The organism is Enterobacter sp. EGD-HP1 (genome assembly GCF_000733275.2).
GTDB lineage: Bacteria > Pseudomonadota > Gammaproteobacteria > Enterobacterales > Enterobacteriaceae > Enterobacter.
On record NZ_AVOP01000034.1, the window covers coordinates 55,464 to 170,806 of the forward strand.

Consider the following 115,343-nt stretch of genomic DNA (forward strand, 5'->3'; position numbering starts at 1 on the left):
CGCGCGATTGTTACGCTCTGACTGCTGGGTAAACCAGGACTGCGTGACCAGATGATAATAGCGGGAGGTAATATCCCCCGCCTGGTCCGGCGTATCCGTGGAAATGAAAAACCCGGCGCGGGATACGTAGATCACGCGCGCTTCCGTTTGCGCTCTCGACGACGCCAGCCTGAGCAGATACCCCACTTCGAGCGCGGCGGAAATTTCGTGACTGAGGCGCTCAGCGTCACGATTCAGAAGCGTGGTTTTGTCGACAAACGCATCCGAAACACCGTTAATGGGGAGGGTGCGTTTTTTATCAACGGCAAGCTGCCAGGTGGGGAGCATGCGGAGCGTGTTAAAGCGTGACACCGCATTCTGTAAAACATCAAATGCCAGCGGCGTCTGGATCGCATCACGCATGCCCTGACGGAACAACAGCATCCTGTCCACGCTGTTCTGTAACTGCCTGTCCAGCGAACTGGCCACCGTATCCAGATGGTTACGCTGGCTGGAGATATACGCCTCTTCGAGGACCACCACCTCACGCCAGGTCAGGAGAGTGGAAAACACCAGAACAACCAGAAAACAGAGATTAACAATCAACCCCGGATTGCTACGATTATGCAGCCATTGCAAAAATGATTGTCTTACAACAAAGGTATCGCGCTGCACACACACTCCATGATGACTGCCTTACACCCGGTACTTGAGATAAAAACGCCCGGCAAAGCCGGGCGTTATGTGATTAAGCCTTGTCCCGCTTGTGCTGCCCGTCCCCCGGCTGAAGCTCATCTTCACGAAATGCTTCCCGCTTGATGCTATAGCCATCGTGCCACCGACATTCCACCATTCCGCTGGAATACCCGGTGACAATCATTCGTGGGCCGCCCTTCTTAGGCTTAACTTCATCACTGACCAAAAAGACCATACCTGCCTCCTGTATCAGGGTGAAACTGTTTCAATTTAGACGACGAATGGTCTTTTTGCATCACTCAACGGGTAACAATTAGTGCGACGTGCCGCGAAGTTTTTCAACCAGCTTCACCGCCGCAACCACGATAGCGCCAATGATAAAGCCCAGCACCAGATTCAGCAGCGTCGGCAGGATCGCCGCGACAACGGCACCCTGCGCCGAGGAGAAATGTTCGATAGCATGGTGCAGCGGAGCGATACCGTGAACCACGATCCCGCCGCCCACGAGGAACATCGCCAGCGTGCCCACCACAGACAAACTCTTCATCAGCCACGGGGCCAGCACAAGCAGGCTTTTACCGATGCCTCTTGCCACCGCGCTCGATTTCTCCTCCAGCCAGTAGCCGATATCATCCAGCTTCACGATCAGCCCCACCAGGCCGTAGACGCCTACGGTGACCAGAATGGCGATGCCGGAGAGGATCAGAACCTGATTCAGGAGCGGCGCGTCAGACACAATGCCCAGCGTAATGGCGACAATTTCTGCGGACAAGATAAAGTCGGTCCGAATGGCGCCTTTGACCTTATCGCGCTCGAAGGTTTTCGGATCCTGCGCGGCCAGCGCTTCGAGACGCTGCTGACGTATCTCCGGCGTATCGCTCTGCTTGCGCGCGCTAAAGGAGTGCAGGACCTTCTCCACGCCCTCGAAGCAGAGAAATGCCCCACCAATCATCAGCAACGGCGTGATGGCCCAGGGAATAAACGCGCTGATCAGCAGCGCCAGCGGCACCAAAATCACCTTATTCAGGAAGGAGCCTTTTGCCACGCCCCACACCACCGGCAGTTCACGGTTAGCCCTTACCCCACTCACCTGTTGGGCGTTAAGCGATAAATCATCTCCCAGCACGCCTGCCGTTTTTTTTGCCGCCAGTTTACCCATCACTGAAATGTCATCCAGTAAGGTGGCAATATCATCCAGCAATGTTAATAAGCTACTTCCTGCCAAAATCTTAATCCTTCATTTTTTGGTAATTAAGTGAATAGTATGGAGCAAAAGCGCAAACCCGGAAACAGGCACCTCACGTCAACAAAAAATTAACATCAACTGCACAATTAAAGGACTCGCCAGCACGATAGTTTTCGCGTTTACTATCAGCGACCTTTTTATTACGTCGTGAGGGATTATGCGTTTCCGGCAATTGCTACCGCTCATTGGGGCACTCTTTTCGCTGTACATCATCTGGGGCTCAACCTACTTTGTCATTCGCATTGGCGTGGAAAGCTGGCCGCCGCTGATGATGGCGGGCATCCGCTTCCTCTCGGCTGGCGTCTTGCTGCTCGCGTTTCTTCTGCTGCGCGGACATAAGCTTCCCCCGCTGCGCCCAATGCTGAATGCCGCCCTGATCGGCCTGCTGCTGCTGGCGGTGGGCAATGGCTTTGTGACGGTTGCCGAGCACCAGAACGTACCGTCCGGGATCGCCGCCGTGGTCGTTGCCACCGTACCGCTGTTTACCCTCTGCTTTAGCCGCCTTTTCGGTATCCGCACCCGCAAGCTGGAATGGCTGGGGATTGGTATTGGCCTCGCCGGCATTATTCTGCTCAACAGCGGCGGAAACCTGAGCGGGAATCCGTGGGGCGCAGTGATTATCCTGATTGGCTCGATGAGCTGGGCGTTTGGTTCCGTCTACGGTTCGCGTATCGAACTGCCGACCGGCATGATGGCGGGGGCGATTGAGATGCTCGCCGCCGGAATTATGCTCCTGCTCGCCTCCACGCTGGCGGGAGAAAAGCTGACGACCCTGCCGCCGCTGTCGGGCTTTCTGGCGGTAGGCTACCTGGCGCTGTTTGGCTCACTCATCGCCATTAACGCCTACATGTTCCTGATCCGCAACGTCTCCCCGGCCGTCGCCACCAGCTATGCCTACGTCAATCCGGTCGTGGCCGTGCTGCTCGGGACTGGACTGGGAGGAGAAAAGCTCTCTCCTGTGGAATGGATTGCTTTAGGGGTCATCGTGTTTGCCGTCGTGCTGGTCACCCTGGGCAAATATTTACTGCCCGCAAAACCGGTGGTCACGCCTTGCGAGGTGGAGAAACCTTAAGCAGGTGAATACCCTGCGTGTCGATCTGCGCGGTCTGGCCGCCGCCGCAGATCCACTCTTCCAGCCGTTCGGTCAGTTCGGTATCGTTCAGTTTTAATCTGCCTCTCAGCGCGCACTCCCAGACGATCATCACCCGCCAGCCCTGCGCAATCAGCGCGCTAAGGTCCCGGCTGTCGCGCTCGACGTTCTTGCCAATTTTATCCAGCCAGAAATCGGTGCGCGTCGCGGGGACTTTAAACAGGTAGCAGTCGTGGTGGTGCCAGAAACAGCCGTGGGTAAAGATAATGCACTGCCAGGCGTCGATGACGAAATCCGGACGGCCCGCAAGCGTGGGATCCTGCACGCGGAAATCAAATCCCGCCTGCGTCAGCAGCCCGGCCAGGCGTTTTTCGATGGCGGTGTCACGCGTGCCGATGGCACGCATATTTTTACTGCGCGTCGCCTTATCGTGAACATCCGTCATTGACGGCCTCACCCTGGCGGAGCGCCACCGCCTGTCTGATGCGCGAGGCCAGCAGTTTTGCCACGGCCGCGAACGCGGGAACCACCACCGAATTACCAAACTGGCGGTACGCCTGGGTGTCCGAAACCGGAATGCGGAAGCGGTAACCCTGCGGAGTCTCAAATCCCATCAGCCGGGCGCATTCCCGCGGCGTTAAGCGTCGCGGACGGTGACGCTGGTTGTGCGGATCGTCGAAATCTTTTTCCCCGAGCGCCTTGTCCCAGCCTCTGTCGATCAGGATTTCCGCGCCGTCTTTGTAGTAGCGAGCAGACAACGTACGGGTCACGCTGTGCGGATCGTTCGGGTTGACCATCCCAAAACCGAAGCCGTTGCCCTTCGCCTGATGCTTCTTGGCATAGCGATAGAGGTATTTCCACAGCACCGGGGTCAGGATAAATTTCGCGTCCACGACAGGCTCCAGCAGCTCGGCCACGGTAGGACGCCGCTCGGGATACAAAGACGGGATATCCCGGAGGGTGAAATCGCCTTTCAGATTGAGATCGCGGCGGAAACCCACCAGCACGATACGTTCGCGATGCTGGGGCAGGAAATGCTTCCCATCAATGATTTTGGGATCGTCCGCCCCCATGTCCTGTGAATCGGCCACGTCATAGCCCAGTTCATCCAGGGTTTGCATGATAATGCGGAAGGTTTTCCCGCCGTCGTGGCTTTTTAAATTTTTGACGTTTTCCAGCACAAAAATGGCCGGACGACGGGCGTCAATAATGCGCGCCACGTCAAAAAACAGCGTTCCCTGCGTATCGCAGGCGAAGCCGTGGGCACGTCCGAGGGCATTCTTTTTAGAGACGCCGGCCAGCGAGAAGGGCTGACACGGGAAGCCTGCCAGCAACACGTCATGCGCCGGGATCGTCTGGCGAATGTGCTCGGCGGCCTGTTCATCGCTCACGCCGCTTTTGTGGCTCAGGGTCACATCGCGGATATCCGCGTTGAAATGATGTTCGTGCGGATCGCAGTACCAGTTGGCCTTGTAGGTTCGTACGGCGTGTTTGTTCCACTCGCTGGTAAACACGCACTGGCCGCCGATGGCTTCAAAACCGTGTCGGATGCCGCCGATACCGGCAAACAGATCGATAAAGCGGAAGGCATAGTTCGGATGCGCGGCAGAAGGACGCGGAAGCAGGTTTTGCAGATAACGAAATTCGCCTTCACTCAGGCGACGCCCTGCGCGTTCGCTGGTCAGCAGACGTTTAAGGATCGCCGGGCTCCAGTGGCTCTCGCCGTGCGCCACCAGCAGATTGGCCAGCGTTTTAGCATCATAGATATCCAACAGCTGGCGCAGTAAGGCCTGCACCGTTGCCGTTGATTTCTCAGCCTGCTCAGGCGCGGGCTCTGTCACTGATCGATTTTCCTGCATTCTTTTAACCGGAGAATAAAGACTGGGAACAGATTACCACAGTTCAGTTGCGCAAACTGCGACGGAAGCGGTTCAACACCTGGCTATCCAGCCCGATGCAGTCGCCGTGTAATTCGGCACTGAGTTTCGCCATAAACTGGATCAGGAAATCGGCATTGTGACGTGCCAGCTCGCGGCCCATTTCCGTTTGCATTGTATCAGGCAATCGCAGCAGCTTGGTCTGAAAATGGTCGAGGGCAAACGCACGATCGTCAAGGGTACGCCCATCGGCAAAGGGATCGTCGGCATCAAAAAGCGGCACGCCCAGCGCGCCCGAGACGGCAAAGACGCGCGCCAGACCAATAGCGCCTAACGCTTCCAGCCGGTCTGCATCCTGCACAATTTTGGCCTCCGCGCTCTGCGGCGCAATCCCGGCGCTGAAGCTGTGCGCCTCAATCGCGTGCGCGACGGCGGCAGCGTGCTCTGGCGGAAAGTCAGGGAAGTCGCGACGCAGAATGTCACACGTCTTACGCGCTGCCAGCTGTGATGAGCGGCTGCGATCGGGATGGTTTTTCGGCAGGCTGACAATATCGTGGAAATAACATGCGGTCAGGATCACCAGCGGCTCCACCGCTTGATGAACCATGATTTTTTGCGCCGTCATCCAGACCCGACGAAAATGCGAAATATCATGTGCGGTATCGTCGTTGCTGTGGTTTTCCTCGAGCCAGCGCTCAAACCTGTGCTGCCACCGGGCAAGTTCCATCGTCATATCCTGTTGTTTGAAAGAGCCAGAATTATAACACAGCCGAATTAAACCATTTAAAAAATAGAATTACGAAATACTTAATAATAATTACCTCATATGAATTCAATGAATTAATTCATTGGAAAAATAAAGAGATTAATAGAAATATTTTGCAATATTTCATCGAGTTTAATTACATTTATTTTTGAAACTAAATGACATCTCCTGGAATAGTATCGACCCTGTAATTACGGAGGGTGATTACATATATTCATATAAATTATCTTTAAAGGGAATATATAATGAAAAGAAAAGTTCTGGCAATTCTCGTACCCGCCTTATTAATGGCAGGCGCAGCAAATGCGGCTGAGATGTACAACAAAAACGGCAACAAAGTTGACCTGTACGGCAAAGTTGATGCGCGTCATACCTTCTCTGACAACCCGGGCGACGATGGCGATGAAACCTATGTACAGGTTGGTTTCAAAGGCGAAACTCAGATCGCTAAAGACCTGATCGGTTACGGTCAGTGGGAATACAAAACCTACGCTAACGATACAGAAGGCGCAGGCGACAAATCGTTTAACCGTCTGGCATACGCTGGCCTGAAATATGGCGAATACGGTTCATTTGACTATGGCCGTAATTACGGCGTCGTGTACGACGTAGAAGCCTGGACCGATATGCTACCTGTATTTGGCGGTGATTCTTACACCTGGACCGATAACTTTATGAACGGTCGTGCTAACGGTCTGGCAACCTACCGTAATAGCGATTTCTTCGGTCTGGTGGAAGGTCTGAATTTCGCGCTGCAGTATCAGGGTGCGAACGAAAGCCAGGATGCAACAGAAGATCAGGAAGGCACGAAAAACGGTCATAAAGACGTACGCTTCCAGAACGGCGATGGCTTCGGCATGTCTACCTCCTACGACTTCTCTGGCGATCTTACCGGCCTGAGCCTGGGTGCGGCATACTCCTCTTCTGATCGTTCGAATAAGCAAGAAGGTTATGGTGAGAAATACAGCGCACGTTTCGCTGGCGGCAAAACGGCTGAAGCCTGGACCATTGGCGCGAAATATGATGCCAATAGCGTCTACCTGGCGATGATGTACGCTGAAACCCGCAACATGACGCCATACGGTGATTATGGTATTGCGGATCAGACTCAGAACTTCGAAGCGGTAGCACAGTACCAGTTCGATTTCGGCCTGCGTCCATCCCTGGCATGGGTTTACTCCAAGGGCAAGGACATGACTTATCCAGGCAACACCAGCAATCCTCAGGGTCAGCGTGGTGACATGGACCTGGTTAACTATATCGACCTGGGTATGACCTACAGCTTTAACAAGAATTTCTCTACCTACGTTGACTACAAAATCAACATGCTGGACAACGATGACAGCTTCTACGAAGCCAATGGTATTTCCACCGATGACATCGTCGGCGTCGGCATGACCTACCAGTTCTAATCCCCAAAATACCAAAGGCCGCATTTGCGGCCTTTTTTTATTTCTTCACGGTCCGTGTTACGGCGCTTCCTGCAGCGCCACGCGGATAAACCCGTTATTCTGCGCCAGCAGCTCATGGGCTTTCCACGCATCCAGTCCTGTCAGCACCATTAATACTGCCGTTTTACAGTGATGGTTACAGCTCTCCAGCGCGGCTTTTGCCTCCGCCCGGGAGCATCCCCCCGCCTCCATCACAATGGCGATTTGCCGTTCAGCCCATTTGGTATTGCTTGCCTCGAGATCCACACGCAGGTTGCTGTAAACGCGTCCGGTTCGGACGGCCAGCCCGGTGGCGATCATCGAGAGGATCATTTTCTGCGCAATCCCCGCTTTGGTGTTGATATACCCTGCAACGACATCGGCACCCAGCTCCGGAGCGATAACCATGCTTGCCAGCTGCGCGGCTTCACTTTGCGCATCACCGGTAATAATGGCGACCGGTGAACCCAGCGACCACGCATGCCGCATTGCTCCCCAAACCCACGGCGTTTTTCCGCTGACGGTCACGGCCAGCATCATATCGTGTTCACCAAACTTGATGGCCTGCAGATCGGCAACGCCGCGCTCGTAGCTCCCTTCCCCTTCTTGCGCCGTCACGGCCATCACAGGGGTTTTGCCCGGCGCATAGTCATCGGCAACCTGTTGCGCAATGCACCCCGACGGACCCGCGCCAACGATGACAAGGCGACCGCCGCGGCTGAGCGCTGCGGCGGCGTTGTCCACCACGCGGGCAATAGTCTCTAAACAGGGGGTAATAGCAGCAGAAATGAGTGCATCATCCTGGTGAATGACTTTCAGCATGTCCAGCGTGGACAATCTATCAATATTCATCGTGCTGGCGTGCCGTCTTTCCTTGACCGAACCGGTAAGCATAATGCTCATAAACAGCCTCCTTATTATGAGTACCCCCACACTATAAAGTGTTTTATATAGATGACCTGCGAGGGGGGTCACGAAAAGAGGACCAAATCCACGCCTTTACATGGCTTTAAGAAAAGCCCGTCATCGGCGATAATTACCCCTTTCTTAATCATCGCGGAGTGTTGATGAGCGATTTGCAGCCTTTCCTTCCGACGCGCAAGCGCCCCATGAAGCTGAACACCCTGGTCACATTGATGGTGTGCGCGATTATTGCCTCTGTGCTGCTGGTGGTCTTTGCGCTCTACTCCGTACAAATCACCCGGGCGACCCGCGATGATGTGAAAGACACCGCGCTCGGCATCGCCCGCACCCTCGCCGACAGCCCCGAGATACAGCGCGGCCTGATGCAGGCTCCGCAGGAGAATATTATTCAGCCCATCGCCCAGGCGGTGACGAAACGAAACGATCTGCTGTTCACCGTGGTCACCGATATGCGAGGGATCCGCTACTCTCACCCGAACGAGGCGCTGCTGGGGCTGCATTTTATCGGTGATGATTTAACCCCCGCGCTGGAAGGCAAAGAGAACGTATCGGTTAACCGGGGCGCGCTCGCCGAAGCGCTGCGCGTTTTTACCCCCGTCTACGACGGCCAGCACGAGCAGATCGGCGTAGTGGTGGTCGGTATCTCCCTGAATAAGGTTGAAGAGCAGATTGCCCGCGGGCGGCTAAACGCCGTCTGGACCATTTTATTCAGTATTTTTATGAGCTCGATGGCGATTTGGGGCCTGGTGCGGGTCCTGAAACGCATCCTGTTCGGACTCGAACCTTACGAAATTTCCGTCCTGTTCGAACAGCGTCAGGCGATGCTGCAGTCGCTTCGCGAGGGGGTGCTGGCCGTCGATATTCACGGGCGCGTGACGATGATCAACCAGACCGCCAGAGAAATATTGCTTCTCCCCGCCGGCAAGCAGACCGAAAACGCCAGCGCGCCCCTGCTGGCCGGCCTGCGTGAAGTCTCAAAGACGGGCGTTGCGCGCCAGGATCAGGAGATCAGCTGTAACGGGCGTCTGTTGCTTTGCAATATGGTGCCCGTTAAAAGTCAGGATCGGGTGATCGGCGCCATCACCACCTTCCGTGATAAAACGGAAATCAGCCAGCTGATGCAGCGTATTGATGGCATGGTTAACTACGTCGACGCCCTGCGCAGCCATACCCACGAGTTTATGAATAAACTGCATGTGATCCTGGGCCTGCTGCACATGAAGCGCTACGACAAGCTGGAAGAGTACATCATTCAGACGGCACAAAATTACCAGACGGATATCGGTACGATACAGAGCAAGGTAAAATCCCCGGTTATCGCCGGGTTCCTGCTGGGTAAAATCAACCGGGCGAAGGAAGCGGGCGTCACCCTGACGCTGGCGGATGAATGCCAGATACCGGATACCGCGAGTGAAGAGCAGGTCGCGGTGCTGATCACCGCGCTGGGTAACCTTATTGAAAACGCGCTCGACGCGATGGAAGGACAGCAGGAAGGTGAGATCGGCCTGCTGCTGCATTATCAGAATGGCTGGCTCAGCTGTGAAGTCAGCGACGATGGCCCCGGCATTGATCCTACCCAGCTGGAAGCTATTTTTACAAAGGGCTTCTCAACAAAAGGTGAAAACCGCGGCGTTGGGCTGTTCCTTGCTCGCCAGCAGATCCAGAACCTCGGCGGCGATATCACCGTCGAGTCTGAGCCTGGCGTATTTACCCAATTTTTTGTTCACATCCCCTGGGATAGCGAGAGGAATATCGCGTGATAAATGTATTAATTGTCGATGATGACGCCATGGTAGCCGACCTCAACCGTCTGTATGTCAACCGTGTTGAAGGTTTTAGCTGCTGCGGCGTCGCCTCCACGCTAAACCAGGCCGAGGCCATCATTAATAACCCCGGGCAGCCTGTCGATCTGGTGCTGCTGGATGTCTATATGCAGCAGGATAACGGGCTGGATCTGCTGCCTGTTATTCGCGCATCCGGTCGCCCAATCGATGTGATTATGATCTCGTCGGCAGCCGACGCCGCCACGATCCAGACCTCTATTCACTACGGCGTGGTGGATTATCTGATAAAGCCGTTCCAGTTCCCGCGCTTTGAAGAGGCGCTGAACGGCTGGAAGGCAAAGCACAACCTGATGGGTTCGCACCAGTATTATGAGCAGGCCGACGTCGACCGGCTGATCCACGGCGGGGCGCCGGAGCTGGCGGACAGTAAAAAGCTGCCGAAGGGGTTAACGCCGCAAACGCTGCGCACGATTTGCCAGTGGATTGACGCTCACCCGGAAACGGAGTTCTCTACCGATGACCTGGCAAACGCGGTCAATATCTCCCGCGTGTCATGCCGTAAGTACCTGATTTGGCTCGCGCAAATCAACATTCTGTTCACCAGCATTCACTACGGCGCGACCGGGCGTCCGGTGTATCGCTACCGTCTCCAGCCGGAGCAGACCGGCCTGCTCAAGCAATACTGTCAGTAACGCGGTAGTCGTCATCCAGCAGGGTAAAGCGGAAGTGGTGTGCTGAAGAGAACACCACTTCTTTTGTTTTGGTCACAAAGATTGCTTCTATATCGGGGCGTGCGCGCAGGGCGGCACAGCCCTTTTCTATCCCCATGCCGTACATCAGCGTGGTCCAGATATCCCCGTCGATAGAGTCTTTCGAAATAATCGTCACGCTGTCCAGCTCGTTGTCCAGCGGATACCCGGTACGCGGGTCGAGAATATGGTGATAGCGCCTGCCGTTTTGCTCAAAGTAGCGCTCGTAGGTTCCCGACGTCACGACGGACAGGTTCTCTACGGTCATCGTGCCGATCAGCGCGTCACCGGCGAACGGTTTTTTCAGCCCCACGCTCCAGCCTCCTTCCGGCGAGCCTAACGTTTGAATGTTCCCGCCGAGGTTGATCAGCCCCAGCTCAGCGCCCTCTTTATGAAGGTAATCACGCACCCTGTCGGCGATATAGCCTTTGGCGATGGCCCCCAGATCGATCTCCATCCCCGCTCTGGTCAGAAACACGCTGCTGCTGGCCTCATCAAGAATGACATCTTCAGGACGGGTAATCGCGAGCAGCGACGCGATTTCATCGGCAGGCGGAACGCTGTCCCCCTGAAAACCAATTTTCCAGCGTTTAACCAGCGGACCTATCGCCAGATTAAAGGCGCTGTCCTTGAGCAGGCTTGCCGCTTTTGCACAGCGGATCAGCTCAAACACCGGCCGGCTGACGGTAACCGGATGCTGGCCGGCCGCATGGTTGATGTCCATGACCTGCGAATGCGCGCGGTTGACGGTGAGCAGATCTTCGTACTGTTTGATCAGGCGAAAGACGCGGGACGCGAGGGCTTCGTCGTGGGAGAAGAGTTTCAGGAGAATGGGTGAGCCCATCAGGACGGCGGAGTAGCTGTAAACGCGATGGCTATCAGGCATAGCATGAGTCCTCAGATGTAGCCCCGGCAGGCACCGTGCCGCCGGGGAAAATGCCGGATAGCGCTGCGCGTATCCGGCCTACAACACAGGGGTCTTACTGCTTTTTCGAACGCATAGCCGCCTGATGTCCTGCAAGCGTACCAAAAATAATGATATCTGCCACTGCGTTACCGCCGATACGGTTAGCGCCGTGGATCCCGCCGACCACTTCACCGGCCGCAAACGCGCCTGGCAGAACGTTGTGGTTGCTGTCCAGCACGCAGGTTTCGGTGTTGATGGTCACGCCGCCCATGGTGTGGTGCACGCCCGGCGCAATCTGGATGGCGTAGAACGGCCCTTCGTTGATGGGCGCACGCAGCGCGGTGGTACGACCAAAATCGTCATCGTGCTGTTTCTCAACGAAACCGTTGTAGCGTTCCAGGGTCGCGAGGAAAGCGTGGTGATCCATACCCAGCGCTTCAGCCAGGGCTTTTGGCGAGCTGGCGCTGGTCACGAAACCTTTCGCGATGTACTCATCAGCGGCTTTGTTTTTGGCACGGACGTGCTCGTCAAAGACGATGTATGCGTATTTCTCCGGCAGCGCGATGATTGACGCCGAGACTTTATCGCGGGTCGACATTTCGTTGTAGAAGCGCTCCCCTTTCTGATTGACCAGAATCGCCCCGCCGCCGCGGATGGATTCGGAAATCAGGTACGAGGTTTTCTGCTCCACGGTTGGGTGAATTTGGATTTCGCCCATATCCACGGTACCCGCCCCGATGCGTTCCAGCAGCGCAATGCCGCCACCGGTTGCCCCTTTGTGGTTTGTGGTGACGAACCCGTCCAGATCCGGACGGTATTTCACAACCATCTGGCTGTTGGCGCTGAAGCCACCGGTGGCGACAATCACGCTTTTGGTTGCCACGGTGACGGTTTCGTTCTCCTCGGTGGTCAGACGTACGCCGGTCACTTCGCCGTTCTCGAAGAGGATGTCGCTGACGGAGGTATCGAGCATCACCTCGATATTGCGTTTGTTAACGTTACGCACCAGGCCGCTGATCAGGTAGCCCCCCACCGCAGAACCGTCTTTTGGACGGTGAGTACGGTCGATGCTCATCCCGCCGGTGGTGGTGATGTCGTTCAGCATGATGCCGCGCGTGGCCAGCCACTCAATCGCCTGCGGCGCGTTCTCGACAAAGCGACGCAGCAGTTCCGGGTTATTCTTGTTGCCGCCGCCTTTCAGGCTTTCCTGATAGAACAGCTCTTTACTGTCCTGAATGCCCTTCACGCGCTGGAAGCGGGTTTCGGCGGCGTTCATACCGGCAGAGGCTTTAATGGTGTTCCCGCCGATGGTCGGCATTTTCTCGACAATCAGCACGCTCGCGCCTTCGTCGTGAGCCTGAATCGCCGCCGCCAGACCGGCGCCGCCGCTGCCGACAACGACCACGTCCACGCTGCGGGTTTCGTTCGGGTCAACGCCCTCTTCCGCGGCCAGCGCTTTGCTGGATTTCAGCATCGCTTTCGAGACCGCTTTCTTCACCGCTTCACTCTGGCTGGTTGCGCCGGTGATGGCATCCACGTGCGGGGTGTTGGCGTCCAGAATGCGGGTACGGATCTCTTCAAAGCTGGTCACAAACTCAACGTCTTCACTCGGGCCGGAGGCCAGCTCGATGTCCGCAATGCGGTCGGTTTCCAGGCTGACGTTAATCACCAGTTCGTTAGCGTCATCCTGCACTTTCTCAGCAAAGGTACCCGGTTTGAATTTGGATTCGCCCATGCTCATGTCGCGGATCATCGCTTCTACCAGCGAGAAGCGCCACAGCGGTTCCGGAATGCTCAACTCTTCGCGTTTGGTGCTGTCCATAAACAGCTCCAGGCTTTCGCCAGCCGCGATGCGGTCGGTCCAGTCCGGGTAAGCGATGGTGGCGCGGCCAACGGCAATCAGATCGTAACCGTGGTCCAGCGCTTCATTCACATCTGAAGCATTTACCACGCCGCCCACGCCCATGACCGGAACCTGCGCCAGCGTTTCAGAACGCATCGCGCAGTATTTTTCGATAAGCGGGGTCGGATCCTGGGTGTCGACAATGGAAGGACGCAGGGTCGCGCCGACGGAGAAGTGCAGGTAGTCCACGCCGCGCGCCGCCAGTTTTTCCAGCAGGTACATGGTGTCGTCAAAGCGAATGCCCGGGACTTCCATCTCTTCCGGGGAGAAGCGGTAGCCAATAATAAACGCGTCGTCCGCGTACTGGCGCACCATTTTGTGGGTAATGTCCAGCACCGCCAGCGGGAACTTCGCGCGGTTATCGCGACTGCCGCCCCACTCGTCGTCGCGCTGGTTAGAGTTTGGCGAATAGAACTGCTGAATCAGATAGGTGTTCGCCCCGTGGATCTCCACGCCGTCGAAACCGGCCTGGATGGCGCGGCGCACGGCCTCACCAAATTTGCCGATCATGCCTTCCACTTCTTCAGCGGTCAGGGCTACCGGCGTTGCGGCACCTTCACGCGGCGCGGCTACGGCGCTCGGGCCAACCGGGGTACGGCCACCGATCAGTTTTGGGTCGACCATGCGGCCGCCGTGGTAGATCTGCAGCAGCGCCTTAGACCCTTTGGACTTAATGGCCTCTGCGATTTTCGCCAGCCCGGCAATTTTCTCGTCATTATCAATACCGATGGCACCCGGGAAGGCGAGACCGAGATCGTCGACGAAGCAGCACTCCACGATGATGGTACCGATGCTGCCGGAACGGGCCCGATAGTACTCCACCAGCTCGCTGGTGACGGTGCCGTCAAAATAGCCGGTACAGGTTGTCATAGGGGCCATTAACAAACGGTTTTTCAGTTCAGTACCATTCGGTAATGTGAAGGGGCTAAGAATACGTTCGTTAGTGCTCATAATTGAAACTCCAAACTTTTAAAAATTAAGAATTCGTTATCGGATTGATTTTTTATTTCGTCGTTATTTGCCGATGTCATGATATTAATATAATGATTTTTTTAGTTTCTAAAGTTATTACGTTAGTTAAAAAACTATTTAATCCCTGCGATAACACAAATAACACATTGGTGTTAGCGATTGTAATTCAGCCATTCACAATAATTTAAAAATCGTTAAATTATTAATGGTAAAACCAATTCACCGTTTCGCACTCAAACCCTATAAAAACAACAAGATATGATTACACTGAAATCAATATTGTTAAGAAAATGATAAATAACACGTAAAAAATACGCAATACCCACATACGCCAGAGTGGTTATTAATAAAAGCATAAAAATAACGCTGCAATTCTATTTTTTTGATCACGATCAATAGTCATGGCATTCAAAAGCGCAATATAAAAACATCATCATTTTTTAATTTAGCGCACACAAAAACGCGTTAAATCGCTATTACTGAAAATACAAAAAAGCACCTTTAATAACTAAAGAAAGCAAAGAAACTTAAAAAAGTGCTTTTCAGTACGACCGAATTTTTGACAACTTAAGACGTGAAACTATGAATACAAAAACTGCTGTAACGCCCCCTGTGGCGAACCAGGCATCAAATGGAAACGCAAAACGACTGCTGATGATGGCGTTACCCATCGTCGTCGCCGTACTGCTGCTGTTTGTTCCCGTCCCTGAAGGTTTACCGCCTTACGCGTGGCACTACTTCGCCATCTTTGTCGGCGTGATCGTCGGTCTGATCTTCGAACCCCTGCCGGGCGCGGTGATCGGCCTGACCGGCGTCGTCGCCATTGCCCTGTGCAGCCAGTGGGTGCTGTTCAGCCCTGACCAGCTGGCTGACCCGAAATTCAAGCTGGCGGGCGCCTCCTTTAAATGGGCGGTGAGCGGGTTTGGTAACTCCACCGTCTGGCTGATCTTCGGTGCCTTTATGTTCGCCGCAGGCTATGACAAAACCCGCTTCGGCCGCCGTCTGGCGCTGATTCTGGTGAAGTACCTCGGCCGTCGCAGCCTGACGCTCGGTTACGCCATTACGTTTGCGGACCTGCTGCTGGCACCGTTCACCCCGTCCAACACCGCGCGCAGCGGCGGGACCATCTACCCGATTATCGCTAACCTGCCGCCGCTGTACGGTTCAAAACCGAATGACCCAAGCGCGCGCAAAATCGGTTCGTACCTGATGTGGGTGGCGATCACCGCGGCCTGTATCACCAGCTCAATGTTCCTCTCCGCCCTCGCGCCAAACCTGCTGGCCCTGGCGCTGGTGAAAAGTACGGTTGGGATCGATATCTCCTGGGGCACCTGGTTCCTCGCCTTCCTGCCGCTGGGTATCCTGCTGATTCTGACCATGCCGCTTCTGGCCTACTGGTTCTACCCACCTGAAGTCAAAGTGAATAACGAAGTGCCGCTGTGGGCGACCCGCGAGCTGGAAAAACTCGGCAAACTGTCCCGCAATGAAATTCTGCTGCTGGTGTTCGTGTGCTGTGCGCTACTGATGTGGATCTTCGCTGCCGCATGGATTGAGCCTGCCATGGCGGCCCTGCTCATCGTTGGTCTGATGCTGTGGACCGGCGTGCTGGAGTGGAACGATATCACCGGTAACAAAGCCGCATGGAACACCTTCGTCTGGTTCGCCACCCTGGTGGCACTGGCGGATGGCCTCTCTTCTACCGGCTTTATCAGCTGGTTAGGTAAAGAAGGCGGCCTGCTGATGAGCGGTATTTCTCCGGGCGTAGCGACCATCGTCCTGCTGCTGGCGTTCTACCTGCTGCACTACCTGTTTGCCAGCACCACCGCACACACCACGGCGCTGCTGCCGGCGATGCTGACCATCGCCTCCACCATTCCGGGCATGAATATGGAAGTGTTCGTCCTGCTGATGGTGACCTCACTGGGCGTGATGGGGATCATCACCCCGTACGGTACTGGCCCAAGCCCGATTTACTACGGTAGCGGCTACCTGCCAACCAAAGACTACTGGCGCCTCGGCACCATCTTCGGAGCCATCTTCCTGGCGGCCCTGCTGCTGATTGGTTATCCGTGGATGTCAATGATGTTCTGATTCCTGACCGCCGGACGTTTCCTCCGGCGGTTTAATTTTTGTGGAGCAAGCTATGTCAAACAAACCATTTATCTACCAGAACCCCTTCCCTCTCGCGCACGATGACACCGAATACTATCTGCTGACCAAAGAGCACGTTTCCGTTACCGAATTCGACGGACATGAAGTGCTGAAAGTGGAGCCGGAGGCCCTGACCCTGCTGGCACAGCAGGCCTTCCACGATGCCGCGTTTATGCTGCGCCCTTCCCACCAGAAGCAGGTTGCCGCCATTCTCAACGACCCGGAAGCCAGCCAGAACGACAAATACGTTGCCCTGCAGTTCCTGCGTAACTCTGAAATTGCCGCCAAAGGCGTGTTGCCAACCTGCCAGGATACCGGCACCGCTATCATCATGGGCAAAAAAGGCCAGCGCGTCTGGACCGGCGGCGGTGACGAAGCGGCGCTGAGCCAGGGCGTGTATAACACCTATATTGAAGATAACCTGCGCTACTCGCAGAATGCGGCGCTGGACATGTATAAAGAGGTGAATACCGGCACCAACCTGCCCGCGCAGATCGATCTCTACAGCGTGGACGGGGACGAATACAAATTCCTGTGCATGGCAAAAGGCGGCGGTTCTGCCAACAAAACCTATCTCTACCAGGAAACCAAAGCGCTGATCACCCCGGCGAAGCTGAAAAACTATCTGGTTGAGAAGATGCGCACTCTGGGCACTGCGGCCTGCCCGCCTTACCATATCGCGTTTGTGATTGGCGGTACTTCAGCGGAAGCCACGCTGAAAACCGTGAAGCTGGCCTCCACGCGCTACTACGACGCGCTGCCGACGGAAGGCAATGAACACGGCCAGGCGTTCCGCGACGTTCAGCTCGAACAGGAACTGCTCCAGGAAGCGCAGAACCTCGGCCTCGGCGCGCAGTTCGGCGGTAAATACTTCGCCCACGATATCCGCGTGATCCGCCTGCCGCGCCACGGCGCCTCTTGCCCAATCGGCATGGGCGTCTCCTGCTCCGCAGACCGTAATATCAAAGCGAAAATCAACCGCGACGGGATCTGGATTGAGAAGCTGGAGCACAACCCGGGCCAGTACATTCCTGAATCGCTGCGCCAGCAGGGCGAAGGCGACGTGGTCAGCATCAACCTGAACAAGCCGATGAATGAGATCCTGGCGCAGCTTTCCGCGCACCCGGTCTCAACCCGCCTGTCGCTGAACGGGACCATCATCGTGGCGCGCGATATCGCCCACGCGAAGCTGAAAGAGCTGCTGGATAACGGTGAAGAACTGCCGCAGTACGTCAAAGATCACCCGATTTACTACGCGGGCCCGGCCAAAACGCCGGAAGGCTACGCGTCCGGCTCACTCGGCCCGACCACGGCGGGACGTATGGACTCGTATGTGGACTTACTGCAGTCCCACGGAGCGAGCATGATCATGCTGGCGAAAGGCAACCGCAGCCAGCAGGTGACCGACGCCTGCCATAAGCACGGCGGCTTCTACCTCGGCAGCATCGGCGGCCCGGCAGCGGTGCTGGCGCAAAACAGCATCAAGAGCCTGGAGTGCGTCGCGTATCCGGAGCTGGGTATGGAAGCCATCTGGAAAATCGAAGTCGAGAACTTCCCGGCGTTTATCCTGGTGGATGACAAAGGCAACGATTTCTTCCAGCAGATCCAGAACAAACAGTGCAAAGGCTGTTCACAGCGCTGAGTGCTTCCACACCTCCGGCAGTAGCGCCAGCGCGTCAGCAATGACGGCGCGCTTGTCGCTCCCCGGCTTCCAGATGGTGACCATCGTCTGACTAATCCCCTGGCTGCCCACTTCGGTGCGCAGCCTTTTTACGTTTTGCCACCGCGCGGCATGAAAATGGGTCGGTAAGAACCCCCAGCCGCATCCGCGTTCCAGCAGCCCGCGCAGCATTTCCGGCTCGTTAGTAAAAAGGGTATGCCCGGAAATCTGCAGGCGACGCGCGACCGGCTCGTCCGAGGCAGGGTGCATCACGACCTGGGGAACCAGGGAGAGGTCAAGCAGCGACAGGGGGGATGAAATATCCGTAAACAGCGTGCCGGAGGCGTAAAAATCCATATCGATTGCCCCCAGGGCCCGCCACTCCATGTCGTTACCCACGCTGCGGTTGCGCGCCTGGCAGATGGCCAGATCCGCACGATCGCTTGTCAGCAGGCGTTCAGATTCATCACGCGAGGCGCAGATGAGGCTCAGCCGGACTTTTCGCGCCACCATTTTAGCGATGACCTCGTGCAGAAAGGCTCTGGGCGTAAAAGGATCGTAGACCAGCGTCAGATCCTGCGTGGCGCCGTGGGGCACTTCTCTGGCAAAGGCCTCAAAGGCTTTGACCTGCCGCATCAGCAGATGCGCCTGACGCTGGAGCTGCTCTCCTTCCGCCGTGAGCCGCAGGGCACGCCCTTCGCGAATAAACAGCGCATAGCCCAACCCGTCCTCAAGAAAATCAATCAGATCGCGAAGCGTCGTGCGGTCTTTTTTCAGCGCCACCGCCGCTTTACTCAGGCTGCCGTTCTCAGCCACCGCGGTGAATGCCTCAAGCTGTGCAAAGGAATAGAGTAGACCCGCCACGTTTTCTCCGTTTTTGAGGGGGATTTTCCCCCATTATGCGTTTTTTATTATAGCGCCGGGCTTTTTAAACTGAAGCCGTTCTTAACCCATACGAGACGGATATGAAAAACAGAAAAATAAACCAGGCCCTGCTGGCGGGTCTTGTCTTCAGCAGCCTGCTCTCCCCTGCGGCAATGGCCGCCTGCGAAGGCGCCGGCCTCAGCGCCTGCCCTGCCCCCTTTGACGCCGCGCTGCCGGACACCCATAAGATGCTCACCTGGAGCCAGGCTGACCGCGTGGTGGGCTTTCGCAATGACTACCGTAACTACGCCGGGGATGTGTTCCGTCATGGCAAAACTACGCCGCTGCTGGCGGCAGAGAAACCGCTGAAAGATGCCCACTATCAGGTGAACGGCAAGACCTACAGCCTTCAGGATTACCTTAAGCGCCAGAACGTAAGCGGTATGCTGGTATTGAAAGACGGTAAGGTCGCCTTTAAATATCTCGGCGAAGGCAACACCGACTCCACGCTCTGGACGTCGCGTTCGGTAGGTAAATCGGTCGTATCGGCGCTGGTGGGCGTTGCCCTCAAAGAGGGAAAAATTCACTCGCTCAACGACCTGGTCACGCAGTATGAACCCGACCTGAAAGGCACCGCGTGGGACGGCGTGACGCTCAAACAGCTTATCACCCACACCTCGGGCGTGGCGTGGAACGAGGACTACACCAACCCGAACTCCGATTTCGCGCAGCTCACCGAGTGCGAGGCAAAGCCAGGTACCTACGACTGCGTGCGCACGCTGGTGAAGGGACTACGCAGGGTTCACCCGGCCGGAGAGCGCTGGTCTTACTCATCGGGCGGCGCCTGGCTGCTGGGTGACGTGCTGGAGCGCGCCACCGGCATGACGCTCGCCGCGTATCTGGAGAAGAGCATCTGGCAGCCGTACGGCATGGCGAGCGACGGCGTATGGCATGCCTACAGCAAAGGCCAGCACGACGTCGGCGCGCACGGCTTTAACGCCACGCTGGAGGACTGGGGTCGCTTCGGGCAATTTATCCTGAACAACGGTGCGCTGCCGGACGGTAAGACGATCCTGCCGGATAACTGGATCCCGCAGTCGTCAGACTGGACAAAGGCGAAAGGCTCGGTATCAGACGCCCATCCAGACGGGCTGTACGGCTATCAGTGGTGGAATAACGCAGTGCCCGCCAATGCTACCGGCGTTGAGCCAGCAGCGCAGGACTCGCTGAAAGGTTCACTCTGGGCGCTGGGCATTTTTGGGCAAATGATCGTGGTGAACCAGAAGGAAAAGCTGGTTATCGTCCAGTGGTCTACCTGGCCGCAGGCGGAGCCGTCCTTTAGCGCCCAGCCGCTGGAGGCCTCTCTGATGTTCAGCGCTATTGCCAGGGCGCTGCGCTAAATGGCACCCGCCGGGTAATGAAGCGGTTACCCGGCGCTTTCTGAAGCGCCCCGCTGCGCCACATCACAAAATCGCAATATCAGAGACTTACAGAATATTGGTGAATAAAAAGCCAACAAGTTGTTAAGTTATTGTTGCCATTAATTGTATTTTCACGGTAAATGATATTCATGCAAAAAATGCATCAGCCGATGCGGCATTTGCGCTTATCTATTTCCTCGTCCTGATCCAGTTTTCAGAAACAGACGCGTAAAACGTCAACAATAAACTGGAGATAACCATGTTTTCCTCAACCTCACCTGCAACCGTACGATCTAAGGCGGGCGCGATACTTCGCGTGACGTCCGGCAACTTTCTCGAACAGTTCGATTTCTTTCTTTTCGGCTTCTATGCCACCTACATCGCCCACACGTTCTTCCCGGCGAGCAGTGAATTTGCGTCGCTAATGATGACCTTCGCCGTCTTCGGCGCGGGCTTTTTGATGCGTCCAATAGGCGCCATTGTGCTTGGCGCGTATATCGACAAGGTGGGGCGCAGAAAGGGGCTTATCGTCACGCTTTCCATCATGGCGGCGGGGACGTTCCTGATTGTGCTTATCCCCTCTTATCAAAGCATCGGTCTGTGGGCGCCGCTGCTGGTGCTGACGGGCCGTCTGCTGCAGGGCTTTTCCGCCGGGGCGGAGCTTGGCGGCGTCTCGGTCTATCTGGCTGAAATCGCCACGCCGGGCCGCAAAGGGTTTTACACCAGCTGGCAGTCCGGCAGCCAGCAGGTCGCCATTATGGTCGCTGCGGCGATGGGCTTTGCCCTGAACGCCCTGATGGAGGAGAGCGCCATTCGCGAATGGGGCTGGCGCATCCCGTTCCTGTTCGGCTGTTTAATCGTGCCGTTTATCTTCTTCCTGCGCCGCAAGCTGGAGGAGACGGAAGAGTTCAGCGCGCGCCGCCATCATCTGGAGATGCGTCAGGTCTTTAAAACGCTGCTTGGCAACTGGCAGGTCGTCGTCGCGGGCATGCTGATGGTGGCGATGACCACCACCGCATTCTACCTGATCACCGTCTACGCCCCCACCTTTGGCAAAAAGGTGCTGATGCTCAGCGCCTCGGACAGCCTGCTGGTCACGCTGCTGGTGGCGATTTCGAACTTCATCTGGCTGCCGGTGGGCGGCGCGCTGTCGGATCGCTTCGGGCGCAAGCCGGTGCTGATTGCCATGGCCCTGCTGGCGCTGGCGACCAGCTACCCCGCCCTGACGCTGCTGGCGAGCGCCCCCAGCTTCTCCATGATGCTGAGCGTGCTGCTGTGGCTCTCCTTCCTCTACGGCCTGTATAACGGCGCGATGATCCCGGCCCTGACGGAGATTATGCCTGCTGAAGTGCGCGTGGCGGGGTTCTCTCTGGCTTACAGCCTGGCAACGGCGGTCTTTGGCGGCTTTACCCCGGTAATGTCCACCGCGCTGATTGAATACACCGGTGACAAAGCCTCGCCTGGCTACTGGATGAGTTTCGCTGCCGTGTGTGCCCTGCTGGCCACGCTCTACCTCTACCGCCGCCGCGCGGTATCGCTGCAAAACACCGTCAAGTCACAGGGGGCAGTATGAAACACACTTATCGCTTTACCGCCAGCGCGCTGGTGCTGACGCTCCTGAGCGTTAATGCCTGTGCCCAGGACGTGAAGGTCATGATTTCAGGCGGCTTCAAAGCCGCTCTTGAAAAGCTGGCCCCGGAGTATGAACGCCGGACCGGGGATAAAATCGTGATCATCCCCGGCCCCTCAATGGGCGCGACGCCGCAGGCGATCCCAAACCGACTGGCGCGCGGCGAGAAAGCCGACGTGGTGATTATGGTGGGCGATGCGCTGGAGAAGCTCGAAAAAACCGGACAGACCCAGCCGGGTTCGCGAACGGAACTCGCGGATTCTCCCGTTGGCATGGTGGTGAAAAAAGGGGCGGATGTCCCTGATATCAGCAGCGAGGCGGCTCTGCGTAACACGCTGCTGCAGGCCAGCTCCATCGCCTACTCTGACAGCGCCAGCGGCAGGTATGTCAGCCAGGCGTTGTTTAAAAAGCTGGGGATTGAAAAGGACGTGGCGGGCAAAGCGACAATGGTCGAGCGTATTCCGGTCGCCTCAGAAGTGGCGAAAGGAAAATACGCCGTGGGCTTCCAGCAGGTCAGCGAGCTGCTGCCGGTTCAGGGCGTCACCTTTATCGGCAAAATCCCTGATAATCTGCAGTACATCACGCGCTTCGCGGGTGCGGTCACCCGCCATGCAGAACATACCGCGGAGGGGAAAGCGCTGCTGACCTATCTCGCTTCACCGCCTTCAAGGGCCGTCATCAAGGAGACGGGGATGCTCCCCGTTACGTCCGGCGATACTGCTCGGTGATCTGCTTTTCCAGTTCAGCCGCAATATAGGACTGGATGCGCCCCCGGCGCCGGATAAGCCCCACGGTGCGTTTCACTTCCGGCGCCACCAGCGGCAGATGCGTCAGCAGCGTGTGCTCTGACGTCGGCATCGACATGGCGGGAACGGCAGCAATGCCGATCCCCGCCTCTACCATACCGAGCATCGTGGTAACGTGGCGCGTTTCGCAGACGCTCGGGCGTTCGGGAACGATATCCCCCAGCATCCGATCGAGCAGGTTACGGTTACCTGACGTTTTATCGAGGGAGATATAATCCTGCTGGTAAAATTCCTGCCACGTCAGGTGACGCTTCTGCGCCAGCGGATGATCCTTTCGGCAGGCCGCAACATAGACATCCTCCACCAGCGGGAAAAATTCGATCTCAGACGGCAAGTTTCCTGCGAAGCAGATGCCAAAATCCGCCTGGCTTCGGGCCACGGCGTCAATCACGTTCCCCGCGCTGCTGTCGATGAGCTTAATGCGAACCCGCGGATAGCGAGACTGAAAACGGCGGATCACATCAGGCATAAAGTAGCAGGCGGCGGACGGTACCGCGGCAACCGCGATCAGCCCCGTCCGCTCTTCACTGACCTTATCGACGTCCGCCAGCATGGACTCGACGTTGTCGAGCAGCTGCGCGGAGCGTTCAGCAAAGTTTTGCCCGTATAACGTTAAGGCCACGCGGCGGGTGGTACGGTCAAACAGCCGGTTTCCCAGCGCGGCTTCCAGCTTTTCAATCCTGCGGCTCAGCGCCGACTGGGATAAGCAGATAGATTCAGCAGCGACACGGAAGTTACCGTATTCCACTAACGCTCTGAAAGCATAAAGATCGTTAAGGTCAAAATTCACGGGCATAGCGTCTGGATGTCCTGTCAGGGAATACGCAACAAAGTCAAAAATAATAGCGTCTTATTGACCCACCGCAACCGGCGCGGTGTTGAAATACCGATCAGAGGTCGTTGAGATGCAGGCGGATGTACCCGGCGCGATCGGCAATAGCCTGCCGCTCCTCCTCCTTCATGTCCGAAAGCTGTTTAAAGACGATGCCCAGGCGGGGATTGTGACCCAGACGCGCCTGATTGCGCGCAAAGAAATCCCAGTAAAGGGCATTGAAGGGACATGCCAGCTCTCCGGTACGCTGGTTGTGCTGATACCGGCACCCCTGACAGTAATTACTCATCTTATGAATATATGACGCGCTCGAGACGTAGGGCTTGCTGGCCAGTAACCCGCCATCGCCAAACTGGCTCATGCCGAGGGTATTGGGCAGCTCCACCCATTCAAAGGCATCAATGTAGACCCCCAGATACCATTCATGAACCGCCTGCGGCGACAGGCCGCTGAGCAGGCTAAAGTTCCCGATGACCATCAGGCGCTGGATATGGTGGGCGTAAGCCTCGGTGAGCGACTGTCCAACGGCATGCGCCAGGCAGCGCATCTGCGTCTTGCCCGTCCAGAACCAGTCCGGCAGCGGGGCGTGCTGGTCTAAAGCATTCAGCTCCCGATAGCCCGGCATCTGCGACCAGTAGATCCCACGCACGTACTCCCGCCATCCGAGAATTTGTCGGATAAACCCTTCAACGGCAGGCAGCGGCGCATGGCCCGAACGCCACGCCTGCTGGGCGGCAGACACCACCTCCCGCGGATTCAGCATTTTGGTGTTCAGCGCGAATGAAATTAACGAGTGGAAAAGAAAAGGCTCCTCCGCGTGCATCGCATCCTGCCAGGCACCAAACTGCGGAAGCACGTGAGTGATAAAGTCATCCAGCCTGGCTTTGGCTTCCGCACGGTTGAGCGGCCAGCGAAAATCCCCGGCCTGCGGTTCGCCAAAGGTGTTTACGCCGCAGCGTTGGATCTCCGCCCATAAGGCTGAATAATCGTGGCGCGGACGCGAATCCCCCGGCGCGGGCGGCTCGCCGGACCAGCGCCTGCGGTTTTCAGCATCGAAATTCCATTTACCCCCTTCCGGCTCGCCTTCTGAGGTTAACAGTATGCCGTGCTGACGACGCATTTCCCGGTAAAAGTACTCCATTCGCCAGCTTTTACGCGTCGCAAAGAACGCGCTCACCTGTTCACGGGTGGTGAAGAAATGCTCGCTGCTGACGCAGGCCGTTTCGACGGACGCCGTTTTCGCCCACGCCTGCAGCTGAGCATCCAGGCGCCATTCGTCGGGCTCCTGCCACGTCACCCTGTCGGCACCATAATGTTCGACAAGCGCGTTAAGATTGTCTTCCAGCGCGCCGCGGTTTGAGCCGTCAGAGAGCCGGACATACCTCACCCGGTGCCCCTTTTCCTTTAACGCAGAGGCGAACGCGCGCATGGCCGCGAAGATGGCAATCACTTTCTGAGCGTGATGAAGCACGTACGCGGTTTCCGCCCGCAGTTCCAGCATCACGTAAATGACTTTCGGATTGCAGGTATCAAACCAGCTATGGTGCGGATTAAGCTGATCGCCCAGGATCAGGCGCAGTTCGTTCAACGGTGGCTCCTGCGACAACGCTCAGAACAGTATTTGACCTCGTCCCAGCATTTCGCCCATTTCTTGCGCCACGTCATGGGCCGCTGACAGTGCACGCACGCTCGGCTGGGCAGGTCCTGCTTGTTACCTTTGAAATTGCTCATTTTTCAATACCGTACTGATTTCTTGACTGAACCTGTGGGTTAAGCCTACGACAGACTTCACAAAATGAAGGTGATACCCGCAAACCGCTACCCACCGCTACGTACGAATGATAGTTTATTCAGGCCGGAATTGTCGCAGTGAGCGATTTTCTGGCATCTTAACCAAACCTGACTTTCCCATTTTTGTTCAAGTGACGAGTTTGCGAGCAAAGCGATGATAAAGTGGCCCTGGAAAACGAATGAAGCTGGCCGGGATATGGCGATGCCATGGGATGACGCGCTGACGATCCCTGTTCTGGCTAATCTTAACCCGGATGAACAAGCGAAACTGGTTCAGCTGGCGGATCGTTTTTTACAGCAAAAACGCCTGGTTCCACTGCAGGGGTTCGAACTCGATCCCCTGAAAAACGCGCGCATCGCCCTGCTTTTTTGCCTGCCGGTGCTTGAGCTCGGCATTGAGTGGCTGGACGGTTTTCACGAAGTGCTCATCTACCCGGCACCGTTCGTGGTGGATGACGAATGGCAGGACGATATCGGGCTGGTACACAACCAGCGCGTGGTGCAGTCCGGACAAAGCTGGCAGCAAGGGCCGATCATCCTGAACTGGCTCGACATTCAGGACTCGTTCGATGCGTCCGGTTTTAATCTGATTATTCATGAAGTGGCGCACAAGCTGGATACCCGCAACGGCGATCGCGCCAGCGGCGTACCGCTGATCCCGCTTCGCGAGGTGGCGGGCTGGGAGCACGATCTGCACGCGGCGATGGATAACATCCAGGATGAGATAGACCTGGTGGGCGAAAGCGCGGCCAGCATTGACGCCTATGCGGCAACGGACCCGGCCGAGTGCTTTGCGGTACTCTCGGAGTATTTCTTCAGCGCGCCGGAGCTCTTCGCGCCCCGTTTCCCGGCGCTGTGGCAGCGTTTCTGCCAGTTTTATCAGCAGGATCCCCTGCAGCGTCTGCGGCAAAATGAGGAGTCTGGCGGCCATTCCTCCCGCCAGATCCATTAAGGTTTTTCAGCAGGGGTCCGCTCGCTTGACCGTACCCCTATAGTCAACGCCAAAAACAGCAACGCCATTCCCCACGCGGCCACCGTCAAAAATTGCTCCCCGTAAAAGCGCGTCACCACAGGCACCAGCAGCGCGCTAACGCCGTAGCCTAACGTATGGCTGGTGGCGATGACGCCCGCCCCTTTCCCGGTAGTCAGCCTGTCGTTCAGCAGCAGCTGGTAGCCCGGCGTGGCCATCGCCGCCCCGAGTGAAGTGATAACAATCCCCACGTAGAACAGCGTTAAACCCGCCACAGACATCAGCCCAAGCCCTGCCACCATTAACACCGCCGCGATGCAGAGCAACGTCACCGGGGTGAAATGCTGCGGGCGGACGACCAGAAACTGCGCGGCGAGCGTGGCCAGCGCGGCCAGGCTCAGCAGAAGCGCAACATGGTGGCTGATGTCCCGGGCATTGCCCTCCAGCAGGGGGCTAAGATGCGGTGACAGCCCAAGCTGCATCAGGCTCACCAGCGCCGCCAGCAGCAGCGCCAGCAGCAGGAACGGCAGCATGGAGGCCTGCAGGCGGGTCACCTGGTGCGCCACCGGCGGCAGCGGCGGGTCTGCGACTTCGCGAAGCACCAGCAGCAGGGCGATTAACGGCGCGATCGCCATCAGCCAGAGCGGCGCCACCGGGCTGACGCTGAGCATCAGCGCCGCCAGCGGCGGGCCGAGCAAACGTCCGCAGCTGAGGCCGGAGCTTATCGTCGCCAGCGCCGCCATTCTCTTCTCCAGCCCGGCACGCTGAATGGCCCACGTCTGGGCCGCAGGCACCAGCCCCGAGACCGTCAGTCCGTAGAGCAGGCGCGAGAGGATCAGCCCCGCCAGTCCCCAGACGGTATCCAGCCTCCCGGCCGCCATCGCCCAGACCACCAGCGCCATGACGGCGAAACTGGCCAGATAGCCGCTCAGCGAGGCCACCATCACGGCCTTACATCCCCGCCGCTCGCTCTGGCGTCCCCACCAGGGCGATGCCGGTAAAAAGAGCATGGAACCGAACATCAGCAGCCCGGCCCAGACCGAGAGCGACAGCCCGGTCAGGGTCACCAGCTGCGGCAGCATAACCAGCAGGCCGTTTTGCCCGATGCCTAATAAACCGGCACATAGCGCCAGGGGCCAGTTGGCTTTTGAGGTGACGTTTTCGGTCAATATTTCAGAGTCAGCGCGCATAAGAATGTGAACATAGTGTCAATAAATGTGTGGAAATCATGAAGTTTATGAAAACAAATATTGCAAAAATGGTTGCGACTGTAAACAGAATGAATATCATAACGAGAATTATTATCAATCATGGAATGAGGTACATCTATGCGTGCTCTGCCCCGCTCTGCCGGTACAGACGTTGCAGCCCAGTGTTTTTTAAACGCCCTGTTGCGCGAAACGAAGGACTGGCGCTATCTCCCCGCTGCCGCTGCGGATGCGCTATCTGAGATCCATATCCCGCTTTCCCAAACCCAGGCGCTTCGGGTTCCGGTACGCTATTTCTCTCCCACCCAGCATCATCAGTACCGTTTCCCGGCAACGCTTCTTCAGAGCAATAGTGATGACGGTGACGCCGTCACATTTGACCAACTGGTTGATTTACTTCTTGAAAAACCGTCAGTAAAAGGCTCGCTGGATGCCGATACGCTGGCGCGTTTTAAGCAGCGCGTTCTCGAAAGCCATGCGCACACCTGGCAGGCAATCGATCTGCGCCACGGCTGGGCAACCCTGCGCGATAAGCCGCTGACGTTTGCCGATGCGGAACAGGCGCTGCTGGTCGGCCACGCGTTTCACCCGGCGCCAAAATCCCACGAGCCGTTCAACGAAACCGAGGCGCGTCGCTATCTGCCCGATTTTGCCTCCCGCTTCCCGCTGCGCTGGTTTGCCGTTGAGAGCACGCTCGTTGCCGGCGACAGCCTGAACGTCTCCCTGCGCGAACGTCTGCTGCGCTTCGCGGCCCAGAGCGCGCCCGAGCTGCTCGGCCACTTCACCGACACCCGCTGGCTGCTGCCGATGCATCCGTGGCAGGCCGACTATCTGCTGGAGCAGGACTGGTGCCAGCGCCTGGCGGAAAACGGTTCACTGCAGGACCTGGGTGAAGCGGGCGCGCAGTGGCTGCCCACCAGCTCCTCACGCTCGCTGTACAGCGAAACCAACAGCGACATGATTAAGTTCTCCCTCAGCGTGCGCCTGACCAACTCCGTGCGCACGCTGTCGGTCAAAGAAGTTAAGCGCGGCATGCGCCTGGCGCGTCTGGCGAAAACGGAACGCTGGCAGGAACTTCAGGCACGCTACCCGACCATGCGCGTGATGCAGGAGGACGGCTGGGCGGGGCTGCGTGACGAAAGCGGCGCTGTTCAGGAAGAGAGCCTGATGGCCCTGCGCGTCAACCTGCTGTTCGATACCCCCGAAACGCAAACCAACGTGCTGGTGAGCCTGACCCAGGCCGCGCCGGACGGCGGCGACAGCCTGCTGGCCGCAGCGGTGCGCCGTCTGAGCCAGCGTCTGGAATTACCGCTCTCCCAGGCCGCCCGCTGCTGGCTGGACGCCTATTGCGACCGCGTATTACTTCCGCTGTTCAGCGCCGAGGCGGACTACGGTCTGGTCCTGCTGGCGCACCAGCAAAATATCCTCGTTGAGATGCAGCAGGATTTCCCCGTCGGGCTGATCTACCGCGACTGCCAGGGCAGCGCGTGGACCGAAGGCGCCGACGCGTGGCTGAAAGAGACGGGCGAAACGGAGGTGGAAAACCGCTTCGGTGAGAGCCAGCTGCTGCGCTACTTCCCTTATTACCTGCTGCTGAACTCTACCCTTGCCGTCACCGCCGCCCTTGCCGCCGCAGGTTTCGACAGCGAGGAGAACCTGATGTCCCGGGTGCGCGACGCGCTGACGGAACTGCGCCGCACGGCAAAGCAGACCCGCTGCCTCGACTACGTGCTCGACAGCCCAACCTGGAACTGCAAAGGCAACTTCTTCTGCTACCTGCACGATCGCAATGAAAACACCATCGCCGATCCGGCGGTGATCTATTTCGACTTTAGCAACCCGTTTTACAAGGAGAAGGCGTAATGGCAATCGCGAATATCGTCCATTCCGGCTACGGCTTTCGCTGCACCGCAACGGATCGCGCGCTGCCGCTGACGTTGGGTCTTGACGGCAGCGCGGTGCTGGAGCGTCTGAGTGGGATCCCGGACGGCTGGCTGGTCGAAGCCCTGGATCAGCTGTTTGTTGCCGCACCCGCGCTGACCGGCATTACCCTGCCCTGGTCGAGCTGGCAGGATGAACCCCAGGCGCAGGCGCTGTTTAGCCTGGCCCACGGGGACTATCTGGCACGCGAAACCTTCTGGCAGCTGCCGCTGTGGCTGAAAGGCGAACAATCACGGGCCAGCGGCGGGATGCAGTTTGATGAGAGCCGTCAGCTGTACTTCCCGCTGCGTCCTCACCGCCCGCAGGGCGAAGTGTACCGTCGGTACGATCCGCAAATTAAGCGCACCCTCAGCTTCCGCGTGGCCGACGTGGCCCTGGACGGCGAACGCTTTACCCAATGGATGAACAACCCGCGCGTGAACGCCTTCTGGGAGATGGCCGGCCCACAGGCCGAGCAGGAAAACTACCTGCGCCGCCAGCTTGACTCGACGTACTGCTACCCGGTTATCGGCTGCTTCGACGGCCAGCCGTTCGGCTATTTTGAGCTCTACTGGGCGGCGGAAGACCGCATTGGCCGCCACTACCGCTGGCAGCCGTTTGACCGCGGCCTGCACATGCTGGTGGGCGAAGAGAACTGGCGCGGCGCGCAGTACATCCGCAGCTGGCTGCGCGGCCTGAGCCACTATCTGTATCTCGATGAACCGCGCACCGCGCGCATCGTTGCCGAGCCGCGCTTCGACAACCAGCGCCTGTTCCGTCACCTTGCATCCGCCGGTTTCGACACGATGAAAGAGTTCGACTTCCCGCACAAGCGCTCGCGCCTGATCATGAGCCAGCGTCACCGCTTCTTCAGCGAGGTGGAACTGTGAACGCGCTCTGGCAGAAAGTGAACCGCGAGATGGTAGCGAAGATCCTCGCCGAGCTGGAATATGAACGTACCCTGAGCGCCGAGCCGGTTTCGTCGGACGTCTGGCGCATCACCATGGGCAACGAGTCCTGGCAGTTTCGCGCCGCGCGCGGGATCTGGGGCTGGCTGCACCTCGATCCAGCCAGCCTGTCCACCGCCAGCGGCGACGCCGTGGAAGCGGAAAGCGCGCTGCTGCAGCTGGCAGCGGTGCTGGAGATGAGCGACGCGCAAACAGCAGAGCACATGGAAGATCTCTACGCCACGCTGCGCGGCGATATGCAGCTGCTGCAGGCGCGTGAAGCGCTGGACGCGGACGCGCTGATCCACCTCGACCCGGACGAATTACAGTGTCTGATGAGCGGTCACCCGAAGTTTATTTTCAACAAAGGTCGCCGCGGCTGGGGGCTGGACGCGCTGCGTCAGTACGCGCCCGAGTATCGCGGACGTTTTCGTCTGCACTGGGTTGCCGTTCAGCGCGAGCATCTGGTCTGGAGTAGCGACGCCGATTGCGATATCAACGCTCTGCTGGCGAGCGCCATGGACAATACCGAACGCGCCCGCTTTGACGCCCGCTGGCAGGCGCTGGGCCTCGACGACGGCTGGCTGCCGGTGCCGCTGCACCCGTGGCAGTGGCAGCAGAAGATCGCCATTCATTTCCTGGCGCAGCTGGCGCGCGGTGAGATGGTTGAGCTGGGGGAATTTGGCGATGAGTATCTGGCGCAGCAGTCCCTGCGCACGCTCACCAACGCCAGCCGTCGCGCGCCGTATGACATCAAGCTGCCGCTGACTATCTACAACACCTCCTGCTATCGCGGCATTCCGGGCAAGTACATTGCCGCCGGGCCGCTGGCCTCGCGCTGGCTACAGCAGCAGTTCGCTACCGACGCCACGCTGATCCGCTCCGGTGCGCAGGTGCTTGGCGAACCCGCCGCCGGCTATCTGTCGCATCCGGGCTATGCCGCATTGCCGAAAGCGCCCTACCGCTATCAGGAGATGCTGGGGGTTATCTGGCGCGAGAATCCGTCCTGTTATTTAGAAGACGGTGAACAGGCGGTGCTGATGGCGGCGCTGATGGAAACCGATAACGCCGGGCGCCCGCTGATCGACGCATGGATCGCACGCTCGGGGTTAAGCGCCGAATCCTGGCTGGAAAAGCTGTTTGAGGCCACGGTGATCCCGTTCTATCACCTGCTCTGCCGCTACGGCGTGGCGCTGATTGCCCATGGCCAGAACGTGACGCTGGTGATGAAGGACTACGTCCCGCAGCGCATTCTGCTGAAAGATTTCCAGGGCGATATGCGCCTGGTGGATGAGGATTTCCCGCAGGCGCAGAGCCTGCCGGAGCAGGTGAAGGCCGTCACGGCGCGTCTCAGCGCGGATTACATTATTCACGACCTGCAAACCGGCAACTTTGTGACGGTGCTGCGCTTTATCTCGCGTCTTACCCTGCAAAGCGGCGTCAGCGAAACGCGCTTCTACCAGATTCTGGCGCAGGTTTTGCGGAGTTATATGGCCGCGCACCCGGATCTGGCGGACCGCTTCGTCAAATTCGATCTCTTCAAGCCGCAAATTATTCGCGTGATCCTCAACCCGGTCAAATTGACCTTCTCCGAGCACGACGGCGGCAGCCGCATGCTGCCGAACTACGTCACCGACCTTGATAACCCTCTTTTTCTCGCCTCCCGGGAGTCAGCGCAATGAAAACCTATGATTTCATCGGCATTGGTATTGGCCCGTTTAACCTCAGCATCGCCGCTCTGGCCGAAGGGCTGGACGGCTTTAGCTCGCTGTTCCTTGAGCGTAAACCGCATTTTTCCTGGCACCCGGGGATGATGGTGCCGGACTGCCACATGCAGACCAGCTTCCTGAAGGATCTGGTCAGCGCCGTGGAGCCGACCAACCGCCACAGCTTCCTGAACTACCTGGTGCAGCGCAAAAAGTTCTACCGCTTCCTGACCACCGAGCAGCGCACCGTCTCCCGCGAGGAGTTTGCGGACTACCTGTGCTGGGCGGCGGAAAACCTTACCAACCTCGCCTTCAGCCAGCAGGTACAGCAGGTGAGCTTTGATGAGAAAAGCGGCCTGTTTGAGGTGGTAACCCAGCGCGACCGCTTCCTGGCACGCCACGTCTGCGTGGGGATTGGCAAACAGATCAACCTGCCTGACTGCGTTACCGTGCAGGACGATACCTGCTTCCACGCCAGCGAGATGATGCTGCGCACGCCGGATCTCGCGGGCAAGCGCGTTACCGTCGTCGGCGGCGGCCAGAGCGGGGCCGATCTGTTCCTGAACATCTTCCGCGGCGAATGGGGCCAGCCGCTGAGCCTGAACTGGGTGTCGCGCCGCAATAACTACAACGCGCTGGATGAAGCCGCGTTTGCTAACGAGTATTTCACGCCCGAGTACGTGGACAGTTTCTCCACCCTCGGTGAAGAGGCCCGTCGTCAGATGCTGCACGAGCAGAAGATGACGTCAGACGGCATCACCACCGAGTCCCTGCTGGCGATTTACCGCGCCATGTACCACCGCTTCGAAGTGCTGCGTGAAAAACCCTGGGCGCATCTCCTGCCGTCCCGCTCGGTGACGTCCCTGACGCGCCAGGAAAACGGACATCGTCTGAGCATTCAGCATCACCTCGACGGTGGCCGCGAGCAGCTGGAGAGCGACGTGGTGATTTTCGCCACCGGCTACCGCGCCGTGCAGCCTGCGTTCCTCGCGCCGCTGTCTCATCGCCTGAAACTGGATACGGACGAAGCCTTCTGCATTAACAACGATTTCACCCTCGAATGGGACGGCCCGCAGAGCAACCGCCTGTTCGCCGTGAATGCCGGGATGCACCGTCTCGGCATTGCCGAACCCCAGCTCAGCCTGATGGCCTGGCGCGCGGCGCGCATTCTGAATCGCGCGCATGCCGACGAGCCGTTTGAGCTGGCCACCACCCCTGGCGTTATCCACTGGCGAAGCACCACCAGCCCGGAGAACAGTCAGGTTTTTAAATCATTAGCAAAAACCACCGAGTACTGACACACACAATCAGGGTCAACATAACAATGAAACGTTCTCATCTTTGGGTTTTAAATCCTTGCTTGCTTGCAATGCTTTCTACCTCTGCGTGGGCGGAAGAACAAAAGGAAGAAAATATCGTTGTCTCCGCCAGCCGCGCGCACCGCAGCGTGGCGGAGATGGCGCAGACCACCTGGGTCATTGAGCGGGCTGAAATTGAGCAGCAGGTTCAGGGCGGGAAAGAGATTAAAGAGGTGCTGGCGCAGCTGATCCCGGGCATGGACGTCAGCAGCCAGGGACGTACCAACTACGGCATGAACCTGCGCGGCCGTTCCATGATGGTGATGGTCGACGGCGTTCGCCTGAACTCGTCGCGCAGCGATAGCCGCCAGCTCGACTCCATCGATCCGTTCAACATTGACCGTATTGAAGTGATCTCCGGCGCCACCTCGCTTTACGGCGGCGGCAGCACCGGCGGCCTGGTGAACATCGTCACCAAAAAGGGCCAGCCGGAAACCGAAGTTGAGTTCCAGACCGGAGCAAAAAGCGGCTTTAACAGCCACAACGATCACGATGAGAACGTGTCGGCAGCCGTAAGCGGCGGCAACGACAACGCCTCCGGTCGTCTGTCGGTGTCCTATCAGCGCTACGGCGGCTGGTATGACGGCAACGGCGACGAGGTGATTATTGATAACACCCAGACCGGCCTCCAGTATTCCGACCGTATTGATGTGATGGGAACCGGCACCATTAACATCGACGATTATCAGCAGCTGCAACTGACGACGCAGTACTACAAGAGCGAGTCCGACGGCAAGCACGGGCTGTATCTCGGGAAGAACTTCTCGGCGGTAACGGGGGATGCGACCGCGTACAATAAAGGTAATCTCGATTCTGACCGCGTACCGGGTACCGAGCGCCATCTGATTAACCTGCAGTATTCCAATACCGACTTCTGGGGCCAGGATCTGGTCGCGCAGATTTACTATCGCGACGAAAGCCTGACCTATTATCCGTTCCCGACCCTGACCAAAGGCGTGGTGAGCAGCATCGGCGCGTCCCAGCAGAAAACCGATTTTTACGGCGGCAAGCTGACGCTGAACAGCAAGCCGGTGGACGATTTAACGCTGACCTGGGGTGTGGATGCCGACCACGAAACCTTCGACGCCAATCAGCAGTTCTTTAACCTGAGCAAAGCCGCGGCGAGCGGCGGCATGGAGCTGGACAACGCCTACAACGTGGGCCGTTATCCGGGCTACAGCATCACCAACCTCGCCCCGTTCCTGCAGGCAAGTTACGACATTGACGCCATTACCCTGAGCGGCGGCGTGCGCTATCAGTACACCGAAAACAAGGTGGACGACTTTGTCGGTTACGCCCAGCAGCAGGCCATCGCCACCGGGAAAGCCACCTCCGCAGACGCGGTGCCGGGCGGGAAAACCGATTACAACAACTTCCTGTTTAACGCCGGGATCCTCGGTCGCCTGACCGAACAGCAGCAAGTGTGGTTTAACTTCTCCCAGGGCTTCGAAATTCCGGACCTGGCGAAGTACTACGGCTCGGGCACCTATCAGCTCGTCGACGGTCACTATCGCCTGCTCAACAGCGTCAACGTGAACGATTCGACGCTGGACGGTATCAAGGTCAACGCTTATGAGCTGGGCTGGCGCTACACCGGCGATAACCTGCGCACGCAGGTCGCGGCGTATTACTCGCTCTCGGATAAAACCATCACCATCAACAAGACGGATATGACCATCAACCTGGAAGACGACAAGCGTCGTATCTACGGGGTTGAAGGCCAGGTGGACTACTTCTTCACCGACAGCGACTGGAGCACCGGCGCGAACTTTAACGCCATTAAGTCTGAAACCCGCGAAAACGGCAAATGGGAGAAGCTGACGGTTGACAGCGCCAGCCCGTCGAAAGCCAGCGCATGGGTCAACTGGGCACCGGGCGACTGGACCCTGCGCGTACAGAGCACGCAGACCTTTGACGTGTCAGACGCCGATGGCAAGAAGATTGATGGCTATAACACGGTCGACTTCCTGGGCAGCTACGCCCTGCCGGTGGGCAAAGTCAGCTTCAGCGTGGAAAACCTGCTGGACAAAGACTACACCACCGCCTGGGGCCAGCGCGCGCCGGGGCTGTATAGCCCAACCTACGGTGCACCGGGCCTGTATACCTATAAAGGCCGCGGACGTACGTTTGGCCTGAACTACTCCGTACTGTTCTGATCCTGCGCGCCGCCTGCGGGCGGCGCTTTTTGCTGTGTAATTTCAACGCAAATTTGCCATAAAATCAGCGATTTGCTGAAATTGTCGGCAAACGAACGAAAAGTGCGTTTTCCCCCTTTGACAAGGCGTACCGAGGTCGCTACTATGCGCCTCGTTCACACGATTCCTCTGTAGTTCAGTCGGTAGAACGGCGGACTGTTAATCCGTATGTCACTGGTTCGAGTCCAGTCAGAGGAGCCAAATTTGAAAAGCCTGCTTTTAAAGCAGGCTTTTTGCTTTTGTGCGTTCGGAAAATTTGCCGGGTGGCGGCTTCGCCTTACCCGGCCTACGGGACAGATCTGTCGACCGGCGGAAAGACCCGTAACGCTTAGGGCAGCCTGGCAATCACCTTAATCTCAAACTGGAATCCGTACAGCCACGTCACGCCAATCCCGGTCAACGTCGGGTAAGGCGCTTCCCCCCAATATTCTGGCAGGATACGCCAGATAGCGTCGAGGTTTGACTCGGGATCGACGACAAAGAGGGTGACGTCAACTACGTCATCGAACGTGCAGCCCGCAGCCGTGAGGACAGCATTAAGGTTATCGAATGCCAGCCGGATCTGCGCGTTGAGATCCTCTTCAGGCGAACCATCCTCCCGGCTACCAACCTGCCCCGAAACAAACAGGAACCCGTTAGATTTTTAGATTTGATGGCGGGTGAATAGCGATTGCGCTCATAGAACGCCTGCCGTCCGAAGGGAAATACCGCTTCGCGTGTTGTCATGTTTGTACCTTTGTAATGGGGCGAAATCTGCCCTGTGAACATAAAGACACTTTACAGGTGCCATCCCGGGCGGATAAACAAGCGACTTTGTCCATCATTGTTTGTAAAATCCAAACAATCGGTGAAAAGAGAGGACAAGGGATGGATCGTTTCGATGCGATGCGCGCCTTTGCTCGCGTGGTGGAGGCAGGCAGCTTCACAAAGGCTGCCCAAACGCTTCATATGAGCAAAACCACGGTGACGCAGCTTATTCAGCAGCTGGAAGCGCGCCTGCGCGTCAGGCTGCTCCATCGCACCACCCGCAGGCTCGGCGTCACTCCCGATGGCGCGGTCTACTACGAGCGCGTCATCCGCCTGCTGGCGGACATGGAGGATGCTGAAAACAGCCTGTCCAGTTCGGCGATGACGCCCAGGGGACGGCTACGGGTAGATGTGCCCTCTCCTCTCGCCCGCCTTGTGCTGGTGCCCGCGCTACCGGCTTTTCACGCGCGCTACCCTGATATCCAGTTCGACATGGGCGTGAGCGACCGGGTGGTGGATCTGATCGGCGACAACGTGGATTGCGTCCTGCGGGGCGGTGAAATCAACGACCAGTCCTTGATCGCACGCCACGTCGGCGATTTACAAATCGGTGTCTACGTCGCGCCGAGTTATGTGGAACGCCTCGGCGCCCCTGCGCATCCGCGAGAGCTGGAAAACACGGACCATCGCAGAGTGGGATTCTTGTCCTCACGCACCGGTAAGATTGATCCTCTGTTACTGCGCTGTGAGAGTGAACATATTGAAATCACGGGAAACTATGTGCTTGCCGTGGATGATGGCAACGCCTATCTCGAGGCTGGGCTAGCGGGATTAGGCGTGATTGCGCTTCCCGTCTATATGGCGGCAGCACATCAGGCTTGTGGCGCCTTAATTCCGCTATTTGAACAATGGCGTATTAAGCCAATGCCCCTGTACCTGACATTTCCGCCTAACCGCCATGTCAACGCCAGACTGCGCGTTTTTATTGACTGGATCGTTGAGTTGATGCAGCAGCATGTCCCCACTACTTACAACAAGTGACGACATCCCTGCCCCCTGATTCGGCCAGCGCAGCGCCACCGGGCAAACCCGCACCTAAATCTGATAATCAATCGCCACTTCTTCCGGCTCCATTACCTGACGTTTAATCTCATCCACCGACAGCCCGGCGTTGCAGAGCTCGATAAAGCGCCAGACATAGTTGCGCTGCAGCTGCCCGCGCTTCAGGCCAAGCCATACGGTATTGGCGTCAAACAGATGACGGGTATCAAGACGCACCAGGTTCCCGTCCTCGCGTTCTCCGCTGGACTGTTCCGCCACCAGGCCAATGCCCAGACCCAGCTCGACGTAGGTTTTGATCACATCAGAATCCTGCGCGCTCAGCACCACGTCCGGCGTGAGCCCTTTGCGGTTGAAGGCCTCGTCTATGCGCGAACGTCCGGTGATCCCCTGGCGGTATGTGATCAGCGGCCATTTCGCAACGTCTTCCAGCGTCAGAGGGGAAACCTGATTCAGCGGATGATCGACCGGGAGTAATAAGCTGTGGTACCAGCGGAACCAGGGGAAGGCCACCAGCAGCGGGTCGTTGCTCAGACGCTCGCTGGCGATGCCGATATCCGCCCCACCGTTTTGCAGCAGCACTTCAATTTCCTGCGGCGTGCCCTGGATGAGCTCCAGACGAACGTCAGGGAAAAGCTCGCGGAACGCTTTAATCACCGGCGGCAGGCTGTAGCGCGCCTGGGTGTGGGTGGTGGCGATGGTGAGGACGCCCGAGGCGTCATTGGTGAAGAGATCCGCCAGACGACGCACGTTGCTGGCCTCGTTGAGGATGCGCTCTGCGATGGTGAGCAAAGCCTTACCCGGCTCCGTCATGCCGAGCAGCCGCTTGCCGCGACGGATAAAGATCTCTATGCCCAGCTCCTCTTCCAGCTCGCGGATATGGCGGCTGACGCCGGACTGAGAGGTATAAAGCATATTGGCGACCTCGGTCAGGTTGTAGTCCCGCCTGGCCGCCTCACGGATAATTTTAAGTTGCTGGAAATTCACGATTCACTCCGGCGCATCTGACATAGCTCTATTGTTAGAGTCAGCCGCGCTGCAGAACAAATAATAAAAACCAGCATCTTATGCTTTTATGGAATATCAGCTCACGAGCTGGAGTTCACGGTTCTCAAGCGACGGCTTGCTGACCAGTGACATCAAAATCTCTTTTACCGCCTGCGCCTGCGGCGACAGCGAACCGCGCGCAGACATGTTCAGGGACAGCGGCAGACTCATTGACGGCGTGGTGATGCGCGCCATCCAGCCGTTTGCCGCACTGCACAGCGAGCGTGCTGCGGATTCCGGCAGAACCGTCACACCCATTCCGCTGGCAATGGCCGCGGTGAGCGTGGAGATCGAGTCAATTTCACCGATGATTTTGGCCGTCAGGCGGCGCAGGGAGAACGCTTCGTCCACGCGCACGCGCACTGCGCTGTAGTCGCGCGGCAGATAGAGGTTCATTTCTGCCACCGCGGTAAGGTCTACGCTCTGGCCCGGGCAGTCGCGGGTGCCCACGAGGTAGAGATCTTCTTTCAGCAGCGGCTGGCTGGTGATGCCGGCGACCGGGGAGCGATCGTAAAGGACCGCCATATCCAGCTGGCCGTTGAGCAGTTTGTCATTCAGAACGGAACCGCTGTTTTCATGCAGGTAGACCAGCACTTCAGGCAGCTCGGCGCGAACGGCCTGCAGCAGTGGCATGGTGATAGACGATGCCGCGGTTCCCGGCGCTAAACCAATGGAAACGTGCCCGCTCAGGGTCTGGCCGACATTGTTCACCGCCAGCTGCGCCTGTTCACACTGACGCAGAATAGTGCGGGCATGGGTATACAAAATTTTGCCTGCTTCCGTTGGCGTGACGCCGCGCTTGGTGCGGATCAGTAATTGCTGATCCATCTCGCCTTCCAGAGTAGCCACCTGCTGGCTCAGCGCAGGCTGCGCGATATGCAGCACTTCTGCTGCTTGAGTCAGGCTGCCGATATCGACGATTTTTACGAAGTATTTCAGTCGTCTTAAGTTCATTTTGCCCCCTGTTCGAAATGCTTTGCCGTAACCGGCTGTCGTTGTTAAACAGGTTTTGCAATATGAATGCCACTTTTACCAGGCGGTCTGAATTGTCCGCTAAGCGCCTGAAAATAAGGAAACCTAATCATGGAGGGGGGTTTTATTACCGAAACAGCAGTTTATGATCTGCCCCATTAGAGGTATACCCGCACCATGACGGTGCATTCCGCTGCCAAAAACGTCACTTTGCCGATTTTGTCAGCAAACGATCAAAAGGCGTTGATCCACCCTTTGACAAGGCGAACGCAGGTCGATAATATGCGCCCCGTTCACACGATTCCTCTGTAGTTCAGTCGGTAGAACGGCGGACTGTTAATCCGTATGTCACTGGTTCGAGTCCAGTCAGAGGAGCCAAATTTGAAAAGCCTGCTTTTAAAGCAGGCTTTTTGCTTTTCTGCTTCTGGAAAAATTGTCGGGTGGCGGCTGCGCCTTACCCGACCTACAAAAACCTCGAATCGTAGGCCGGGTAAGGCGCAGCCGCCACCCGGCGAAAATCACCTCACATGCCGATCTTAACCGGCATCCCCGATCGCCGTTCCAGTTCAGCGCCCGCCCCCTCGTTTATCAGCTGCGTTCGCTGCGCGGCTGAAATGGGCAGAGGCACTTTCCGGGTTGACTCAAATTCCGCGCGGTTACGTGATAGTGGCTCATGAACCTCTACCCAGCGGCTGCCGTCCGGCTCCGTGGTCACCTTTACGGGCCGATCGATAAGCTGCACGCGGGTTCCTACGGGAACATTATCAAAAAGGTATTTGATGTCGTTATTACGCAGACGAATACAGCCCTGGCTCACCCGCAGGCCAATGCCGAAATTTGAGTTTGTGCCGTGAATGGCATAGAGCCTGCCGATATAAATCGCATACAGCCCCATCGGGTTATCCGGCCCGGCGGGCACGAATGCCGGCAGCGTTTTCCCTTCCGCCGCATAGGCGCGCCGCGTATTCGGCGTCGGAGACCAGGTTGGCCCCTCCTGCTTACGCTCAACGGCCGTCACCCAGTTACGCGGAGTCTCACGCCCGGCCTGACCGATGCCGATGGGCAATACTTCAACGGTGTTGCCGCCTGGCGGGTAGTAGTAAAGGCGCATTTCTGCCGCGTTAACGATAATGCCCTCGCGGACGGTGTCAGGCAAAATCAGCTGCTGAGGGATCACCAGCCGGGTGCCGGGTTTGGGCAAAAAAGGATCCACGCCCGGGTTTGCTTCCAGCAGGTTGCTCAGCCCCTGACCGTACCGCGCGGCAAAGGCTTCAAGAGGCAGCGTATTGTGCTCGGGAACGGTGATGATAATCGGGTCTCCCACCAGACGACTGCCTTCCGGCGGGAGGGTATAGGTTACGGCAAACGCACCGGGTACGGCGGCACACAGCGTAAGGACGAACCAGGTAAGTCGAATCATAGTTTCCTGTGCTCAAAAAGAGAAAGCCCGGGCTCAGGCAGGCTTTCTCAGTTTACGCTATCACGCCTCGGTTTTGCGCCACCGGCGCGTCAGCACTTTTTCCGCCTCGACGATAAGGAACATCACAAAACCAATCAGCAGGGTGATGACCCAGTAGCGGAACGGCAGCGCTTCGGTGCCAAACAGCATCTGCATGAACGGTGCGTAAATGATAAGAAGCTGTAGCGCCAGCAGCACGCCGCTGACGATCCAAATCCCTTTGTTCGCCAGCAGGCCTTTGCTCAGCGAGAAACCGTCATTCACGCGACAGTTGAGCATGTAGAACCACTGCGCCGTGACCAGGGTTTGCAGCAGCACGGTGCGGATAAACTCCGCCGAGTAGCCGCGCGGCTGTAGCCAGGCTTCCAGCACGAAGGCGCTAATGGCAATCATCAGACCGACAAACACCACGCGCCAGATGGCGTAGCCGTCCATCACGTGGAGATTCGCCTTACGCGGTGGCCGGTTCATGATGTCCTTCTCACCCGCTTCAAACGCCAGGCCAAACGACAGCGTGGCTGACGTGGCCATGTTCATCCACAGGATCAGGACCGGCGTCAGCGGGATCAGGTTCCCCGCCAGCAGCGCGATGATGATCAGCAGAGCCTGCGCGATGTTGCTGGGGATAACGAACAGAATGGTCTTTTTCAGGTTATCGTAAACCCGACGCCCCTCGTGCACCGCGCTGGCAATGGTGGCAAAGTTGTCGTCCGTTAACACCATGTCGGCGGCTTCCTTGGTGACTTCCGTCCCCTTAATTCCCATGGCGATACCCACATCCGCCCGCTTGAGCGCCGGGGCATCGTTTACGCCATCCCCGGTCATGCCCACGACTTCCTGTTTACTTTGCAGGGCCTGCACAAGGCGGAATTTATCCTCCGGGCTGGTTCGGGCGAAAATATCGTACTGCTGCGCGGCGTCGCTCAGCTGACGATCGTCCATCGCCTCCAGCTCACGTCCGGTGATAGCGCTTGCGGCGTTACCAATCCCCAACATTTGCCCAATGCTCATGGCCGTTTGCGGGTGGTCGCCGGTGATCATTTTCACGCGGATCCCGGCCTGCAGACAGTCGGCAATGGCGGTAATGGCCTCCGGACGCGGCGGATCCATCATTCCTGCAATACCCAGCAGGATCACGCCATCATGCAGGTCCGGATGATCCAGCTCGCGCTGTCCCTCGCGGGCGGGTTTCCAGGCCGCGGCCACCATGCGCAACCCTTCCCGGGCATACTCTTCAATCTTCCCTTCCCAGTAGGGCTGATCGAACGGCTGCAGTCCGTCATTTGTCTGCTGGTACTGGCAGAGGCGGAACATGACGTCCGGCGCGCCGGTGATTAAAATCACCTCTTCATCGCCCAGCCGGTACAGCGTGGACATGTATTTATACTGCGAATCAAACGGGATTTTACTGCGCATTTCGGTATCGAGCGGTGGGAGCGGGATTTTCGCCGCCAGCACCTTCAGCGCGCCCTCGGTTGGTCCCCCGGTGATTTTCCACAGCCCCTGCTCGTCTTTGATCAGCTGGCTGTCATTACAGAGGTCAATGGTGCGCAGGTAGCGCTCCAGCAGGGAACCCTGCGTCACGCTGACGGGCGTCGGGTCATCTACGGGGTGAATATTCCCCACCGGTTCGTAGCTGTCGCCCTCCACGCGATAGGTCGTGTCAGCGGTAATCACCGCTTTGACCGTCATTTCATTCATCGTCAGGGTGCCGGTTTTATCCGAGCAGATGACCGTCATTGCGCCCAGCGTTTCCACCGTGGGCAACTTACGAATGATAGCCTTGCGACGCGCCATGGCCTGTACGCCAAGCGAAAGGATGATGGAAATGATGGCCGGCAGGCCTTCAGGCACGGCGGCAACGGCGAGGCTAATAAGCGACAGCACCAGTTCAGAAACCGGCATATCACGGAACAGGAGGCTAAAGACAAACAGCGCCACCATCATCACCAGGATAGTGATGAAGATGGTCTTGCCGAGCTTATCCATCTGCACCATCAGCGGCGTGCGGTGCTTTTCAATGTCGGACATCATCTGATTGATGTGGCCCAGCTCGGTCTCGCCCCCGGTTGCCACCACCACGCCTTTACCGCCGCCGGAGCTGACGGTGGTGCCTGAGTAGAGCAGATTATACCGGTCACCTAAAGGCAGCTCCCCGCTTAGCGCATCGCTGTTTTTCTCAACAACGGTGGATTCGCCGGTCAGGATGGCCTCCTCCACGCGCAGGTTATGCGCTTCAATCACGCGCAGGTCCGCAGGGATACGGTCCCCGGCGCGGATCACCACGATATCTCCCGGGACCAGCGCCGTGGTGGGGATCGTTTCATGGTTCCCCTGTCGTACCACCACGGCCTCGCTGGAGAGCATATTGCGAATACTCTGCAACGATTTTTCCGCATTGCTCTCCTGGATATGGCCAATCAGCGCGTTAATGATGGCAACCCCAAGGATCACAAACATGTCTACCCAGTGGCCCATAAAGAGCTTAAGCAACGCGGCCACCAGCAGCACGTAAATCAACACATCGTTAAAGTGCGCCAGGAAGCGCAGCCAGGCGGGTTTGCCCTTTTTTTGCGGTAACGCATTCTCGCCATGCTGCTGAAGTCGGGCTGATGCCTCAGTGCCGCTAAGGCCTTCCAGGGTGGAGTGGATATTTGACAGGGTTTCGTCAACGGTTTGTTGATAATACGGACGTTCAGGTTTTCCTGTTTTCATCGTTCCTTCCTCAGGTTCTATTCAGAAATCACCTTGCTTCTCTGTAATTAACGAATAACGAAAACAGGAACATGTGCGTAACGAACAATACTTGCCGCCTCTGATCCTAACAAATGGGTTTGAATATTTGGATTTCGAGAGCCGACAATAATCGCGCCGACGCTAAGTTCATCCGCCAGCTTAATAACCTCATCACGGACATTTCCGCTACGGACATGGAGATGAACACGCTCTTCTGGCAGATTCACTTTTTTGACCAGGTCAGACAGCTTTTCTTTCGAATTATTAATCATATATTCATCCATTTTGCGCGCATCTGAAATAAAACCACGCGTCAGTTCGGCAGAAAACTTGGGCATGACGTGCAGCAAATGAATGTCACCCGATGCGCTTTGCGCCAGAAACTGTGCATGCTGCAACGCTTTATCCGCCAGGCTTGTCTCATAGACATCCACCGGAACGAGAATGTTTTTATACATATCGAGCATCCTTTTTATAACCAACACGAGTGTGAATGAAGCAAAAAAACGCATTAAATGCAGGGGGTTGCCCTTAATGCCAGTTACGGTAAAAAAGATGGATAATATTAAACGTAGCACAGGAATATCAGGTTAAGCGCGTCCCCCACTGATAATGGTTATTTAACATTTATCTTTTCGCCGACTATGCTCATAGTCAGCCACCGCTTCCGGCTCATGGAGGAATGTATGTATGGTTTAAGCCTGATCCGTCTGGGTATGTTCATTGCACTTGCCATTATCGCCAGCACGGCGATTGGTTTATTTACCTATATGGTCGTCACTGTTCTGGCAGAATAGTGTCACCCCTGTCCAGGTGATGGAATAAATAAAACAGTTATTTATTAGGGGAATACAGTGAACCGCTACCTCTCTCTTTTACCGTTCGTTTTATTAACGCTCACGGCGTGCGACCCGAAACCGAAGCAAGCCGCCCCCCTGCCCAGGATGGTAAAAGTGGCGGAGGTGACGGCTCCCGGTCACGCCCAGCAGCGCGTTTTTCCCGCCCGCATTGAATCGGGCGATGCCACAGACCTTTCCTTCAAGCGCGCAGGTCAAATTGAAGCGCTCGATGTACGTCAGGGCGCAGCCATCAAACAGGGGCAACAGCTTGCCCGACTGAACGCCCGTGAAGCCCAGCAGCGCGTTAACGACAGACAAACGGCGGCGACGCTGGCCCAGAGGCAATTCGACCGCTTCCAGACGCTGGCGGGCCGCCAGGCGATTTCGAAAGCAGAAATGGACGTGCAGCGCGCGAACCGCGATTCGGCGAATGCGGCGCTACAGATTGCCCGGGAAGAGCTGAATCAGATGACGCTCGTCGCCCCCTTCAGCGGGACGGCGGCCAGCGTACATGTCCGAAACCATCAGGTGGTGTCTGCCGGTCAGCCCATTGCAACGTTAACCCGTACCGATCTGCTGGACGTGGTGTTTAGTATTCCTGAGAACCTGTTTAAGACCTTTGATATCCGCAACGCGCAGTATCGCCCCGTGGTGAGAATTAACGCCATGCCGGATCGGGAATTTACCGCCGTCTACAAAGAGCACTCGGGCAGCAGCGACAGCAATACCCTGACCTGGCAGGTGATACTGACCATGCCGCGGCCAGATGATTTTCCCGCCGTCGGCGGCGTAAGCGGTACGGTGACCATCAATTTAACCAACCTCCCGGTTGGCGCTGGCGCTCAGGCGCTGGTTGTACCGGTTGAGGCGGTCTTTAACCCGGACAACAGCCCGCGCAACGAGCCGCACGTCTGGGTCGTGACGGGCGAAGGCGATGCGCTGCATCTGGAAGACCGCAAGGTCAGCGTGGGGCAAGTGAGTACCGAAGGCGTGGTGATTACCAGCGGGCTTAAGGCGGGCGAGCGCGTGGTGGCCGCGGGCGTTGGTGAGCTCCATGCTAACCAGCCGGTGCGTATCTGGACGCGTGAACGGGGACTGTAATGGATATCTCTCGTCAATTTATCAATAACCCTGTTCGCGTCTGGCTAACGATCCTGCTGCTGGGCATCGGGGGTATTTTCGCCCTGTTGAATATCGGTAGGCTGGAAGATCCCGCTTTTACCATCAAAACCGCAGTGGTGGTCACCCATTACCCCGGCGCATCCGCTCAGCAGGTTGAAGAGGAGGTGACGCTTCCGCTGGAGAATGCCCTTCAGCAGTTGCCCTATCTGGACAACGTGAGCTCCATCTCTTCAAACGGTCTGTCGCAAATCACCGTTAACATCGCTTCACGCTATCACTCGAACGAGCTGCCGCAGATTTGGGATGAACTGCGCCGCCGCGTGGGCGATGCCTCGCGCCAGTTCCCGCCCGGCGTCGTCACGCCCTTTGTGAATGACGATTTCGGCGACGTGTTCGGCTTCTTCTTCGCCATTTCCGGAGATGAATTCAGTAATCCTGAACTGGTGAGATATGCGGAGCAGCTGCGCCGGGAGCTGATTCTGATCCCCGGCGTCGCGAAGGTGGCGATCGGTGGGGCGATTAGCCAGCAGGTCAACATTGATATCTCCCTGACCAAAATGGCCGCGCGCGGCATTACGCTCAACCAGCTTTCCGCCCTGCTCAGCAGACTTAACGTCGTTTCCAGCGCAGGAGAAATCACCTCCGGCACCGAATCCATTCGCCTGCACCCGACCGGTGAGTTCGAAAATCTTGATGAACTGGCGGATATCATCATCACGCCTTCCGGCACCGGGGCGGCGACGCGTCTGCGGGATATTGCCACGCTGTCGCGCGGGCTGAACGAATCGCCGGCCAGTATCTACCATGCCAACGGCAAAAAAGCCGTCACCATGGGCGTCTCGTTTATACCCGGCGTGAACGTGATCGACGTGGGCCACGCGCTGGAGGCGAAGCTAAGCCAGATGTCGGCGGAAAAACCGGCAGGCATACAGATAGACCTGTTTTACGATCAGGCAGCCGAAGTGGGCCACTCTGTTAACGGTTTTATTATTAACTTCCTGATGGCGCTGGCGATTGTTATCGGCGTGCTGCTGATCTTTATGGGCGTACGCAGCGGGATCATCATCGCATTCTCCCTCGCGCTTAACGTGCTGGGCACGCTGCTGATTATGTATCTGTGGGGCATTGAGCTGCAGCGCATCTCGCTCGGGGCGTTGATTATCGCCCTCAGCATGCTGGTGGATAACGCCATCGTGATTGTCGAAGGGGTGCTGATCGCCCGACAGCAGGGCTCCCCGCTGCTAACCGCCGTGAACTACATCATCCGCCGCTCCGCCCTGCCGCTGCTGGGGGCGACGGTGATTGCCATCCTGGCGTTTGCCCCTATCGGGCTGTCGCAGGATTCCACCGGGGAATACTGTAAATCCCTGTTCCAGGTGCTGCTGATTTCCCTGATGCTGAGCTGGTTCTCGGCGCTCACCCTCACCCCGGTGCTGATTAAGTGGTGGTTGTTTAAAAACGACAGCGCGCCCGATAAAACCGACGAGTCAGATCCTTACGATAAACGACTCTACCGCGCCTACCAGCGCCTGCTTAACACGCTGCTGCACCATAAGGCACCGACGCTCATTGTGATGGCTGCGCTGCTGGCAGCGTCTGTCTGGGGCTTCGGCGCCGTACGGCAAAACTTTTTCCCGTCGTCTAATACGCCGATTTTCTTTGTCGACCTCTGGCTACCCTACGGCACCGATATTAAATGGACCGAGAAAATGACCGGCGATATCGAAAAAACCATTAACGGCCAGCCGGGCGTGGAAACCACCGTCTCAACCATTGGTCAGGGAAGTATGCGATTTATTCTGACCTACAGCGGACAGCGGCAGTACAGTAACTATGCGCAGATCATGGTGCGCATGGACGACCAGCGTAACATTTCCCCCTTGACCCGCCACGTTGATGAGTACATCGCGCGAAACTATCCGCAGGTCAACGCCAGCACCAAGCGCGTGATGTTTGGCCCCTCTGGCGACAGCGCCATTGAGGTGCGCATTAAAGGCCCTGACCCTGACAGGCTGCGTCTGATAGCCAGCCAGGTGGACGACATCCTCACCCGCGACCCGGCCACGGGCAGCGTCAGGAACGACTGGCAAAACCGCAGCAAGGTGATCCGCCCACAGTACGTTGCCGCCCTGGGCCGCGAGCTTGGCGTAGATAAACGGGACGTTGATAACGCGCTGGAGATGAATTTCTCCGGCAGCAGGGCGGGGCTGTACCGGGAAGGCAGCGACCTGCTCCCGGTCGTGGTGCGCCCGCCTGAGAGCGAACGGCTGGACGCCAATCACCTGAACAACGTGCTGGTGTGGAGCCAGACGCGGCAGCAGTATATCCCGCTGAGTAACGTCGTCAGCCGCTTCTCGCTGGAGTGGGAAGATCCGCTCATCCTTCGACGCGATCGCTCGCGGGTGCTGACGGTGCAAACGGACCCGGACCCGCTGAGCCAGCAAACCTCCGGCGATATCCTCGCCCGCGTGAAGCCGCAGGTAGATGCCCTTCCGCTGCCACACGGCTACAGCATCGAGTGGGGGGGCGACGCGGAAAACTCCAGTGAAGCGCAGCAGGGGCTGTTCACTACGCTACCTATCGGGTATCTGGTGATGTTTGTCATTACGGTGCTGATGTTTAGCTCGGTAAAAAACGCCGTCGCTATCTGGCTGACCGTACCGCTGGCGTTGATTGGCGTCACGCCGGGATTTTTACTTACCGGCATTCCCTTTGGCTTTATGGCGCTGATTGGCCTGCTGAGCCTGAGCGGAATGCTGATCCGCAACGGCATCGTGCTGGTGGAAGAGATCGAACAGCAGAAAACGCAAAAGGATCAGCACAGCGCGATCGTGTACGCTGCCACCTCGCGCCTGCGCCCTATCCTGCTCACCGCGTTCACGACCGTACTTGGCCTGGCTCCGCTGCTGCTGGACGTTTTCTTCCAGAGCATGGCCGTTGTGATTATGTTTGGACTGGGGTTTGCTACAATCCTGACGCTGCTGGTACTCCCCGTGATCTATGCGTGTTTCCATCATAAGGACGAAGCCAAACCACAATGAATGCGACAGGGCTGAACATTATCAAGACGCTGGGCTGTATGACGGCGGTGACCTTCTTTACCATCTACAACACCTGGGATCATTATGATTATGACTATCACTGGATCCTGGGGTTTTTAACCTTTATCTCGACGATTGCCACGCCGCTGTTTTTTGTGGTTGCGGGCTATCTCGACGGACAATCCCGGCACGGCACCCGCTGGCAGCTGGGTAAAATTAAAAGCCTGGTGATTGTTTTTCTGTTCTGGATAACGATCTACTACCTGTGGGAGCCGTATCAGCGCGGATATTTAATCCAGCCCTGGTTCGTGTTCGCCTTTGTGGTGATTTACACCTTCCACCCGGCGGTGGAGTGGCTCAGCCAGCGGCGAGCGCTGTTCTGCGGAACGATTGCCGCCCTGCTGCTCTTTTCCTACGGATACGATCTGCTATCGGCGCTTTATCCTGAAGCGCACGTCCTTTCTCTTTCACCGCAGTATCGGCTGTGGACGTGGCTCCTGTTTTATCTGACGGGGCAACTCTTCTGCGATCCGAAAGTCGCCGAGTGGATTAGCCGCAAAAATGTCGTCAGGGCGGCGGTTGTCGCCATCCCGTTTATCTACCTCTTCACCTGGTTTTACGAGCGCCACTTCTTCTTCGCGCTGTTCAAGGCGGACAGAAACGCCTTTATTCTTACCGGCTCGCAGATCTACATCCTGATTATTGCCCTGGTGATTGCGGCGAACGGCGTGCGCTTTCGCCGCAATGCTGAATTTAAGGAGTCCATTCTGGCCGCCATCAGCAAAACGATGACCGGCGTGTACATTGTGCACTACTCGGTGTTTCATCTGCTGACGGCGCTGATACCGGTGACCTCTCTCGGTATGAAGCTGGCGCTGATTGTGCTCACGTTCGTCACCTCGGTTCTCTTCTCCATGCTGGTACTGTCTAACGCCGTGGCTAAAAAGGTGATCACGCTTTAGAAGCCTAGGCGCAGCCAGGCAAAGAGCACGTTGCCGTTGTTATACGTCCCGGGAATATAGGTGAACTGAACGGTAACGCGCTTATACCCGGCCGAAAACAGCGGGAAGATGAACGGTAGCGGAACATAGTTTGCAAAATCATCTCGCGCCGTGATGCCCGCTGCGGCACCGAGACCAAGGCGGAAATCTTTGGCATTATCCAGATACCAGCCCTTCTCCCAGCCATAGCCCATCGCGGGCTGCCATTCGTTGTGCGAGTCCTTGAACATCATCGCGAACAGCGCGCTCCAGTTACCCTCTTCGTTATAGCGGGAAACGCCCAGCCCGCCGCCCCACGGCATTTCATTGTAATTATCCGTCTTTTCTTTGTCGTACATAAAGCGAGCGTGCCAGCTCAGAAACGGCAGGTACAGATCGTAACGTTGAGGCTCTTCCCAGGTCAGGGCGATATCATCCGTCAGCGCATTCCACCAGCCGCTGATACGTTGCTCACCATAGACGTTGGGCTCCGCGTTAAGCGGTGCGACGAATAAAAACAGGACCATCCAGAATGTCGAAAAGGTGCGTTGCATCGTTTTCCCTCAGCTTAAGCCACGCAGCGGTATCTATAACTGTAATCCATTCAGCACTAACCGGAGCCAAACAGACTGATTTATCTCAAGGCAGGGGAAGATGAAATTTATTTATTCAGCGCCTTCCGGAAAGATAAAAACGTTTTCTCAGGCGTTCTGTCGCGGTAGTCTCATAGGTTCCGTTTATATGACGGACGCAATGTGAGTGACCTTTTCTTATACCAATAATTAAAAATCAGTACGGACAGGACAACTATGGACTCCACCCTCATCTCCGAACGTCCCAACGAGGAGACACCTTCGCTCAATCGTGCCCGCCGCGCAGCCTTAGGCAGCTTCGCGGGCGCCGTCGTCGACTGGTATGATTTTCTGCTTTACGGCATCACTGCCGCGCTGGTGTTTAACCGCGAGTTTTTTCCCCAGGTCAGCCCCGCGATGGGCACGCTCGCCGCATTTGCCACCTTTGGCGTCGGCTTTCTGTTTCGCCCGCTGGGCGGGGTGATCTTCGGCCACTTCGGCGACCGTCTTGGCCGCAAGCGCATGCTGATGCTCACCGTCTGGATGATGGGGATCGCCACCGCGCTTATCGGTATTCTCCCCTCGTTTGCCGCTATCGGCTGGTGGGCGCCGATACTGCTGGTCACCCTGCGCGCCATCCAGGGCTTCGCCGTCGGCGGCGAATGGGGCGGTGCGGCGTTGTTGTCCGTTGAGAGCGCGCCGAAAAACAGGAAAGCGTTTTACAGCAGCGGCGTACAGGTTGGGTACGGCGTCGGCCTGCTGCTTTCTACCGGGCTGGTATCGCTAATCAGCCAGCTTACCACCGACGAGCAGTTCCTGAGCTGGGGCTGGCGCATTCCGTTCATCTTCAGCATCGTGCTGGTCATCGCCGCACTGTGGATCCGTAACGGGATGGAGGAGTCGGCTGAGTTTGAAAAACAACAGCTGGAAAAACCGCTCGCCAAAAAGCGTCTGCCTGTGATGGAAGCGCTGGTTCAGCACCCTGGCGCTTTTCTGAAAATTATCGCCCTGCGCCTCTGTGAACTGCTGACGATGTATATCGTCACCGCGTTTGCCCTGAACTACTCGACGCAGAACCTCGGGCTGCCGCGCGAGCTGTTCCTGAATATTGGCCTGCTGGTCGGCGGGATCAGCTGCCTGACCATCCCCTGCTTCGCCTGGCTGGCGGACCGGTTTGGTCGCCGCCGCGTTTACATCACCGGGGCGCTGATTGGTACCCTCAGCGCCTGGCCGTTCTTTATGGCGCTGGAGGCCCAGTCGATCTTCTGGATTGTCTTCTTCGCCATCATGCTCGCGAACATCGCTCACGATATGGTGGTGTGCGTGCAGCAGCCGATGTTCACCGAGCTGTTTGGGGCAAGCTACCGCTACAGCGGCGCGGGCGTGGGCTATCAGGTCGCAAGCGTGGTCGGCGGCGGTTTTACGCCGTTTATTGCCGCCGCGCTGGTGACCTTCTCCGGCGGCAACTGGCACAGCGTGGCGATTTATCTGCTGGCCGGCTGCCTGCTGTCGGCGGCGACGGCGCTGCTGATGAAAGAGACGCGCCACGGCTGATCTCCCTTTTGTTTCACAGGCGTGTGACATACTATCGGGTAGAGTCGCACACCTGTGGAACAAGGAGACAGAGATGAATAATAAGGGCTCCAGCCTGACCCCGGCTCAGGCGCTGGAAAAACTCGACGCGCTGTATGAACAGTCCGTCAACGCGCTGCGCAGCGCCATCAGCGAATATATCGAAACAGGGAAACTTCCCGACCAAAAGGCCAGAACCGAGGGCCTTTTTGTTTATCCATCGCTCTCTGTGACCTGGGACGGCAGCGCCAGCACCACGCCGAAAACCCGCGCCTACGCCCGTTTTACCCACTCAGGCTGCTACAGCACCACCGTCACCCGCCCTGCGCTGTTCCGCCCGTATCTTGAGGAACAGCTGACGCTGCTGTATCAGGATTACGGCGCGCATATCCACGTTGAGCCCTCGCGGCATGAGATCCCGTATCCGTACGTGATTGACGGTTCGGCGCTGACGCTGGATCGCTCCATGAGCGCGGGGCTGACGCGCCACTTCCCGACCACCGAGCTTTCCCAGATTGGCGATGAGACGGCTGACGGCATCTATCACCCGGCTGAATTTTCTCCCCTGTCGCACTTTGATGCTCGCCGCGTGGACTTCTCGCTGGCGCGCCTGCGTCACTACACCGGTACGCCTGTCGAACATTTCCAGCCGTTCGTGCTCTTTACCAACTACACCCGCTACGTTGACGAGTTTGTCCGCTGGGGCTGCAGCCAGATCCTGGATCCGGAAAGCCCGTATATCGCGCTGTCCTGCGCGGGCGGGATCTGGATCACCGCTGAAACCGAAGCGCCCGAGCAGGCCATTTCTGACCTGGCGTGGAAAAAGCACCAGATGCCTGCCTGGCACCTGATCACCGCCGACGGCCAGGGCATCACCCTGATCAACATCGGCGTGGGCCCGTCAAATGCCAAAACCATCTGCGACCATCTGGCGGTACTGCGCCCGGACGTGTGGCTGATGATTGGCCACTGCGGCGGCCTGCGCGAAAGCCAGCTGATTGGCGACTACGTGCTGGCACACGCCTATCTGCGCGATGACCACGTGCTTGATGCGGTCCTGCCGCCGGACATCCCCATCCCGAGCATCGCGGAAGTACAGCGCGCGCTCTATGACGCTACCAAAGAGGTCAGCGGCATGCCGGGTGAAGAGGTTAAACAGCGCCTGCGCACCGGTACGGTCGTCACAACGGACGATCGCAACTGGGAGCTGCGCTACTCCGCCTCCGCGCTGCGCTTCAACCTGAGCCGCGCGGTGGCGATTGATATGGAGAGCGCCACCATCGCCGCGCAGGGATATCGCTTCCGCGTCCCTTACGGCACGCTGCTGTGCGTCTCCGATAAGCCTCTGCACGGTGAAATTAAGCTGCCGGGCCAGGCTAACCGTTTCTACGAAGGGGCTATCTCTGAGCATCTGCAGATTGGTATTCGCGCCATTGATTTGCTGCGGGCAGAAGGTGACAGGCTCCATTCCCGCAAGCTGCGCACCTTCAACGAGCCGCCGTTCCGCTAATAACGATAAGGAAAAACAATGTCCAGCACATCTCCGATCTCTGCCCTGCGCCACTGGCTTGAGGCCAGCCATCTCGACGGGATGATCGTCCCGCGGGCGGATGCATGGCAAAGCGAATACTGCGCGCCCTACGACGAAAAGCTGGCGTGGCTGACGGGCTTTGACGGCTCTGCCGGCGTCGCGCTGGTGCTGAAGGATAAAGCGCTGCTGTTCGTCGACGGGCGCTATCAGGTTCAGGCTCGCGTTCAGGTGAATCTGGACGAGATTGAAATTCACCACCTGCACAACGAACCGCTGGCTGAGTGGCTGGCGAAAAACGTAGAGGCAGGGACGCGCATTGGCTTTGACGCGATGCTGATGACCAACTCGGAGTTTGAGCAGCTGTCTGCCACGCCGTGCGAGCTGGTGCCTCTGAAGGACTCGCCGTTTGACGCCTTATGGACCGATCGCCCTGCCGCGCCGGCGGGGCTTATTCGTGAAATGCCGGTTGAACACAGCGGCGAACGCAGCGCGGACAAACGCCAGCGCGTCGCCGCCGTGCTGGCAGAACACAATGCTGATTTCCTCGCCGTGACGCTGCCGGACAACATCGCCTGGCTGCTAAACGTGCGTGGGTCAGATATTCCCTTTAGCCCGGTTCCTCTCTCCTTCGCCCTGCTCAGCCGTGATGGTAGCGTGGAGTGGTTTGTTAACGACAATAAGCTCAGCGCCCTGCCTGACGATGTGCGCAGTGCGTTCACGGTTGCGCCGCAGGAGACCTTTATCGAACGCTGCCAGCAGATTGCTGAAGGCAAACGGGTGATGATTGATGCCGATTCCGCGCCGGTTGCCCTGCGATTCGCCGTTGAGCCACGGGGAGAAATTGTCTGGCGGACAGACCCCATCACCCTGATGAAAGCGACGAAAAACCCGGTCGAGCTGGCAGGCTATCGCGAGTGCCATCACCATGACGGGGCCGCGTGGGTCAACTTCCTCGCCTGGCTGAGCCGTGAAGTGCCGCTGCGCGAGGCGGCAGGACAACCGCTCACCGAGCTGGACGCGCAGGCGCAGCAGCTTGCGTTTCGTCAACAGCAGCCGGGGTTCATCGAGCAGAGTTTTGCGACCATCTCCGCCTCTTCGAGCAATGCGGCGATGTGTCACTATCATTCGAGCGAGGCCAGCAATAAGCCCATCGGCCACGACCATTTTTACCTGAACGATTCCGGCGGCCAGTATGTTAACGGCACCACCGACGCCACGCGTACGCTGGCGTGGGGGGAAGTCGATCCGCAGCGGCGCCTGCACTACACCGCCGTGTTGAGAGGCTTTCTGTCGCTGATTACTCTGCAGTTCCCCTCTGGCACTCAAGGGCATCAGTTGGATGCCTTCGCGCGTCGCCCGCTGTGGGAGATGGGGCTGGATTACGATCACGGCACAGGGCATGGCGTGGGCCATCAGCTGCTGATCCACGAGAACCCGCATCGCATTGCCAAAAAGGTCAACCCGTGGCCGCTGGTGGCGGGCAATATCATGACGATTGAACCAGGATACTATCTGGGCGATAGCCACGGGATTCGCATTGAAAACCAGGTGGAGATTGTGGAGAGCCGTCCGGGGTTCTGCAAATTTGCCTCACTGACGCTGATCCCGATCGACTTAAGTCAGGTTGAGCTGCATCTGTTGAGCGATCAGGAAAAACAGTGGCTGGATGCGTATCATCAGCAGGTCCGGGAGGCGCTGTTACCTCTGGTGAACAGCGATGCGCGAGCGTGGCTGGTCGAAGCGACGGCGCCGATTAGTTTGTAATTTCGTGCGGTCTGGTGCCCGGTGGCGCTGCGCTTACCGGGCCTACCTATCCCGTAGGTCGGGTAAGGCGAAGCCGCCACCCGACAATTTTTCCAGATGCAGAAAAGCAAAAAGCCTGCTTTATAAGCAGGCTTTTTAAATTTGGCTCCTCTGACTGGACTCGAACCAGTGACATACGGATTAACAGTCCGCCGTTCTACCGACTGAACTACAGAGGAATCGTGTGAACGGGGCGCATATTATCGATGCTCCCCCATGATGTCAAAGGCAGAATGCATATTTCCGATCGTTTGCCCAATTATTCTCCACTTCGCGCAATTGTCAGGCATTCTTGCGCGGATATTTCCATAACCAGCGCCCGCTAACCATCCGCCAGTAGAACAGTGCGCCCCGTACGGCCCAGTCGAGGAACATCCCGAGCCAGACGCCGACCACACCCCATCCGAGCATCACCCCGAGCGTATACCCCGCGACAACGCGACATCCCCACATGCCGAGCATTGATACCCACATCGCAAAGCGGGCATCGCGCGCGCCCTTCAGCCCGGCGGGCAATACCCATGATGCCGCCCAGATAGGCATGAAGGCCGCGTTGAGCCAGATGAGGATCTTAACGACCTCTTTAACATCGTCTTCATGGGTATAGAACGAGGCCATCAGCCCGGCAAACGGCGCGGTTCCCCAGGCGATGAGCGTCAGTCCAATGGTCGACAGCCAGAAGACGTGCCGCAGCTGTCGCTCCGCCTGGCCTATCTGCCCTTTTCCGAGCCGTTTACCCGTGATGATAGTCGATGCAGAACCCAGCGCGTTACCCGGCAGGTTAATCAGCGAGGCGATGGAGAAGGCGATAAAGTTACCGGCGATAACGTCGGTCCCCATCCCGGCGACAAACATCTGCGTGAGCAGCTTCCCGCCGTTGAACAACACCGATTCAATACTCGCGGGAATGCCGATCCCCATCACTTCCCAGATAATGGCGAAATTAAAGGGACGGAAATAGCTTTTAAGCGTCAGACGCAGCGAGGGGGTGATCCCCGCCATCAGCACCCCGATGATGGCAACCGCACCGATATAGCGTGAAATGGTTAAGCCTAGTCCCGCACCGACGAACCCCAGCCCCTCCCACGAGAACACGCCGTAGATCAGCACGCTGCTGATAATGATATTCAGGATATTCATCCCGCCGTTGATCAGCAGCGGAATTTTGGTGTTGCCCGCCCCGCGCAGCGCACCGCTGCCAATCAGCGCAATGGCCGCCGCCGGATAGCTTAAGACGGTCATTTCCAGGTAGGTCAGCGCCAGGTCTTTAACCTCATTCGTGGCTTCCCCGGCGACAAAGTCGATAATCTCTTTACCGAAATAGTGGATCACCGCCGCCAGAACGATCGAAAAAATGGTCATGATCATTAGCGACTGGCGGGCCGCCTCGCGTGCGCGTTTGGGGTCAAGCTTGCCGAGGCTGAAAGCCACCACCACCGTCGTCCCAAGGTCTATGGCGGCAAAGAACGAGATCACCACCATGTTAAAGCTGTCCGCCAGCCCAACCCCAGCCATTGCCTCTTTTCCCAGCCAGCTCACCAGGAAAGTGCTCAGGACCCCCATCAGCAAAACGCAGGTATTTTCCAGGAAGATAGGCACAGCAAGAGGGGTGATTTCACGCCAGAACAGGACACGATAGCTTTTACGTTTTGCATACCATGGCGTGCGCGCTATCGCCTGGCGTAATGAGGCAGTGACGTTCAAAATGGACCTTAGCGAGAAAAGTTGAAACTCCATTTCAAATGATGGGGGACAAATGCTAATCCTGCAAAGTATTTTCCTGAAAAAGATGTGTGGATTTACAACAAACTGACCACAGAATCAGCAATCGGTCGATTTTCCCTAAGATCAGGTTTGACAAAAGTTTTTTCGCCGCTAAGATAAGCCTCCACAACGATTCCTCTGTAGTTCAGTCGGTAGAACGGCGGACTGTTAATCCGTATGTCACTGGTTCGAGTCCAGTCAGAGGAGCCAAATTTAAAAAGCCTGCTTTTAAAGCAGGCTTTTTGCTTTGCGGGTGAGGGAAAATGAACGCTCTGTTTGTCTACGGCACGCTGCGCCCGGGCCACTCTAATGCGCATATTCTTGAAAACATTGGCGGCGAATGGCTGGCCGGCTCCGTATCCGGTACGTTTTACGAACGCGGCTGGGGCGCTGCGGCGGACTTCCCGGGGATTGTGCTCCATCCTGATGGCCCCCGCGTCGAAGGCTATCTGTTTATCTCTGATAACCTTGCCGCGCACTGGCAAATGCTGGATGAATTTGAAGACGGCTACGATCGGGTTGAGGTCACGGTGACTACCCTTGAAGGCAAGCAGGTTAAGGCCTGGATTTATCAGCTACAGCCGCGTTCTGCGTCATAAAAAAAGGCTCTCTGTCACCAGAGAGCCTTTTTCACTATTCGCTGCGATTACTCGCTTTTTGCTTCGCCGTTTTTGATTTCGCCCATCACTTTCAGCTTCTTGGAGATGTCGCGACGCTCTTTGGACAGCTCAGCGTTTTTGATGATGTAGTCATCAACGCGGTCTTCATAGTCGCTCTTCATGCTGGCGATGATGCCCTGAATAGCTTCAACGCTCATACCTGGCTTGATGTAGTCGCTCAGGTTGTCGAGCAGCAGAACACGCTTCTGGTTGTCACGGATCTTCTTCTCAACGTCCTGGATTTCACGCTGCAGCTTGTTTTTGCGGCGGAACAGGCGGACGAATTCCAGAACATCCTGGAACGAAGGCTTGGTAGTTTCCATTTTTACACCCCTGATAATGTGAGATTCGGATTCGTTAAGGCAACCGTTGTAACAATAACCTTACTGACAGCGGCTGCGAATGACAATGAGTATATCGTTTAAAGCTATCATAACCCCAATTGCTGCTGAATCGAAGCAGCAGCCGTCACATACGCCTTTTATTTGCGCAGCGCCCGGCAAATAAGGTGCGATAGCAGCTCAAGCTGCCGCGCCAGTTCCATGCTCAGCCAGACGTAGCCATGGATAGGCGTTTCCGCCACGTTATCGCTCTGGCGCTCATTGATTAGCTGCTTCAGCTCCGCGACGATCTCATTCAGCCGCTCGCTGTTGGCCAGTATCGGCTGCGGGTTCCCTTCGTAGAGCGCATGGGCGATGGTCAACAGCGTTTGCTGCGTCATCTGCTGGGTCTCTTTGAGAGTCTGCGCGTTAAGCATCAACAGATGGCTGGGACGCGAGGCCCAGTGGGCGTTGATCTGCAGTTCAAGCATGCAGACCAGATTGCGGCTTACCGTCTGGATAGCTTCAAAAATCGCTTTCTGAATATGGGTTTCTTTGCTGGCGGGTGTGATCAGGCCGCGCATTTTGACCACGTCGTTGAGGATCGCTTGCAGATGCTTTTCCAGCCGGGGACGCTCAACCAGATTCGGGGAAAAACCGGCCTGATAGACGCGGTTAAAGGCGGTGACGTAGTTAGCCATCTGAATACGCCAGTGCAGAAAAGCACGCTGCGGCCAGATACCGGTGAATAGCATGGCCAGCAGTGACCCCAGGATGACATCTCCGCTTCGCCACAGCGCCGTGGTCATATCCCCGGCGGGCGCACCGACAACCACCGCGAGCGTAATCCCGATCAGCAGCGCCTGATAGGGTCTTTTGCCCAACGCCAGCCAGCCGCACAGGAACATGGCGGCACCGCACCATGCCAGCATCACGGGAAATGAGATGAGCTCCAGCTTCAGGGCGATAAGCCCAAGGGCCGAGCCTAAAACGGTCCCGCCAATGCGCTCAAAGGCGCGCGGAACAACGTTTCCCCAAAACGAGATGGGCCCCATCACCACCACCAGCGTGATCAGCGGCCATGTTCCTTCCGGAACGTCCAGCAAACGGACCAGCACAAACGTCAACACGAAAGCCAGCGCGATGCGGCACCCATGCACCACGCGGTAATGTTTGTACAACCGAATTTCAAAAGGGGTTAATGATTTGTCGGGACGCACACCCGCTCTCCAGCTACACGGCAAATCACAATTGTACTGTGTTTTCAGCCGGGCGGATCGCTCCCGGCTGAAAAACCCTTCATTTAGCAGGCTTAAGCCGTTTTATGCTCTACCGCGATATACATTTCGATATCCCAGTAACCGTCTGCATTGCCGTCATTGAGATAGCGCTCGAAGCAGGGTTTAAGCGCCATCTGGTACTTATTGTCCTGCAGCAGGGAATTAAAGAACTGATACCACGGCGTGGCGAAGTCGTAGTTTTCCACGCGCGCCGTCGCCACGGCATAATCCCCGGCCGCGATTTCCGTCATCATGACGCCTTCGCTGTTTTCCGGGATAACGAAATCATCCGGTACCGTAACCGCCGTATCGCAGCGCAGTTTTTCCGCCGGGACTTCATCCGGGTTATCGTAGTAGACCGCAACCCACTCCAGCGGCTCAATGTGGCGCCCGTCCACCCACATCACCAGCTGTTCAAAGCCCTGTTTTACCGTTTTTTCCCACGGTCCGACCAAATGAAAACCGGCAATCTTACGTTTCTTTTGCTGCTTGATGCTGTAGTCCATGCTGCCTCCATTTATTACTGTATATATATACACTATAAAGCGGATTATGAGCGTTCAGCAAACGTGAAGTGTTTATTATGTGAGCAGACTCGCAACCCTGCCAGTCTGCTCATCTGCCGTTAGAGCGTGTGGTGCAGATAATCGCTCAGGCGTGAGAACAGGCCGCCTTTATCAACGGCTTCCAGCGTCACCAGAGGCCAGTGCGCTACCACTTTGTCGCGGTCATAGAGCTGGATCTCCCCGACCCGCTGATGCGCAGCAATGGGTGCTTCCAGCTCTTTTTTATCCAGAACGTATTTGGCTTTGATGTTCGGCACCTCCGCTTTCGGCAGGGCCAGCCAGAAGTCCTGGTCAGTGCCCAGTTTCACCTGCTCCTTATCGCCGTACCAGATTCGCTCTGTCCCCACTTTTTTACCGTTATGCAGGATCTGCACCGTATCGAAATTCTGCTGCCCCCAGTGCAGCAGCTTTCGGGCCTGGTCCTCACGCCCTTTCGGGCTGTCCGCCCCCATGACCACCGCGATTAAACGACGCTGGCCGTCAACGGCGGAAGCAATCAGGTTAAAGCCCGCGCCAGACGTGTGGCCAGTTTTAAGCCCGTCAACGTTCATGGTCTTATCCCACAGCAGGCCGTTACGGTTCTGCTGGGTGATTCCGTTCCAGGTCAGGCTCTTTTCGCTGTACATATGATAAAACTCAGGCTCGCCGTGGATGATGGCCCGGGAGAGTACGGCCAGGTCATACGCCGAGCTGTGCTGGCCCGGCGCGTCCAGCCCGTGTACGGTTTCAAAGTGCGTATCGCGCAGGTTCAGCTTTTGCACGTAGTCATTCATCATCTTTACAAACTGCGGCTGACCGCCCGCCACGTGATCGGCCAGCGCCACGCAGGCGTCGTTGCCGGAATCGACAATCAGACCGCGGCTTAAGTCACGCACGGAGACGCGATCGCCCTCTTTCAGGAACATGAGCGACGAGCCGTCAAAAACCGGGTTGCCTTTTGCCCACGCGTCACGTCCTACGGTAACAATGTCGTCCGGCGTAATGCGGTGGCTATCAATGGCCCGATCAACCACATATCCCGTCATCAGCTTGGTCAGGCTCGCCGGATTACGTTGTTGATGTTCGTTGCCCGCCGTTAAGATCTGACCAGTCGTGTAGTCCATCAGCACCCAGGCGCCAGCCTGAATGGCCGGAGGCTGCGGCGAAAAATCCAGTGGTTCGGCCGCAAAAGCAGATGAGACACTCGAAGCGAGTAAAGAAACAGCAATAAACAGACGGCGTTTCAACGGTATATCCTCAGGTCATTAAAAATCGATGACCTTTTTACGGGAGTTCTGATGTCGTTACCTGGCTTAATTGCAAAAAAATGTGACAGAACGCAGGTTTTTTCCTGAAGCTGGCGCGCAAATTTGCGCCATGACGGTGCTTTTTATTCGGTCTGAACCGCACGATCGTTTACCATAGTGGCGTCATTTTTTAACAGGATGGTATTACTGGTGTCTGACTCTGCCGCTCGCCCGACTTTTTTGTTCCACGATTACGAAACCTTTGGCACGCATCCGGCGCTGGACCGACCGGCGCAGTTTGCCGCCATCCGTACCGACGACGAATTCAACATCATTGGCGAGCCTGAGGTCTTTTACTGCAAACCGGCTGATGACTACCTGCCGCAGCCCGGGGCGGTCATGGTCACCGGGATCACCCCTCAGGAAGCGCGGGAAAAAGGCGTTACCGAGGCAGAATTCGCCCGACGCATTCACGATCTGTTTACCGTCCCCAATACCTGCGTGGTCGGTTACAACAACATCCGCTTCGATGACGAAGTGACGCGCAACATCTTCTATCGCAACTTCTACGATCCCTATGCCTGGAGCTGGCAGAACCGCAATTCACGCTGGGATTTGCTCGACATCATGCGCGCCTGTTATGCCCTGCGTCCTGAAGGCATTAACTGGCCGGAAAATGAGGAAGGGCTGACCAGCTTCCGGCTGGAACACCTGACGCGCGCCAACGGAATCGAACACAGCAATGCCCACGACGCGATGGCGGACGTCTATGCCACCATTGCCATGGCGAAGCTGGTGAAAAACGCGCAGCCCAGGCTGTTTGAGTATCTGCTGAGCCACCGCAGTAAACAAAAATTAACCACGCTGATTGATGTGCCGCAGATGAAGCCGCTGGTGCATATTTCCGGCATGTTTGGCGCCTGGCGCGGCAATACCAGCTGGGTCGCCCCGCTGGCCTGGCATCCGGATAACCGTAATGCGGTCATCATGGTGGATTTGGCCGGTGATATTTCACCGCTGCTGGAGCTTGACAGCGATACCCTTCGCGAACGGCTTTATACCCCAAAAAATGAACTCGGGGATCTGCCTGCGGTACCGGTCAAACTGGTGCATATCAATAAATGTCCGGTCCTGGCGCAGGCGAATACGCTGCGTCCGGAAGATGCGGACAGACTGGGCATAAACCGGCAGCACTGCCTCGATAACCTGAAAGTGCTGCGCGATAACCCGCAGGTGCGCGAGAAGGTGGTCGCCATCTTTGCCGAGGCGGAGCCGTTCGTTCCGTCTGACAACGTTGATGCCCAGCTCTATAACGGCTTCTTCAGCGATGCCGATCGCGCGGCGATGAATATCGTTCTGCAAACCGAGCCGCGTAATTTACCCGCGCTGGATATTACCTTCGCCGATAAACGCATCGAAAAGCTGATGTTTAACTACCGCGCGCGTAACTATCCCGGCACGCTGGACGAGGCAGAGCAGGATCGCTGGCTGCAGCATCGTCGCAATGTCTTTACCCCTGAGTTCCTTAATAGCTATGCCCAGGAGCTGGAGATGCTTTATGGCCAGTATGAAGGGAATGCTGAAAAACAGGCGCTGTTGAAATCCCTGTTCCAGTACGCGCAAGAGATAGTCTGAAATTCCCAGATAAAAAAACCGGAGACGATAGTCTCCGGTTTTTTTGCCCGGTGGCGCTGCGCTTACGCGGGCCTACGGGTGTGTTTTTTTGTAGGCCGGGTAAGCGCTAGCGCCACCCGGCGAGTCATTATGCAACGTCTTCGTACTGAGGAACCGGGTTACGGAAGCTCTTCGTGACGCAGGCCAGGTAAACCAAACCGATAGCCCCCCAGATCAGCCCCAGAACCATAGAGCTCTCTTCCAGGTTAATCCACAGCGCGCCCACGGTCAGGGCACCACACACTGGCAGCACCAGATAGTTGAAGTGGTCTTTCAGCGTTTTGTTGCGCTTCTCACGGATCCAGAACTGCGAGATCACGGAGAGGTTAACGAAGGTGAACGCCACCAGCGCACCGAAGTTAATCAGCGCGGTCGCCGTCACCAGGTCGAATTTAATCGCCAGCAGGGCAATAGCGCCAACCAGCAGCACGTTCCACGCCGGAGTACGCCATTTCGGATGCACGTAGCCGAAGAAACGGGTTGGGAATACGCCGTCACGGCCCATCACGTACATCAGGCGAGATACGCCCGCGTGCGCCGCCATGCCGGACGCCAGTACGGTTACGCTGGAGAAGATCAGCACGCCCCACTGGAAGGTTTTACCCGCAACATACAGCATGATTTCAGGCTGTGACGCATCCGGATCTTTAAAGCGAGAGATGTCCGGGAAGTACAGCTGCAGGAAGTAGGAAGCCCCGATAAAGATCAGGCCGCCAATCAGCGCGGTCAGGAAAATCGCTTTCGGGATCACGCGCTCAGCATCTTTGGTCTCTTCTGAAAGAGAAGAGATACCGTCAAAGCCCAGGAACGAGAAGCACAGAATCGTCGCACCGGTAATCATCGGCACAACGTGCGCACCTTCAGACCAGAATGGACGCGTGCTGGTCAGCGTACCTGCACCTTCACCGTGAGAAACACCGTAGATGATCAGGCCAACGATAACCGCCACAATGCCCATCTGCAGAATAACAATCAGGGTGTTGAAGTTCGCCACGGTCTTGATGCTGCGCAGGTTAGAGATGGTCATAAAGGCCACCAGCGCGACAACGAAGATCCACGATGGAACAGAAGGCACCAGCGCTTCGAAGTAAATTTTTGCCAGTAGAATGTTGATCATCGGCATGAACAGGTAGTCCAGCAGCGATGACCAGCCCACCATAAAGCCAACCGCCGGGCTGATGGATTTCTGGGCATAGGTGTAGGCAGAGCCTGCGGACGGGAAACGGCGAACCAGTTTACCATAGCTCAGCGCAGTAAAGAGAATAGCGACCAGCGCAAAGGCGTACGCCGTTGCGACGTGACCGTCTGTGAGGCCCGATACGATACCGAATGTATCGAACAGCGTCATCGGTTGCATATAGGCAAGGCCCATCATAACAACCGGAATCAACGTAAGCGTTTTACGTAATTCCACGCGAGAGGTGTTTGGAGTTGCGTTATGCGACATCGTTATTCTCCTTTACGGTAATAACCGCCACGTAAGCGAAAAATTGCCCCATTTCTTTCTTCCTCAGCGACAACAACTGTCGGATTTTAGTAAATATCTATCCGGTACGAAGCCCGGCCTCTTGGTTTTTAGTTTCGTTTCGTACATGCAAAAAAAAATAACCGACGCCTTTTATATCGTCGATTATTCATTTGGTTGCAGCGGCGGCATTTTGCCCCACATCGGATACAAAAGGCAATACTTTGCAAAGCACGGGACAATTTTCTTTTTGCTAACTGGCTGATTTCTGGACGCCGGGCTGAGAGTAAACGGCGGCGATAGCACTATTTGCTAAAATCTCGTCTCGCCACCATGCGCTGGCCAGCCCTGCAGTTTGTTCATTCCAGCCAACCCACACCGATTCATTACTGCTTTGAGCAAGTACCTGTTTTTCAACAAGCGCACCGCTGTCAATAAAGCGCTGCGCCAGATAACGAGGCAAATAGCCGCAGCCCAAACCGCTAATTTGGAGCTCCAGCTTGGTTTTATAGTCGAAAACGGTAATGGCCTCCTGCTCATCAAGCAGCTGGGAGGAGGCCGAACATTCCGGACGAGCGCTGTCCCCGACCACGATGGCGCGGTAGCCTTTAATCACGCGACGGTTAATAGGCTCGGGTTCCTGAGCCAGGGGATGATGGGGCGCTACGGCAAACACCTGTTCCAGCACGCCCAGCCGGGCAAAACCAAAATCACTCAGCTGGGGAGGCTCGTGGAGTGCCCCGACAAAAATATCCGCCCTGCCCTGCGTTAAGGCATCCCAGGAGCCCCCCAGCACGCCGTTGATAAAAATAAGCCGGGTCACGCTGTGGTGTTGATAAAAGGCTTCGATCAGGGGCGTCAGGAGAGAAAACGGAAAGGTATCATCCACGCCAATAACCAGCTCGTTTTCCCACCCCTGATGGAGTTTTACGGCCTGCTTTTCGAGTTCACGAACGGAATGGAGGACTTCGCGGCCTTTTTCCAGCAGCATCTGCCCGGTACGGGTAAAACGGGCGCGGTGCCCGGAGCGATCGAGGATCTGGATATTAAGATCGCTTTCCAGTTTTTGAACGGTATAGCTCAACGCAGATGGGGTTTTGTAGAGCTTTGCCGACGCAGCGGCAAAGCTCCCCTCTTTTTCCAGTGCATCCAGAATAATAAGAACATCCAGCAGCGGTTTCATGCTCGCCCCCTTTCGGTGTGCGATGGTCTCCGCTGCGGGACTTATTCCATGGGCATCACCAGCGGATCGGGATACTGATACTCAAACCCCAGCTCATGACAAATACGATTGCCATCAACAATTTTGCCTTTACTGTCATCCTTTGCCTCACCAAAAACCGGTGGCGCCAGGCCCAGCTGACGTGCCATCAGCGGGTAAAACGTGCTGCGCGCCGGATGAGACGGTGCACATATATTATAGATGTGCCCACCTTTCGGAGCCTGTAAGAGTAGCTCAATTGCGCCAACAACATCGTCAAGATGCACAAGATTGACCACATGCTGGCCGTCTGGCGCAGATTTTCCGGCAAAAAAGCGTCCCGGATGGCGACCCGGGCCCACCAGCCCCGCCAGGCGTACAATATCGACCTGCGTGCCGGGAAGATGATGCAGCCAGTCTTCCAGCTCTTTCAGAACCTGACCGCTCGCCGTCACGGGACGGCGCTCGGAACTCTCTTTCACCACGCCCTCAACCTCGCCATAGACCGACGTCGAGCTGGTAAAAATGATGCGCGGAACATGGTGCGCCAGCGCGCTGTCGACGATCTCCTGCATCGCCTGCAGATAAAACGACTCGCCCGGCCCGCTGCGCCGCGCGGGTAGCGTAATCACCAGCGCATCGACGTTCATCAGCGTGTCCAGATCGTCAGCATCACACACCAGCTCCGGTTCAAGACGCAGTTCAACGCCGTCAATACCGCACATGCGCGCTGCCTCTACCCCATCCGCCGTGGTTTTGCTTCCGGTCACCTGCCAGCCTTTCGCGGCTAATGACATCGCCAGCGGCATTCCCAGCCATCCTAAACCGACAATCGCGACCTTTTTCATGCGAATTCTCCTGACTCTCACTCGTCTTTTATAAGGCTACGCCAGCCCGGCAGAACACACAATTCATAGCATCAATATGAAATGAATTAATGATCAAAAAAAGCCCTTGCAATATGTCGTACAACTGGTTTAGGTTAAAAGACATCAAATGAATAAGCATTCATCGAGAATTTATATGACACGCGTTCAATTTAAACACCACCATCATCACCATCATCCTGACTAGTCTTTCAGGCGATGTGTGCTGGAAGACGTTTGGATCTTCCAGTGGTGCATGAACGCATGAAAAAGCCCCCGGAAGATCTTCTTCCGGGGGCTTTTTTTTGGACCAAATTCAGACAGGTTAAAACAGGTTAACGAGGAATAAAGAATGTTAGATAACTCACGCTTACGCATAGCTATTCAAAAATCAGGCCGCTTGAGCGACGACTCACGCGAACTGCTGGCCCGCTGCGGGATTAAAATTAACCTGCACACCCAGCGCCTGATTGCTCTGGCTGAAAACATGCCCATCGACATTCTGCGCGTGCGTGATGACGATATTCCCGGCCTGGTCATGGATGGCGTCGTTGACCTCGGCATCATCGGTGAAAACGTGCTGGAAGAAGAGCTGCTGACCCGCCGCGCGCAGGGCGAAGATCCGCGTTACTTCACCCTGCGTCGTCTGGACTTCGGCGGCTGCCGCCTGTCGCTGGCAACGCCGGTTGATGAAGCGTGGGACGGCCCGGCCGCGCTGAACGGCAAACGTATCGCCACCTCTTACCCTCACCTGTTAAAGCGTTATCTCGACCAGAAAGGCGTGCAGTTTAAATCCTGCCTGCTGAACGGCTCCGTTGAAGTGGCGCCGCGTGCGGGTCTGGCGGACGCCATCTGCGACCTCGTCTCTACCGGCGCGACGCTGGAAGCAAACGGTCTGCGCGAAGTGGAAGTGATCTACCGCTCTAAAGCGTGCCTGATTCAGCGCGACGGCGAGATGGCGGACGCTAAGCAGCAGCTGATCGACAAACTGCTGACCCGTATTCAGGGCGTGATTCAGGCGCGTGAGTCCAAATACATCATGATGCACGCCCCAACCGAGCGCCTGGATGAAGTGATTGCCCTGCTGCCGGGCGCTGAGCGCCCAACCATCCTGCCTCTGGCGGGCGATCAGCAGCGCGTGGCGATGCACATGGTGAGCAGCGAAACCCTGTTCTGGGAAACCATGGAAAAACTGAAGGCGCTGGGCGCAAGCTCCATCCTGGTGCTGCCTATTGAGAAGATGATGGAGTAATGGCCATGAGCTTTAACACAATCATCGACTGGAATACCTGTAGCGACGCACGGCAGCGCGAGCTGCTGATGCGCCCGGCGATTTCCGCCTCAGAAAGCATCTCACGCACCGTGGCCGAGATCCTGGACAACGTCAAAGCCCGTGGCGATGACGCGCTGCGTGAATACAGCGCAAAATTTGATAAGACGGAAGTCGGCGCATTACGGGTTACCGAGCAGGAAATCATTGATGCCAGCAATCGTCTGGGTGATGACATCAAACAGGCAATGGCCGTCGCGGTGAAAAACATTGATACCTTCCACACCGCGCAAAAGCTGCAGCCCGTGGATGTCGAAACCCTGCCCGGCGTGCGTTGCCAGCAGGTCACGCGCCCGGTTGCGTCCGTCGGCCTCTATATCCCTGGCGGCTCTGCCCCGCTTTTCTCCACCGTACTGATGCTGGCGACACCCGCGCGCATTGCCGGTTGTCAGAAAGTGGTGCTGTGCTCACCGCCACCGATTGCCGACGAGATCCTCTATGCGGCGAAGCTGTGCGGCGTGCAGGCGGTATATAAAGTGGGCGGCGCGCAGGCGATTTCAGCCCTGGCGTTCGGTACGGAATCCATTCCGAAGGTCGACAAAATCTTTGGCCCGGGCAATGCGTACGTGACCGAAGCCAAGCGCCAGGTCAGCCAGCGTCTGGACGGTGCGGCAATTGACATGCCTGCCGGTCCGTCTGAAGTGCTGGTGATTGCCGACAGCGGCGCAACGCCGGACTTCGTCGCCTCCGACCTGCTTTCTCAGGCGGAGCACGGCCCGGACTCGCAGGTCATCCTGCTGACGCCGGATGCCGATATGGCGAAACGCGTGGGCGAAGCCGTGGAGCGTCAGCTTGCCGACCTGCCCCGCGCCGACACGGCACGCCAGGCGTTAGCGGCCAGCCGCCTGATTGTGGCGCGCGATCTGGACCAGTGTATTGCCATCTCCAACCAGTACGGCCCGGAGCACCTGATTATTCAGACCCGCAACGCGCGCGATCTGGTCGACAGCATTACCAGCGCGGGCTCGGTGTTCCTTGGCGACTGGTCACCGGAGTCCGCTGGCGATTACGCCTCCGGTACCAACCACGTGCTGCCGACGTATGGTTATACCTCTACCTGTTCCAGCCTGGGCCTGGCGGATTTCCAGAAACGCATGACCGTGCAGGAACTCTCCCGCGAGGGGTTTGCATCACTGGCTTCCACCATTGAAACCCTGGCCGCCGCCGAGCGCCTGACCGCCCACAAAAATGCCGTTACGCTGCGCGTTGCAGCCCTGAAGGAGCAAGCATGAGCATTGAAGAGTTAGCCCGCGAAAATGTCCGTCGCCTGACGCCTTACCAGTCCGCGCGTCGTCTGGGCGGTAACGGTGACGTCTGGCTGAACGCCAACGAATTCCCGACTGCGGTGCAGTTTGAGCTGTCGCAGCAAACGCTGAACCGCTATCCGGAGTGTCAGCCGAAAGCGGTAATTGAAAACTACGCGCAGTTCGCAGGCGTGAAGCCGGAGCAGGTGCTGGTCAGTCGCGGAGCGGACGAGGGCATTGAGCTGCTGATCCGCGCATTCTGCGAGCCGGGCAAAGACGCCGTCATGTACTGCCAGCCGACCTACGGCATGTACAGCGTCAGCGCGGAAACCTTCGGCGTGGCGTGCCGCAACGTGCAGGCGCTGGAGAACTGGCAGCTGGATTTGCAGGGCATTGCCGACAATCTCGATGGCGTAAAAGTGGTGTTTGTCTGTAGCCCGAACAACCCGACCGGACAGATTATCAACCCGCAGGATATCCGCACCCTGCTGGAGATGACGCGCGGTAAAGCTCTGGTGGTGGCCGACGAAGCCTATATAGAGTTCTGCCCGCAGGCGACGCTGGCAGGCTGGCTGGAAGAGTACCCGCACCTGGTGGTACTGCGTACGCTTTCGAAAGCCTTTGCTCTCGCGGGTCTGCGCTGCGGATTCACCCTGGCGAATAAAGAGGTCATCGACCTGCTGCTGAAAGTGATCGCCCCGTACCCGCTCTCGACGCCGGTTGCCGATATTGCGGCACAGGCGCTGACGCCTCAGGGAATCAACGCGATGCGCGAGCGCGTGGCGCAAATTCTGGAGGAACGTCAGTATCTGGTGACCGCCCTGAAGGGTATTCCCTGCGTGGAGCAGGTGTTCGACTCGGAAACCAACTACATCCTGGTACGCTTCACCGCCTCCAGCGCCGTATTTAAATCTTTGTGGGATCAGGGCATTATCTTACGAGACCAGAATAAACAACCTTCTCTGAGCGGATGCCTGCGCATTACCGTCGGCACCCGAGCAGAGAGCCAGCGCGTCATTGACGCCCTGAAAGCGGAGAAAGTATGACCCAGAAGATCCTTTTCATCGATCGTGACGGCACCCTTATTTCGGAGCCACCAGCCGATTTTCAGGTCGATCGATTCGACAAGCTGGCTTTTGAACCGGACGTGATCCCGGTGCTGCTTAATCTGCAAAAAGCAGGCTTTAAGCTGGTGATGATCACCAACCAGGACGGTCTGGGTACCGACAGCTTCCCGCAGGCGGACTTCGACGGCCCGCATAATCTGATGATGCAGGTGCTGACCTCTCAGGGCGTGGTGTTTGATGACGTGCTGATTTGCCCGCACATGCCGGCCGATGAGTGTGACTGCCGTAAGCCAAAAGTGAAGCTGGTAGAGCGCTACCTGGCTGAAGATGCGCTGGATAAAACCAACAGCTATGTCATCGGCGATCGCATTACTGATATTACGCTGGCGGAAAATATGGGCATCGCGGGGCTGCGCTACGACCGCAACAACCTTAACTGGGCGAAGATTGGCGAGCAGCTGACAAAACGCGACCGCTATTCTCACGTTGAGCGCAACACCAAAGAGACGCAGATTGATGTGAAGGTCTGGCTGGACCGTGAAGGCGGCAGCAAGATCCACACCGGCGTCGGTTTCTTCGACCATATGCTGGACCAGATTGCCACCCACGGCGGTTTCCGCATGGAGATCGCGGTAAAAGGCGATCTTTATATTGACGATCACCACACCGTGGAAGATACCGGCCTGGCGCTGGGCGAAGCCCTGAAGCTCGCGCTCGGTGACAAGCGCGGCATCAACCGTTTCGGCTTCGTTCTGCCGATGGACGAGTGTCTGGCGCGCTGTGCGATGGACATCTCCGGTCGTCCGCACCTGGAATATAAAGCCGATTTCACCTATCAGCGCGTGGGCGATCTCAGCACCGAAATGGTGGAGCACTTCTTCCGCTCATTGTCCTACACCATGGGCCTGACGCTGCACCTGAAGACCAAGGGCAAGAACGACCACCACCGCGTGGAGAGTCTCTTCAAAGCCTTTGGCCGTACCCTTCGCCAGGCGATTCGCGTGGAAGGTGACGCCCTGCCCTCGTCGAAAGGAGTGCTCTAATGAACGTGGTGATTCTGGATACCGGATGCGCCAACCTGAACTCCGTGAAATCGGCCATTGCGCGCCACGGCTATGAGCCGGCGGTGAGCCGTGACCCGGACGTGGTGCTGCGCGCCGACAAACTCTTTTTACCGGGCGTGGGAACCGCCCAGGCCGCGATGGATCAAATTCGCGAACGCGAGCTGGTCGATCTGATCAAAGCCTGTACCCAGCCGGTGCTGGGCATTTGCCTGGGCATGCAGATCCTGGGCCGCCGTAGCGAAGAGAGCAACGGCGTTGACCTGCTGGGCATTATTGACGAAGACGTGCCGAAAATGACCGACCACGGCCTGCCTCTGCCGCATATGGGCTGGAACCGCGTTTATGCCAAAGCGGGCGACCGGCTGTTTCGCGGCATCGAAGACGGCGCGTATTTCTACTTCGTGCACAGCTACGCCATGCCGGTGAACGTGAATACGATCGCCCAGTGCACCTACGGCGAGGCGTTTACGGCAGCCGTACAGAAAGACAATTTCTTCGGCGTGCAGTTTCACCCGGAGCGCTCTGGCGCCGCTGGCGCGCAGCTGCTGAAAAACTTCCTGGAGATGTGATGATTATTCCCGCTTTAGATTTAATTGACGGCACGGTAGTCCGTCTCCACCAGGGCGACTACGGCCAGCAGCGAGACTACGGAAACGACCCGCTGCCGCGTCTGCAGGATTATGCCGCCCAGGGGGCTCAGGTGTTGCATCTGGTGGATTTGACGGGCGCGAAAGACCCGGCGAAACGCCAAATCCCTCTGCTGAAAAATCTGGTCGCCGGTGTTGATGTGCCCGTCCAGGTCGGCGGCGGCGTGCGTACGGAAGATGACGTTGCGGCGCTGCTGGACGCTGGCGTGGCCCGCGTGGTGGTGGGTTCAACCGCCGTGAAAGACCCTGAAACGGTGAAGGGCTGGTTCCGCCGCTTTGGCGCCGACGCCCTTGTACTGGCGCTGGACGTGCGTATTGACGAACAGGGTAACAAGCAGGTGGCCGTGAGCGGCTGGCAGGAAAACTCCGGCGTGACGCTGGAAGAGCTGGTCGATATCTATCTGCCCGTTGGCCTGAAGCACGTGCTATGCACGGACATCTCCCGCGACGGTACGCTGGCGGGCTCCAACGTCTCGCTGTATGAAGAGGTCTGTGCGCGCTATCCGCAGGTGGCGTTCCAGTCTTCGGGCGGTATCGGTGATATAGACGACGTGGCCGCGCTGCGCGGTACCGGTGTGAAGGGTGTGATTGTGGGCCGGGCCCTGCTGGAAGGTAAATTTACTGTGACGGAGGCGATTCAATGCTGGCAAAACGGATAATTCCTTGTCTTGACGTACGCGATGGTCAGGTCGTGAAAGGCGTGCAGTTCCGCAACCACGAGATCATTGGCGACATCGTCCCGCTGGCAAAACGCTATGCCGATGAAGGCGCCGACGAGTTGGTCTTTTATGATATCACCGCTTCCAGCGATGGCCGCGTGGTCGATAAAAGCTGGGTCGCGCGCGTGGCGGAAGTGATCGACATTCCGTTCTGCGTGGCGGGCGGGATTAAGTCCGCAGACGACGCCGCCAAAATTCTCTCGTTTGGTGCCGACAAGATTTCCATCAACTCTCCAGCCCTCGCCGACCCGGAGCTGATCACCCGCCTGGCCGATCGTTTTGGCGTGCAGTGTATTGTGGTTGGGATCGACACCTGGTATGACGCCGCAACGGGCAAGTACCACGTCAATCAGTACACCGGCGATGAAAGCCGCACGCGCGTGACGCAGTGGGAAACGCTCGACTGGGTGCAGGAAGTGCAGAAGCGTGGCGCGGGCGAGATTGTTCTCAACATGATGAACCAGGACGGCGTGCGTAACGGCTATGACCTCGAGCAGCTGAAAAAAGTCCGCGCGGTCTGCCACGTTCCGCTGATTGCCTCCGGCGGCGCGGGCACCATGGAACACTTCCTTGAAGCCTTCCGCGACGCGAACGTGGACGGTGCGCTGGCCGCTTCCGTGTTCCACAAACAGATAATTAATATTGGTGAGTTAAAAACGTACCTGGCCGACCAGGGCGTGGAGATCAGGGTATGTTAACAGAGCAACAACAGGCGCAGCTGGACTGGGAAAAAACGGACGGATTACTGCCGGTGGTTGTCCAGCATGCCGTCTCAGGCGAAGTGCTGATGCTGGGATATATGAACCAGGACGCGCTGGCGAAAACGATCGACAGCGGCAAAGTGACCTTCTACTCCCGCACGAAACAGCGCCTGTGGACCAAAGGGGAGACTTCCGGTCATTTCCTTAACGTGGTCAGCATGACGCCCGACTGCGATAACGACACGCTTCTGGTACTGGCAAACCCGATTGGGCCGACGTGCCACAAAGGGACCAGCAGCTGTTTCGGCGAGACGAGCCACCAGTGGTTATTCCTTTATCAGCTGGAACAGCTGCTGGCAGAGCGTAAAACGGCGGATCCTGAGAGTTCCTACACCGCGAAGCTGTACGCCAGCGGAACCAAGCGTATCGCACAGAAGGTAGGAGAAGAAGGCGTTGAGACGGCGCTGGCCGCAACCGTGCATGACCGCGAGGAGCTAACGAATGAAGCGTCTGATTTAATGTATCACCTGCTGGTGCTGCTGCAGGATCAGGAGCTGGATTTGACGGCGGTGATTGAGAATCTTCGCAAACGTCACAAATAAAAAAACCGGGGATAATCCCCGGTTTTTTTTAACTGCAAATCAGGCTTTGGGTTTGTAGTTGCGCAATGCGTTGCGCCCCAGTACGAAACTTGAACCGATTATGCCACCCAGCAGCACGGAAAGAATCAGTACAATCGCTTTTTTCGGGCTGTCACGACGAACAGGAAGATCCGGTTTCATCACGTAGCGATAAACATGGATTGTTTCCGGATTTACGTTGAGATTCTCAATATCCAGCAAGTTCTGCTTGGTCTGGTAGTACGCAACTGAGAAGACCAGCGGACGAGACGCTTCGTTATCGATCATCGACTTAAGCGCTTCACTTCCCAGAAGGAACATGGTTTCCTGCGTTACGTCCTGGGTTTGCTGGATCTGCGGCGTGCTGATTTTCGCTGCCTCAGCATTTTTCAGCGCCTCAGTGATTTGCTTGATACGCAAATCTTTCTGCTCCTGAGCCACTTTTTCCTGGTTTTCCAGTGAGTCATTAAGCGTGGTGATCTGCTGTTTAATGTTGTCTTTAAGGTCGAGAGCGAGCTCCTTCGACGTTTGCTTGTCAATCTGCTGGATGTACTGTGCCAGCTGTTTTTGCGCAGCTTCCGCAGACTCACCGGTATAGGAGACGCTCAGCGGCAGCGTCTGGCCCTTAACGGTAGCGTCGATGGTCAGCTTTTCTGGTATCTCCTGGTTTTCGAGCGCTTGCGCTAAAGCAGAAAATGAGGAATTGAAACGGTTAATAGCACGGTTTTGAATGTCCGGCAGTGAAGGTGCTGCGCTACCGTACAGGATATTCAGTGCATTGGCGTAAGTGGCAATCTGCGCCGCATCTGGCTGAGAAATGATCGCGGAAGAGGTCCATTTCTCTTTTGCGACAGTAATATAAATACCCGCCAGGACGATAAAAACAGCAACAAAAGCGCCAATTACCCACTTTCCACGCCACAGCTGTAGCACTAAATCAAGTAAATCAATTTGCTCCGGAACATTACTGCTATTAACCGGAGTATTGTTGTTCTGCGTCATACAATCCCTAACAGATGAAAAAGGGCAAAAATAATCATGTTTACATAGTGTATCTGTTGCCAGCGATTTTTCTATCAGAATCCGATGAGTTATATCGGAAAGATGGGTTATATAACTCGCGGTCAACGCGCTATCATATAGCAATTCTGATGCCTCAGGCATCGACTAGATAGAAAAGTAATGAGGGAAGATATGAAATTTTTGGTTACGGGCGCGGCAGGGTTTATCGGTTCTCATGTCAGTAAACGCTTGCTGGATGCCGGACATCAGGTCGTCGGGATTGATAATCTCAATGACTACTATGATGTGAACCTCAAGCTGGCGCGTCTGGATCTGCTCAAATCCGATAATTTCACCTTCCAAAAGCTGGATTTGGCCGACCGTGAAGGCATGGCAGCGCTCTTCGCCAACGAGAAATTTGACCGTGTGATCCATCTGGCCGCACAAGCGGGGGTACGCTACTCGCTGGAAAATCCGCACGCTTATGCAGATGCTAACCTGGTGGGTCATCTCAACGTGCTGGAAGGCTGTCGTCATAACAAAGTTCAGCACCTCCTGTATGCTTCTTCCAGCTCCGTTTATGGTCTGAACCGTAAGATGCCGTTCTCTACTGATGACTCAGTGGATCATCCGGTTTCACTCTATGCGGCGACCAAAAAAGCCAATGAGCTGATGTCGCACACCTACTCGCATCTCTACAACCTGCCGACAACCGGGCTGCGCTTCTTTACGGTGTACGGTCCCTGGGGACGCCCGGATATGGCCCTGTTTAAGTTTACCAAGGCGATGATTGAAGGGAACAGCATCGACGTCTATAACTACGGCAAGATGAAACGTGACTTTACCTATATCGACGACATTGCTGAAGCGATCATCCGTCTTCAGGATGTGATTCCTCAGGCCGATGCGAATTGGACCGTCGAGACCGGTTCCCCGGCGACCAGCTCCGCACCTTATCGCGTTTACAATATTGGTAACAGCTCCCCAGTTGAGCTAATGGATTACATTACGGCACTGGAAGAGGCACTCGGCAAAGAAGCGGAGAAAAACATGTTGCCGATTCAACCGGGTGACGTGCTGGAGACCAGCGCGGATACGAAAGCCTTGTATGACGTTATAGGCTTTAAACCGCAGACCTCGGTCAAAGACGGGGTAAAAAACTTTGTCGACTGGTATCGCGCTTTCTACAAGGTCTGAAAATAAAAAACCCGGCAACCAGGCCGGGTTTTTTACGTGCGTTAAGAGTAATCAATCACTTCCGAACAGATCGCGGGTATAGACTTTATCCGCCACGTCCGCCAGCTCTTCCGCCATGCGGTTAGAGATTATCACGTCCGCTTCCTGCTTGAACGCATCCAGATCTCGTACCACACGGGAGTGGAAGAACTCGTCTTCCTGCATCGCAGGTTCGTAAATAATAACCTGAACGCCTTTCGCCTTAATACGCTTCATGATCCCCTGAATGGAAGACGCGCGGAAGTTATCAGAGCCGCTCTTCATGATCAGACGATAGACACCAACCACTTTCGGCTGACGCGCAAGGATAGAATCAGAGATGAAGTCTTTACGCGTGCGGTTAGCATCCACAATCGCGGAAATCAGGTTGTTTGGCACCGCCTGATAGTTTGCCAGCAGCTGCTTAGTATCTTTTGGCAGGCAGTAACCGCCGTAGCCAAACGATGGATTGTTATAGTGATTGCCGATACGCGGATCCAGGCAGACACCTTCAATGATCTGGCGTGTGTTCAGGCCGAGGCTTTCTGCATAGCTGTCCAGCTCGTTAAAGTAGGCCACACGCATGGCAAGATAGGTATTGGCGAAGAGCTTGATCGCTTCCGCTTCGGTGGAATCCGTGAACAGTACCGGAATATCTTTCTTGATTGCGCCTTCCTGCAGCAGTGCGGCAAAACGCTCTGCTCGCTCAGAGCGCTCACCGATCACGATACGGGAGGGATGCAGGTTATCGTATAACGCCCTGCCCTCGCGCAGGAATTCTGGCGAAAAGAAGACATTATCAATACCCAACTCTTCTTTAATCGATTTAGTGAAGCCTACTGGGATGGTCGATTTAATGATCATCACCGCTTTCGGGTTGATTGCGACAACGTCTTTGATCACCGCTTCTACGGTTGAGGTATTAAAGTAGTTGGTTTTAGGATCGTAATCGGTGGGAGTGGCGATGATGACGAAATCTGCGTCGCGATAGGCATCTTCTTTGTCAGTCGTTGCACGGAAGTTCAGTGGTTTATTAGCAAGATATTCCTGGATCTCTTTATCGACAATCGGGGATTTCTTTTGATTAAGCATATCCACTTTGGACTGAACGATATCCAGCGCCACCACTTCGTGGTTTTGAGCGATCAGAATGCCGTTTGATAGGCCTACATAGCCTGTTCCGGAGATAGTTATTTTCATTCGTTTAACTTCTTCAAGTTTAAGTTTCAGGAGGCGTAAGCACGCCACCGCAATAAACAACTGTTGAGGTTTTTACCTCTTATGTTGAGTAGCTGTCAAGGCGAATGCCTGGCTGCAGAAATGAGAAAATGCAGTGGTTTATACGGGATTGAAAGACATTAACTGCACAAAGCAAGTCCAGATGGGCGTATACGTGATAAAAAAAGCCCGGCGATCATCACCGGGCTTTTTTAGCAGGCTGCTTTAAATCAGATTAATCCAGCCATTCGGTATGGAATACACCTTCTTTATCGGTGCGTTTATAAGTATGCGCACCGAAGTAATCACGCTGTGCCTGAATCAGGTTCGCTGGCAATACTGCAGCACGGTAGCTGTCATAGTAGGCCACCGCAGCAGAGAAGGTCGGAACAGGGATGCCGTTCTGGACAGCGTAGGCAACCACGTCACGCAGCGCCTGCTGATATTCGTCCGCAATTTTCTTGAAGTACGGTGCCAGCAGCAGGTTAGCGATACCGGCGTTTTCAGCATAGGCATCGGTGATTTTCTGCAGGAACTGCGCACGAATGATGCAACCCGCGCGGAAGATCTTCGCGATTTCACCGTAGTTCAGATCCCAGTTGTTCTCATCTGACGCCGCGCGCAGCTGAGAGAAGCCCTGCGCGTAAGAAACGATTTTACCCAGGTACAGGGCACGGCGCACTTTCTCAACGAACTCGGCTTTATCACCTGCTGGTTTAGCCTGTGGGCCAGACAGCACTTTAGATGCCGCGACGCGCTGCTCTTTCAGGGAAGAGATATAACGCGCGAAGACAGATTCGGTGATCAGAGACAGCGGTTCGCCCAGATCCAGAGAGCTCTGGCTGGTCCATTTACCGGTACCTTTGTTCGCGGCCTCATCCAGAATCACATCAACCAGGTATTTACCCTCTTCATCTTTTTTCGTGAAGATATCTTTGGTGATGTCGATCAGATAGCTGTTCAGCTCGCCTTTGTTCCACTCGGTGAAAGTCTCAGCGAGTTCTTCATTGGAAAGGTTCAGGCCGCCTTTCAGCAGGGAGTAAGCTTCAGCGATGAGCTGCATGTCGCCGTATTCGATGCCGTTGTGCACCATTTTCACATAGTGACCCGCACCGTCTGCACCGATGTAGGTTACACACGGCTCACCGTCTTCAGCGACGGCTGCGATTTTGGTCAGGATAGGCGCAACCAGTTCGTACGCATCTTTCTGACCGCCAGGCATGATGGATGGGCCTTTCAGAGCCCCCTCTTCACCACCGGAAACACCGGTACCGATAAAGTTGAAGCCTTCAGCAGACAGCTCACGATTACGACGAATGGTGTCCTGGAAGAAGGTGTTACCGCCATCAATAATGATGTCGCCTTTATCCAGATATGGTTTCAGGGAGTCGATAGCTGCATCGGTACCTGCGCCCGCTTTCACCATTAACAGGATACGACGAGGTGTTTCCAGAGACTCAACGAACTCTTTAACCGTATAGAAAGGAACCAGTTTCTTACCTGGATTCTCAGCGATGACTTCTTCGGTCTTATCACGGGAGCGGTTGAATACGGAGACGGTATAACCGCGGCTTTCGATGTTGAGCGCCAGGTTGCGCCCCATCACTGCCATACCGACAACGCCGATCTGTTGCTTGGACATTACATACTCCTGTCTTGGGGATAATCACTGCGATGCAATGCAGTTTGAATGTATCTATGATGTTAACTCAAGCCAGCTACTTGTGGATAGCCTTTGGTGCGCTTACGTTTGCAACGAAATGCAATGGGTAAATAAGTAAGCAATTACCCTTTATTCTTTAATCAACATCGCGAGATATTGACCATAAGCCGTTTTCTTGAGTTTCTCTGCCTGAGCGGAGATCTCTTCTGCAGTTAACCATTTCTTACGGAACGCAATCTCTTCCAGGCAAGCCACCTTCATTCCCTGCCGCTTTTCAATCGTGTGGATGTACTGAGAAGCCTCTATCAGGCTGTCGTGGTTCCCGGTATCAAGCCAGGCAAACCCACGTCCCAAAAGCTGTACGTCCAGCTCTTCACGCTGCAGATACATTTGATTCAGGGTCGTAATTTCCAGTTCACCCCGCGCCGAAGGCTTCACCTCTTTCGCCATCTCCAGTACGTTGTTATCGTAGAAGTAGAGCCCTGTAACCGCCCAGTTAGATTTTGGCTTCAGCGGTTTTTCTTCAATAGACAAGGCTTTGTAATGCTCATCAAATTCAACGACACCGAATCGCTCAGGATCCTGCACCTGATAACCGAACACCGTTGCCCCGGACGTTTTACTGGCCGCGTCTTCCAGTTTCTTACTGAAACCGTGACCAAAGAAGATATTGTCGCCAAGAACTAAAGCACAGGGGTCATTCCCCACGAACTTCTCACCGATGATAAATGCCTGAGCCAGGCCATCGGGCGAGGGTTGCACTGCATAGGTGAAATTCACGCCGAACTGGGAGCCGTCTTTCATCAAACGCTGAAAGGCGGGCATATCCTCCGGGGTGGTAATGATTAAAATATCGCGAATTCCGGCCAGCATCAGGACAGAAACGGGATAGAAAATCATCGGTTTGTCGTAAATTGGGAGCAATTGTTTAGAGACACCTTGCGTAATGGGATAAAGACGCGTGCCTGACCCACCTGCTAAAACAATTCCTTTCATTACTTATACCTCGATTATTTATTCAGCCCGAGTCGTTCACCGGCATAAGATCCATCAAGCACACGTTGCCACCATCTTTCATTGGAGAGATACCATTTGATGGTCTTCTCAATACCACTTTCGAACGTTTCCTGAGGGACCCATCCGAGTTCGCGTTCAATCTTACTGGCATCAATCGCATAGCGAAGATCGTGCCCCGGTCGGTCTTCCACAAAGGTAATCAGGTCGGCAAAACTGTTTATATTGGCCGGTTTGTTCACTATGATGCTATCGAGAATTGAACACACTGTTTTAACAACATCAATGTTTCTACGCTCATTGTGGCCGCCGATACAGTACGTTTCGCCGGTTTTCCCTTCCGTCGCCACTTTGTACAGTGCTCGGGCATGATCCTCTACGTACAACCAGTCACGCACCTGTTCTCCGTTACCGTATACCGGCAGAGGTTTTCCCGCCAGGGCGTTTAGTATGATCAGCGGGATCAACTTTTCCGGGAAATGATATGGCCCATAGTTATTGGAACAGTTTGTGATGATAACAGGCAGACCATAAGTCCGGTTCCACGCTCGAGCCAAATGATCGCTTCCCGCTTTAGAAGCGGAGTAAGGACTGCTCGGCGCATATGCGCTCTCTTCATTGAACAAGCCCTCACTGTCGTGAAGGTCGCCAAAGACTTCGTCGGTAGAAATATGGTGGAACCGGAATCCTGCTTTTTTCTTATCATCAAGAATTGAATAATGCTGACGCGCGGCTTCAAGCAACGTGAACGTACCTATCACGTTGGTCTGGATAAACGCAGCCGGACCATCAATAGAGCGATCAACATGGCTTTCTGCAGCCAGATGCATGACAATATCCGGCTTAAACTCGCGGAACAGAGCGCTTATACCCACAGCATCCGTGATATCAGTACGCGAAAATGAATAACGGGAACTCTTTTCAACGGATGCCAGGGACTCTAGGTTGCCCGCGTAGGTCAAACAATCAACAACGCAGACCGTATCCTGCGTATGATTAATAATATGACGGACGACGGCAGATCCGATAAAACCTGCTCCACCTGTTACGAGTATTTTCATATTCCCTTCACTATTTCTGGCTAAGACAGACAGCATTACGTTTATTAACTAAGATACTATTAAATTCAGTAAGCGCCTTTTCTGAACAGGACAACATTCACTGTTTTGAACAAGATTACGATATCATTCCATAATGACCAGTTTTTAACATACCACGAGTCAAAATAAACGCGGGTAGTATAATCGACATCATTACGACCGCTTACCTGCCATAATCCCGTCATACCTGGCTTCACCATCAGGTAATAATCGACATCATCCGCATAGCGTTCTAACTCTTCCTGAATCACCGGGCGAGGACCAACAAGACTCATCTCACCTTTGAGCACATTAAATAACTGTGGAAGTTCATCAAGGCTTGTTTTACGAATAAACCGGCCGATAGCCGTAATACGTGGATCGTTCTTGAGTTTGAAATCTTTTTCCCATTCGGCACGGGCTTCAGGATCATTCTCAAGTAATTCCGCCAGTATTTCTTTTGAGTTAATATCCATAGAGCGGAATTTGTAGCAGTCAAATGACTCTCCACGTCGCCCTATCCTGCTATGGGCATAGATTGCCGGGCCGCCATCGCGTGATACTTTGTACCAGAGATAGACAAACAGCGGGGAGGAGAGCAAAAGAATAGCTGACGTACAAACAATATCGAAAGTACGTTTAATAAAACGTGATGTCAGTTTAGCGAGGTTGTTGTGGACCTGCAGCAGCAAGACTTCATGGCTAAAAATGAAGGACATGCTGGTGCCGTAAAGCGGGAATCCTCGCAGAGAAGGAATAATAATGACATTACGGCATTTATGTCTGGCAAGGAAACGTAGCCAGTTCTCAAATTTATCTTTTTCATCAAAATCACAGGCGACAACGAACTGTGTAGAAAAAGCATTGTAGTGAGTTAAGAGAGTCTTTTCATCTTTAACAATAGGGCACTCTTCCAGAGTATCCGCTGTTGCATCAAAATCACAGAAGGCATCAATTTTAAAACCAGATACTTCGTGGCTTTGGAGTGCGAAATATGCCTCACGGGCATTACGTCCAGAACCTAATATGACAGTGCGCTTCTTCCAGTAGCCAAGTTTATTAAGCAAAACTTTTGTTAGTTCTCGCGAAACCGGAACCATAATGATGGCATATATCCAGCAATAGGCCCAAATATACCGAGAGAAATGCCATTTTGAGAATGCAACCAGGGCAAGGTCAAAAATAGAAAAAATGACAATAGTTCGTAGTGTCTCTTTCAGCTCAGACCAGAATGGTTTTTTCTGTGCGTAATGGCGTAAACGGACGCCAAACCAAAGTACACATAATGTTGTCAGAACAAGATGCGACAGAAGACGAACGTCCATCTGAACCAATGGCATGAAGGTATTCAAATCACCAATGAAGAACATGATGGTTAAAAATGAAAGCCCTAAAGAGATATTTAACCAGAAAAAATCCGAAAGCATCAAAGCTATGCGACAAACAAATTCTTTCTTTTGATCTTGAAATACGCTACTTTTCATTATTTATTCCCTGGCATAAATCCCAAGATTTATGCCGTGGTCATTATTTTCCTGGATGAGTATAATTGTTCTGCACGCGCGCAGCCTGAGTATTTATCAATGACTCAGAATATTGCGACCACGCTTTATCAACGAAGTTGATAATCTCTTCACGGAATCGTTGCTCTGAGAATGTCAGAGCATGTTCCCGACAATCCTGCGGATTAATCTCGCCCGCATGCTTTTCAAACGTTTCAACGGCATCGCAGATAGCCTCAGCGGTTTGTTCAAAGAAGAACAGACCGGTTGGCTTCTCGCTTCCGAGAGGTTTAACCGTTTCCAGGCACCCTCCCTTTCCATAGGTGATCACAGGCGTGCCGCTTGCCTGCGCTTCGACCGGGGAAATACCGAAGTCTTCTTCCGCTGCGAATACATAGGCCTTAGCACGCTTCATGTAATCAACAAGCGCGGCATCGTCCTGATAGCCCAGCAACGTAACGTTGTCAGTCGCCAGTTGCTTAATTTTATCCATTTCTGAGCCGTCACCGATAACAACCAATTTTTTATCGGGCATTTTGGCAAAGGCGCTAACGATAAGATCGACACGCTTATAGGGAACCATGCGGCAAGCTGCCAGGTAGAAATCCTCTTTACTGTCGCTAAACTCAAATTTATCCGTGTTCACGGGTGGATATATGACATCTGCTTGCCTGCCGTAAACTTTATTGATTCGGCGAGCAATAAACTGGGAATTACCGATGAAATGATTTACCCCTGCAGACGTACGATAGTCCCAGATACGAATTTTGTGCAGAAGATACTTAGCAAGCCATCCCTTCAGCCCTTTATTCAAGCCAGATTCACGTAAGTACTGATGCTGGAAATCCCACGCATAACGGATAGGCGAATGCACGTAAGAAATATGAATCTGGTCTGGACCCGTTATTACGCCTTTAGATACCGCATGGCTGCTCGATATCACCACGTCATAAGCCGACATATCGAGTTGCTCGATCGCCAGCGGCATGAGCGGCAGGTAGGACTGAAATTTTTTCGCTGCAAAAGGTAAGCGCTGTATAAAGGTCGTATTGACTTTTTTATTGTTTAGAAAATGTCGGTCTTTAGGTTTTAAAAAGTCACAAACCGCATAAATATCCGCATCAGGATAGCAACGAAGGATTTGCTCAACTACCTTTTCAGAACCTGCATAGGAACTCAGCCACTCATGAACGATTGCTACTTTCATTACGCTTCTCATCAATTAACTTAAACATTTTTTCAGTACGCGACTGGTAAGTATACTCTTGTGCAAGTTCCTGACACTTCTCAACAGAAATTCGCTGACCTGAAGTAATATCTTCCAGTGCCGAAATAAATTCGGTCGACGTGTGGGCAATTCGCACATAATCCCTGAAATCACATAACGATGCTAAATCAACGCTAACCACTGCTTTACCCGCTGCCAGATACTCGAAGAATTTCATCGGGAACATGGATGCCGTGTATTCATTTAAATTATTTGGCAGCAAAGTTGCGGTAAATCCCTTCAAATAAGCCGGTAATTGCTGATAAGCGCGTGGACCGATTAAGTGAATGTTTTTATGGCGGGTCAACTGTGTTGCATCCGTATTCGGATCGCCCTCACCAACGTCACCTATCATCACGATAGACCATTCAGGATGCGCTTCCGCAATCTCTTCCAGCAGCGAGAAGTTGACTTTATAACCGCTGATGGCGCCAATAAAACCGATGCGTGGCTCCGGAATGGCGTGAAGATCGGACGGCAAAGGTAAATCGTCATCCAGCGCAGTGGAAAAATGGTTATAGTCGGCAACATTCGAAAAATAATAGACTTCATCACTCCACTGCTCACGCGACTTAAGCAAGGTCAACGAGGTAACGAAAGTGATGTCCGCACGTCGAACGAGCTCTTCCTCAGCATTCTGAAGAATGTCTACAGGCATACCGGGTTGCGCTTTGATTTCGTCAACGCAATGATACACAACATACTGGAAATCACTGGGTTCAAGAAAGCGCGTGGTGAGCGGGTTATAGGTCCAGAGCGTTTCGTCTTTAAACTTCAGGCGCCAGCACCAGAACTTGAGGGCGCTGCTCAAGATGAACTTATTGAGCCTGCGAACGAACGCATAGTTGTTAAACGGAATTGAGATTGGCGACCAAACCCAAATATTATCTCTTACTTTTCTCGGCGCTTTAATCGCTTTAACAATCCTGCGAAAGATACGCGAAAGGTCTTTCTTATTTACACTTGGCCTGCGCAGTCCCAGCGACTCGATATAGAGTACGCGGTGACCGCGGTTGGCCAGTTCTACCGCAACATGTTGCTTGTTTGTCCAGAATGGATTATCCCAGTCTGCGGTCGACAAGACGACGATATCTTTAATGTCAGTATTATTTTTCATAATATTATTACGTTATCTCAGTCCCTTTTTTATGAAAATCCCTTTAATACCATTTCGATACATTGGGAATAACATGGCCCACAAAATTGCGAACGTGACGAAGAGTGAACCGTCGACCAGCAATCTGATAAGCACACTGGATGGTTCAGTGACAACATGCCCTAATACCATAATGAACCCACTGTAGATAATCAGGCCCGGCGCAATCCTCAGTGCCGCAGGTATAAGGTCTTTTGCAATTTTTAGATACCATGCACTGCATACAAACATGACCAGGCCGTATATCGAGTTACCTATGCCGAGACCAAACGCCCCCCAAACCTTATAGGTCGCCAGGTTAACCAGCGCATTCCCCAGCAAGGCAACGATCATGACAATCAGCACGTGTTTATTATTCAGATGAGCACTCAAGGCCTTGATGAATATATATCCAATAACCTGAGCCCAGAGACCTATGCACATGCCCTGAATAATATCGGTAGTGACCGCCACTGAGTGAGCATTAAACTCGCCCCTCATAAAGAGTAAAACGACAATATCCTTCGCATAAACGAAGATAAAGAAAGACATATTCATCGAGAGAAGTGCTAACCAATTATAAATAGTTGTCACTTTCTCTCGCACGACTTCAGGAGATTGCGAGGACCAGATAGGCAGTCCGGCAAAGGCAATAGGCACAGACAGGATAAAGGTGACCGTGTCGGTAATAAAGCGCGCGTAGTCCAGAGCAGAAACAACATCTATGCTAATTAACGATGCAAGCGCTCTCTCAAGCGTGATATTTCCCTGCAGAATCAAAGGTAGCAGAAGAAGTGGCCGCAGAGTAATCCAGAAACTGTTCATCACCTGCTTAACTTCAGACATATCAAACCGTTCAGGAAGGTTAAGAATATGCTCTTTGCGTGCCCTCAATACCGCCCAGATACTAAAAGCAATGTAGCTACCGGTGAATCCCCATGCCAGCAGCAGATAATTATTATAATACCAGGCAGCGACAACCCCCAGAAGCATACCAACATTCTGGATGGACGCTCTCATAGACATGGGTTTGTAGTCACCATGTGCCATTGATATGTAATTAATCAGACCTGAACACAGATAAAACGGACAGCAAATTGCCATTATTTTGAACAATTCATTGGTCATTTCGCGGGCATTGCCATTAATGCCCGGCGCCATAATGCCCACCCAATAATCTGATAAAAAGAATAATACAAAGAATAGCAACAGCGAGATAACAGCAAAAAATAAAAACATGCACAACTTGAAAGTTGATGCCCGAAATTCATTTTCTGTTAGATATTTTTTATATAGCGGGATAAATGCAGAGTTCAGGCTATCACTTGTCATGAAATTAATTGGAACCAGGGTGCCAGTCTGAGCTATGCGGTATGCCCCATTGATATCCCCGGTACCAAAAAATTTTGCCATCAAAATTTCCCTGAGCAACCCCAGAACTTTTGATAGCATGTTTCCGCCAAGTAACTGGCTTATAGCTTTTTTCATTTAGATGATCTTTTAAACAATGAAATGTACTCACCCACTGAATAGCTCAAGGTGTTTTTAACGGGTATATAGGATTCCCGCTGTAACCGGGTGACGTCATCAATAAAACTCTGTACTTTATTTGTGGGAATATCGTTTGGGTTGCATTTAAATATCTTCGGACCGGCGCTAAACGTAAGGTGCTCAGAAATAATCAATGGCAGTCCAGCGCTCATAGCTTCAAGCACATTTAAAGGTAAACCCTCAACTCTCTTTGTGAGAAATAAAAATATATCGGCACATTGCATGAGATTAGCTAACTGCGCTCGGGTTTTAGCGCCCATAAAAATAACATCACGCTCCATACCAAGATCATTCACTTTCTTTCTTAATTGCGGTTCATAAGGCCCGTCTCCACAAATAAGGAGTTTTGAGTTGGGTCTGGAGTTTTTTACTTGAGAAAACAGCTCGATATTTTTATCCACACCTTTTTGTTCATGCAACCGAGATGCCGATAAGAAAACCAATGACTCCGGTGCTATATTCAATTGTTCACGCAGGACGTCTTTGTTTGTTGTGGCGTCAGAAAACAGATGCTCATCAATGCCGTTTTCGATCTTCACCACTTTGTTGCTCTCACAAATCATATTTGTCGGGAAGCTGGTTAAATCTTTACTGACAGCATCACCAACAGCTACGATCCGGTCGAAATGTCTATAGTGCTTAGCATCGGAATAGAAACCCATAACGTTCTTCACGCTTGATAATACTTTTTTTATCTGGCGGGTTTTTAACTTTGATAACAATTCCCCCACTGAGGTTCCATGTGCCTGCATGATAAACTTTGCGTTGGGGAAGCCAGGCTTATATTTTAAAGTGCTGAAAGCTCCGGCACTGATACTGATAACCGCACTGACATTTTCTTTATGATCCCACCCTGCTATCAGTTTTTCAGTCTCAGTCCACCAGCCGGGTGAATATTGTGCTTTAGGAATGTTTTTAATTTTAATAATTTCTGGATAATGCTCTGACGGTACAGTTTCAGCATCAAAATCCGTCGTGATGACCTTTACATCAAACCCAGTGACCTGCAGCTGAACAGCAAGATCCCATGCAACAACTTCCATACCTCCCAGATGATGGAATGGGAGGGAGCGTGCAAAAATGAGTACTTGTTCAGCCATGAATCAGTTCCTGATATATTTTTTCTAATTTTAACGTTTGTGTTGATAGATTGAATTTCTCGCAGATAAATTCACGCGCATTCCTGCCCATGTTAAATCGCTCTTCGCCATTATTGAGCAAGTAAGAAATTCGCTCTGCCAGCTGCTTATCATCGCGTTCCGTCACTAAAAAGCCGGTTCGCTCATCAATAATCGCCTCCGGGATACCACCATGATGCGTGCCAATAACAGGAACCCCCGTTACGGCGGCTTCCAGGAGTACCATTCCCAGCCCTTCAGCATCACCCGTTTTCGCCGTGATGCTCGGCAATATCAGCATACTGGCCTTACGCATCCATGCCATAACGTCCTGATGGGGCAGCGCACCGGTAAACGTGACATTATGTTCAAGACCTAATGCGCTCACCTGCGTTTTTAATTCGGCTAGCAGTGGCCCCTCTCCAATAACCACTAATCTCGCATCTGCACATGTTTTTTGGACATGCTTTAGCGCTTTAATCAGGATGGCGGTTCCTTTTTTCTCTACCAGTCTTGCCACATGTAAAATAATGCCCTGATCGTCACGTTGGTCGCGAGGTTGGTATTTATCAACATCAATGCCAATGTAGTGCTGAACTAGCTTATCTTCAGGGAAACCATTTTTGATTGCTTGCTGCGCGATAAAATTGGAGACACAGATGAATTTATCGCCCTCTTTTTTGACTTTGTGCTGATGGATAAGGTAGTTAATCCATGCGGGCGAACGAGATTTAAGTAAATCTTGATTGCTCACCGTCACATCAAAGCCGTGTAGCGTTGTCACCAGAGGAATGTTTTTTCGCTGCGCCAGCGAAAGGGCGTAAAGACCGTCTATCGCAAAATGTGCATGGATGAGATCTAAAGGTTGATTGCGTAGTGCTGTGTGGTATGGCTGTGCAGAGGTTGTTACAGCATTAAGCAACTCAGCCATCCTGCCACGTATATCACCGTTGGGATTAAGCACGCACGCAGTGGCACCTTCAGGTTTTTTACCAATCATGCGTCTGCCGATATAACACTTGTTATAATTCTTAATGGCTTCGGCCTGCTGCTGTATAAAAACTTCAGAACCTTTAAATAGCTGATTGCGAAAAATACCGACTGTTTTCATTGTTGTCCCTTACTCTCCCGGGCCATCGATATGTTTCCTGCCATACATAACCCAAGCATTACTGCCATTATTACCATCTGATGCTGTTCACCGATCAGACCAAAGTTTTCACCAAAGCCGTGAGCAAATTGCCATGCAAGAATCATTAATAAAGAGAAACCGAGATTCTTCGCTTCTGGATTGATATTTTTGACTGCACGAAATGCAACACCAATACTTGTCAGAATGAAACTCAGCCCCATAAGCGAAGCGATGATCCCAGACTTGGACCAAAGATAGATCAAGGTATTGTGTGGAGGCAGGAAATAATCCGTATGCTTGCTATAGTCAATTTCCCAGCCACCAAAGCCCTGCCCCATCAGCGGATTGTTCAAAAAGGCATTGAATGCATAGTTCCAGATTTCATAGCGTGTTTCTGCAGTATTAGTCGATTCTTGCAAAAAACCGCTCTGTTCAGCAATGCTGGATATCATGCTAATCGCGATAAGCGCAATAGCGAACGAGGCACCGACCGAACCCACAACGATCTTTGTTTGCCGCTGAAGTTTCAGGTAGAAAATGAACACAGGAATAAGTACCGCAAAAAGAACGCCTGCTTTAGAGCCTGTAAAGAAAACTGTTACCCATAATAAAATGGCCATCAACAGCGTTAGCTTCGAGTTGAGCGCTTTATAGATTCCCCAGGCCATAAATGATGAGACGCCTGCGTAGCAAGCCGCCGCATTCGCATTGACGAATAATACGCCTCCTGCTTTTACAGGATCGTAGAAGTTATTCCTGGCCCCATCCAGCAATCCCTGTAGCGTATTCATGCCCATCAAATACTTACTTACGGGAGAGAGAACGATAGATAATTCTAATGTTTCATTTAGTCTGAAAAGGATAACTGTTACTGCCTGAAGACAGATAACAAAAAGCATGGCATTAATAACTTTATACAGTGCCTGCTTATTTTTCAGCCACAATACGTAAACGGCATTTGCAATTACTATAAACTCTATAAGATACGCGATATCGCGTATACCCATTGATTTTTCTTCTGACCACGCGAGACTGATTGTACTAATACAGATCAGACCAATTAAAGACAAAATTGCAGGTTTAGCTAAAAACCGGTTCGCATTCTTTAAAAACTCAGGGAGAAGCAGTGCTGGGAGTAAAAAAGCAAGTGGGACATCCGCCCCACCCAGTTGGACTAAATATAATTGCGGAACGCTGCAAATCAGAACCAGCAGCAGTCTGAATTGTAATGAAAGCGTGAGGAAAATAAAAAATAAAATTAAACCTAACGCCGCTAATAAAACTTCTATCATTAATTTTTCCCACGCGATTAAGCAAATCAGAATCAGCTATTAATCAGTTCTAACAGCTCATCTCGTTTCGTTATCATTAATTCTTCGTCAGCATCCGTCTCAACGTTGAGACGGAGCAACGGTTCAGTATTAGACGTACGGATATTAAAACGCCAGTCAGCAAATGACATGCTCAAACCATCGGTATAGTCAATATTGATAGCTTGAGGAGAATAGCGGGCTTCAATATCAGCAATAAGCTCGACTGCATTCTCTACCTTACGATTGATCTCTCCCGAGACGGGGAATCTTGCGATGCGCGATTTAACGAGTTCTCCCAGCGAAGAACCTGACGTCAGGACAAGTTCTGCAACCAGGAGCCACGGAATCATACCGCTGTCGCAATAAGCAAACTCACGGAAATAGTGGTGGGCGCTCATCTCGCCACCGTACACCGCATTTTCTATGCGCATACGTTCTTTAATGAAAGCATGGCCTGTTTTCGACAGAACGGGTATGCCGCCAGCGCTTTCAACTATATCGATGGTATTCCATGTTAAGCGTGGATCATGGATAATTTTTGCACCGGGCTCTTTCTTAAGAAATGCTTCAGCTAACAAACCAACAATATAATAGCCTTCAATAAAATTGGCATGCTCATCAAACAAGAAACAGCGATCAAAATCACCATCAAAGGCAATGCCCATATTGGCCTGAGTTTCTAACACAACGTTTGCAGTATCCTGTCGTGCTTCAGGCAGTAGTGGGTTTGGTATACCGTGTGGAAATGTGCCATCGGGTTCATTATGAACTTTGACAAACTCAACAGGGAGGCCCGCTGCTTTGAATCGTGATTCTATTTCATCAATAACATGACCCGCAGCACCATTACCGGAATTGATAACCAACTTCAACGGTTTGATGCGGAAATTATCAAGATTGACATATCCCAGCAGATGGTCAACATAAGCGTCCAGGATATTAATTTTCTTATAACTTCCCTTGGTCTTGCTGGACGTAAATTTGTTTTCTTTAGCTAACGCTTGAATATCTTTTAGGCCAGTGTCACCACTCACAGGACGCGCGCCTCTGCGAACCAGTTTCATCCCGTTATAATCTATTGGGTTATGGCTTGCGGTAACTTCAATTCCACCGTCTACATTAAGGAAGAATGTCGCAAAATAGATCTCTTCAGTCCCTGACAACCCAATATCAAGAACATCGCATCCCCCATCCATCAAGCCCTCTGCAAGCGCCAGTTTTAATGATTCGCTAGTTAAACGAACATCACCGCCAACCACTACCTGCTTTGGAGCTAAGCACTGCGCATAAGCTCGCCCGATACGCCAGGCGATATCTTCATTAAGTTCTTCGCCAAGTTTCCCACGAATATCATAGGCTTTGAAGCATGTTAACTTTTTATTATTTTTATCTTCCATTATGAAATCCTTACTACGTCATCGTCACCCAAATAGCTACCAAACTGAATTTCCAGAACCTCAAGATTAATTTTCCCGGGGTTTGAAAGTCGATGTTTTTTGCCAACAGGAATAGTTGTCGATTCATTTTCAGTCAGGTAAACCACTTCATCCTCTACACCAATCAATGCCGTACCGGTTAAGACAACCCAGTGTTCCAGTCGGTGATGATGCAATTGTAGTGAAAGCTCGCCGCCAGGAATAATGGTTACACGATTAACTTTATAACGTGCATCGCGAACCAATGTTTCAACATGTCCCCAGGGCATATAGCGAGTCGTATGCTCGCGACATTCACTTCTCGAATTTGCCTTCAGATGTTCAACTATGACTTTGACATCCTGAACACTATTTTTATGAGAGACAAGCAGCGCATCTCTGGTATTGACGATAATAAGATCGTCTAATCCCAACGCAGCCGTTAATTTATCTTCGCTGCGGATATAGCATGAGCGTGTATTATGAGTGAATACATCCCCAATCAATGCGTTTCCATTAGTATCATGGGTTGATGTTTCCCACAGAGCCGACCATGAGCCAACATCATTCCAGCCTGCATCCATTGCAGTTACGATCCCTAATTCCGTATGCTCCATTACGGCATAGTCGATAGAGTCGGACGGGCATTCCGTAAAGATATCTTTATTGAGTTTAATAAAATCGAGGTCGTTGACAGGTTGCTGCATTGCATTCTTGCAGGCGTCAAGTATTGATGGGCAAAATTTAGCCACTTCATTCAGATACGCAGAGGCCCGGAACATAAACATCCCGCTGTTCCAGAGGTATTCTTTGCTTTCAAGATAGGAAACAGCGGTCGCTTTATCGGGTTTTTCAACGAATCTTTTGATTTTCCAGGCCGTTGCGTTGCCAGCATGCTGTTCTTCGCCACGCTGGATGTAACCATATCCCGTTTCAGGTTGGGTGGGGACGATACCAAAGGTGACGAGTTTTCCATCTTCGGCAAAGGGGATCGCGTCGGTGATGACAGTATGAAATGCTGCGTTATCTGAAATGAGATGATCCGCTGCCAAAATGAGCATGACAGGATCTTCACCTGCGCTAATCGCATGCAGTGCAGCCAGTGTTATCGCTGGAGCAGTATTGCGTCCTACAGGTTCAAGAATGATGTTCCCGGCAAGTTTGTGCATTTGCCTTAGCTGTTCTGCCACCAGAAAACGATGATCTTCATTACAGATAACGATGGGATTTGTCACATTGAGCCCGTCCAAACGAGAGATCGTATTTTGAAGCATTGATCCCCCCTGATGGAATGACAGAAATTGCTTGGGCTGCAACTCGCGAGACATCGGCCATAGCCGGCTCCCTGTTCCTCCTGCGATCACCACTGGAAGTAACATCCTTCTTCTCCTGCTTTGCTCAATACTGATTTGTGTGTAAAAAAGGCACGCTACCGCCCCTGGCTTAGGCTACCAGAAGCAATAATCGAAATTGAATTTCTCATCCTGCGGATACCGACCACATGCAGGAGAGAGAGATAATATGATTTTGGCTCATTGATTGCCAAAATTTGAAAATGCTTTTATATACTTTAAATAGGACAAAAGACCACCCTGAAATTCAGGGTAGTCTCCTGTTTTACTGTGTATTCAAAATTGCCGTTTAATCATGTGATTCGAGCAGTTTCGTAATCCTTTCGCGGAACTTCTGCCCTTCCTTCACGTTACGCAGTCCGTAGTTCACAAACGCCTGCATATACCCCATTTTTTTGCCGCAGTCATAGCTGTCGCCCGTCATCAACATCGCGTCAACAGACTGTTTTTTCGCCAGTTCAGCGATCGCATCGGTCAGCTGAATACGTTCCCAGGCACCGGGCTTCGTTTTTTCCAGCTCAGCCCAGATATCAGCATTAAGAACATAGCGACCAACCGCCATCAGATCGGAATCCAGCGTTTGTGGCTGATCCGGTTTTTCGATGAACTCAACAATGCGGCTCACCTGACCGTCCGATTCCAGCGCTTCTTTCGTCTGGATAACAGAGTATTCAGACAGGTCACCTTCCATGCGCTTAGCCAGAACCTGACTACGACCCGTCTCGTTAAAACGCGCGACCATAGCCGCCAGGTTGTAACGCAGTGGATCGGCTGTGGCGGTGTCCAGAATGATATCCGGCAGCACAACGATAAACGGATTGTCACCCACAACCGGACGGGCACACAGAATAGAGTGACCCAGACCCAGCGGCTGCGCCTGGCGCACGTTCATGATGGTCACGCCCGGCGGACAAATAGACTGTACTTCCGCCAGCAGCTGGCGTTTGACGCGCTGCTCAAGCAGCGCTTCGAGTTCGTAAGAGGTGTCGAAGTGGTTTTCTACCGCATTCTTGGACGAGTGCGTAACCAGGACGATTTCTTTGATCCCTGCAGCAACAATCTCGTCGACAATGTACTGAATCATAGGCTTGTCAACGATCGGCAGCATCTCTTTAGGAATGGCTTTCGTGGCTGGCAGCATATGCATGCCCAGGCCCGCTACCGGAATGACTGCTTTCAAATTAATCATTATTTCTTCCACCTTAAAATGGTTGACGAATTATAGCTCTTAAACCTGTTTTCGCCAGCATGATTTGCCGTAATCCTTGAGCAATGTTACGCCTTCACCTCATAAATTTCTGTAGATGTAATCTGATTCGATTGCGCTTTTATGCCAGGAATAGTCTCAAAACAGAAAATTGTCGATTATCTGTGCGGAAGCGCAAAGTTCAGCCTTTCCGCATTTACCACCTGCTGGTCGACCCGGTCAATATCCACCGAGCTTTGCCCCTTCTCATTCACAGCTTTAATGTTCGCCAGTGACAGCAACGTCTCGTCTTTCGCCATGAATTTACCCCGCACATCCTTGCGCAGGTCGAAGTTGATCTTCAGAGCGGGCCCCACAGCGGCTTCCTGCATCACATTGATGTTGCGTAAAAAAAGATGTTGCGGCTTGTTGTGTAATTCCAGCGTAGCACGCTGCATTTCCACGTTGGTTATCGCCACAAACGAGGTGGCGTTACCGGATGAAATCTGTATTCCGCGCAATTTATACGCAAGCTGTCGATTATCGAGGTGAATATTGTTGAGCTTGAAGTTTTGCGGGATGGACAAATAATCGCCTTTTATGACCCCATAGCCGATTAACATACCGGCACTATTAACCATATCGATATTATCAATAATGAAATTATCACAGCCATAAATAGCCACCGTGGCGTTGTCTATTCCCGCCTTTTTACTGAAATCGGGTGTAATATTTTTGGCCTTAATATTGCGAATAACAAAATGCTTGCCGTTTTCAACATGCACCAGCTGGCGACAATTGCTGCCGGTGATGTTCGCCACCACGAAGTTCTTGACGGTTTGCTTTTCCGGATAGTCGTTATCGTAGGTGCTGCCGGCGAGGCCAATGCCGATACCCCAGTTGATCTTGCCGTTAGTGCAGTTGATATTGTCGATGACATGATCGGAGATCAGGATATTGCGATCGTTGATGGCGACGTTCCACTCGATCGCATCCCCCTGCAGATGGCTAAATTTACTGTTGGTGATGCGTGCACCGTCCACCTGGTTGTGGAAACCCTGGCGCAGGATGGCGTAGTTGGCCTCACTCACGCTGATGTTATCAATGAGCAGGTTACGCATTACGCTGGGCTTCTTGCCGCCGATGTAAATCTGCGTCACCGGGCCAAAACCGCTCATGGCCAGCCCTTTGATGACGCAGTCAGAGCCGCGAACGTCGAGCGTAATATTCTCCGTGCGACCGGCACCTTCGCCTATCACTTTGCTGCCTTCCTGCAAAACAAAGCGGCCGCGCCCGTTGCCGGTTAACGCCCCGCGGATCAGCAGCGTTTTACCGTTTGGAATGAAAATGCCCGTATTGATGTTTTCGCAGGTGAGCCCGGCAGGAACCAGGACGGTGTCACCTTCATTAAACGCTTGCTTAAAGGCGGCGATCCAGTCGTTGTTATTATACTGATTAACAGAGACCGTTCTTCCGGCTGCCGCCCGCGCGTTGCGTGATGACAGCAGCGGCATAGCCGCCAGAACGGACAGAGAAGAGATAAAAGTGCGTCGGGTAATCTTTTTCAGCATACAACCTCGGCATTACAGCGTTTGAAGCAGGCTCGCTAACTGGCGGTTAATCACCTGCTGGTTAAAATCGGCTTCAACTTTTTGTCGGGCATTCTGGAGCACGGGCTCCAGCGCCTGCTGGTCGATGTCGCTGAAGGCAGCTAATCGGTCCGCAAGGGCCATCGCGTTATTCTCCGGTACCAGCCAGCCGGAATAGTCAGACTTAATCAGCTCCGGGATCCCGCTGTGCAGGGTTGAGACCACCGGAATACCGACGGCCATCGCCTCCATCAGCGCCACCGGAATACCTTCCATATCGCCATCAGCGCCCGTCACCGAGGGCAGCAGGAACACATCCGCCTCATCTAGCATGGCCTTGACCTCGTGGCTTGGCTTGAAGCCCGGCATCTCCACGACATCTTCCAGCTGATATTGTTCGATAAGCGTGCGTAAACGGCGCTCCCACGGCCCAATCCCGAGAATGCGATAGTGGAAATCCAGCCCGCGCGCCTTCAGCTGGCGGCAGGCTTCAATGGCCACATGGAGGCCTTTCTTCTCGGTCAGACGAGCAACGGAGATGATCTGCAGCGGTTTTCCCGGCACCTTTACAGGACGACGAGTGAAGCGCGTTAAATCCACGCCCATACGCGAAACGGCAATTTTCTCTCCCGGGCATCCCATGTTTTTCAGGCGTCCGGCCCACAGGTCGCTGATAGGCAGCATCATATCGCCGCGCCTGAACAGCTGCTGATACTCCGGCGTATAGTGATCCAGCACTTCGCGGCTGGAGATGTCGATACCGTGGAAGATGGTCGCGATTTTCCCGTCGATCACGCCCAGTTCGCGCAGCTTCGCGGCGGTGACGCCCGCCGGGCCAAAGTGGGCGATAAACACGTCGGCACGATACGGCTGCGCCGTTTGTCCGCAGATGGCCGAGAGGATCAGATTGCGAGATTCAGACCCGTAGCGGGAAACATTCAGCGCCCGCCACGTCGACGCGCGGTGGATCCCGCGTAAGGTCTGGCTGGCCCGGTGGCGCAGCTTGCTCAGCTTCCCGGACGGTTCATCCTGCAGCCAGCGGGTTTTCGCCTCCAGCCCATACTGGGTATAGGCCGCATGGGTATTTTTGGTATCGCCCTTTTGCAGGGCGATAATCTCCACGTCATATCCCATATCGATAAACGCGGTGATTTGGTTCAGGACAAACGTTTCAGACGACAGCGGAAATTTCAGTAAGAAGAAACCAACCTTCATTTCTCCTCCCGCACGCGATCGAGCACCGATTTCACCATCCCAATGCCCTTCTCGCGCTCGGCTTTCACCGCCACGGCCAGGCGTTCATTGATCGCAGGCAGCTGGCCGAGCGTGTCGCCCACCATCGAACCCAGCGAACCATCCAGCAGATGACGGATATCCACGGCCATTTCAGGCATACCAAGCTGCTGCATGATGCCTGCTGATTTGTGTTCGTAGTTGATGGCAATGGCCGGCGTGCCAAAGTTCATGGAGATAATGGCGGAGTGCAGGCGCGTGCCGACGGTCAGGTCACATGCGGAGAGCAGCTTGCCCATCTCCAGGTCGTTCAGCTCGTCCATCACCACGTGATAGCGCGACGGATCGTTCACCAGGCTGCGCAGGTTCAGTGCCACCATGCGGTCGTCTTTGTTGTAGCTGTCGATACCGGTGCAGGTGGAAAGCGCCAGCACCTGGTAGCCGCTGTCCAGCACGCGGTTCACCACGTCGGCGAAGGCTTTCTCATACGCCGCCTGGGTCGTGCCTAAACGCTTATCGAAGGGTGCCAGCTCGCGCAGAGTAATAGCAACGGTTTTCTGTTTCGCCGCCACGTCGAGCCAGTGCTGCACCGCGTAGCTCGGCTGGAAGCCGTCGTTCTGGTGATCCACCAGCCAGGCGGTGTCCACGCCGTGCTCAACTTTTGACGTGTCAATTTCGCTGCGCTTCATCATGTCGAGGCTGACCGATTCACGCAGGATCAGCGCGTCGCAGTGGCCGAAGACGTAGTTTGCGAGCTGGTTAAACTGCGGATCCTGGAATGGCCCCACGCTGTGACCGATCATAAACAGCGGCTTTTTCGCCATAAAGGTGCAGAGCGCATGCTCAAACTGCGGCACGCCGTAGAGATCGACGAAGAACGATCCGCCAACCTGAATAATGGCGTCATAGCCGGACAGCAGACGAACAAAATCGGTAAAGCCCTGCGCGATAGCGATGTTGCGCAGCTTGCCGGTATCGGTCACGCGGGAAAGCAGCACCTGGTGCTGGTAGCGACGACGCAGCACTTTCTTCACGCGGCCCATGACGCCCGCGGCGTTGTTATGCTGTTTCATCTGGCTGTAGAGCGGGTCACCCATCACCGGGCGGTTCAGCAACCAGGATGAGCTGACCGGATACCGGCTCATCACGTCCACTTCGGTCTCAGGCTTAAGGGTGTTAATTGCATCCAGTAAACCGCGCAGGATGGCGCTGTCGCCACGGTTGCCGCAGGTATGGTTGCCAAGAATTAATAATTTCATAATGGCCTCTTAAATAACTAGCCTGCGCGAAGCAGCGTTTTCATTTTTTCGTTACGGCAAAACTGGCGCTTCATCTCTACCACCAGCGCATTGCGCGACAGCACAATCATCACGACGAACGCCAGCGCCCCCGCGGCAACCTGCACCGCCAGCAGCGCGGCCAGCGGCAGATGGCCGCTGAGGATGATGCCCAGGCCGTAGCTCACCGCCAGGGTCGGCAATGAGAGATAGAACGGCAGCCACAGGCTCAGGATGTACTGACGGTAGCTGGAGCCCAGCACCGGCTTGATCATGATGAAGTAGCTCAGAACGGTATTGACTACCTGCACCAGCAGGAAGCCCAGCGTAACGCCGATGGCGCCCGCCATATGCCCGCCGACGATAATTGCCGGAATAAACAGGAAAGTTTTGAACACGTTGAACTTGAAGCTGATGTCCACGCGCGCTTTTGCCATCAGCAGAGACCCAATCGGGTTCCCCACGGAGCGCAGCAGCCCCACCACGCACAGCAGCTGCAGGATCGGGATGATGCCGTTCCACTTCTCACCAAACACCAGCGGCACGAAGTTGCTGGAAACCACCATCAGCCCCAGCAGCACCGGGAAGTTGATAATCCCCACCACGGAAAGCAGCTTGTAGAAGTTAACGCGCAGCTTCTCGGTGTCGTCCTGAATCTTGGCAAACGCAGGGAACAGGACGCGGGTGATAATCGGGTTCAGCTTCATCGGCGGCACCACCGCGACGTTGTAGGCCAGGTTGTAGCCCCCCGCCACGCTCGCGCCAAGAATACGCGCCAGCACCAGCGTCGACAGGTTGGTATTCACATAGTTGATGATGCTGTCCGCCGTCAGCCACGCCCCAAAGCGCAGGTTGGACGAGACGGATGCGAGAGAGAAATGCAGCCCGGGACGGTAGATCTTGCGGCCAAAGTAGCCGAACAGCAGCGTACGCACGGCAGAGTTAACCAGGTATCCGAGGATGGCGGTCATCGCCAGCGGCCAGAAATGGGCGCTCACCACGGTGAAGGTAAAGCCCGCCAGAACCGCGCTGGTCTCGATCATGCCGATCTTGTTGAACTCCAGCTCTTTCTGCATCAGCGCGCGGAACTGCTGCCCGTGCGGGATCACCACGAAAGCAAACGACAGCGTGCGCATCAGCGGAGCCAGATCCGGGTTGTGCAGCACGCTGGCGATGGTGTCACTCAGCAGGAACACCAGCACGAACACGAAAATCCCCAGCCCAACGTTCAGCCAGTAGAGCGTAGTCAGCTCAAGATGGCTGATCTCTTTGCGCTGGATAATCGAGTTGGCAATACCAAAATCAGACAGCGTATCGGCCAGCGCGATAATCACCAGCGAGACGGTCAGCAGACCGAACTGGTGATTATCAATAATGCGCGCCAGCACGGTCATCTGCACCAGACCGAGGCCAATGATGACGATGGTCGCCATCGCTGACCACTTGGCGCCGCTGATGGTTTTTTCACGTAAGCTCATCTTAGTACGCCGCTTTGTTCACGAAACCTTTGAAGATGGTCAGAAAAACAATCTTGATATCGAACCAGATACTCCATTCACGGATGTACTCCAGATCGAATTCGATACGTTTTTCCATTTTTTCCAGCGTGTCGGTTTCGCCGCGCCAGCCGTTGATCTGCGCCCAACCGGTGATGCCCGGCTTCACCTTGTGGCGCAGCATGTAGCCCTCAATCAGCGAGCGGTACTGCTCGTTATGCGCCACCGCGTGCGGACGCGGGCCCACAATCGACATCCCGCCGGTGAAGACGTTGATAAACTGCGGCAGTTCGTCCAGCGAGGTGCGGCGCAGGAAGTTGCCCACGCGGGTAACGCGCGGATCGTTCTGCGTTGCCTGGGTCACCACCTTGTCGTTTTCCATCACCTTCATGGAGCGGAATTTCCACACCATAATCGGCTTACCGTCCATACCGTAGCGGGTCTGGCGGAAGATAACCGGGCCGGGAGAGCTCAGCTTCACCGCCAGGGCAATGCAGCACAGAACAGGCGATATCAGCAGCAGGATCAGTGAAGAGAGCACGATATCTTCCGCGCGTTTCAGCACGCGGTTAATGCCCGACAGCGGCGTGTCGTACAGCGGCACCACCGGCACGCCGTTCACCTCTTCAATACGGGAGTGAAGGATGTTGAAGGTAAAGACGTCCGGGATCAGGATCACCGAACAGGTGGTATCCGCCAGCTCGCGCATCAGTTGCTTAATGCGGAATTCGTCTTTCATCTGCATGGCGATGTAGACGTTGTGAATTTTGCCGGCTTTCGCGTCTTCAATAAGCTGTTCGTAATTACCCGCCCAGTCCGCAGGCACGCCGCCCGGCTTCGCGTCGTGGTAAATCCCCACCACTTCAAACCCTAACCACGGCTCTTTGCGGAAGCTGTCGAGCAGCACCTTGCCGACCGACAAATCGCCCGCTACGGCAACGAAGCGGCGATTGTAGCCACGGTTACGCAGCCAGCCCGCGCCAAAGCGGATCAGGGAACGGCACACCACCATGCCGACGCTGGTCAGCAAATACCAGCAGAGATAGGTGACGAGGCGATTGTCAAAATCATGGCTGAACGCCACCAGGCCGGCGCTGAAGATCAGGCTCAGGGTCCAGTTTTGCAGCAACAGCATCAGTTCGGTGGTCATTTTGACGCCGCGCCACGAGCGGTAGAAATCCGTCATTCCGCCGATCATCTGAAACACAACCAGCGCAATGAGTGCCATCAGTAGATGCATGTATAAGAACGGCAGCCCGCCGATCCGACACACCGCCCACAATCCACCGACCATGATGGTGATATCAGAAAAACGCTGCACCATAGAGATTAACGATGCATTCGTTCTCGCTCGTTCGCGTTTTTTTAGATTCGTCATCGTTGTTCCTGTATTCGGTTCCCCCTCCCAGCGGGAGGGGCAATTATTACTGATTCAACAGCGCCAGAATGTCCTTCGTTCGGGCTTCCATCAGCGCCGTGTCAGCACGAGATTCCACGTTCAGGCGCACCACCGGCTCGGTATTGGACGAGCGCAGGTTAAAGCGCCACTGTGGGAACGCCATGCTGATGCCGTCCGTACGGTCAATTTCCAGCGCGTGAATCGCAAAGTGCTGCTCCACGCGGGCAATGGCCTCGGCCGGCTGCGCCAGCTTGCTGTTGATCTCCCCGCTCGCCGGGAACGCCGCCATGCGGTCGCGCACCAGCTCGCCCAGCGTCTGCCCCTTCAGGCACAGCAGCTCGGTCACCAGCAGCCACGGGATCATCCCGCTGTCGCAGTAGGCAAAATCGCGGAAGTAGTGGTGGGCGCTCATTTCGCCGCCGTAAATGGCATCTTCTTCACGCATGCGCTCTTTGATGAAGGCGTGGCCGGTTTTGGACATCACCGGCGTACCGCCTGCCGCGGACACCACGTCGACGGTGTTCCAGGAAAGGCGCGGATCGTGAATGATTTTCGCGCCCGGGTTTTTCTCAAGGAACGCTTCCGCCAGCAGGCCGACAATGTAGTAGCCCTCGATGAACTGCCCTTTCTCGTCGAACAGGAAGCAGCGGTCGAAATCGCCGTCAAAGGCGATGCCCATGTCCGCGCCGTGCTCAATCACCGCGTTGCGTGTATCGTCGCGGCACTCCGGCAGCAGCGGGTTAGGAATACCGTTCGGGAAGTTGCCGTCCGGGGTGTTGTGCACTTTGATGAAGGTCACCGGCACGTTCAGCGCTTTAAAGCGCGCTTCCAGCGCATCCACCACCGGGCCGGCCGCGCCGTTGCCGGAGTTGATCACCAGCTTCAACGGCTTGAGGTTCGCCACGTTGATGTAGCCCAGCAGGTGGTCGATGTACTCTTTCTGCAGGTTGATTTTTTTGTAGCTACCGCGCTTCGCCTCGTTCACCGGCGGGAAATCATTGGCTTCCGCCAGGCGCTGCACGTCGCGCAGGCCGGTGTCGCCGCTAATCGGGCGAGCGCCCTTGCGCACCAGCTTCATCCCGTTGTAGTCCATCGGATTGTGGCTGGCCGTCACTTCGATCCCGCCGTCCACGCCCAGGTGGAAGGTGGCAAAGTAAATCTCTTCGGTCCCGGAAAGGCCGATATCCAGCACGTCCACGCCCGCATCCTGCAGCCCTTTCGCCAGGGCCAGCTTCAGGGATTCACTGGTCAGACGCACATCGCCGCCCAGCACGATGGTCTGCGGCTTTAAATATTCGCCGTACGCGCGGCCAATACGCCACGCGATGTCTTCATTCAGCTCTTCGCCCAGCTTGCCGCGAATATCGTAGGCTTTAAAACAGGTTAATTTTTCCATGATGACCCCTTTTTCAGGCAACAGTCGGCCCTGACCACTAAATGGCCAAATTGATTTTTTTGTCATTCGTAGGCCCGGTAAGCGCAGCGCCACCGGGCATAATCCAAAGTGCTATACCCGCCCGTAGCGGTCCTGGAAGCGCACGATATCGTCTTCTTCCAGATACGAGCCGGAGCGCACCTCAATCAAGTCGAGAGGAATTTTCCCCGGGTTCTCCAGACAGTGCGTCGCCCCCAGCGGAATATAAATGGATTCGTTTTCACCCAGAAGTTTGACTTCACCGTCGATGGTCACTTTAGCGGTACCCGCGACCACCACCCAGTGCTCGGCGCGGTGATGGTGCATCTGCACCGACAACCCCTCGCCCGGCTTAACGGTGATGCGTTTGACCTGGTAGCGGTCACCGGAGTCGATGGAGTCATATTTCCCCCACGGACGGTAGACTTCACGGTGAATATGGTGCTCGTGACGGCCATCGGCCTTGATCTGCTCCACCACTTTTTTAACGTCCTGCACGGCGTTACGGTCGGCAATCAGCACGGCGTCCTTGGTCTGGACAACTACCAGGTCCTTCACCCCGACCGTGGTCACCAGGCCAGATTCGGCGTAAACGTAGCTGTTTTCCGTTTTGTGGCTAATCACATCACCGTGATGGACGTTACCCTCCGGGGTATGGGCGCTGATCTCCCACAGGGAGGACCAAGAGCCGACATCGCTCCAGCCCGCATCCATCGGTACCACGACGGCATCCGCCGTACGTTCCATCACCGCGTAGTCAATGGACTCTTCCGGGCAGGCGAGGAACGCCTCTTCATCCACGCGGATGAAGTCGAGATCCGGGTCCACCACCGCCATCGCTTTCTCGCAGGCGTTCAGAATATCCGGGCGGTATTTGCGCAGCTCTTCCAGGTAGCGTCCGGCGCGGAACAGGAACATCCCGCTGTTCCAGTAATACTCACCGCTGGCGACATACGCCTGCGCGGTTTCCAGATTCGGTTTTTCAACAAACTGCGCCACGTCAAACGCCACGCTGTCGCCTTCACCCGGCGTCACGCTGCCGCGGCGAATATAGCCATAGCCGGTTTCCGGCAGATCCGGCACGATGCCGAAGGTCACCAGCTTGCCGCTCTCCGCGTAAGGAATGGCCGCACGCACCGCGTCGCGGAATGCGTCTTCCTGCTGAATGACGTGGTCAGCCGCCAGGACCAGCATCAGCGGGTCACAGTCCGGGCTGCTGCGTTTTGCCGCCAGCGCCGCCAGGGCGATCGCAGGCGCGGTATTGCGTCCGGCAGGCTCCAGGATGATGTTTTCGGTAAGTTTGTTCAGCTGGCGCAGCTGCTCGGCAACAATAAAACGGTGCTGTTCGTTACAAATCACCACCGGGCTTTCACACTCCACGCCGTGCAGACGGTTTACCGTCGTCTGCAGCATGGTGAGATCCCCTTTCAGGCAGAGGAACTGTTTTGGATAGAGCACGCGGGACAGCGGCCACAACCGGCTACCAGAGCCACCAGCCATCACAACCGGATACAAAGTGGTTTGACTCATGATTTATCCCCGTATATCTGCAATAAATTGGCTCAGCACGTTCTCTTTCTCGAGCGTGCGTTCGGCATATTCACGTGCCACCGTGTTCACTTTTGGCATGGCAAGCGCCTGTTCAATTCCGGTTACCAGCGCTGGGACCGATTCCGGCTCCACGCACACGGCAATTCCCGGATAGCTGTCGCACAGCTGGCCTAATTCTGTTTCGGCTTCTGCCGTAATCACCGCGTTGCCGCCCACCGCCAGAATGTTGGTCAGCTTGGACGGCAGCACCGCATCCGCGGCGCCGCGTTTTTGCACTACCAGATGGCAGTCGCCCATCTTCAGCAGCGCAGGCAACGCCTCATAAGACTGAAGCGGGAAAAATTTCACGTTGGTCAGACCGCGTTCCCCGGCCATTTTTTCCAGCCGCGCCTTTCCACCGCCCTGCCCGACAATCACAAACGTCCACGGATGTTCATTCAGCAGCTGGGCCGCTTCAATCACGCTCTCCAGCCCCTGCTTTTCGCCGATGTTGCCTGAGTAAAGAATGATTTTTTGATCTTCAGGCAAACCGAGCTGCGCGCGCAGGGCCTGAGCGTCCAGCTCCGTCACGTCGCGGAAACGCGCCACTTCGGACCAGTTCGGGAAGAAGATCACTTTGTCCGCCGGGACGCCCTTCTCCTGCGCCTTGTTCATCATCGAGCGCGAGATCGTCGAGACGTAGTCCACGTTGTGCAGCCCGCTACGCTCAAAGGCGCTGGCGAGCTTCGCCACCTTGCCGCCCTTGCTTTTGCCTGCCATCCCCAGGCCCAGCATGGCGTCAACTTCATAATCCTGAATGTGCAGCAGGGTGCGCGCGCCGGAAAGTTTGCCCAGCAGGCGCATGCCCGGCGTGCAGAACAGCGTCGGCACCACGCCGATGATGCGATCCGGCTTCCAGCGACGCTGCGCCATCAGCGGGAAGAAACTGCTCAGGGCAAAGCTGCCCAGATGAAGTAACCGTTTCAGCGTTGAGGGCTGCTTAGGGACGTACAGCGGGCAGCGCCAGACGGTCGCTGCGCCCTCTTCGCGACGGTAGCGCCAGCTTGAGTAGCGCTCCCCGACTTTCCACTCCGGGTAGTACGGCGGCGCGGTAATGACCCGCACGTCATGTCCCTGGCTCGCCATCCACTCGACCATCTCGCCGGTATATTTCCCGATACCGGTTAATTCCGGCGAGTAGTTGATTCCGTATACGAGGATCTTCATATGCCCGGCACCTCGGCCTGACGATCGGCCAGGAAATAGGCACGGCTGTTGTCGTGCACATTGTCGCTGGCCAGCAGTGCCTCTGGCGTCTGCCAGCGGTAGTCGTCATGCTGAGAATCAGGCAGACGCAGGTCTGCCTCACTCACCTTCAGGCGGAACCCCAGAACGATGTAGTGCGTGGTGAACCCGGTGCCTGAAAAGTTATCGTCATAGAAGTGCTGCCAGACCCCGTAAAACTGGCCCGCCGCCATCGGCAGCTGCAGGCCCAGTTCCGCCAGAGTGAGACGCTCGAACGCATCGCTCAGCGTCTCATCCTTCTGCACGCGCCCGCCGGGCACGAACCAGAAGCCCTGTGCAGGACGGTTGGTTCGTTTCCCCAGCAAGAACTCGCCGCGTTCGTTCTCCACGATCAAATCAATTGAGATGAGCGGAGTGGAACGCACTACCGTGGCAAAATCTTCCTGACTTAAAAACATCGTTACCCCCGGAAGCGGTGCTGGTTTTCCAGGAACCACTGGTAGGTACTGGCCAGCCCCTGCTCCAGTGACACCTCGTGATACCAGCCCAGCTGATGCAGACGGGTCACGTCCAGCAGCTTGCGCGGCGTGCCGTCCGGTTTCGTGGCGTCAAACACCACGCGGCCTTTGTAGCCCACTACCTGCGCGATGGTTTGCGCCAGCTCGCGAATGGTGCAGTCCACGCCGGTACCCACGTTGATGTGCGACAGCATCGGCTCGGTGTTCTCCTGCCATACCTCGCGATCCAGCTCCATCACGTGAATGCTGGCGGCAGCCATGTCGTCCACGTGCAGGAACTCGCGCATCGGCGTACCGCTGCCCCACACCACCACGTCCGGCGCGTTCTCGGCGGTCGCCTCGTGGAAGCGACGCAGCAGCGCCGGGATCACGTGCGAGTTGCTCGGGTGGAAGTTGTCGTGCGGTCCGTACAGGTTGGTCGGCATCACCGAACGATAGTCGCGGTTGTACTGACGGTTGTAGGACTCGCACAGCTTGATCCCGGCAATCTTGGCAATCGCGTACGGCTCGTTGGTGGCCTCAAGCGTGCCCTGCAGCAGCTCGCTTTCGGCGATCGGCTGTTTCGCCATTTTCGGGTAAATACAGGACGATCCGAGGAACAGCAGCTTATTCACGTTGTGCAGATGCGCCGCGTGAATGATGTTGCTCTCGATCATCATGTTTTCGTAGATGAAATCCGCCGGGTAAGTGTTGTTAGCGACAATGCCGCCCACCTTCGCCGCCGCCAGATACACCTGGTCAATGCGTTCGTTAGCAAAGAAGTCCTGTACCGCACGGCTGTCGAGCAGGTTCAGCTCGTCTCGCGAACGGACGACCACTTCGACGTCACCGCGCTGTTCCAGCTGGCGAACAATCGCGGAACCCACCATTCCGCGATGACCGGCGACAAAAATACGTTGTTTTGTCATTCTCAGGACTCCAGCGCGATGGCAACCTCGTAGCCATGAGATTTGAGCAGAGAGTGTTTTTTCGCTGCTTCAAGATCTTTGGCTACCATCTCGGAAACCATCTCCTGCAGAGTGATTTCTGGTTTCCAGCCCAGCTTCTCGTGCGCTTTGGTTGGGTCGCCCAGAAGGGTTTCCACTTCCGCAGGACGGAAGTAGCGCGGGTCAACCTGCACAATGACATCGCCTGGCTTCACGCCCGGCGCGTCGTGGCCGGTCACAGAAACAACGATACCTTTCTCTTCCACACCGGTGCCTTCGAAGCGCAGTTTGATGCCCAACTGTGCCGCCGCCATTTCAACAAACTGACGCACGGAGTACTGCACGCCGGTCGCAATCACGAAGTCTTCTGGCTGTTCCTGCTGCAGCATCATCCACTGCATTTTCACGTAGTCTTTGGCATGGCCCCAGTCACGCAGGGAATCCATGTTGCCGAGGTGCAGGCAAGACTCCAGACCCTGCGCGATGTTGGCGATAGCGCGAGTGATTTTGCGGGTTACGAAGGTTTCGCCGCGACGTGGAGATTCGTGGTTGAACAGAATGCCGTTACAGGCGTACATGCCGTAGGATTCACGGTAGTTCACGGTGATCCAGTAGGCGTACAGTTTTGCTACCGCATACGGAGAGCGCGGGTAGAACGGCGTGGTCTCTTTCTGCGGGATTTCCTGTACCAGACCGTACAGCTCGGAGGTGGATGCCTGGTAGAAGCGGGTTTTCTTCTCAAGGCCGAGGAAGCGGATAGCTTCCAGCAAACGCAGGGTACCCATGGCATCAACGTCAGCGGTGTATTCCGGGGACTCGAAGGAGACCGCTACGTGGCTCATCGCGCCCAGGTTGTAGACTTCATCCGGCTGTACTTCCTGCAGGATACGGGTCAGGTTGGAGGTATCGGTCAGGTCGCCGTAGTGCAGGTGGAATTTCGGGTTCGCCGCGTGAGGATCCTGATAGATATGATCCACACGTTCGGTGTTGAAAGAAGATGCACGACGTTTAATACCGTGAACTTCATACCCTTTTTCCAGCAGGAACTCTGCCAGGTAAGAACCATCCTGCCCGGTAACGCCGGTGATGAGAGCGACTTTAGACATGTTTATATTCCTCTACTTATGAATTTAATCAGTTTCAACGCGTTCGCGTATCACCACTGCGGGGTTGCCACGGCAAACTTTATTTGCCGGTAGCGATTTAAAAACGCTGCTGCGGGCACCGACTACCGTGCCATCGCCAACAGAAACACCCGGTGCAACAAAAACATCCGTTGCCAGCCAGCATTTTTCACCGATCGCAATAGGCGAAGCGGTAATATCAAAATGCTGGCTCATAAAGTCGTGGCTGCCGGTGCACAAATAACATTTCTGTGAAACCACCGAATTTGCGCCAATCGTAATTTCGCCCAGGGTATATAACACCGCGTCATCCCCGACCCATGCGTAATCCCCCAGCGTTAATTTCCACGGATAGGTAATTTTCACAGAAGGTCGGATGACTACGTTTTTTCCGATTTTTGCGCCAAACAGGCGCAATAAAAAAGCACGCCAGCGGTACAGTATTTGCGGCGACCAGGCAAATAATGTTGCCTGAACGGCCCACCACAGCTGTACTTTAATACCGTTCCCGCCCCGAAAGCCTTTCGGCACGGAGAAACCTTTTAAATCCTGCATTGCATTTCCTTATATTCAGGCTTTGTTATATAAGGTTTTCGTTTTGCCTGTGGTACGCAGGCGTAATAAATAAGACAATTCCGCCCAGAACCCCGGCACGCGTAATATTTTACGCTGTACATTTTTGGCGTCCTGGCACAGTTCCAGATTATTAGACGTTGACACGCCGCCCATTGAGAATTCAGATACCAGCCCTTTAATTCGACGGAACGGGTAACCTGATTTATACAGGCTGGCTGCCAGCGCATAATCGGAAGACACTTTATACTGCAAATCGTAAGGCTGTTTTTTCAGACCATTTACCGGGAAGAAAATGGCCTGATGGCTGGCCGGTAAGCTGTGGTAGATATACCAGCCTGGCTTCGCGCTGCGGCATACTTTATGTCCGTCGCCAAAATCAAGCAGCGCATCGCCAATATACATAGCGTCCTCTTTCTGGCGAACCAGCTGACGGGCAAACAGCGTCACGTCATCATGGAAAATATCGCCCGAATTCAGGAAGATGGCATAACGGCCTTGCGCCATGCTGATGCCTTTATTCATCGCATCATAGATGCCTTTATCTCTCTCGCTGATGTAGCGTAAGTTGAACTCACCGTTGAGTTTTTCCAGAAACTCCGCCGTGCCATCGTTCGAGCCGCCGTCGACCACAATCCACTCAAAGGTGAGGCTTGGATCGCGCGCCAGGTTGCGCAGCGAGCGCCAGGTTTTTACCACCCCTTCGTAATTACGAAAAGCGACAGTAATGACGCTAAGAAACATAAATCACCTCATTTCGTCATACGTTCGTAATATTAAGCGCCTTGCGCAGAATAAACGGACAGACAATCAAGAAAGCATATTCCGGGCTAAATATTGACCCGGTAAAAAACAGCGACACCGGAGTAAACAGATAAAGCTGAACGCGAAAGTTTTGGTTATCACCAAACGCGTTAATCATCATTTTGAAAACTTTAAACAGATACCACAGGGTCAACAGTACGGCGAACCACGAAAAATAAATAATTAACAGATACAGACCATTGTCTATGGTTTTACCGACATCCGCACCGTTAAAGATTCCGAATGATGCAACATATTCGTAAAGTGAGCCGAATCTTACTACCCCATCAATATGGGTTAAGGAATAACCCACCATCACCAGCGGCCCTATGATGCGATAATAGGACGAAGACCCTTCCGTTCCCAAATCACCCAGACGTTCTGAGATGTACGGGAAGGCAAATATCACGCCTACCATAAATACCGTCAGGGAGATAATCGCCAGCGGCAGTTTTTTCTTAATCGCATCTTTGTTCAGGTACTGGAACGCCCACTCCAGCAGGTAAAACAGGATAAATGTCATTACCCCTGAGAACGATCCAGACAGAACAATTCCTGCAAGAATCATAGCATCGGTCTTAGGGGTTTTGATACCAAACTGTTTGATGCTGAGCCAAATTGAGATTAACGCCAGAGCGAAAAACGCCGGTTCAAAATAGAGGGCTGTAGTACGCTTCCCGCCAAACTTGATGAAGTTCAATACATAGCTGTTACTGTAAATGAGATATTTCGAAATTATCTCCATCAGGCTGCTGCCGCCGGTGAGAATAATTTGCGCCATCTCCAGCGCGGCAAGCATAACAATTAGCGCAACGGCAATATAAAAGAACCTAAGGATTTTCCGATAATTGTGCGGAGAAATAGTTTTAAACCGAATACTCCAGACCATACCGATAATAATGACAATATAAACAAACAGCATGGTCGACGTGACGTATTTACTGGCATCCAGCGACTGGCCAAAGATGTAGTTAAACAGCGTCAGGCCCGAGCCCAACCCTAAGGCTATCATCAGCTTCTTCAGGTTGATTTTATCGACATACAGCAGAAGCAGAACGGGCAAGAAGGTCACGATGGTTATCGGGAAGCTTTCGCCGAGCTGGGCAATTTTGACGTTGACCAGCAGGTAGATCAGCGGCAGCAGCAGATAACTACAGATTCTGATAGAACGAGACATATTCCTCCAGCATCTGTTGTCCACTGTAGGCCTTGCGGCTGCGCTTGCGGAACGATTCCAGGTCAGTGCCAAAAACGCTCTCAGCAATCTGCGCCTTCGGCAGCTGTACCAGAGGCAGAACCTCCTGCTCCGCAAAGGTTTTCCCGCCGGATTTCTCCAGCACTTCACGCGCCGCATCGCTGTGGGTGGCGATCACCGGCACGCCGATAGAGAGCGCTTCACAGAGGATCAGCGGGTAGTTATCCACGCGGGAACTGAACACCAGAGCGTCCATTTCATTCAGCGCGCTCATCAGCTTGCGCTTGTCGGTTTCAAATCCGTGGTTTACCACGTTGGCCCCTTCGAACGGTGAAAACTTGCCGAAGGTATGAAGCTCAATTTTGTCACCCAGCGCCATCATGTCGCGCACCAGCTGCTGGTTGGTTTTACCGTCGTAACGCAGGTCATGCGCAACGATAGCGATTTTTGGTTTGCCCGCGGTTTCCGCCACCGGGGTCAGATCGGCAAGAATGGCTTCCGTCGCCACGTCGATGCCGTTGTTGATAATCTGACAGCGCCCTACCCCGTACAGGCTGTTGAAGGCATCGGCCACGTGCTGGCTCGGGGAGATAAACGTACAGCCGAGCGAGAGCATGTCGCGGAACAGCTGACGCTTTCCGGCGACCAGCTGATGCGCGCGATCCACCTTCACCGGCGGGTAATTGCTTAACGTCGGGCACTTCTGGCAGTTATCTTTCCAGCCTTCGCAGCCGTCGGTAAACGCGCAGCGGCCGGTCACGCTCCAGTGATCGTGCAGCGTCCAGACAAAGCGGGTGTCGGGCTTGTGGGCCTGCACCTTCTGGCAAAACGCCACCACCTCTTCCAGATTCAGCCAGTAGCTGTGCAGCACGTGAAAATGCAGCACAACCGGGCCCGTGGTGCGGGTAACCGTGCGGTAAAGATTGTTCAGGTTGCCAAACAGATCGCGGTTAAACAGGCGGAACAGCGCAATGTTGGCAATCGAGGTCAGACGCGGCGTGTGCTTGTGCACCTGCGGGAAGTTATCGTGGCTGACGCTTTTCTTGCCGCCTTTGCCGTAGCCGTAAATAAAACGAGACTGAAGTCCTTTTTGCAGCGCGCGCTGGTGCAGATCCAGGGCCACGCCTGCCGCTCCGCCTTCTGCGAGGCGTACGTTAAATTGCAGAATGTTCATTTAATCACCTTCACGCGGGCCTTTTCTCCCACCACCAGCGCGTTATCCGGAATGCTGTCCAGCACCACGCTGCCAGCACCAATCGTGACGTTATTACCAATCGTAATGTCACCAACGATCACCACGTTCGCGCCCAGCTCGACGTTATTGCCGATGACCGGGCAGGCCAGGCTGTCAGGCCCGCGGTTGCCAATGGTGACCGCATGACGAATGGTGAAATCATCCCCGGCGACCACAAACTTGTTGATCACCACCGCATAGCCGTGATGGATGGTAAAGCGGCGGCCAATGGTGGCAGCGGCCTGAATTTCATAGCCAAAAAAGCATTCGGTGATGATGCGGTACAGCACCAGCACGGGTGCCGCCCAGATATTGTTCAGCACATTTTTCTTACGCCACACCGAGCAAAAGTGCGCGATGCGGTACGCCAGAACCATGCAGCACGGACGCAGGCTCCAGCTGTTAGCGCGGCAATCTTCCAGAAACATTATTTCCCCCGGAGTCCATCAGCCAGGCGCTTGCCGTTACGCACGGACAGCAGCGTCAGCAGCGTGCGCCAGTTCATGCGCTTATTGCGGATCTGATAGAGGGTAAAGAGCTGATATTTACGGCTGGCGCGGTCAAACTTGTCCTTGTGCTTGCGGTAAAAATGGAAGTAGCCGGAGAACTTCTTCGGCGAGGAGGTGATTTGCATCTCCCCGTGGTTGATGTGCAGGATCTGCGTGGCCTCTTCCACTTTCCACGGCTCGCCGTATTCCACCACCATGCGCAGGAAGATATCGTAATCCTGCGCGGCCTTGAGTTCGGTATCGAACAGGCACTCTTTGAATCGCCACGCCCAGGTGAAGACCTGGTTACCAATAATGTTGCGCTTGTAGAACAGGCGGCGAGAGTACGGTGATTTCGGATACAGCGGCAGACTTGCGGGCTGCGAATAAACCTCGCCCTGGCAGACATAGTCGTTGGCGTACAGGAAAGCGTGCGTGACCAGCTGCTCTTTATGCGACAGGAAGATAGACAGGCGGTTCGGCGTCCATTCGTCATCGTCGTCGATCCCGGTCAGATACTGCCCTTTGGCCTGCATAATCGCCTGGTTACGCACCGCACAAGCGCCGGAGTTAATGGCGTTATGCGTATAGACCACCCGCGGGTCGTTGAGGTCAGTCACAAACTTTTGCAGCTGTTCATACGAGGAAGAGCAGTCATCAACGATAATCAGCTCCCAGTTATCGTAATCCTGTCGCAGGACGGATTTGATTGCGCGGATCGCCAGCTGCTGACGATTCCATGTCGGCATATAGATTGAAACTAAAGGGCGTTGTGTGGTCATTTTTTCCCCTCACCCCGGCCCTCTCCCCAAAGGGGAGAGGGTGAAAGGCAGCCAGTGGTTATCATTACGTTCATCCCCCAAATCCAGCACCGAACAGTCCCCTCTCCCCTTTGGGGAGAGGGTCAGGGTGAGGGGTGTGTTTTTTTATTTACTGTCAGATTTATATTCGTACTCGTAATAGCCGTAATCCTGGTACCCGGTGGCCCGGCGGAAGATGGAGTTCAGGATCACCCCTTTCACCTCAATGCCGTTCTGCTCGAAGCGGCTCAGGCTGGTTTCCACCTCTTTCAGGGTGTTCACCGCGTAACGCGCCACCATCAGCGTGGTGCCAGCGTGGCGACCAACAACGGCGGCGTCGGTCACGGCCAGAATCGGCGGCGTATCGATCAGCACCAGGTCGTAGTTTTTGCTCGCCCACTCCACCAGCTCGGTGAAGCGTTCGCTCATCAGCAGCTCGGACGGGTTAGGCGGCACCTGACCGCGTGGGATCAGGTCAAATTTCGGCACCGTCGTAGGTTTCGCGCTCTGGCTGATTTCCCCTTTGCCGAGCAGGATTTCTGACAGACCGTTAACGTTGTTGGTGCCCAGCAGCTCGTGGGTGTAGCCCTTGCGCATATCGCAGTCGATCAGCAGCACGCGCTTGTTGGTCTGGCTGACCACCGCCGCCAGGTTGGCGCAGACGAAGGTTTTACCGATGGACGGACTGACGCCGGTTAACATCAGGACGTTGTTTTTGGCCTGCATCATGGCGAAGTGCAGACTGGTACGCAGGCTACGGATCGCTTCGATAGCGAGGTCGGTCGGGTTACCCACCGCCAGAAGCTGGCTCTGTTTGTAACGCTTGACGCCCTTGATGGTTTTGACGCTGTCACGGGATTTTTGCCACTCGGACAGCGGAATGCTGGCATAGACGTTGATACCGCTCTCTTCCAGCGCCTGCGGGCTTTCGATACCGCGGTTAAACAGCGAACGCAGCAGCACGCCCACGATGGAGAGCATCAGGCCGAGAATAATGCTGCCGAGAATAATCAGCGCTTTCTTCGGCTTCAGTACGCCAGGCTGGGTAATGGCCGGGTCGACGATGCGCACGTCACCAACGGTACTGGCTTCGGTGATTTTCAGCTCCTGCTGCTTGTTCAGCAGCTGCATGTAAACCTGCTGTCCGGATTCCACGTCGCGGGTCAGACGCACGATCTCCTGCTGCGTTTTCGGCATCGCGGTCACGCGGTCATTGAGCTTCGCCTTCTCTTCTTCCAGCGTGCGGCGTTTCTCCAGCAGCGTACGGTAGGCCGGGTGACGTTTGGTATAAAGCTTGGAAATTTCCGCCTCTTTGAAGGTCAGCTCGTTGAGCTGCGCGTCAATGTTGACCATCGAATCAAGGACCGATTTCGCCTCCAGCGGCAGGTCAACGGAGTCTTTATCCTGACGATAGGCGTTCAGCTTGTTCTCAGCGTCATCCAGATGGGCGCGCACTTCCGGGAGCTGTTTCGCGAGGAAGGCCAGGCTTTTCGCCGCTTCCGCCGACTTACGCTCAACGTTCTGCTCAAGATAGTTGCGGGTAATGCTGTTCAGGATGTCGCGGATTTGATCCTTATCTTCACCGGTAAAGGTCATGCTCAGCACGCCGGTGTCCTTACCGTTTTCGGTGACGGTCAGGTTGTTTTGCAGATTGTTGATCATCCCCAGCGTGGAGAATTTGGTGACGGTGAATTCACCGCCCTCCTGAGCGTTGATGGCGCTGACCATCATGCTGACGCCGTCTTTGGTCAGCATCTGCCCCACTTCGCCGCGCGCGCTAAAGCCCGCATCGCTGGTCAGTTGATACTGTTTCGGGCCAAGCACCTTCAGGGTAAATGTTTGATCCCCCGCCCCTTTCGGCAGCACAAAGTCAGTAACCTTTACGGTGTCATTGCTGCGCCCCATCAGACGATCCCAGCCGGCACCAAAGACTGGGAAGGTATTTTTGGTGACGGAGATATCGAGCCCGAGATCGTGAACCGTTTTACCCAGCACCAGACGTGACTGAATAAGCTGAATTTCAGCGTCGGATGCCGGCGGTTTGTTTGCCAGCGCGGAACCAATGTCCTGCACCAGCGAGTTGCCGGTATTCTGCTCGATCTGCACCAGCGCGTCGGCGCTGTAGATCGGGGTGGCGAACAGCGTGTAGACGACGGCCGCCGCGGCAAACACGGCGGTAATGCCCAGCACCCACCACTTTGCCTCTACAACAGTGCCGACCAGGCGCCCAATATCAATTTCATCACTGCCCGAAGTCGGGGCGGCAGAAGGTCTTGTTTTTTCTGTCATTGTTATCCCTGCTGAACTTTCAGTGCCTGCGCCCACTGTTGGGCAGACTGGTCAAGTAAGGTGTAAACCGCCTCAAAGGCCTCATGGCTTTTGCGATACGGATCGGGGATTTCACGTTCATTGTCCCAGTGACCAAACAGCATCACCTTGCCGCGCATCTCCGGAGCGATATCGCACAGCGCATGAATATGGCGTTTTTCCATCGTCAGGATCAGGTCATACTCACGGCACATGCGACCAGTGACCTGGCGTGCCACGTGGCCATCGAGAGAAAGGTGATGATCCCGCGCCACGCTCGTCGCGCGCTCATCGGCGCCTTTACCGACCAGTGCACCCAGCCCTGCCGAATCAACGGTCAGTTCAGGCTGGTAG

Annotated in this window: 97 protein-coding genes, 4 tRNA genes, 1 pseudogene and 1 other annotated feature (2 of these 103 cut by a window edge); of the genes and pseudogenes, 37 read left to right on the forward strand and 65 right to left on the reverse strand. The window is 55.0% G+C overall.

Features of this window, described 5'->3' with window-relative positions; genetic code table 11:
- The 3 genes from dgcQ to N037_RS19080 all read right to left on the reverse strand — a co-directional run.
- On the reverse strand, positions 1-654 hold the beginning of the coding sequence (gene dgcQ, locus N037_RS19070; RefSeq protein ID WP_023336188.1) for a cellulose biosynthesis regulator diguanylate cyclase DgcQ. 1,047 nt of this gene lie to the left of the window's left edge; 654 of the gene's 1,701 nt are visible here — the first part of the coding sequence; it begins with the start codon at positions 652-654; its stop codon lies off the left edge, out of view.
- 73 nt (positions 655-727) lie between these two features.
- The gene (locus tag N037_RS19075) at positions 728-910 is read right to left on the reverse strand and encodes a YodC family protein (RefSeq protein ID WP_008500307.1); all 183 of its coding nucleotides are present in this window, start codon (positions 908-910) and stop codon (positions 728-730) included.
- A 78-nt stretch (positions 911-988) separates the two neighbouring features.
- Complete coding sequence (locus N037_RS19080; RefSeq protein ID WP_023336189.1) at positions 989-1,900, reverse strand: DUF808 domain-containing protein; 912 nt, start codon at positions 1,898-1,900, stop codon at positions 989-991.
- Positions 1,901-2,078: 178 nt separating this feature from the next.
- Between N037_RS19080 and yedA the strand changes: the two genes are divergently transcribed.
- Positions 2,079-2,993, forward strand: coding sequence for a drug/metabolite exporter YedA (gene yedA / locus N037_RS19085; protein WP_032642777.1), 915 nt, complete (start codon positions 2,079-2,081; stop codon positions 2,991-2,993).
- On the opposite strand, the gene N037_RS19090 is transcribed toward yedA, so the two are convergent.
- From N037_RS19090 to N037_RS19100, 3 genes are all read right to left on the reverse strand, one after another.
- On the reverse strand, positions 2,965-3,456 hold the full coding sequence (locus N037_RS19090) for a very short patch repair endonuclease (RefSeq protein WP_023336191.1): 492 nt from the start codon (positions 3,454-3,456) through the stop codon (positions 2,965-2,967). The genes yedA and N037_RS19090 overlap by 29 nt on opposite strands.
- Complete coding sequence (locus tag N037_RS19095; RefSeq protein WP_023336192.1) at positions 3,437-4,852, reverse strand: DNA cytosine methyltransferase; 1,416 nt, start codon at positions 4,850-4,852, stop codon at positions 3,437-3,439. Before N037_RS19095 ends, N037_RS19090 begins: the two co-directional genes overlap by 20 nt.
- Before the next feature lie 61 nt (positions 4,853-4,913).
- Positions 4,914-5,615, reverse strand: coding sequence for a phosphohydrolase (locus tag N037_RS19100; RefSeq protein ID WP_032642778.1), 702 nt, complete (start codon positions 5,613-5,615; stop codon positions 4,914-4,916).
- Between the two features lie 284 nt (positions 5,616-5,899).
- Between N037_RS19100 and ompC the strand changes: the two genes are divergently transcribed.
- Positions 5,900-7,066: a porin OmpC gene (gene ompC, locus N037_RS19105; protein WP_032642779.1), complete on the forward strand. Its 1,167-nt coding sequence runs from the start codon at positions 5,900-5,902 to the stop codon at positions 7,064-7,066.
- 57 nt (positions 7,067-7,123) lie between these two features.
- Here ompC and N037_RS19110 read toward each other — a convergent pair whose 3' ends face one another.
- Positions 7,124-7,987: an N-acetylmuramic acid 6-phosphate etherase gene (locus N037_RS19110; protein WP_032642780.1), complete on the reverse strand. Its 864-nt coding sequence runs from the start codon at positions 7,985-7,987 to the stop codon at positions 7,124-7,126.
- Positions 7,988-8,151: 164 nt separating this feature from the next.
- Here N037_RS19110 and N037_RS19115 point away from each other — a divergent pair, with 164 nt between their 5' ends.
- Both N037_RS19115 and dcuR read left to right on the forward strand, forming a co-directional pair.
- Positions 8,152-9,768: a sensor histidine kinase gene (locus N037_RS19115; RefSeq protein WP_032642781.1), complete on the forward strand. Its 1,617-nt coding sequence runs from the start codon at positions 8,152-8,154 to the stop codon at positions 9,766-9,768.
- The gene (gene dcuR, locus N037_RS19120) at positions 9,765-10,484 is read left to right on the forward strand and encodes a two-component system response regulator DcuR (RefSeq protein WP_023336197.1); all 720 of its coding nucleotides are present in this window, start codon (positions 9,765-9,767) and stop codon (positions 10,482-10,484) included. Before N037_RS19115 ends, dcuR begins: the two co-directional genes overlap by 4 nt.
- Here dcuR and N037_RS19125 read toward each other — a convergent pair.
- Both N037_RS19125 and N037_RS19130 read right to left on the reverse strand, forming a co-directional pair.
- On the reverse strand, positions 10,465-11,427 hold the full coding sequence (locus tag N037_RS19125) for an FAD:protein FMN transferase (protein WP_032642782.1): 963 nt from the start codon (positions 11,425-11,427) through the stop codon (positions 10,465-10,467). The two genes, dcuR and N037_RS19125, sit on opposite strands and share 20 nt — an antisense overlap.
- A gap of 94 nt (positions 11,428-11,521) precedes the next feature.
- Positions 11,522-14,302, reverse strand: coding sequence for a flavocytochrome c (locus tag N037_RS19130; protein WP_032642783.1), 2,781 nt, complete (start codon positions 14,300-14,302; stop codon positions 11,522-11,524).
- A 603-nt stretch (positions 14,303-14,905) separates the two neighbouring features.
- Between N037_RS19130 and N037_RS19135 the strand changes: the two genes are divergently transcribed.
- Positions 14,906-16,414, forward strand: a complete 1,509-nt coding sequence (locus tag N037_RS19135) for an anion permease (protein WP_023336200.1) — start codon at positions 14,906-14,908, stop codon at positions 16,412-16,414.
- 52 nt (positions 16,415-16,466) lie between these two features.
- On the forward strand, positions 16,467-18,116 hold the full coding sequence (gene fumA / locus N037_RS19140; protein ID WP_032642785.1) for a class I fumarate hydratase FumA: 1,650 nt from the start codon (positions 16,467-16,469) through the stop codon (positions 18,114-18,116).
- Here the strand turns inward: fumA and N037_RS19145 are convergent.
- Positions 18,105-18,998: a LysR family transcriptional regulator gene (locus tag N037_RS19145; protein ID WP_032642786.1), complete on the reverse strand. Its 894-nt coding sequence runs from the start codon at positions 18,996-18,998 to the stop codon at positions 18,105-18,107. The two genes, fumA and N037_RS19145, sit on opposite strands and share 12 nt — an antisense overlap.
- Positions 18,999-19,099: 101 nt before the next feature.
- On the opposite strand from N037_RS19145, the gene N037_RS19150 reads away from it, so the two are divergent.
- The 3 genes from N037_RS19150 (at position 19,100) to N037_RS19160 (ending at position 22,777) form a co-directional block, all read left to right on the forward strand.
- Positions 19,100-20,398, forward strand: a complete 1,299-nt coding sequence (locus N037_RS19150; protein WP_032642787.1) for a serine hydrolase domain-containing protein — start codon at positions 19,100-19,102, stop codon at positions 20,396-20,398.
- Between the two features lie 280 nt (positions 20,399-20,678).
- On the forward strand, positions 20,679-21,992 hold the full coding sequence (locus tag N037_RS19155; RefSeq protein WP_023336204.1) for an MFS transporter: 1,314 nt from the start codon (positions 20,679-20,681) through the stop codon (positions 21,990-21,992).
- Positions 21,989-22,777 carry a substrate-binding domain-containing protein gene (locus N037_RS19160; protein ID WP_032642788.1) on the forward strand — a complete coding sequence of 263 codons (789 nt, stop codon included), beginning with the start codon at positions 21,989-21,991 and terminating at the stop codon, positions 22,775-22,777. The genes N037_RS19155 and N037_RS19160 overlap by 4 nt, the downstream gene beginning before the upstream one ends.
- Here the strand turns inward: N037_RS19160 and N037_RS19165 are convergent.
- The 3 genes from N037_RS19165 to N037_RS24360 all read right to left on the reverse strand — a co-directional run bounded on the left by N037_RS19165 (position 22,752) and on the right by N037_RS24360 (position 25,418).
- Positions 22,752-23,651 carry a LysR family transcriptional regulator gene (locus N037_RS19165; RefSeq protein ID WP_032642789.1) on the reverse strand — a complete coding sequence of 300 codons (900 nt, stop codon included), beginning with the start codon at positions 23,649-23,651 and terminating at the stop codon, positions 22,752-22,754. The two genes, N037_RS19160 and N037_RS19165, sit on opposite strands and share 26 nt — an antisense overlap.
- A 94-nt stretch (positions 23,652-23,745) precedes the next feature.
- Entirely contained in the window at positions 23,746-25,275 is a 1,530-nt protein-coding gene (locus N037_RS19170) for a cryptochrome/photolyase family protein (protein WP_032642790.1), read from the reverse strand.
- A complete protein-coding gene (locus N037_RS24360; RefSeq protein WP_071787470.1) occupies positions 25,272-25,418 on the reverse strand; it encodes a DUF2256 domain-containing protein in 147 nt (48 codons plus the stop codon). Before N037_RS24360 ends, N037_RS19170 begins: the two co-directional genes overlap by 4 nt.
- A 214-nt stretch (positions 25,419-25,632) precedes the next feature.
- On the opposite strand from N037_RS24360, the gene mtfA reads away from it, so the two are divergent.
- On the forward strand, positions 25,633-26,430 hold the full coding sequence (gene mtfA, locus N037_RS19175; protein ID WP_023336208.1) for a DgsA anti-repressor MtfA: 798 nt from the start codon (positions 25,633-25,635) through the stop codon (positions 26,428-26,430).
- On the opposite strand, the gene N037_RS19180 is transcribed toward mtfA, so the two are convergent.
- Positions 26,427-27,638, reverse strand: a complete 1,212-nt coding sequence (locus N037_RS19180) for an MFS transporter (protein WP_023336209.1) — start codon at positions 27,636-27,638, stop codon at positions 26,427-26,429. The two genes, mtfA and N037_RS19180, sit on opposite strands and share 4 nt — an antisense overlap.
- A 138-nt stretch (positions 27,639-27,776) precedes the next feature.
- On the opposite strand from N037_RS19180, the gene N037_RS19185 reads away from it, so the two are divergent.
- The 6 genes from N037_RS19185 to N037_RS19210 all read left to right on the forward strand — a co-directional run bounded on the left by N037_RS19185 (position 27,777) and on the right by N037_RS19210 (position 35,983).
- The gene (locus N037_RS19185; RefSeq protein WP_032642791.1) at positions 27,777-29,519 is read left to right on the forward strand and encodes an IucA/IucC family protein; all 1,743 of its coding nucleotides are present in this window, start codon (positions 27,777-27,779) and stop codon (positions 29,517-29,519) included.
- Entirely contained in the window at positions 29,519-30,466 is a 948-nt protein-coding gene (locus N037_RS19190) for a GNAT family N-acetyltransferase (RefSeq protein WP_032642792.1), read from the forward strand. Before N037_RS19185 ends, N037_RS19190 begins: the two co-directional genes overlap by 1 nt.
- A complete protein-coding gene (gene iucC, locus N037_RS19195; protein ID WP_032642793.1) occupies positions 30,463-32,205 on the forward strand; it encodes an IucA/IucC family protein in 1,743 nt (580 codons plus the stop codon). Before N037_RS19190 ends, iucC begins: the two co-directional genes overlap by 4 nt.
- A complete protein-coding gene (locus tag N037_RS19200) occupies positions 32,202-33,527 on the forward strand; it encodes a lysine N(6)-hydroxylase/L-ornithine N(5)-oxygenase family protein (protein ID WP_032642794.1) in 1,326 nt (441 codons plus the stop codon). Before iucC ends, N037_RS19200 begins: the two co-directional genes overlap by 4 nt.
- 26 nt (positions 33,528-33,553) lie before the next feature.
- Entirely contained in the window at positions 33,554-35,743 is a 2,190-nt protein-coding gene (locus tag N037_RS19205) for a TonB-dependent siderophore receptor (RefSeq protein WP_032642795.1), read from the forward strand.
- 164 nt (positions 35,744-35,907) lie between these two features.
- Positions 35,908-35,983: transfer RNA gene (locus N037_RS19210), tRNA-Asn, on the forward strand.
- Between the two features lie 127 nt (positions 35,984-36,110).
- Here the strand turns inward: N037_RS19210 and N037_RS24365 are convergent.
- Positions 36,111-36,508, reverse strand: a pseudogene (locus tag N037_RS24365) (RidA family protein).
- 141 nt (positions 36,509-36,649) lie between these two features.
- On the opposite strand from N037_RS24365, the gene N037_RS19215 reads away from it, so the two are divergent.
- Positions 36,650-37,570: a LysR family transcriptional regulator gene (locus tag N037_RS19215; protein WP_032642796.1), complete on the forward strand. Its 921-nt coding sequence runs from the start codon at positions 36,650-36,652 to the stop codon at positions 37,568-37,570.
- Between the two features lie 54 nt (positions 37,571-37,624).
- Here the strand turns inward: N037_RS19215 and cbl are convergent, their stop codons facing one another.
- Complete coding sequence (gene cbl, locus N037_RS19220) at positions 37,625-38,575, reverse strand: HTH-type transcriptional regulator Cbl (protein ID WP_023336219.1); 951 nt, start codon at positions 38,573-38,575, stop codon at positions 37,625-37,627.
- 96 nt (positions 38,576-38,671) lie between these two features.
- Positions 38,672-39,589 carry a nitrogen assimilation transcriptional regulator NAC gene (gene nac, locus N037_RS19225; RefSeq protein WP_008499475.1) on the reverse strand — a complete coding sequence of 306 codons (918 nt, stop codon included), beginning with the start codon at positions 39,587-39,589 and terminating at the stop codon, positions 38,672-38,674.
- 320 nt (positions 39,590-39,909) lie between these two features.
- Between nac and N037_RS19230 the strand changes: the two genes are divergently transcribed.
- Positions 39,910-39,985: transfer RNA gene (locus tag N037_RS19230), tRNA-Asn, on the forward strand.
- Between the two features lie 145 nt (positions 39,986-40,130).
- On the opposite strand, the gene ldtA is transcribed toward N037_RS19230, so the two are convergent.
- The 3 genes from ldtA to N037_RS19245 are packed head-to-tail and all read right to left on the reverse strand — an operon-like array spanning position 40,131 to position 44,260.
- Positions 40,131-41,027 (reverse strand): L,D-transpeptidase, encoded by an 897-nt coding sequence (gene ldtA, locus N037_RS19235; RefSeq protein ID WP_032642797.1) that lies wholly within the window; start codon positions 41,025-41,027, stop codon positions 40,131-40,133.
- 60 nt (positions 41,028-41,087) lie between these two features.
- Positions 41,088-43,781, reverse strand: a complete 2,694-nt coding sequence (locus tag N037_RS19240; RefSeq protein WP_032642798.1) for a cation-transporting P-type ATPase — start codon at positions 43,779-43,781, stop codon at positions 41,088-41,090.
- 47 nt (positions 43,782-43,828) lie between these two features.
- Positions 43,829-44,260: a universal stress protein gene (locus tag N037_RS19245; RefSeq protein WP_032642799.1), complete on the reverse strand. Its 432-nt coding sequence runs from the start codon at positions 44,258-44,260 to the stop codon at positions 43,829-43,831.
- A 396-nt stretch (positions 44,261-44,656) separates the two neighbouring features.
- On the opposite strand from N037_RS19245, the gene N037_RS19250 reads away from it, so the two are divergent.
- The 3 genes from N037_RS19250 to N037_RS19260 are packed head-to-tail and all read left to right on the forward strand — an operon-like array spanning position 44,657 to position 49,766.
- Positions 44,657-45,742: an efflux RND transporter periplasmic adaptor subunit gene (locus N037_RS19250; RefSeq protein ID WP_032642800.1), complete on the forward strand. Its 1,086-nt coding sequence runs from the start codon at positions 44,657-44,659 to the stop codon at positions 45,740-45,742.
- Entirely contained in the window at positions 45,742-48,804 is a 3,063-nt protein-coding gene (locus N037_RS19255) for an efflux RND transporter permease subunit (RefSeq protein WP_032642801.1), read from the forward strand. The genes N037_RS19250 and N037_RS19255 overlap by 1 nt, the downstream gene beginning before the upstream one ends.
- A complete protein-coding gene (locus tag N037_RS19260; RefSeq protein WP_032642802.1) occupies positions 48,801-49,766 on the forward strand; it encodes an acyltransferase in 966 nt (321 codons plus the stop codon). Before N037_RS19255 ends, N037_RS19260 begins: the two co-directional genes overlap by 4 nt.
- On the opposite strand, the gene pagP is transcribed toward N037_RS19260, so the two are convergent.
- Positions 49,763-50,338, reverse strand: coding sequence for a lipid IV(A) palmitoyltransferase PagP (pagP, locus tag N037_RS19265; protein ID WP_023336226.1), 576 nt, complete (start codon positions 50,336-50,338; stop codon positions 49,763-49,765). The genes N037_RS19260 and pagP overlap by 4 nt on opposite strands.
- Before the next feature lie 255 nt (positions 50,339-50,593).
- On the opposite strand from pagP, the gene shiA reads away from it, so the two are divergent.
- The 3 genes from shiA (at position 50,594) to N037_RS19280 (ending at position 55,223) form a co-directional block, all read left to right on the forward strand.
- The gene (gene shiA / locus N037_RS19270; protein WP_032642803.1) at positions 50,594-51,910 is read left to right on the forward strand and encodes a shikimate transporter; all 1,317 of its coding nucleotides are present in this window, start codon (positions 50,594-50,596) and stop codon (positions 51,908-51,910) included.
- Between the two features lie 73 nt (positions 51,911-51,983).
- Positions 51,984-53,438 (forward strand): AMP nucleosidase, encoded by a 1,455-nt coding sequence (locus N037_RS19275; protein ID WP_032642804.1) that lies wholly within the window; start codon positions 51,984-51,986, stop codon positions 53,436-53,438.
- 18 nt (positions 53,439-53,456) lie between these two features.
- Entirely contained in the window at positions 53,457-55,223 is a 1,767-nt protein-coding gene (locus tag N037_RS19280; RefSeq protein ID WP_032642805.1) for an aminopeptidase P family protein, read from the forward strand.
- A gap of 142 nt (positions 55,224-55,365) precedes the next feature.
- Here N037_RS19280 and N037_RS19285 read toward each other — a convergent pair.
- Both N037_RS19285 and emmdR read right to left on the reverse strand, forming a co-directional pair.
- A tRNA-Asn gene (locus N037_RS19285) sits at positions 55,366-55,441 on the reverse strand.
- A 103-nt stretch (positions 55,442-55,544) separates the two neighbouring features.
- Entirely contained in the window at positions 55,545-56,999 is a 1,455-nt protein-coding gene (gene emmdR, locus N037_RS19290) for a multidrug efflux MATE transporter EmmdR (RefSeq protein ID WP_155858061.1), read from the reverse strand.
- A gap of 161 nt (positions 57,000-57,160) precedes the next feature.
- Between emmdR and N037_RS19295 the strand changes: the two genes are divergently transcribed.
- Positions 57,161-57,236, forward strand: a tRNA-Asn gene (locus tag N037_RS19295).
- A gap of 53 nt (positions 57,237-57,289) precedes the next feature.
- A complete protein-coding gene (locus N037_RS19300; RefSeq protein WP_029739253.1) occupies positions 57,290-57,625 on the forward strand; it encodes a gamma-glutamylcyclotransferase family protein in 336 nt (111 codons plus the stop codon).
- Positions 57,626-57,672: 47 nt separating this feature from the next.
- On the opposite strand, the gene N037_RS19305 is transcribed toward N037_RS19300, so the two are convergent.
- The 4 genes from N037_RS19305 to dacD form a co-directional block, all read right to left on the reverse strand.
- Positions 57,673-58,008: a DUF496 family protein gene (locus tag N037_RS19305; protein ID WP_008499467.1), complete on the reverse strand. Its 336-nt coding sequence runs from the start codon at positions 58,006-58,008 to the stop codon at positions 57,673-57,675.
- Positions 58,009-58,166: 158 nt separating this feature from the next.
- The gene (locus N037_RS19310; RefSeq protein ID WP_023336232.1) at positions 58,167-59,225 is read right to left on the reverse strand and encodes an FUSC family protein; all 1,059 of its coding nucleotides are present in this window, start codon (positions 59,223-59,225) and stop codon (positions 58,167-58,169) included.
- Between the two features lie 92 nt (positions 59,226-59,317).
- Positions 59,318-59,791: a DNA gyrase inhibitor SbmC gene (gene sbmC, locus N037_RS19315; protein ID WP_023336233.1), complete on the reverse strand. Its 474-nt coding sequence runs from the start codon at positions 59,789-59,791 to the stop codon at positions 59,318-59,320.
- A gap of 119 nt (positions 59,792-59,910) precedes the next feature.
- Positions 59,911-61,077, reverse strand: a complete 1,167-nt coding sequence (gene dacD / locus N037_RS19320; protein WP_023336234.1) for a serine-type D-Ala-D-Ala carboxypeptidase DacD — start codon at positions 61,075-61,077, stop codon at positions 59,911-59,913.
- 198 nt (positions 61,078-61,275) lie between these two features.
- Here dacD and sbcB point away from each other — a divergent pair, with 198 nt between their 5' ends.
- Positions 61,276-62,712, forward strand: a complete 1,437-nt coding sequence (gene sbcB, locus N037_RS19325) for an exodeoxyribonuclease I (RefSeq protein ID WP_369796166.1) — start codon at positions 61,276-61,278, stop codon at positions 62,710-62,712.
- A 127-nt stretch (positions 62,713-62,839) separates the two neighbouring features.
- Here sbcB and N037_RS19330 read toward each other — a convergent pair whose 3' ends face one another.
- From N037_RS19330 to N037_RS19340, 4 genes are all read right to left on the reverse strand, one after another.
- Entirely contained in the window at positions 62,840-64,198 is a 1,359-nt protein-coding gene (locus tag N037_RS19330) for an APC family permease (RefSeq protein WP_023336236.1), read from the reverse strand.
- Entirely contained in the window at positions 64,188-64,250 is a 63-nt protein-coding gene (gene yoeI / locus N037_RS24960; RefSeq protein ID WP_100166194.1) for a membrane protein YoeI, read from the reverse strand. The genes N037_RS19330 and yoeI overlap by 11 nt, the downstream gene beginning before the upstream one ends.
- 219 nt (positions 64,251-64,469) lie before the next feature.
- Positions 64,470-65,399 carry a LysR substrate-binding domain-containing protein gene (locus tag N037_RS19335; protein WP_032642806.1) on the reverse strand — a complete coding sequence of 310 codons (930 nt, stop codon included), beginning with the start codon at positions 65,397-65,399 and terminating at the stop codon, positions 64,470-64,472.
- A 41-nt stretch (positions 65,400-65,440) separates the two neighbouring features.
- Complete coding sequence (locus N037_RS19340; protein ID WP_032642807.1) at positions 65,441-66,265, reverse strand: SDR family oxidoreductase; 825 nt, start codon at positions 66,263-66,265, stop codon at positions 65,441-65,443.
- Positions 66,266-66,440: 175 nt separating this feature from the next.
- Here N037_RS19340 and hisL point away from each other — a divergent pair, with 175 nt between their 5' ends.
- The 9 genes from hisL to hisIE all read left to right on the forward strand — a co-directional run bounded on the left by hisL (position 66,441) and on the right by hisIE (position 73,657).
- Complete coding sequence (gene hisL / locus N037_RS24965; protein WP_001364200.1) at positions 66,441-66,491, forward strand: his operon leader peptide; 51 nt, start codon at positions 66,441-66,443, stop codon at positions 66,489-66,491.
- Positions 66,467-66,590: a sequence feature (His leader region), on the forward strand. It overlaps the preceding gene by 25 nt.
- A gap of 45 nt (positions 66,591-66,635) precedes the next feature.
- Positions 66,636-67,535 carry an ATP phosphoribosyltransferase gene (hisG, locus tag N037_RS19345; RefSeq protein WP_000886595.1) on the forward strand — a complete coding sequence of 300 codons (900 nt, stop codon included), beginning with the start codon at positions 66,636-66,638 and terminating at the stop codon, positions 67,533-67,535.
- A gap of 5 nt (positions 67,536-67,540) precedes the next feature.
- Positions 67,541-68,845 carry a histidinol dehydrogenase gene (gene hisD / locus N037_RS19350; protein ID WP_032642939.1) on the forward strand — a complete coding sequence of 435 codons (1,305 nt, stop codon included), beginning with the start codon at positions 67,541-67,543 and terminating at the stop codon, positions 68,843-68,845.
- The gene (gene hisC, locus N037_RS19355; protein ID WP_032642808.1) at positions 68,842-69,903 is read left to right on the forward strand and encodes a histidinol-phosphate transaminase; all 1,062 of its coding nucleotides are present in this window, start codon (positions 68,842-68,844) and stop codon (positions 69,901-69,903) included. The genes hisD and hisC overlap by 4 nt, the downstream gene beginning before the upstream one ends.
- Positions 69,900-70,967: a bifunctional histidinol-phosphatase/imidazoleglycerol-phosphate dehydratase HisB gene (gene hisB, locus N037_RS19360; RefSeq protein WP_032642809.1), complete on the forward strand. Its 1,068-nt coding sequence runs from the start codon at positions 69,900-69,902 to the stop codon at positions 70,965-70,967. The genes hisC and hisB overlap by 4 nt, the downstream gene beginning before the upstream one ends.
- Positions 70,967-71,557 carry an imidazole glycerol phosphate synthase subunit HisH gene (gene hisH, locus N037_RS19365; RefSeq protein WP_023336242.1) on the forward strand — a complete coding sequence of 197 codons (591 nt, stop codon included), beginning with the start codon at positions 70,967-70,969 and terminating at the stop codon, positions 71,555-71,557. Before hisB ends, hisH begins: the two co-directional genes overlap by 1 nt.
- Entirely contained in the window at positions 71,557-72,294 is a 738-nt protein-coding gene (gene hisA, locus N037_RS19370; protein ID WP_032642810.1) for a 1-(5-phosphoribosyl)-5-[(5-phosphoribosylamino)methylideneamino]imidazole-4-carboxamide isomerase, read from the forward strand. The genes hisH and hisA overlap by 1 nt, the downstream gene beginning before the upstream one ends.
- Positions 72,276-73,052: an imidazole glycerol phosphate synthase subunit HisF gene (gene hisF, locus N037_RS19375; RefSeq protein WP_023330862.1), complete on the forward strand. Its 777-nt coding sequence runs from the start codon at positions 72,276-72,278 to the stop codon at positions 73,050-73,052. Before hisA ends, hisF begins: the two co-directional genes overlap by 19 nt.
- Positions 73,046-73,657 (forward strand): bifunctional phosphoribosyl-AMP cyclohydrolase/phosphoribosyl-ATP diphosphatase HisIE, encoded by a 612-nt coding sequence (gene hisIE, locus N037_RS19380; RefSeq protein ID WP_023336245.1) that lies wholly within the window; start codon positions 73,046-73,048, stop codon positions 73,655-73,657. The genes hisF and hisIE overlap by 7 nt, the downstream gene beginning before the upstream one ends.
- A gap of 39 nt (positions 73,658-73,696) precedes the next feature.
- On the opposite strand, the gene wzzB is transcribed toward hisIE, so the two are convergent.
- A complete protein-coding gene (gene wzzB, locus N037_RS19385) occupies positions 73,697-74,677 on the reverse strand; it encodes an LPS O-antigen chain length determinant protein WzzB (protein WP_032642811.1) in 981 nt (326 codons plus the stop codon).
- 192 nt (positions 74,678-74,869) lie between these two features.
- Here wzzB and N037_RS19390 point away from each other — a divergent pair, with 192 nt between their 5' ends.
- Positions 74,870-75,874, forward strand: coding sequence for an NAD-dependent epimerase (locus tag N037_RS19390; RefSeq protein ID WP_032642812.1), 1,005 nt, complete (start codon positions 74,870-74,872; stop codon positions 75,872-75,874).
- A 51-nt stretch (positions 75,875-75,925) separates the two neighbouring features.
- On the opposite strand, the gene ugd is transcribed toward N037_RS19390, so the two are convergent.
- The 33 genes from ugd to wzb form a co-directional block, all read right to left on the reverse strand.
- Positions 75,926-77,092, reverse strand: coding sequence for a UDP-glucose 6-dehydrogenase (gene ugd, locus N037_RS19395; protein ID WP_023336248.1), 1,167 nt, complete (start codon positions 77,090-77,092; stop codon positions 75,926-75,928).
- Between the two features lie 253 nt (positions 77,093-77,345).
- Positions 77,346-78,752 (reverse strand): NADP-dependent phosphogluconate dehydrogenase, encoded by a 1,407-nt coding sequence (gene gndA / locus N037_RS19400; RefSeq protein ID WP_023336249.1) that lies wholly within the window; start codon positions 78,750-78,752, stop codon positions 77,346-77,348.
- A 150-nt stretch (positions 78,753-78,902) separates the two neighbouring features.
- Complete coding sequence (rfbA, locus tag N037_RS19405) at positions 78,903-79,769, reverse strand: glucose-1-phosphate thymidylyltransferase RfbA (RefSeq protein ID WP_023336250.1); 867 nt, start codon at positions 79,767-79,769, stop codon at positions 78,903-78,905.
- A gap of 14 nt (positions 79,770-79,783) precedes the next feature.
- On the reverse strand, positions 79,784-80,848 hold the full coding sequence (gene rfbB, locus N037_RS19410) for a dTDP-glucose 4,6-dehydratase (RefSeq protein WP_032642813.1): 1,065 nt from the start codon (positions 80,846-80,848) through the stop codon (positions 79,784-79,786).
- Positions 80,849-80,913: 65 nt separating this feature from the next.
- Complete coding sequence (gene wbaP, locus N037_RS19415) at positions 80,914-82,350, reverse strand: undecaprenyl-phosphate galactose phosphotransferase WbaP (RefSeq protein WP_023336252.1); 1,437 nt, start codon at positions 82,348-82,350, stop codon at positions 80,914-80,916.
- Positions 82,351-82,393: 43 nt separating this feature from the next.
- Positions 82,394-83,575, reverse strand: coding sequence for a glycosyltransferase family 4 protein (locus N037_RS19420; protein ID WP_231686700.1), 1,182 nt, complete (start codon positions 83,573-83,575; stop codon positions 82,394-82,396).
- Positions 83,553-84,752 (reverse strand): glycosyltransferase, encoded by a 1,200-nt coding sequence (locus N037_RS19425; protein ID WP_023336254.1) that lies wholly within the window; start codon positions 84,750-84,752, stop codon positions 83,553-83,555. The genes N037_RS19420 and N037_RS19425 overlap by 23 nt, the downstream gene beginning before the upstream one ends.
- Before the next feature lie 12 nt (positions 84,753-84,764).
- Positions 84,765-86,258 carry a murein biosynthesis integral membrane protein MurJ gene (gene murJ, locus N037_RS19430; protein ID WP_032642814.1) on the reverse strand — a complete coding sequence of 498 codons (1,494 nt, stop codon included), beginning with the start codon at positions 86,256-86,258 and terminating at the stop codon, positions 84,765-84,767.
- On the reverse strand, positions 86,255-87,421 hold the full coding sequence (locus tag N037_RS19435; protein ID WP_032642815.1) for a glycosyltransferase family 4 protein: 1,167 nt from the start codon (positions 87,419-87,421) through the stop codon (positions 86,255-86,257). Before N037_RS19435 ends, murJ begins: the two co-directional genes overlap by 4 nt.
- On the reverse strand, positions 87,414-88,550 hold the full coding sequence (locus N037_RS19440) for a glycosyltransferase (RefSeq protein WP_023336257.1): 1,137 nt from the start codon (positions 88,548-88,550) through the stop codon (positions 87,414-87,416). The genes N037_RS19435 and N037_RS19440 overlap by 8 nt, the downstream gene beginning before the upstream one ends.
- The gene (locus N037_RS19445; RefSeq protein ID WP_032642816.1) at positions 88,547-89,863 is read right to left on the reverse strand and encodes an O-antigen ligase family protein; all 1,317 of its coding nucleotides are present in this window, start codon (positions 89,861-89,863) and stop codon (positions 88,547-88,549) included. The genes N037_RS19440 and N037_RS19445 overlap by 4 nt, the downstream gene beginning before the upstream one ends.
- 32 nt (positions 89,864-89,895) lie before the next feature.
- Positions 89,896-91,281, reverse strand: a complete 1,386-nt coding sequence (cpsG, locus tag N037_RS19450) for a phosphomannomutase CpsG (protein WP_032642817.1) — start codon at positions 91,279-91,281, stop codon at positions 89,896-89,898.
- Positions 91,281-92,678: a mannose-1-phosphate guanylyltransferase/mannose-6-phosphate isomerase gene (locus tag N037_RS19455; RefSeq protein ID WP_023336260.1), complete on the reverse strand. Its 1,398-nt coding sequence runs from the start codon at positions 92,676-92,678 to the stop codon at positions 91,281-91,283. The genes cpsG (N037_RS19450) and N037_RS19455 overlap by 1 nt, the downstream gene beginning before the upstream one ends.
- 262 nt (positions 92,679-92,940) lie before the next feature.
- Positions 92,941-93,840 carry a UTP--glucose-1-phosphate uridylyltransferase GalF gene (gene galF, locus N037_RS19460; RefSeq protein WP_023336261.1) on the reverse strand — a complete coding sequence of 300 codons (900 nt, stop codon included), beginning with the start codon at positions 93,838-93,840 and terminating at the stop codon, positions 92,941-92,943.
- A gap of 176 nt (positions 93,841-94,016) precedes the next feature.
- Positions 94,017-95,408, reverse strand: a complete 1,392-nt coding sequence (wcaM, locus tag N037_RS19465) for a colanic acid biosynthesis protein WcaM (RefSeq protein WP_032642818.1) — start codon at positions 95,406-95,408, stop codon at positions 94,017-94,019.
- Between the two features lie 12 nt (positions 95,409-95,420).
- Entirely contained in the window at positions 95,421-96,641 is a 1,221-nt protein-coding gene (gene wcaL, locus N037_RS19470) for a colanic acid biosynthesis glycosyltransferase WcaL (protein WP_032642819.1), read from the reverse strand.
- Positions 96,638-97,918 (reverse strand): colanic acid biosynthesis pyruvyl transferase WcaK, encoded by a 1,281-nt coding sequence (gene wcaK, locus N037_RS19475; protein ID WP_032642820.1) that lies wholly within the window; start codon positions 97,916-97,918, stop codon positions 96,638-96,640. The genes wcaL and wcaK overlap by 4 nt, the downstream gene beginning before the upstream one ends.
- A 17-nt stretch (positions 97,919-97,935) precedes the next feature.
- Positions 97,936-99,414 carry a colanic acid undecaprenyl disphosphate flippase WzxC gene (gene wzxC, locus N037_RS19480; protein ID WP_023336265.1) on the reverse strand — a complete coding sequence of 493 codons (1,479 nt, stop codon included), beginning with the start codon at positions 99,412-99,414 and terminating at the stop codon, positions 97,936-97,938.
- A gap of 1 nt (position 99,415) precedes the next feature.
- Positions 99,416-100,810, reverse strand: coding sequence for an undecaprenyl-phosphate glucose phosphotransferase (gene wcaJ, locus N037_RS19485; protein ID WP_032642821.1), 1,395 nt, complete (start codon positions 100,808-100,810; stop codon positions 99,416-99,418).
- A 46-nt stretch (positions 100,811-100,856) separates the two neighbouring features.
- Complete coding sequence (gene cpsG / locus N037_RS19490; RefSeq protein ID WP_032642822.1) at positions 100,857-102,227, reverse strand: colanic acid biosynthesis phosphomannomutase CpsG; 1,371 nt, start codon at positions 102,225-102,227, stop codon at positions 100,857-100,859.
- Between the two features lie 111 nt (positions 102,228-102,338).
- Positions 102,339-103,775, reverse strand: coding sequence for a mannose-1-phosphate guanyltransferase (cpsB, locus tag N037_RS19495; RefSeq protein ID WP_023336268.1), 1,437 nt, complete (start codon positions 103,773-103,775; stop codon positions 102,339-102,341).
- Positions 103,776-103,778: 3 nt separating this feature from the next.
- A complete protein-coding gene (gene wcaI, locus N037_RS19500) occupies positions 103,779-105,002 on the reverse strand; it encodes a colanic acid biosynthesis fucosyltransferase WcaI (protein ID WP_032642823.1) in 1,224 nt (407 codons plus the stop codon).
- A complete protein-coding gene (locus tag N037_RS19505) occupies positions 104,999-105,478 on the reverse strand; it encodes a GDP-mannose mannosyl hydrolase (protein ID WP_023336270.1) in 480 nt (159 codons plus the stop codon). Before N037_RS19505 ends, wcaI begins: the two co-directional genes overlap by 4 nt.
- A 2-nt stretch (positions 105,479-105,480) precedes the next feature.
- Positions 105,481-106,446 (reverse strand): GDP-L-fucose synthase, encoded by a 966-nt coding sequence (fcl, locus tag N037_RS19510; RefSeq protein ID WP_032642824.1) that lies wholly within the window; start codon positions 106,444-106,446, stop codon positions 105,481-105,483.
- A 2-nt stretch (positions 106,447-106,448) separates the two neighbouring features.
- Positions 106,449-107,570: a GDP-mannose 4,6-dehydratase gene (gene gmd, locus N037_RS19515; RefSeq protein WP_014884502.1), complete on the reverse strand. Its 1,122-nt coding sequence runs from the start codon at positions 107,568-107,570 to the stop codon at positions 106,449-106,451.
- 24 nt (positions 107,571-107,594) lie between these two features.
- The gene (gene wcaF / locus N037_RS19520) at positions 107,595-108,143 is read right to left on the reverse strand and encodes a colanic acid biosynthesis acetyltransferase WcaF (RefSeq protein WP_023336272.1); all 549 of its coding nucleotides are present in this window, start codon (positions 108,141-108,143) and stop codon (positions 107,595-107,597) included.
- 15 nt (positions 108,144-108,158) lie between these two features.
- A complete protein-coding gene (gene wcaE / locus N037_RS19525) occupies positions 108,159-108,905 on the reverse strand; it encodes a colanic acid biosynthesis glycosyltransferase WcaE (RefSeq protein ID WP_032642825.1) in 747 nt (248 codons plus the stop codon).
- A gap of 16 nt (positions 108,906-108,921) precedes the next feature.
- Complete coding sequence (gene wcaD / locus N037_RS19530; RefSeq protein ID WP_032642826.1) at positions 108,922-110,142, reverse strand: colanic acid polymerase WcaD; 1,221 nt, start codon at positions 110,140-110,142, stop codon at positions 108,922-108,924.
- Positions 110,117-111,334, reverse strand: a complete 1,218-nt coding sequence (gene wcaC / locus N037_RS19535) for a colanic acid biosynthesis glycosyltransferase WcaC (RefSeq protein WP_032642827.1) — start codon at positions 111,332-111,334, stop codon at positions 110,117-110,119. Before wcaC ends, wcaD begins: the two co-directional genes overlap by 26 nt.
- Complete coding sequence (gene wcaB, locus N037_RS19540; protein ID WP_032642828.1) at positions 111,331-111,822, reverse strand: colanic acid biosynthesis acetyltransferase WcaB; 492 nt, start codon at positions 111,820-111,822, stop codon at positions 111,331-111,333. The genes wcaC and wcaB overlap by 4 nt, the downstream gene beginning before the upstream one ends.
- Positions 111,822-112,664 (reverse strand): colanic acid biosynthesis glycosyltransferase WcaA, encoded by an 843-nt coding sequence (wcaA, locus tag N037_RS19545; RefSeq protein ID WP_023312403.1) that lies wholly within the window; start codon positions 112,662-112,664, stop codon positions 111,822-111,824. The genes wcaB and wcaA overlap by 1 nt, the downstream gene beginning before the upstream one ends.
- 144 nt (positions 112,665-112,808) lie before the next feature.
- Positions 112,809-114,971 carry a tyrosine-protein kinase Wzc gene (gene wzc / locus N037_RS19550; protein ID WP_032642829.1) on the reverse strand — a complete coding sequence of 721 codons (2,163 nt, stop codon included), beginning with the start codon at positions 114,969-114,971 and terminating at the stop codon, positions 112,809-112,811.
- Between the two features lie 2 nt (positions 114,972-114,973).
- On the reverse strand, positions 114,974-115,343 hold the 3' portion of the coding sequence (gene wzb, locus N037_RS19555) for a low molecular weight protein-tyrosine-phosphatase Wzb (RefSeq protein ID WP_023312405.1). 74 nt of this gene lie beyond the right edge of the window; only the last 370 of its 444 coding nucleotides appear in the window; its start codon lies off the right edge, out of view; the stop codon is at positions 114,974-114,976.

Coding starts and splice junctions, on each gene's coding strand:
- N037_RS19075 (WP_008500307.1), bottom strand. CDS start 910: ATGGTCTTTTTGGTCAGTGATGAAGTTAAGCCTAAGAAGGGCGGCCCA.
- yedA (WP_032642777.1), top strand. CDS start 2,079: ATGCGTTTCCGGCAATTGCTACCGCTCATTGGGGCACTCTTTTCGCTG.
- N037_RS19090 (WP_023336191.1), bottom strand. CDS start 3,456: ATGACGGATGTTCACGATAAGGCGACGCGCAGTAAAAATATGCGTGCC.
- N037_RS19100 (WP_032642778.1), bottom strand. CDS start 5,615: ATGGAACTTGCCCGGTGGCAGCACAGGTTTGAGCGCTGGCTCGAGGAA.
- ompC (WP_032642779.1), top strand. CDS start 5,900: ATGAAAAGAAAAGTTCTGGCAATTCTCGTACCCGCCTTATTAATGGCA.
- N037_RS19110 (WP_032642780.1), bottom strand. CDS start 7,987: ATGAGCATTATGCTTACCGGTTCGGTCAAGGAAAGACGGCACGCCAGC.
- N037_RS19115 (WP_032642781.1), top strand. CDS start 8,152: ATGAGCGATTTGCAGCCTTTCCTTCCGACGCGCAAGCGCCCCATGAAG.
- N037_RS19125 (WP_032642782.1), bottom strand. CDS start 11,427: ATGCCTGATAGCCATCGCGTTTACAGCTACTCCGCCGTCCTGATGGGC.
- N037_RS19130 (WP_032642783.1), bottom strand. CDS start 14,302: ATGAGCACTAACGAACGTATTCTTAGCCCCTTCACATTACCGAATGGT.
- N037_RS19135 (WP_023336200.1), top strand. CDS start 14,906: ATGAATACAAAAACTGCTGTAACGCCCCCTGTGGCGAACCAGGCATCA.
- fumA (WP_032642785.1), top strand. CDS start 16,467: ATGTCAAACAAACCATTTATCTACCAGAACCCCTTCCCTCTCGCGCAC.
- N037_RS19150 (WP_032642787.1), top strand. CDS start 19,100: ATGAAAAACAGAAAAATAAACCAGGCCCTGCTGGCGGGTCTTGTCTTC.
- N037_RS19155 (WP_023336204.1), top strand. CDS start 20,679: ATGTTTTCCTCAACCTCACCTGCAACCGTACGATCTAAGGCGGGCGCG.
- N037_RS19160 (WP_032642788.1), top strand. CDS start 21,989: ATGAAACACACTTATCGCTTTACCGCCAGCGCGCTGGTGCTGACGCTC.
- N037_RS19165 (WP_032642789.1), bottom strand. CDS start 23,651: ATGCCCGTGAATTTTGACCTTAACGATCTTTATGCTTTCAGAGCGTTA.
- N037_RS24360 (WP_071787470.1), bottom strand. CDS start 25,418: ATGAGCAATTTCAAAGGTAACAAGCAGGACCTGCCCAGCCGAGCGTGC.
- mtfA (WP_023336208.1), top strand. CDS start 25,633: ATGATAAAGTGGCCCTGGAAAACGAATGAAGCTGGCCGGGATATGGCG.
- N037_RS19180 (WP_023336209.1), bottom strand. CDS start 27,638: ATGCGCGCTGACTCTGAAATATTGACCGAAAACGTCACCTCAAAAGCC.
- N037_RS19185 (WP_032642791.1), top strand. CDS start 27,777: ATGCGTGCTCTGCCCCGCTCTGCCGGTACAGACGTTGCAGCCCAGTGT.
- N037_RS19190 (WP_032642792.1), top strand. CDS start 29,519: ATGGCAATCGCGAATATCGTCCATTCCGGCTACGGCTTTCGCTGCACC.
- N037_RS19200 (WP_032642794.1), top strand. CDS start 32,202: ATGAAAACCTATGATTTCATCGGCATTGGTATTGGCCCGTTTAACCTC.
- N037_RS19205 (WP_032642795.1), top strand. CDS start 33,554: ATGAAACGTTCTCATCTTTGGGTTTTAAATCCTTGCTTGCTTGCAATG.
- N037_RS19215 (WP_032642796.1), top strand. CDS start 36,650: ATGGATCGTTTCGATGCGATGCGCGCCTTTGCTCGCGTGGTGGAGGCA.
- nac (WP_008499475.1), bottom strand. CDS start 39,589: ATGAACTTAAGACGACTGAAATACTTCGTAAAAATCGTCGATATCGGC.
- ldtA (WP_032642797.1), bottom strand. CDS start 41,027: ATGATTCGACTTACCTGGTTCGTCCTTACGCTGTGTGCCGCCGTACCC.
- N037_RS19240 (WP_032642798.1), bottom strand. CDS start 43,781: ATGAAAACAGGAAAACCTGAACGTCCGTATTATCAACAAACCGTTGAC.
- N037_RS19245 (WP_032642799.1), bottom strand. CDS start 44,260: ATGTATAAAAACATTCTCGTTCCGGTGGATGTCTATGAGACAAGCCTG.
- N037_RS19255 (WP_032642801.1), top strand. CDS start 45,742: ATGGATATCTCTCGTCAATTTATCAATAACCCTGTTCGCGTCTGGCTA.
- N037_RS19260 (WP_032642802.1), top strand. CDS start 48,801: ATGAATGCGACAGGGCTGAACATTATCAAGACGCTGGGCTGTATGACG.
- pagP (WP_023336226.1), bottom strand. CDS start 50,338: ATGCAACGCACCTTTTCGACATTCTGGATGGTCCTGTTTTTATTCGTC.
- shiA (WP_032642803.1), top strand. CDS start 50,594: ATGGACTCCACCCTCATCTCCGAACGTCCCAACGAGGAGACACCTTCG.
- N037_RS19275 (WP_032642804.1), top strand. CDS start 51,984: ATGAATAATAAGGGCTCCAGCCTGACCCCGGCTCAGGCGCTGGAAAAA.
- N037_RS19280 (WP_032642805.1), top strand. CDS start 53,457: ATGTCCAGCACATCTCCGATCTCTGCCCTGCGCCACTGGCTTGAGGCC.
- emmdR (WP_155858061.1), bottom strand. CDS start 56,999: ATGGAGTTTCAACTTTTCTCGCTAAGGTCCATTTTGAACGTCACTGCC.
- N037_RS19300 (WP_029739253.1), top strand. CDS start 57,290: ATGAACGCTCTGTTTGTCTACGGCACGCTGCGCCCGGGCCACTCTAAT.
- N037_RS19305 (WP_008499467.1), bottom strand. CDS start 58,008: ATGGAAACTACCAAGCCTTCGTTCCAGGATGTTCTGGAATTCGTCCGC.
- sbmC (WP_023336233.1), bottom strand. CDS start 59,791: ATGGACTACAGCATCAAGCAGCAAAAGAAACGTAAGATTGCCGGTTTT.
- sbcB (WP_369796166.1), top strand. CDS start 61,276: ATGGTATTACTGGTGTCTGACTCTGCCGCTCGCCCGACTTTTTTGTTC.
- N037_RS19330 (WP_023336236.1), bottom strand. CDS start 64,198: ATGTCGCATAACGCAACTCCAAACACCTCTCGCGTGGAATTACGTAAA.
- N037_RS19335 (WP_032642806.1), bottom strand. CDS start 65,399: ATGAAACCGCTGCTGGATGTTCTTATTATTCTGGATGCACTGGAAAAA.
- N037_RS19340 (WP_032642807.1), bottom strand. CDS start 66,265: ATGAAAAAGGTCGCGATTGTCGGTTTAGGATGGCTGGGAATGCCGCTG.
- hisG (WP_000886595.1), top strand. CDS start 66,636: ATGTTAGATAACTCACGCTTACGCATAGCTATTCAAAAATCAGGCCGC.
- hisD (WP_032642939.1), top strand. CDS start 67,541: ATGAGCTTTAACACAATCATCGACTGGAATACCTGTAGCGACGCACGG.
- hisC (WP_032642808.1), top strand. CDS start 68,842: ATGAGCATTGAAGAGTTAGCCCGCGAAAATGTCCGTCGCCTGACGCCT.
- hisB (WP_032642809.1), top strand. CDS start 69,900: ATGACCCAGAAGATCCTTTTCATCGATCGTGACGGCACCCTTATTTCG.
- hisH (WP_023336242.1), top strand. CDS start 70,967: ATGAACGTGGTGATTCTGGATACCGGATGCGCCAACCTGAACTCCGTG.
- hisA (WP_032642810.1), top strand. CDS start 71,557: ATGATTATTCCCGCTTTAGATTTAATTGACGGCACGGTAGTCCGTCTC.
- hisF (WP_023330862.1), top strand. CDS start 72,276: ATGCTGGCAAAACGGATAATTCCTTGTCTTGACGTACGCGATGGTCAG.
- hisIE (WP_023336245.1), top strand. CDS start 73,046: ATGTTAACAGAGCAACAACAGGCGCAGCTGGACTGGGAAAAAACGGAC.
- wzzB (WP_032642811.1), bottom strand. CDS start 74,677: ATGACGCAGAACAACAATACTCCGGTTAATAGCAGTAATGTTCCGGAG.
- N037_RS19390 (WP_032642812.1), top strand. CDS start 74,870: ATGAAATTTTTGGTTACGGGCGCGGCAGGGTTTATCGGTTCTCATGTC.
- ugd (WP_023336248.1), bottom strand. CDS start 77,092: ATGAAAATAACTATCTCCGGAACAGGCTATGTAGGCCTATCAAACGGC.
- gndA (WP_023336249.1), bottom strand. CDS start 78,752: ATGTCCAAGCAACAGATCGGCGTTGTCGGTATGGCAGTGATGGGGCGC.
- rfbA (WP_023336250.1), bottom strand. CDS start 79,769: ATGAAAGGAATTGTTTTAGCAGGTGGGTCAGGCACGCGTCTTTATCCC.
- rfbB (WP_032642813.1), bottom strand. CDS start 80,848: ATGAAAATACTCGTAACAGGTGGAGCAGGTTTTATCGGATCTGCCGTC.
- wbaP (WP_023336252.1), bottom strand. CDS start 82,350: ATGAAAAGTAGCGTATTTCAAGATCAAAAGAAAGAATTTGTTTGTCGC.
- N037_RS19420 (WP_231686700.1), bottom strand. CDS start 83,575: ATGAAAGTAGCAATCGTTCATGAGTGGCTGAGTTCCTATGCAGGTTCT.
- N037_RS19425 (WP_023336254.1), bottom strand. CDS start 84,752: ATGAAAAATAATACTGACATTAAAGATATCGTCGTCTTGTCGACCGCA.
- murJ (WP_032642814.1), bottom strand. CDS start 86,258: ATGAAAAAAGCTATAAGCCAGTTACTTGGCGGAAACATGCTATCAAAA.
- N037_RS19435 (WP_032642815.1), bottom strand. CDS start 87,421: ATGGCTGAACAAGTACTCATTTTTGCACGCTCCCTCCCATTCCATCAT.
- N037_RS19440 (WP_023336257.1), bottom strand. CDS start 88,550: ATGAAAACAGTCGGTATTTTTCGCAATCAGCTATTTAAAGGTTCTGAA.
- N037_RS19445 (WP_032642816.1), bottom strand. CDS start 89,863: ATGATAGAAGTTTTATTAGCGGCGTTAGGTTTAATTTTATTTTTTATT.
- cpsG (WP_032642817.1), bottom strand. CDS start 91,281: ATGGAAGATAAAAATAATAAAAAGTTAACATGCTTCAAAGCCTATGAT.
- N037_RS19455 (WP_023336260.1), bottom strand. CDS start 92,678: ATGTTACTTCCAGTGGTGATCGCAGGAGGAACAGGGAGCCGGCTATGG.
- galF (WP_023336261.1), bottom strand. CDS start 93,840: ATGATTAATTTGAAAGCAGTCATTCCGGTAGCGGGCCTGGGCATGCAT.
- wcaM (WP_032642818.1), bottom strand. CDS start 95,408: ATGCTGAAAAAGATTACCCGACGCACTTTTATCTCTTCTCTGTCCGTT.
- wcaL (WP_032642819.1), bottom strand. CDS start 96,641: ATGAAGGTTGGTTTCTTCTTACTGAAATTTCCGCTGTCGTCTGAAACG.
- wcaK (WP_032642820.1), bottom strand. CDS start 97,918: ATGAAATTATTAATTCTTGGCAACCATACCTGCGGCAACCGTGGCGAC.
- wzxC (WP_023336265.1), bottom strand. CDS start 99,414: ATGAGCTTACGTGAAAAAACCATCAGCGGCGCCAAGTGGTCAGCGATG.
- wcaJ (WP_032642821.1), bottom strand. CDS start 100,810: ATGACGAATCTAAAAAAACGCGAACGAGCGAGAACGAATGCATCGTTA.
- cpsG (WP_032642822.1), bottom strand. CDS start 102,227: ATGGAAAAATTAACCTGTTTTAAAGCCTACGATATTCGCGGCAAGCTG.
- cpsB (WP_023336268.1), bottom strand. CDS start 103,775: ATGAGTCAAACCACTTTGTATCCGGTTGTGATGGCTGGTGGCTCTGGT.
- wcaI (WP_032642823.1), bottom strand. CDS start 105,002: ATGAAGATCCTCGTATACGGAATCAACTACTCGCCGGAATTAACCGGT.
- N037_RS19505 (WP_023336270.1), bottom strand. CDS start 105,478: ATGTTTTTAAGTCAGGAAGATTTTGCCACGGTAGTGCGTTCCACTCCG.
- fcl (WP_032642824.1), bottom strand. CDS start 106,446: ATGACAAAACAACGTATTTTTGTCGCCGGTCATCGCGGAATGGTGGGT.
- gmd (WP_014884502.1), bottom strand. CDS start 107,570: ATGTCTAAAGTCGCTCTCATCACCGGCGTTACCGGGCAGGATGGTTCT.
- wcaF (WP_023336272.1), bottom strand. CDS start 108,143: ATGCAGGATTTAAAAGGTTTCTCCGTGCCGAAAGGCTTTCGGGGCGGG.
- wcaE (WP_032642825.1), bottom strand. CDS start 108,905: ATGTTTCTTAGCGTCATTACTGTCGCTTTTCGTAATTACGAAGGGGTG.
- wcaD (WP_032642826.1), bottom strand. CDS start 110,142: ATGTCTCGTTCTATCAGAATCTGTAGTTATCTGCTGCTGCCGCTGATC.
- wcaC (WP_032642827.1), bottom strand. CDS start 111,334: ATGAACATTCTGCAATTTAACGTACGCCTCGCAGAAGGCGGAGCGGCA.
- wcaB (WP_032642828.1), bottom strand. CDS start 111,822: ATGTTTCTGGAAGATTGCCGCGCTAACAGCTGGAGCCTGCGTCCGTGC.
- wcaA (WP_023312403.1), bottom strand. CDS start 112,664: ATGACCACACAACGCCCTTTAGTTTCAATCTATATGCCGACATGGAAT.
- wzc (WP_032642829.1), bottom strand. CDS start 114,971: ATGACAGAAAAAACAAGACCTTCTGCCGCCCCGACTTCGGGCAGTGAT.